This is a genomic window from Aquitalea magnusonii, assembly GCF_002217795.2.
In the GTDB taxonomy this organism is placed as follows: Bacteria; Pseudomonadota; Gammaproteobacteria; order Burkholderiales; family Chromobacteriaceae; genus Aquitalea; species Aquitalea magnusonii_B.
This window is the reverse complement of sequence record NZ_AP018823.1, coordinates 2,813,450-2,925,113: the sequence shown is the minus strand read 5'-3', so window position 1 is coordinate 2,925,113 and position 111,664 is coordinate 2,813,450. Positions and strand designations below refer to the sequence as shown.

Annotated in this window: 114 protein-coding genes, 1 pseudogene and 1 riboswitch (2 of these 116 cut by a window edge); of the genes and pseudogenes, 90 read left to right on the top strand and 25 right to left on the bottom strand. The window is 61.4% G+C overall.

What is annotated here, in order from left to right:
- The 9 genes from DLM_RS13960 to DLM_RS13920 form a co-directional block, all read left to right on the top strand.
- Positions 1–990 carry the 3' portion of a nitrite reductase gene (locus tag DLM_RS13960; protein WP_089084575.1) on the top strand. The gene continues 738 nt to the left of window position 1, outside the view, so only the last 990 of its 1,728 coding nucleotides appear in the window; its start codon lies beyond the left edge, outside the window; the stop codon is at positions 988–990.
- 79 nt (positions 991–1,069) lie between these two features.
- A complete protein-coding gene (locus DLM_RS13955; RefSeq protein ID WP_089084574.1) occupies positions 1,070–1,378 on the top strand; it encodes a c-type cytochrome in 309 nt (102 codons plus the stop codon).
- The gene (locus DLM_RS13950) at positions 1,360–1,695 is read left to right on the top strand and encodes a c-type cytochrome (RefSeq protein ID WP_089084573.1); all 336 of its coding nucleotides are present in this window, start codon (positions 1,360–1,362) and stop codon (positions 1,693–1,695) included. Before DLM_RS13955 ends, DLM_RS13950 begins: the two co-directional genes overlap by 19 nt.
- Positions 1,656–2,861 (top strand): cytochrome D1 domain-containing protein, encoded by a 1,206-nt coding sequence (locus tag DLM_RS13945; RefSeq protein WP_089084572.1) that lies wholly within the window; start codon positions 1,656–1,658, stop codon positions 2,859–2,861. Before DLM_RS13950 ends, DLM_RS13945 begins: the two co-directional genes overlap by 40 nt.
- Positions 2,861–3,865 (top strand): Lrp/AsnC family transcriptional regulator, encoded by a 1,005-nt coding sequence (locus DLM_RS13940; protein WP_089084625.1) that lies wholly within the window; start codon positions 2,861–2,863, stop codon positions 3,863–3,865. The genes DLM_RS13945 and DLM_RS13940 overlap by 1 nt, the downstream gene beginning before the upstream one ends.
- A complete protein-coding gene (locus DLM_RS13935; protein WP_089084571.1) occupies positions 3,849–4,856 on the top strand; it encodes an Lrp/AsnC family transcriptional regulator in 1,008 nt (335 codons plus the stop codon). The genes DLM_RS13940 and DLM_RS13935 overlap by 17 nt, the downstream gene beginning before the upstream one ends.
- A 166-nt stretch (positions 4,857–5,022) precedes the next feature.
- A complete protein-coding gene (gene nirJ, locus DLM_RS13930) occupies positions 5,023–6,219 on the top strand; it encodes a heme d1 biosynthesis radical SAM protein NirJ (protein ID WP_089084570.1) in 1,197 nt (398 codons plus the stop codon).
- Positions 6,216–7,778 (top strand): cytochrome D1 domain-containing protein, encoded by a 1,563-nt coding sequence (locus tag DLM_RS13925; protein WP_231959856.1) that lies wholly within the window; start codon positions 6,216–6,218, stop codon positions 7,776–7,778. The genes nirJ and DLM_RS13925 overlap by 4 nt, the downstream gene beginning before the upstream one ends.
- 171 nt (positions 7,779–7,949) lie before the next feature.
- Positions 7,950–8,627: a Crp/Fnr family transcriptional regulator gene (locus DLM_RS13920; RefSeq protein WP_089084568.1), complete on the top strand. Its 678-nt coding sequence runs from the start codon at positions 7,950–7,952 to the stop codon at positions 8,625–8,627.
- A 69-nt stretch (positions 8,628–8,696) separates the two neighbouring features.
- Here the strand turns inward: DLM_RS13920 and DLM_RS13915 are convergent, their stop codons facing one another.
- Positions 8,697–10,853 carry a TonB-dependent siderophore receptor gene (locus tag DLM_RS13915; protein ID WP_089084567.1) on the bottom strand — a complete coding sequence of 719 codons (2,157 nt, stop codon included), beginning with the start codon at positions 10,851–10,853 and terminating at the stop codon, positions 8,697–8,699.
- A gap of 415 nt (positions 10,854–11,268) precedes the next feature.
- On the opposite strand from DLM_RS13915, the gene DLM_RS13910 reads away from it, so the two are divergent.
- The 8 genes from DLM_RS13910 to DLM_RS13875 all read left to right on the top strand — a co-directional run bounded on the left by DLM_RS13910 (position 11,269) and on the right by DLM_RS13875 (position 20,698).
- On the top strand, positions 11,269–12,588 hold the full coding sequence (locus DLM_RS13910; RefSeq protein WP_089084566.1) for a lysine N(6)-hydroxylase/L-ornithine N(5)-oxygenase family protein: 1,320 nt from the start codon (positions 11,269–11,271) through the stop codon (positions 12,586–12,588).
- A gap of 8 nt (positions 12,589–12,596) precedes the next feature.
- Positions 12,597–13,760, top strand: coding sequence for an MFS transporter (locus DLM_RS13905; RefSeq protein ID WP_197715416.1), 1,164 nt, complete (start codon positions 12,597–12,599; stop codon positions 13,758–13,760).
- A complete protein-coding gene (locus DLM_RS13900) occupies positions 13,757–14,353 on the top strand; it encodes a GNAT family N-acetyltransferase (RefSeq protein ID WP_197715415.1) in 597 nt (198 codons plus the stop codon). Before DLM_RS13905 ends, DLM_RS13900 begins: the two co-directional genes overlap by 4 nt.
- Positions 14,354–14,414: 61 nt before the next feature.
- The gene (locus DLM_RS13895) at positions 14,415–16,226 is read left to right on the top strand and encodes an IucA/IucC family protein (protein WP_089084563.1); all 1,812 of its coding nucleotides are present in this window, start codon (positions 14,415–14,417) and stop codon (positions 16,224–16,226) included.
- Entirely contained in the window at positions 16,213–16,998 is a 786-nt protein-coding gene (locus tag DLM_RS13890; protein ID WP_089084562.1) for a siderophore ferric iron reductase, read from the top strand. Before DLM_RS13895 ends, DLM_RS13890 begins: the two co-directional genes overlap by 14 nt.
- Positions 16,982–17,749: an ABC transporter ATP-binding protein gene (locus DLM_RS13885; RefSeq protein WP_089084561.1), complete on the top strand. Its 768-nt coding sequence runs from the start codon at positions 16,982–16,984 to the stop codon at positions 17,747–17,749. The genes DLM_RS13890 and DLM_RS13885 overlap by 17 nt, the downstream gene beginning before the upstream one ends.
- Position 17,750: 1 nt before the next feature.
- Positions 17,751–19,751, top strand: a complete 2,001-nt coding sequence (gene fhuB, locus DLM_RS13880) for a Fe(3+)-hydroxamate ABC transporter permease FhuB (RefSeq protein WP_089084560.1) — start codon at positions 17,751–17,753, stop codon at positions 19,749–19,751.
- Positions 19,748–20,698 carry an iron-siderophore ABC transporter substrate-binding protein gene (locus tag DLM_RS13875; protein ID WP_089084559.1) on the top strand — a complete coding sequence of 317 codons (951 nt, stop codon included), beginning with the start codon at positions 19,748–19,750 and terminating at the stop codon, positions 20,696–20,698. Before fhuB ends, DLM_RS13875 begins: the two co-directional genes overlap by 4 nt.
- Here the strand turns inward: DLM_RS13875 and moaA are convergent.
- From moaA to DLM_RS13855, 4 genes are all read right to left on the bottom strand, one after another.
- Positions 20,676–21,650 carry a GTP 3',8-cyclase MoaA gene (gene moaA, locus DLM_RS13870; protein ID WP_089084558.1) on the bottom strand — a complete coding sequence of 325 codons (975 nt, stop codon included), beginning with the start codon at positions 21,648–21,650 and terminating at the stop codon, positions 20,676–20,678. The genes DLM_RS13875 and moaA overlap by 23 nt on opposite strands.
- Before the next feature lie 118 nt (positions 21,651–21,768).
- A complete protein-coding gene (locus DLM_RS13865) occupies positions 21,769–22,992 on the bottom strand; it encodes a GGDEF domain-containing protein (protein WP_089084557.1) in 1,224 nt (407 codons plus the stop codon).
- 102 nt (positions 22,993–23,094) lie between these two features.
- The gene (locus DLM_RS13860; RefSeq protein WP_089084556.1) at positions 23,095–23,751 is read right to left on the bottom strand and encodes a response regulator; all 657 of its coding nucleotides are present in this window, start codon (positions 23,749–23,751) and stop codon (positions 23,095–23,097) included.
- Positions 23,748–25,652, bottom strand: coding sequence for a type IV pili methyl-accepting chemotaxis transducer N-terminal domain-containing protein (locus DLM_RS13855; RefSeq protein WP_197715414.1), 1,905 nt, complete (start codon positions 25,650–25,652; stop codon positions 23,748–23,750). Before DLM_RS13855 ends, DLM_RS13860 begins: the two co-directional genes overlap by 4 nt.
- A gap of 316 nt (positions 25,653–25,968) precedes the next feature.
- Between DLM_RS13855 and DLM_RS13850 the strand changes: the two genes are divergently transcribed.
- From DLM_RS13850 to DLM_RS24050, 4 genes are all read left to right on the top strand, one after another.
- Positions 25,969–27,222, top strand: coding sequence for an MFS transporter (locus tag DLM_RS13850; protein WP_089084555.1), 1,254 nt, complete (start codon positions 25,969–25,971; stop codon positions 27,220–27,222).
- A gap of 53 nt (positions 27,223–27,275) precedes the next feature.
- The gene (locus DLM_RS13845) at positions 27,276–28,655 is read left to right on the top strand and encodes a NarK family nitrate/nitrite MFS transporter (protein WP_197715413.1); all 1,380 of its coding nucleotides are present in this window, start codon (positions 27,276–27,278) and stop codon (positions 28,653–28,655) included.
- A 165-nt stretch (positions 28,656–28,820) separates the two neighbouring features.
- On the top strand, positions 28,821–30,797 hold the full coding sequence (locus DLM_RS13840; RefSeq protein WP_089084554.1) for a methyl-accepting chemotaxis protein: 1,977 nt from the start codon (positions 28,821–28,823) through the stop codon (positions 30,795–30,797).
- Positions 30,798–31,009: 212 nt separating this feature from the next.
- Positions 31,010–31,351, top strand: coding sequence for a DUF6396 domain-containing protein (locus DLM_RS24050; protein ID WP_420000698.1), 342 nt, complete (start codon positions 31,010–31,012; stop codon positions 31,349–31,351).
- Here DLM_RS24050 and DLM_RS13835 read toward each other — a convergent pair.
- Entirely contained in the window at positions 31,326–31,859 is a 534-nt protein-coding gene (locus DLM_RS13835) for a fimbrial protein (RefSeq protein ID WP_089084553.1), read from the bottom strand. The two genes, DLM_RS24050 and DLM_RS13835, sit on opposite strands and share 26 nt — an antisense overlap.
- 446 nt (positions 31,860–32,305) lie before the next feature.
- On the opposite strand from DLM_RS13835, the gene DLM_RS13830 reads away from it, so the two are divergent.
- The 7 genes from DLM_RS13830 (at position 32,306) to DLM_RS23885 (ending at position 42,374) form a co-directional block, all read left to right on the top strand.
- The gene (locus DLM_RS13830; RefSeq protein ID WP_089084552.1) at positions 32,306–36,007 is read left to right on the top strand and encodes a nitrate reductase subunit alpha; all 3,702 of its coding nucleotides are present in this window, start codon (positions 32,306–32,308) and stop codon (positions 36,005–36,007) included.
- Complete coding sequence (gene narH, locus DLM_RS13825) at positions 36,004–37,554, top strand: nitrate reductase subunit beta (RefSeq protein ID WP_089084551.1); 1,551 nt, start codon at positions 36,004–36,006, stop codon at positions 37,552–37,554. The genes DLM_RS13830 and narH overlap by 4 nt, the downstream gene beginning before the upstream one ends.
- A gap of 3 nt (positions 37,555–37,557) precedes the next feature.
- Entirely contained in the window at positions 37,558–38,205 is a 648-nt protein-coding gene (gene narJ / locus DLM_RS13820) for a nitrate reductase molybdenum cofactor assembly chaperone (RefSeq protein WP_089084550.1), read from the top strand.
- A gap of 58 nt (positions 38,206–38,263) precedes the next feature.
- Entirely contained in the window at positions 38,264–38,950 is a 687-nt protein-coding gene (gene narI / locus DLM_RS13815) for a respiratory nitrate reductase subunit gamma (RefSeq protein ID WP_089084549.1), read from the top strand.
- A 625-nt stretch (positions 38,951–39,575) separates the two neighbouring features.
- A complete protein-coding gene (locus DLM_RS13810; protein WP_167467115.1) occupies positions 39,576–40,637 on the top strand; it encodes a GGDEF domain-containing protein in 1,062 nt (353 codons plus the stop codon).
- 130 nt (positions 40,638–40,767) lie between these two features.
- Positions 40,768–41,676: a DNA-3-methyladenine glycosylase family protein gene (locus DLM_RS13805; RefSeq protein ID WP_089084547.1), complete on the top strand. Its 909-nt coding sequence runs from the start codon at positions 40,768–40,770 to the stop codon at positions 41,674–41,676.
- Positions 41,673–42,374, top strand: coding sequence for a methylated-DNA--[protein]-cysteine S-methyltransferase (locus DLM_RS23885; protein ID WP_269461331.1), 702 nt, complete (start codon positions 41,673–41,675; stop codon positions 42,372–42,374). The genes DLM_RS13805 and DLM_RS23885 overlap by 4 nt, the downstream gene beginning before the upstream one ends.
- A gap of 6 nt (positions 42,375–42,380) precedes the next feature.
- Here the strand turns inward: DLM_RS23885 and cls are convergent, their stop codons facing one another.
- Positions 42,381–43,829 (bottom strand): cardiolipin synthase, encoded by a 1,449-nt coding sequence (cls, locus tag DLM_RS13795; RefSeq protein WP_197715412.1) that lies wholly within the window; start codon positions 43,827–43,829, stop codon positions 42,381–42,383.
- Positions 43,830–43,944: 115 nt separating this feature from the next.
- Here cls and DLM_RS13790 point away from each other — a divergent pair, with 115 nt between their 5' ends.
- Together DLM_RS13790 and DLM_RS13785 are read left to right on the top strand one after the other, a co-directional pair.
- Positions 43,945–44,850, top strand: coding sequence for an ion channel (locus tag DLM_RS13790; RefSeq protein ID WP_089084546.1), 906 nt, complete (start codon positions 43,945–43,947; stop codon positions 44,848–44,850).
- A gap of 126 nt (positions 44,851–44,976) precedes the next feature.
- Complete coding sequence (locus DLM_RS13785) at positions 44,977–45,900, top strand: DUF808 domain-containing protein (protein ID WP_089084545.1); 924 nt, start codon at positions 44,977–44,979, stop codon at positions 45,898–45,900.
- A 3-nt stretch (positions 45,901–45,903) separates the two neighbouring features.
- Here the strand turns inward: DLM_RS13785 and DLM_RS13780 are convergent, their stop codons facing one another.
- A complete protein-coding gene (locus DLM_RS13780; protein ID WP_089084544.1) occupies positions 45,904–46,377 on the bottom strand; it encodes an Lrp/AsnC family transcriptional regulator in 474 nt (157 codons plus the stop codon).
- 138 nt (positions 46,378–46,515) lie between these two features.
- On the opposite strand from DLM_RS13780, the gene phhA reads away from it, so the two are divergent.
- On the top strand, positions 46,516–47,409 hold the full coding sequence (gene phhA / locus DLM_RS13775) for a phenylalanine 4-monooxygenase (protein ID WP_089084543.1): 894 nt from the start codon (positions 46,516–46,518) through the stop codon (positions 47,407–47,409).
- Between the two features lie 70 nt (positions 47,410–47,479).
- Here the strand turns inward: phhA and DLM_RS13770 are convergent, their stop codons facing one another.
- From DLM_RS13770 to DLM_RS13740, 7 genes are all read right to left on the bottom strand, one after another.
- Positions 47,480–49,381, bottom strand: coding sequence for a diguanylate cyclase (locus DLM_RS13770; protein ID WP_167467114.1), 1,902 nt, complete (start codon positions 49,379–49,381; stop codon positions 47,480–47,482).
- On the bottom strand, positions 49,374–50,459 hold the full coding sequence (locus DLM_RS13765) for an HD domain-containing phosphohydrolase (RefSeq protein WP_089084541.1): 1,086 nt from the start codon (positions 50,457–50,459) through the stop codon (positions 49,374–49,376). Before DLM_RS13765 ends, DLM_RS13770 begins: the two co-directional genes overlap by 8 nt.
- Before the next feature lie 3 nt (positions 50,460–50,462).
- Complete coding sequence (locus tag DLM_RS13760; protein ID WP_167467113.1) at positions 50,463–53,234, bottom strand: PAS domain-containing hybrid sensor histidine kinase/response regulator; 2,772 nt, start codon at positions 53,232–53,234, stop codon at positions 50,463–50,465.
- Positions 53,235–53,314: 80 nt separating this feature from the next.
- The gene (locus DLM_RS13755; protein WP_089084539.1) at positions 53,315–53,683 is read right to left on the bottom strand and encodes a response regulator; all 369 of its coding nucleotides are present in this window, start codon (positions 53,681–53,683) and stop codon (positions 53,315–53,317) included.
- The gene (locus DLM_RS13750) at positions 53,680–55,368 is read right to left on the bottom strand and encodes an ATP-binding protein (protein WP_167467112.1); all 1,689 of its coding nucleotides are present in this window, start codon (positions 55,366–55,368) and stop codon (positions 53,680–53,682) included. The genes DLM_RS13755 and DLM_RS13750 overlap by 4 nt, the downstream gene beginning before the upstream one ends.
- Before the next feature lie 254 nt (positions 55,369–55,622).
- A complete protein-coding gene (locus DLM_RS13745; RefSeq protein WP_089084537.1) occupies positions 55,623–56,444 on the bottom strand; it encodes a hypothetical protein in 822 nt (273 codons plus the stop codon).
- A 1,228-nt stretch (positions 56,445–57,672) separates the two neighbouring features.
- On the bottom strand, positions 57,673–58,434 hold the full coding sequence (locus tag DLM_RS13740; protein ID WP_420000719.1) for an XRE family transcriptional regulator: 762 nt from the start codon (positions 58,432–58,434) through the stop codon (positions 57,673–57,675).
- 151 nt (positions 58,435–58,585) lie between these two features.
- Between DLM_RS13740 and DLM_RS13735 the strand changes: the two genes are divergently transcribed.
- The 28 genes from DLM_RS13735 to DLM_RS13605 all read left to right on the top strand — a co-directional run bounded on the left by DLM_RS13735 (position 58,586) and on the right by DLM_RS13605 (position 74,473).
- Positions 58,586–58,906 (top strand): helix-turn-helix domain-containing protein, encoded by a 321-nt coding sequence (locus DLM_RS13735; protein WP_089084535.1) that lies wholly within the window; start codon positions 58,586–58,588, stop codon positions 58,904–58,906.
- Between the two features lie 61 nt (positions 58,907–58,967).
- The gene (locus DLM_RS13730; protein WP_089084534.1) at positions 58,968–59,444 is read left to right on the top strand and encodes a hypothetical protein; all 477 of its coding nucleotides are present in this window, start codon (positions 58,968–58,970) and stop codon (positions 59,442–59,444) included.
- The gene (locus DLM_RS13725) at positions 59,441–61,621 is read left to right on the top strand and encodes a DNA-binding protein (RefSeq protein ID WP_089084533.1); all 2,181 of its coding nucleotides are present in this window, start codon (positions 59,441–59,443) and stop codon (positions 61,619–61,621) included. The genes DLM_RS13730 and DLM_RS13725 overlap by 4 nt, the downstream gene beginning before the upstream one ends.
- Positions 61,622–61,653: 32 nt before the next feature.
- Positions 61,654–62,391, top strand: a complete 738-nt coding sequence (locus DLM_RS13720) for an AAA family ATPase (RefSeq protein ID WP_089084532.1) — start codon at positions 61,654–61,656, stop codon at positions 62,389–62,391.
- The gene (locus tag DLM_RS13715; protein ID WP_145985861.1) at positions 62,391–63,014 is read left to right on the top strand and encodes a hypothetical protein; all 624 of its coding nucleotides are present in this window, start codon (positions 62,391–62,393) and stop codon (positions 63,012–63,014) included. Before DLM_RS13720 ends, DLM_RS13715 begins: the two co-directional genes overlap by 1 nt.
- Positions 63,001–63,324, top strand: a complete 324-nt coding sequence (locus DLM_RS13710) for a hypothetical protein (protein WP_089084530.1) — start codon at positions 63,001–63,003, stop codon at positions 63,322–63,324. Before DLM_RS13715 ends, DLM_RS13710 begins: the two co-directional genes overlap by 14 nt.
- 2 nt (positions 63,325–63,326) lie before the next feature.
- Positions 63,327–63,632 (top strand): hypothetical protein, encoded by a 306-nt coding sequence (locus tag DLM_RS13705; protein ID WP_089084529.1) that lies wholly within the window; start codon positions 63,327–63,329, stop codon positions 63,630–63,632.
- A complete protein-coding gene (locus DLM_RS13700; RefSeq protein WP_089084528.1) occupies positions 63,629–63,988 on the top strand; it encodes a hypothetical protein in 360 nt (119 codons plus the stop codon). The genes DLM_RS13705 and DLM_RS13700 overlap by 4 nt, the downstream gene beginning before the upstream one ends.
- Positions 63,988–64,599: a DUF3164 family protein gene (locus DLM_RS13695; protein WP_089084527.1), complete on the top strand. Its 612-nt coding sequence runs from the start codon at positions 63,988–63,990 to the stop codon at positions 64,597–64,599. Before DLM_RS13700 ends, DLM_RS13695 begins: the two co-directional genes overlap by 1 nt.
- A gap of 76 nt (positions 64,600–64,675) precedes the next feature.
- Positions 64,676–65,047 (top strand): hypothetical protein, encoded by a 372-nt coding sequence (locus DLM_RS13690; protein WP_197715411.1) that lies wholly within the window; start codon positions 64,676–64,678, stop codon positions 65,045–65,047.
- Entirely contained in the window at positions 65,048–65,227 is a 180-nt protein-coding gene (locus tag DLM_RS13685) for a hypothetical protein (RefSeq protein ID WP_089084525.1), read from the top strand.
- Positions 65,228–65,266: 39 nt separating this feature from the next.
- Positions 65,267–65,515, top strand: a complete 249-nt coding sequence (locus DLM_RS13680; protein ID WP_089084524.1) for a hypothetical protein — start codon at positions 65,267–65,269, stop codon at positions 65,513–65,515.
- Entirely contained in the window at positions 65,515–65,970 is a 456-nt protein-coding gene (locus tag DLM_RS13675) for a hypothetical protein (RefSeq protein ID WP_089084523.1), read from the top strand. Before DLM_RS13680 ends, DLM_RS13675 begins: the two co-directional genes overlap by 1 nt.
- Before the next feature lie 57 nt (positions 65,971–66,027).
- On the top strand, positions 66,028–66,438 hold the full coding sequence (locus DLM_RS13670) for a gp16 family protein (RefSeq protein WP_089084522.1): 411 nt from the start codon (positions 66,028–66,030) through the stop codon (positions 66,436–66,438).
- Positions 66,435–66,866, top strand: coding sequence for a Mor transcription activator family protein (locus DLM_RS13665; protein ID WP_089084521.1), 432 nt, complete (start codon positions 66,435–66,437; stop codon positions 66,864–66,866). The genes DLM_RS13670 and DLM_RS13665 overlap by 4 nt, the downstream gene beginning before the upstream one ends.
- A 34-nt stretch (positions 66,867–66,900) precedes the next feature.
- Positions 66,901–67,260, top strand: a complete 360-nt coding sequence (locus DLM_RS23115; RefSeq protein ID WP_145985860.1) for a hypothetical protein — start codon at positions 66,901–66,903, stop codon at positions 67,258–67,260.
- Positions 67,261–67,340: 80 nt separating this feature from the next.
- Complete coding sequence (locus DLM_RS13660) at positions 67,341–67,748, top strand: M15 family metallopeptidase (protein WP_089084520.1); 408 nt, start codon at positions 67,341–67,343, stop codon at positions 67,746–67,748.
- Complete coding sequence (locus DLM_RS13655) at positions 67,748–67,975, top strand: hypothetical protein (RefSeq protein WP_089084519.1); 228 nt, start codon at positions 67,748–67,750, stop codon at positions 67,973–67,975. Before DLM_RS13660 ends, DLM_RS13655 begins: the two co-directional genes overlap by 1 nt.
- The gene (locus DLM_RS13650; RefSeq protein WP_089084518.1) at positions 67,968–68,195 is read left to right on the top strand and encodes a hypothetical protein; all 228 of its coding nucleotides are present in this window, start codon (positions 67,968–67,970) and stop codon (positions 68,193–68,195) included. Before DLM_RS13655 ends, DLM_RS13650 begins: the two co-directional genes overlap by 8 nt.
- The gene (locus DLM_RS13645; RefSeq protein ID WP_089084517.1) at positions 68,192–68,785 is read left to right on the top strand and encodes a hypothetical protein; all 594 of its coding nucleotides are present in this window, start codon (positions 68,192–68,194) and stop codon (positions 68,783–68,785) included. Before DLM_RS13650 ends, DLM_RS13645 begins: the two co-directional genes overlap by 4 nt.
- Before the next feature lie 5 nt (positions 68,786–68,790).
- A complete protein-coding gene (locus DLM_RS13640; protein ID WP_197715591.1) occupies positions 68,791–68,994 on the top strand; it encodes a TraR/DksA family transcriptional regulator in 204 nt (67 codons plus the stop codon).
- Complete coding sequence (locus DLM_RS13635; RefSeq protein ID WP_054285934.1) at positions 68,991–69,215, top strand: hypothetical protein; 225 nt, start codon at positions 68,991–68,993, stop codon at positions 69,213–69,215. Before DLM_RS13640 ends, DLM_RS13635 begins: the two co-directional genes overlap by 4 nt.
- Positions 69,216–69,716, top strand: coding sequence for a DUF1804 family protein (locus DLM_RS13630; RefSeq protein ID WP_089084515.1), 501 nt, complete (start codon positions 69,216–69,218; stop codon positions 69,714–69,716). It abuts the gene before it with no gap.
- Between the two features lie 7 nt (positions 69,717–69,723).
- On the top strand, positions 69,724–69,906 hold the full coding sequence (locus DLM_RS13625) for a hypothetical protein (RefSeq protein WP_089084620.1): 183 nt from the start codon (positions 69,724–69,726) through the stop codon (positions 69,904–69,906).
- A 14-nt stretch (positions 69,907–69,920) separates the two neighbouring features.
- Positions 69,921–71,543, top strand: coding sequence for a phage terminase large subunit (terL, locus tag DLM_RS13620; protein WP_197715590.1), 1,623 nt, complete (start codon positions 69,921–69,923; stop codon positions 71,541–71,543).
- Positions 71,544–71,554: 11 nt separating this feature from the next.
- Positions 71,555–73,159 (top strand): DUF935 domain-containing protein, encoded by a 1,605-nt coding sequence (locus tag DLM_RS13615; protein ID WP_089084513.1) that lies wholly within the window; start codon positions 71,555–71,557, stop codon positions 73,157–73,159.
- The gene (locus DLM_RS13610) at positions 73,146–73,982 is read left to right on the top strand and encodes a phage minor head protein (protein ID WP_089084512.1); all 837 of its coding nucleotides are present in this window, start codon (positions 73,146–73,148) and stop codon (positions 73,980–73,982) included. Before DLM_RS13615 ends, DLM_RS13610 begins: the two co-directional genes overlap by 14 nt.
- The gene (locus DLM_RS13605) at positions 73,979–74,473 is read left to right on the top strand and encodes a phage virion morphogenesis protein (protein WP_089084511.1); all 495 of its coding nucleotides are present in this window, start codon (positions 73,979–73,981) and stop codon (positions 74,471–74,473) included. The genes DLM_RS13610 and DLM_RS13605 overlap by 4 nt, the downstream gene beginning before the upstream one ends.
- 118 nt (positions 74,474–74,591) lie before the next feature.
- Here DLM_RS13605 and DLM_RS13600 read toward each other — a convergent pair whose 3' ends face one another.
- Positions 74,592–74,858, bottom strand: a complete 267-nt coding sequence (locus tag DLM_RS13600) for a hypothetical protein (protein WP_089084510.1) — start codon at positions 74,856–74,858, stop codon at positions 74,592–74,594.
- 38 nt (positions 74,859–74,896) lie between these two features.
- Positions 74,897–75,151, bottom strand: a complete 255-nt coding sequence (locus DLM_RS13595) for a hypothetical protein (protein ID WP_167467111.1) — start codon at positions 75,149–75,151, stop codon at positions 74,897–74,899.
- 141 nt (positions 75,152–75,292) lie between these two features.
- On the opposite strand from DLM_RS13595, the gene DLM_RS13590 reads away from it, so the two are divergent.
- From DLM_RS13590 to DLM_RS13480, 22 genes are all read left to right on the top strand, one after another.
- Complete coding sequence (locus tag DLM_RS13590; protein ID WP_089084508.1) at positions 75,293–76,387, top strand: phage protease; 1,095 nt, start codon at positions 75,293–75,295, stop codon at positions 76,385–76,387.
- Positions 76,388–76,391: 4 nt separating this feature from the next.
- Positions 76,392–76,796, top strand: coding sequence for a hypothetical protein (locus DLM_RS13585; protein WP_089084507.1), 405 nt, complete (start codon positions 76,392–76,394; stop codon positions 76,794–76,796).
- A gap of 15 nt (positions 76,797–76,811) precedes the next feature.
- Positions 76,812–77,720, top strand: coding sequence for a Mu-like prophage major head subunit gpT family protein (locus DLM_RS13580; protein WP_089084506.1), 909 nt, complete (start codon positions 76,812–76,814; stop codon positions 77,718–77,720).
- A gap of 14 nt (positions 77,721–77,734) precedes the next feature.
- Complete coding sequence (locus DLM_RS13575) at positions 77,735–78,151, top strand: hypothetical protein (protein WP_089084505.1); 417 nt, start codon at positions 77,735–77,737, stop codon at positions 78,149–78,151.
- A gap of 2 nt (positions 78,152–78,153) precedes the next feature.
- Positions 78,154–78,573: a gp436 family protein gene (locus DLM_RS13570; RefSeq protein WP_089084504.1), complete on the top strand. Its 420-nt coding sequence runs from the start codon at positions 78,154–78,156 to the stop codon at positions 78,571–78,573.
- Positions 78,573–79,238: a DUF1834 family protein gene (locus tag DLM_RS13565; protein WP_089084503.1), complete on the top strand. Its 666-nt coding sequence runs from the start codon at positions 78,573–78,575 to the stop codon at positions 79,236–79,238. The genes DLM_RS13570 and DLM_RS13565 overlap by 1 nt, the downstream gene beginning before the upstream one ends.
- Positions 79,235–79,462: a DUF2635 domain-containing protein gene (locus tag DLM_RS23705; protein ID WP_089084502.1), complete on the top strand. Its 228-nt coding sequence runs from the start codon at positions 79,235–79,237 to the stop codon at positions 79,460–79,462. Before DLM_RS13565 ends, DLM_RS23705 begins: the two co-directional genes overlap by 4 nt.
- Complete coding sequence (locus tag DLM_RS13555) at positions 79,462–80,880, top strand: phage tail sheath subtilisin-like domain-containing protein (protein WP_089084619.1); 1,419 nt, start codon at positions 79,462–79,464, stop codon at positions 80,878–80,880. The genes DLM_RS23705 and DLM_RS13555 overlap by 1 nt, the downstream gene beginning before the upstream one ends.
- Positions 80,881–80,945: 65 nt before the next feature.
- Complete coding sequence (locus tag DLM_RS13550) at positions 80,946–81,320, top strand: phage tail protein (protein ID WP_089084501.1); 375 nt, start codon at positions 80,946–80,948, stop codon at positions 81,318–81,320.
- A 3-nt stretch (positions 81,321–81,323) separates the two neighbouring features.
- Positions 81,324–81,704, top strand: coding sequence for a hypothetical protein (locus DLM_RS13545; protein ID WP_089084500.1), 381 nt, complete (start codon positions 81,324–81,326; stop codon positions 81,702–81,704).
- A gap of 127 nt (positions 81,705–81,831) precedes the next feature.
- Positions 81,832–83,901: a phage tail tape measure protein gene (locus DLM_RS13540; protein WP_089084499.1), complete on the top strand. Its 2,070-nt coding sequence runs from the start codon at positions 81,832–81,834 to the stop codon at positions 83,899–83,901.
- Positions 83,901–85,184, top strand: a complete 1,284-nt coding sequence (locus DLM_RS13535) for a DNA circularization protein (RefSeq protein WP_089084498.1) — start codon at positions 83,901–83,903, stop codon at positions 85,182–85,184. The genes DLM_RS13540 and DLM_RS13535 overlap by 1 nt, the downstream gene beginning before the upstream one ends.
- Entirely contained in the window at positions 85,168–86,268 is a 1,101-nt protein-coding gene (locus DLM_RS13530; protein ID WP_089084497.1) for a phage baseplate assembly protein, read from the top strand. The genes DLM_RS13535 and DLM_RS13530 overlap by 17 nt, the downstream gene beginning before the upstream one ends.
- A complete protein-coding gene (locus tag DLM_RS13525; protein ID WP_089084496.1) occupies positions 86,265–86,891 on the top strand; it encodes a phage baseplate assembly protein V in 627 nt (208 codons plus the stop codon). Before DLM_RS13530 ends, DLM_RS13525 begins: the two co-directional genes overlap by 4 nt.
- A gap of 373 nt (positions 86,892–87,264) precedes the next feature.
- Positions 87,265–87,615: a phage GP46 family protein gene (locus tag DLM_RS13515; RefSeq protein WP_089084494.1), complete on the top strand. Its 351-nt coding sequence runs from the start codon at positions 87,265–87,267 to the stop codon at positions 87,613–87,615.
- On the top strand, positions 87,615–88,676 hold the full coding sequence (locus DLM_RS13510; RefSeq protein ID WP_089084493.1) for a baseplate J/gp47 family protein: 1,062 nt from the start codon (positions 87,615–87,617) through the stop codon (positions 88,674–88,676). The genes DLM_RS13515 and DLM_RS13510 overlap by 1 nt, the downstream gene beginning before the upstream one ends.
- Entirely contained in the window at positions 88,676–89,242 is a 567-nt protein-coding gene (locus DLM_RS13505) for a YmfQ family protein (protein WP_089084492.1), read from the top strand. The genes DLM_RS13510 and DLM_RS13505 overlap by 1 nt, the downstream gene beginning before the upstream one ends.
- A 3-nt stretch (positions 89,243–89,245) precedes the next feature.
- On the top strand, positions 89,246–90,961 hold the full coding sequence (locus tag DLM_RS13500) for a hypothetical protein (RefSeq protein ID WP_089084491.1): 1,716 nt from the start codon (positions 89,246–89,248) through the stop codon (positions 90,959–90,961).
- The gene (locus DLM_RS23515) at positions 90,961–91,470 is read left to right on the top strand and encodes a hypothetical protein (protein ID WP_197715410.1); all 510 of its coding nucleotides are present in this window, start codon (positions 90,961–90,963) and stop codon (positions 91,468–91,470) included. The genes DLM_RS13500 and DLM_RS23515 overlap by 1 nt, the downstream gene beginning before the upstream one ends.
- The gene (locus DLM_RS13490; RefSeq protein ID WP_197715409.1) at positions 91,467–91,769 is read left to right on the top strand and encodes a hypothetical protein; all 303 of its coding nucleotides are present in this window, start codon (positions 91,467–91,469) and stop codon (positions 91,767–91,769) included. Before DLM_RS23515 ends, DLM_RS13490 begins: the two co-directional genes overlap by 4 nt.
- 159 nt (positions 91,770–91,928) lie before the next feature.
- Complete coding sequence (locus tag DLM_RS13485) at positions 91,929–92,144, top strand: Com family DNA-binding transcriptional regulator (protein ID WP_089084490.1); 216 nt, start codon at positions 91,929–91,931, stop codon at positions 92,142–92,144.
- Positions 92,092–92,886, top strand: a complete 795-nt coding sequence (locus tag DLM_RS13480) for a DNA adenine methylase (protein WP_089084489.1) — start codon at positions 92,092–92,094, stop codon at positions 92,884–92,886. Before DLM_RS13485 ends, DLM_RS13480 begins: the two co-directional genes overlap by 53 nt.
- 361 nt (positions 92,887–93,247) lie before the next feature.
- Here the strand turns inward: DLM_RS13480 and DLM_RS13475 are convergent, their stop codons facing one another.
- Entirely contained in the window at positions 93,248–93,736 is a 489-nt protein-coding gene (locus tag DLM_RS13475; RefSeq protein ID WP_089084488.1) for a hypothetical protein, read from the bottom strand.
- 47 nt (positions 93,737–93,783) lie between these two features.
- Positions 93,784–94,533: a hypothetical protein gene (locus tag DLM_RS13470; protein WP_197715408.1), complete on the bottom strand. Its 750-nt coding sequence runs from the start codon at positions 94,531–94,533 to the stop codon at positions 93,784–93,786.
- Positions 94,534–95,561: 1,028 nt separating this feature from the next.
- On the opposite strand from DLM_RS13470, the gene DLM_RS13465 reads away from it, so the two are divergent.
- Complete coding sequence (locus DLM_RS13465; RefSeq protein WP_089084487.1) at positions 95,562–96,230, top strand: Bro-N domain-containing protein; 669 nt, start codon at positions 95,562–95,564, stop codon at positions 96,228–96,230.
- 142 nt (positions 96,231–96,372) lie between these two features.
- On the opposite strand, the gene DLM_RS13460 is transcribed toward DLM_RS13465, so the two are convergent.
- From DLM_RS13460 to DLM_RS13450, 3 genes are all read right to left on the bottom strand, one after another.
- Positions 96,373–97,560 (bottom strand): DUF1501 domain-containing protein, encoded by a 1,188-nt coding sequence (locus DLM_RS13460; RefSeq protein WP_089084486.1) that lies wholly within the window; start codon positions 97,558–97,560, stop codon positions 96,373–96,375.
- A gap of 21 nt (positions 97,561–97,581) precedes the next feature.
- Positions 97,582–99,024: a DUF1800 domain-containing protein gene (locus DLM_RS13455; RefSeq protein WP_231959855.1), complete on the bottom strand. Its 1,443-nt coding sequence runs from the start codon at positions 99,022–99,024 to the stop codon at positions 97,582–97,584.
- Between the two features lie 115 nt (positions 99,025–99,139).
- A complete protein-coding gene (locus tag DLM_RS13450; protein WP_089084484.1) occupies positions 99,140–99,475 on the bottom strand; it encodes a hypothetical protein in 336 nt (111 codons plus the stop codon).
- Between the two features lie 189 nt (positions 99,476–99,664).
- Positions 99,665–99,756, top strand: a riboswitch (TPP riboswitch).
- A gap of 56 nt (positions 99,757–99,812) precedes the next feature.
- Between DLM_RS13450 and DLM_RS13445 the strand changes: the two genes are divergently transcribed.
- Genes DLM_RS13445 through DLM_RS13430 form a run of 4 tightly spaced genes read left to right on the top strand, consistent with a single transcriptional unit; the run spans position 99,813 to position 103,906 of the window.
- Positions 99,813–100,820, top strand: a complete 1,008-nt coding sequence (locus tag DLM_RS13445) for a thiamine ABC transporter substrate-binding protein (protein WP_089084483.1) — start codon at positions 99,813–99,815, stop codon at positions 100,818–100,820.
- On the top strand, positions 100,820–101,389 hold the full coding sequence (locus tag DLM_RS13440) for a GNAT family N-acetyltransferase (protein ID WP_089084482.1): 570 nt from the start codon (positions 100,820–100,822) through the stop codon (positions 101,387–101,389). Before DLM_RS13445 ends, DLM_RS13440 begins: the two co-directional genes overlap by 1 nt.
- On the top strand, positions 101,386–102,933 hold the full coding sequence (locus DLM_RS13435) for an ABC transporter permease (protein WP_089084481.1): 1,548 nt from the start codon (positions 101,386–101,388) through the stop codon (positions 102,931–102,933). The genes DLM_RS13440 and DLM_RS13435 overlap by 4 nt, the downstream gene beginning before the upstream one ends.
- A 1-nt stretch (position 102,934) precedes the next feature.
- Complete coding sequence (locus DLM_RS13430; RefSeq protein WP_089084480.1) at positions 102,935–103,906, top strand: ABC transporter ATP-binding protein; 972 nt, start codon at positions 102,935–102,937, stop codon at positions 103,904–103,906.
- Here DLM_RS13430 and DLM_RS13425 read toward each other — a convergent pair.
- The 3 genes from DLM_RS13425 to DLM_RS13415 form a co-directional block, all read right to left on the bottom strand.
- Positions 103,903–104,412, bottom strand: coding sequence for a YbaK/EbsC family protein (locus tag DLM_RS13425; protein WP_089084479.1), 510 nt, complete (start codon positions 104,410–104,412; stop codon positions 103,903–103,905). The two genes, DLM_RS13430 and DLM_RS13425, sit on opposite strands and share 4 nt — an antisense overlap.
- Before the next feature lie 91 nt (positions 104,413–104,503).
- Positions 104,504–105,631 carry a methyl-accepting chemotaxis protein gene (locus DLM_RS13420; protein ID WP_089084478.1) on the bottom strand — a complete coding sequence of 376 codons (1,128 nt, stop codon included), beginning with the start codon at positions 105,629–105,631 and terminating at the stop codon, positions 104,504–104,506.
- A gap of 232 nt (positions 105,632–105,863) precedes the next feature.
- Positions 105,864–106,352, bottom strand: coding sequence for an Lrp/AsnC ligand binding domain-containing protein (locus DLM_RS13415; protein ID WP_089084477.1), 489 nt, complete (start codon positions 106,350–106,352; stop codon positions 105,864–105,866).
- Between the two features lie 135 nt (positions 106,353–106,487).
- On the opposite strand from DLM_RS13415, the gene DLM_RS13410 reads away from it, so the two are divergent.
- From DLM_RS13410 to DLM_RS13395, 4 genes and pseudogenes are all read left to right on the top strand, one after another.
- Positions 106,488–107,798: a D-amino acid dehydrogenase gene (locus tag DLM_RS13410; RefSeq protein WP_089084616.1), complete on the top strand. Its 1,311-nt coding sequence runs from the start codon at positions 106,488–106,490 to the stop codon at positions 107,796–107,798.
- A gap of 4 nt (positions 107,799–107,802) precedes the next feature.
- Positions 107,803–108,870 carry an alanine racemase gene (alr, locus tag DLM_RS13405; RefSeq protein ID WP_089084476.1) on the top strand — a complete coding sequence of 356 codons (1,068 nt, stop codon included), beginning with the start codon at positions 107,803–107,805 and terminating at the stop codon, positions 108,868–108,870.
- A 525-nt stretch (positions 108,871–109,395) separates the two neighbouring features.
- Positions 109,396–110,501 (top strand): annotated as a pseudogene (locus DLM_RS13400) (DUF2345 domain-containing protein); the annotation flags it as partial.
- Positions 110,501–111,664, top strand: partial view of a hypothetical protein gene (locus DLM_RS13395; RefSeq protein ID WP_089084475.1) — the 5' portion only. The gene runs 87 nt beyond the window's last position; only the first 1,164 of its 1,251 coding nucleotides appear in the window; the start codon lies at positions 110,501–110,503; its stop codon lies beyond the right edge, outside the window. The pseudogene DLM_RS13400 and the gene DLM_RS13395, both read left to right, overlap by 1 nt.

Here is a 111,664-nt window from a genome sequence, read left to right as displayed (position 1 = left end):
ACGGTGGCGGAAATCCGCATCGGCCTGGAAGCCCGTTCGGTGGAAACCTCCAAGTTCAAGGGCTTTGAAGACAAGCTGGCGGTAGCCGGTGCCTACTGGCCGCCACAGTACGTGATCATGGATGGCAACAGCCTCAAGCCGCTGAAGATTGTCGGTACCCGTGGCATGACGGTGGATAACGAATACCACCCCGAGCCGCGTGTGGCCTCGATTGTGGCCAGCCACTACAAGCCGGAATTCGTCATCAATGCCAAGGAAACCGGCAAGATCATGATGGTGAATTATTCCGACCTGGCCAATCTGAAAACCACCACCATCGACGCCGCCAAGTTCCTGCATGACGGCGGTTTCGACACCACCGGCCGTTACTTCATGGTGGCTGCCAATGCCTCCAACAAGGTGGCGGTGGTGGATACCAAGCTGGACAAGCTGGCCGCGCTGGTGGATGTGGGCAAGACCCCGCATCCGGGCCGTGGTGCCAACTTTGTCGACCCGCAATACGGCCCGGTATGGGCCACAGGCCACTTGGGCGACGACAGCATCAGCCTGATCGGCACCGACCCGGACAAGCACAAGGCCCAGGCCTGGAAGGTGGTGCGCGTGCTCAAGGGGCAGGGCGGTGGTTCGCTGTTCATCAAGACCCACCCCAAATCGCACAATCTGTGGGTGGATACCGCGCTGAACCCGGATGCAGCCGTCAGCCAGAGCGCTGCCGTGTTTGACATCAATCACCTGGACAAGGGCTTTGTCACCCTGCCGATCGGCGAATGGTCTGGCCTGGGCGATGGTGCCAAGCGCGTGCTGCAGCCGGAGTACAACAAGGACGGCAGCGAGGTGTGGTTCTCGGTATGGAGCGGCAAGGACAAGCAGTCTGCCATCGTGGTGGTGGACGACAAAACCCGCAAGCTCAAAGCCGTGATCAAGGACCCGCGCCTGATCACTCCCACCGGCAAGTTCAATGTATTCAACACCCAGCATGACATTTATTGATCTGGGATAAGTCCTTCCTGACCTTTCACTGTTGAAATCCGGCAGACAGCACATGGTCTGCCGGACCAAGGAGAACACCATGAAACATGCACTGATTGCGCTGGCCCTGGGTGGGCTGATATCGAGCGGGCTGGCCCAGGCGGCCACCGGGCCGGAACTGGCCAAGCAATACAACTGCCTGGCCTGCCACAGCGTGGATGCCAAGCTGGTTGGCCCGTCTTACAAGCAGGTGGCGGCCAAATACAAGGGCCAGAATGTCACGGCCAAGCTGATGCAGAAGGTGAAGACCGGCGGTTCCGGCAGCTTTGGTGCCATTCCGATGTCGCCCAATCCGCAAGTGCCGGATGCCGACCTCAAGCAGCTGGTGACATGGATTCTGGCCCAGTAAGGCGTGGCATCTGTCTGGCGGCCTTGCTGGCTGCCAGCCTATGCCAGCAGGCCGCAGCGGCCCCGGCCGAACCGCGCGCCGCAGAGCTGCTGCAACTGCTGCATAACGATTGCGGTGCCTGCCATGGCCTCAGCCTCAAGGGCGGCCTGGGCAGCCCGCTCACCCCCCAGGCGCTGGCCGGCAAACCGGCCGCCAGCCTGGTGGCCACCATTCTCAATGGCCGCCCCGGCACCCCGATGCCGCCGTGGCGGCCTTTCCTTTCCGAAGAAGAAGCGCAATGGCTGGTTCAACTCTTGCAACAGGGCGGCGCACGCTAACCCGCCTGCTGGCACCGCTGCTGTGCCTGGCCCTGGCCGCCTGCGCCAGCGCACCGCTGCGCGGCACCGGTGACTTGGGCGTGGTGATCGAACGCGCCAGCGGCAGCGTGCAGATTGTCGATAACAGCCATGAGCAGGCGCTGGCACGGGTGCAGGGACTGGGTGATCTGTCCCATGCCTCGGTGGTGTTTTCCCGTGATGCCCGCTATGCCTATGTGTTTGGCCGCGACGGTGCCATCAGCAAGGTGGATCTGCTCACCGCCCGGCTGGTGAAGCGGGTGGAGCAGGCCAGCAACAGCATAGGCGGTGCCATTTCCAGCGATGGCCGGGTGATTGCCGCTCAAAACTACAGCCCCGGCGGGGTGAAGCTGTTTGATGCCGACAGCCTGGCCTTGCTGGCCAGTGTTCCGGCCGCTGCCGGGCCCAATGGTCAGCCATCGCGCGTGGTGGGCCTTGCCGACCTGCCGGGCAAACGCTTTGCCTATGCGCTGTTCGATGCCGATGAAATCGATGTGCTGGATGCCAGCACGCCCACCGCACCCAAGGTTCAGCGCTTCCAGCATATCGGCAAGCAGCCTTACGACGGTCTGGCCAGTGGCGATGGCCGCTATTTCATTGCCGGGCTGTACGGCGAAGATGGCCTGGCCTTGTTCGATAGCTGGCATTCCGACGCCGGTGTACGGCGCATTCTGGCCGGCTATGGCCGTGGCCGGCAGGCACTGCCGGTGTACAAGATGCCGCATTTGCGCGGCTGGTCCATCGCCGGGGATTACGCCTTCCTGCCTGCCATTGGTCAGCATGAAGTATTGGTGGCCGATAACCGCAGTTGGGCCCAGGTGGCCACGGTGCCGGTGCTGGGCCAGCCCGTTTTTGTGATGGCCGAACCGGGCGGGCGGCGGGTGTGGGTGAATTTTGCCTTCCCCGACAACGACAAGGTGCAGGTGATTGATGTGCCGACCCGGCAGGTGATCAAGACCCTGCAGCCGGGCCGCGCCATCCTGCACATGGAATTCACCCCGCGTGGCGATGCGGTGTGGCTGTCCAGCCGCGACGACAACAAGCTGGTGGTGATCGACACCGCCACGCTCAGCCAGCGCCGCACGCTGCCGGCGCTGGAGCCGTCCGGCATTTTCTTCACTTGGCGCGCCAGCCGGATGGGGATGTGATGCCAGACCTGCCAAGCCCTGGTGTACTGCCGCCGCGCAGCCTGCAGGCACTGGACCGTTGCCAGAAGCAGTTTCCGCTCAGCGCCACACCATTTGCCGACATGGCCGCCCTGCTGGGCGATGGCTGGAGCGCCAGCGCGCTGCTGCAACTGCTGCAATCCGCGCGGCAGGCCGGCCTGCTGTCCCGGCTGGGGGCGGTGTTTGCCCCCAATACCGTGGGCAGCAGCACGCTGGCCGCACTGGCAGTGCCGCCGGAGCGGCTGGATGCGGTGGCCGCTTTTGTCAGCAGCCATGCCGAGGTCAACCATAACTACCAGCGCGACCACCACTTCAACCTGTGGTTTGTGGTGACCGCCAGCGATGCCGCCGCCGTGGCCGAGGTGCTGTCGCGCATCCATCTGGCCACCGCGCTGGTGCCGCTCAACCTGCCCTTGCTGCACGAATACCATATCGACCTGGGCTTTGCGCTGGATGGCAGCCACGCGCAGCGCCAGCCACAACGCCAGCCGGACCCTATCCGCCCGGACTGGCGGCAGCAGCGCCTGCTGGCTGCGCTGCGTGGCGGGCTGCCACTGCAATTGCATCCGTTCCAGTTGCTGGCCAGCGGCTGCGGCCTGACCGAGCAGGAGGTGCTGCAGCAGTTGCAGGACTGGCAGGCGCAAGGCGTGCTGCGGCGCTTTGGTGCGGTGCTGCGCCATGCCGAGCTGGGCTATCGCCACAACGCCATGTGCGTGTGGCAGATCGACGATGCCGCCCGTCGCGCAGCCATCGCATGCCAGCTGGCGACAGAACCGGCGGTGACGCTGTGTTATGAACGCCCGGCGCGGCCGCCGCACTGGCCTTACCAGTTGTTCTGCATGATTCACGCCAGTGATGCCGCCAGCCTGCAGGCCATGCTGGACGATCTGATCCGGCGTCATGGCTTGCAGCATTACCCGCATGCCGTGCTGCCCTCGCTTAAACGCTATACCCAACGCGGAGCCTGTTATGGCCATCACGCATAGCCAGGCCAAGCTCAATGCGCTGGAAACCAGCATCGTCAACCAGTTGCAAGGGGGTTTTCCGCTCACCAGTCAGCCCTTTGCCCGTGCCGCCGCCACCCTCGGTTGCAGCGAGCTGGCCTTGCGGCAAGGGCTGGATGGCCTGCTACAGCGGCAGGTGCTCACCCGCTTTGGCCCGCTCTACCAGATAGAACGCATGGGCGGCTGCTTTGTGCTGGCGGCGCTGGCAGTGCCACCGGCACGCTTTGACGAAGTGGCGGCGGCAGTCAACAGCCTGCCGGCGGTGGCGCACAACTACCAGCGCAGTCACAAGCTGAATATGTGGTTTGTGCTGGCCGCCGCCAGCCAGGCCGGCATTTCCGCCGCCTGCAGCGCCATCGAGCTGCTGACTGGTCTCACCGTGCATGCCTTTCCCAAGCAGCGTGAATACTTTGTCGGCATGCGTTTTACCGTGGGCGGCCAGGCGGCGGTGGGGCAGGCCAGCGCCGGGCGCGGCACGGTGGACGACAGACCGCAGATAGCCGTGCTGGACGAGGACGACTGGCGGCTGATCCGCGCCAGCCAGGCCGGGCTGCCCTTGGTGGAACAGCCCTACCGCCAATTGGCCGACAGTCTGCAATTGCCAGAGCAGGAGGTGTTGAGCCGACTGGGCCGCATGCTGGAGCAGGGGGTGATCCGCCGCATCGGCGCGGTGCCCAATCATTACGCCATCGGCTACCGCGCCAATGGCATGGCGGTATTCGATGTGGCGGACGAACTGGTGGATGAGCTGGGCCAGCAACTGGGGCAGTTGGATTGCGTCAGCCACTGCTACCGCCGTCCGCGCCACCTGCCGCACTGGCCTTACAACCTGTTTGCCATGGTGCATGGCGACAATCGCCGCGCGGTACGCGAACAGCAGGTCGCGCTATTGCAATTGCTCGGCCCGGCCTGCCGTCGTCATGCGCTGCTGTTTTCCACCCGTATCCTGAAAAAATCCGGCTTGCGGGTATAGCGCGGCTGACAAAAAACTGCGGCTGCGTTGTGCCTCCTTGCCTCCGCGACTCGGCGTTATTTTGTTACCCGCGCCTGGGGCTGTCTGCATCCCGTTGATACGGGTCAAGGAGCGCCGCCCGCATGTCCCCGCACACTGTCTGCCGTCACCATTGCCGGAGCCTTTCATGCTGCGCCTGACACCCTATCTGCAAAGCCTGCTGGACCCGGCAGCCGCCCCCGCCCGTCGTGGCAAACCCAGCGGCCCGGTGGTGATCTGGAACCTGATCCGCCGTTGCAATCTCACCTGCCAGCATTGTTACTCCACCTCGGCCAACAAGGATTTCCAGGGCGAGCTGAGTACGGCAGAAGCCTGTGCGGTGATGGACGATCTGCACGCCTTTGGCGTGCGGGTGCTGATTCTGTCCGGCGGCGAGCCGCTGCTGCGGCCGGACATTTTCGAACTGGCCGCCCGCGCCAAGGCCATGGGTTTTTATGTCGGCCTGTCCAGCAATGGCACGCTGATTGACGAGCGCAATATTGCCGCGCTGGCGGCGGTGGGCTTTGACTATGTCGGTGTCAGTCTGGATGGCATCGGAGCCACCCACGACCGCTTCCGCCGCCTGGCCGGTGGCTACGAGCTGGCCTTGCGCGGCATGCGGCTGGCGCGCGATGCCGGGCTGAAAGTGGGCCTGCGCTACACCATGACCGAAGACAATGCCGACGACTTGCCTGCGCTATTGCAGCTACTGGCAGTGGAAGACATCGACAAGTTTTATTTTTCCCATCTCAACTATGCCGGGCGCGGCAACAAGCACCGCGCCGACGACGCCCGCCAGCCACGCACCCGCTGGGCGATGGACTTGCTGATCGAGTCCTGCCTGCAGCACATCCGCGCTGGCAAGCCGCGTGATTTCGTTACCGGCAACAACGATGCCGATGCGGTGTACCTGCTGCACTGGGCTGCCCGTCATTACCCGGCACTGGCGGCGCAACTGCGCCAGCGCCTGCTGGCCTGGGGTGGCAACGCCAGCGGGGTGAACGTGGCCAATATCGACAATCTGGGCAATGTGCATCCGGACACCATGTGGTGGAAGGTGACGCTGGGCAATGTGCGCCAGCGGCCGTTTTCCGCCATCTGGCAGGATCTGTCCCACCCGCTGCTCTCTGGGCTGCGCCAGTCGCCACGGCCGGTGGAAGGGCGCTGCGCCGCCTGTCAGCATCTGGCCATCTGCAATGGCAATACCCGGGTGCGCGCCTGGGAGCTGACCGGCAATTTCTGGGCGGCGGACCCGGCCTGTTATCTGAGCGATGAAGAAGTGGGCGTGACCAGCGGCGTGCATGCGCTGGCACCGCTGACGCCATGGCAAAAGGAAACAGCATGATGAAACGCTGGCTGGTTTTGTTTGCCCTGACCCTCAGCCTGCCGCTGCAGGCTGCTCCCGCAGCGGACATCGATTCATCCGCCGCCGCCCAGTTATACGGCCAGCATTGCCAAAGCTGTCACGGGGCCGACCGCTTGGGCGGCATGGGCCCGGCCTTGCTGCCGGAAAGCCTGGAGCGGCTGAAACCCGCCGAAATCAGCCGCACCATCCGTCAGGGGCGCAGCGCCACCCAGATGGCCGGTTTTGCCAGCCAGCTGAGCGAGGAGCAGATCAGCCAGCTCACCGCCTATGTACAAAGTGCTCCGGCCACGCCGCCGCGCTGGAGCGAGGCCGACATGCGCGCCTCGCACCGCCAGCCGGTGGCGCTGTCCAGCCTGCCGGCCAAGCCGCAATACACGGCAAACCCGCTCAACCTGTTTGTGGTGGTGGAGGCGGGCGATCACCATGTCACGGTGCTGGATGGCGAGCGCTTTCGGCCCATCACCCGTTTTGCCAGCCACTATGCGGTGCATGGCGGGCCCAAGTTTTCCCCCGATGGCCGCTTTGTCTATTTTTCCAGCCGCGATGGCTGGGTGACCCAGTACGACCTGTACAGCCTGCAAGTGGTGGCGGATATCCGCGTGGGCTTGAACACGCGCAATATCGCGGTATCGGATGACGGCAACTGGATTCTGGCCGGCAACACCCTGCCGCAGACGCTGGTGCTGCTGGACGCCCACGGCCTGGCCCCGGTGAAAACCATTGCAGTGCGTGATGCCGCCGGTCATCCGTCGCGGGTGTCCGCCGTATACGAAGCCGCGCCGCGCCACAGCTTTGTGGTGGCGTTGAAAGATGTGCCGGAGCTGTGGGAAATCAGCTACGACCGCCACGCCGCGCCGGTTTACCCCGGCCTTGTGCATGACTACCAGATGGGCGAGGCGCTGGCGCAGCCGGGTTTTCTCACCCCACGGGTGACGCCGCTGTCCATGGTGCTGGATGATTTTTACTTCGACCCGTCTTATCAGCATGTGCTGGGTGCTTCGCGCAGCGGCCAGGCACAGGTGATCAGCCTGGATGCGCGCAGCAAGGTGGCGGACCTGCCGCTGGATGGCATGCCGCATCTGGGGTCCGGCATCAGCTTCGAGCGCGATGGCCACCGCATCATGGCCACGCCCAATCTCAAGGGCGGCCAGCTCAGTTTCGTCGACATGGATAGCTGGCAGTTGATCAAGCAAGTGCAACTGCCGGGGCCGGGTTTCTTCCTGCGCAGCCATGAAAACACGCCCTACGCCTGGGCCGATTCCATGATGAGCGCGCACAAGGACACGCTGTCCATCATCGACAAGCGCAGCCTCAGCGTGGTGCGCCAATTGGTGCTGCGGCCGGGCAAGACCACCGCCCACGTGGAGTTCACCCGCGATGGCCGCTATGCGCTGGTGTCGGTGATGGAAAATCCGGGCGAGCTGATTGTGGTGGATGCGCAAACCCTGCGCGAAGTGGCCGCGCTGCCCATGGCCAAGCCGATTGGCAAATACAATGTGTTCAACAAGGTAAACCGCTCGGAAGGCACCAGCCACTGAGTGCGGCACGGCGCAAGCGCGCTGGCGGCATGGCCCGGTGCGGCGTCAGCCTGCCGCCTACGCCGTTTGGCTTAGTGGGCTGATGCTTTATGCGCATGGCGATGTCCTGACTGGCGGCCTATAGTCGCCAGCATGACGGGAGCTTGCGCCCGGCTCGACTATGGAAAAGTCATGCAAACTGTCGATATTCCCTCGTTTTTGCGGCACCAGCCGCTGTTTCAGCAACTGTCGCCGGCGCAGATTGATGCGCTGGTGCCGTTTACCCATGAGGTACGCGGCAATAAGGGGCAGGTGATCTTCCAGAAGGGAGACCCTTGCGATGGCATGTTCCTGGTGGTGTATGGCCGGGTGAAACTGGCCATTTCCTCCTCGCAAGGCAGTGAAAAAGTGATGGAAATCATCCACCCCGGCCAGAGCTTTGCCGAGGCGGTGATGTTTCTGGGCAAGCCCTGCCCGGTGATGGCGCAGTTTCTGGAAGACGGTTTCCTGCTGAAAGTGGAAGCACAGGGCATCAATCAGGCCATTGAAAAAGACCCGGCCTTTGCCCGCCGTCTGCTGGCCGGGCTGTCGATGCGGCTGCATGGCCTGGTGCGCGATGTGGAGCGCTACACCATCGAAAGCTCGCTGCAGCGGGTGGTGGGTTATCTGCTGCAGAATGCCGAACTGGACGCCGCCATGCCGCTGGTGACGCTGCCGGTGAACAAGAACCTGATTGCCTCGCGGCTGAACCTGACGCCGGAAACCTTCTCGCGCATGCTGCATCAGCTCAGCGAGGCGGCGCTGATCGATGTCAATGGCCGCGACATCCGGCTGCTGGATGTCGAAGGGCTGCGCCACAGCGCCGACTAAGCGGCTCCGCCCGCGGTGACAAACAAAAAACGCCTGACTGTGTCAGGCGTTTTTCTTTGCCGGGCAGGCTTACCACTTGTAGCTGAGGGTGGCGCTGATATTGCGCTTCTCGCCGTAGTAGCAGGCATAGCTGCTGTAGCACGATGCCACGTAGGTCTTGTTGGCCAGGTTGTTGGCGTTGATCTGCAGCGTGCTGCCTTTGAGCGACGGGCTGAACTGGCCCAGTTGCAGCCGCAGGCGCAGGTCGTACAGCGTGACACCCGGAATGGTCAGGGTATTGGCGCTGTCGGCCCACATCCAGCCGGTATGGCGAATGCCGCCGCCCAGATTGATGCCGCTGTCAAAGGCATAGTCCAGCCAGGCGGTGGCCTTGTGTGCCGGTGCCAGATACGGCGTCTTGCCCTGATTGCTGCCTTCGGTCACTTCCATGTCGGTATAGGTGTAGCCCGCCAGCAGCGACAGGCGCTGGCTCAGCCTGGCATTGGCTTCCAGTTCCACGCCGCGCGAGCGGACCTTGCCGATAGGATCGTATTTGAAGGTGGTGGCGTTGTATTGGGCGACATTGCTTTGGCGCAAGTCGTAGATGGCCGCCGAAAGCTGGATGTCGCTGTTGGGCTGGTAGCGGATGCCGACTTCGCTTTGCTTGCTTTGCATCGGTTTGAGCACATTGCCATTGGTATCGGTGGCATAGGCCTGGCTTGGGTCAAAGCCTTCGCTATAGCTCAGGTAGGGGCTCAGGCCATTGGCCGCCTGGTAGACCAGCCCCAGCCGACCGGTGGTTTTGCCGCCATCCCAGCTATTGCTCACGCCGGTGCTGGTATTGGTTTCCGATACCTTGGCCTGATCGTGGCGCAGGCCGGCGGTCAGTTTCCAGTTGTCCAGCGCCATCTGGTCTTGCAGGTAGACACCGGTCTGATCGCGCTTGCGGTCGAAGTATTTGTAGGACAGCGGGTGGCTGCTGTCGTCATAGACGGTGTTGAAGGGGTTGATGGTGGTGCCGGTGTAGGTATAGGAGTTGTCGCCCTTGTTGCGGCTGGTCTGGTAGTCCAGTCCGGCCAGCACGGTGTGCTTGAGTCCCAGCGCACTGAAGCGGGCTTCCAGGTTGTTGTCGATGATGTGGGCGGTGGAGCGCTCGCTGGAGCGGGCATAGGTGCGGTTGAGCAGGTCGGAGCTGTCCGACACCCAGCCCACGTCGGAGTACTGGCTCAGGTCGGTCTTGCTCAGTTGCAGGCGGTATTGCTGGCGGAAGGTCAGCGCGTCGTTGATGCGGTGTTCCAGCTGATAGCCAAAGTATTGCTGTTCGCGGCTCATGCCGTCGCCACTGGAGCCTTCGTTGAAGTCGGTGGAGATGGTTTTGCCGTTATGCGGTACCACGGTGCCGTAGTAGGGCAGGGTGCCGTGGTAGCCGGTGCTGGGGTCTTTCTGCAAATAGGCTTGCAGCAGCAGATTGGTACTGTCGCTGATTTTCCAGTTGAGCGAGGGGGCCAGCACATAGCGTTCGGTGCTGGCACCGTTTTGCTGCTGGTCGGCGGCGCTGCCCTTGGCCACCAGGCGGTAGGACAGATCATCGCGCCCGGCCACGGCACCGCCAAAGTCCAGCCCCAGGCTGCGTTGCTGGTGGTTGCCCACGGTCAGCGACAGCTCATGGTAGTCCGATTGCAGCGGGCGTTTGCTGGTGATGGCCACCACGCCGCCGGGTGAGGCCTGGCCATAGCTGGCGGAAGCCGGTCCGCGCACTACGTCCAGTCTTTCCACCACGTAGGGGTCAATCTGCAGGGTGTTATAGCCATCCGGGTCGCCAAACAGGCGCAGGCCATCCAGAAATTCATTGGAGGTGGGGTGATCGCTGAAACCACGCAACACAATGTAGTCATAGCGGGTGGTGGAGCCCACCGCGCCGGTAAATACCCCCGGTGTGTAATTGAGTGCTTCGCTGATGGTGCGGGCTTGCTGATCCTCGATTTGCTGGCGGGTGACCACCGATACCGCCTGTGGGATGTCCTGCAGCGGGGTATCGGTTTTACTGGCGCTCTTGCTGCTGCCCACCTGATAGCCCTGTGTCGGTGCCAGCGCATCATTGCGCTGATCGGCGCTGACTTTCACCGTTTCCAGGGTGGTGCTGTCCGTGGCGGCATAGGCCTGTTGCACGGCCAGTGCCAGGCTGGCCATGCACACTGCATGACCCAGTGCCAGGCCGGAGAATGGTTGCTTGTTGCTGCTGTTCATCACTATTTCCTTGATGGGTGACTGATACCACTTCCCGTAGCCGACCCCCTGCCGGCGTGTGGTGTGGGAAGCGCTCGACCATGCCTGTGGCGTGGAGCAGGCATGGTGTCGATGCAACAATGCTATTGATAATTATTATCATTCGCAATAGTATTGTGAATATTCTGATTGCAGGAGTGGCATTCATGGGAATGAGCGGTATGCAACAAGCTGGGTGGCAGGCTTCCTGTAAGCCCGTGGCGGGGGTGTAAGCGCTCGCCGCGACTGCCTTGTCCGCAGGGCAAGCCCATGGTGGCCAGCCCTGACCGGACCTCCCACTCACTGGCCCGGCCAGTACTAGGAGCAATCAAAACATGAAGCACAATCTAGTCCCGCAACCCGCCAATCCCGCCTTGACTGCAACAAGGGGGGCGCAATGAACAACAAGATCCATGACTTTGTTGCCATTGGCATCGGCCCTTTCAACCTGGGCCTGGCCTGCCTGACCCAGCCGCTGGACGGGCTGGATGGTGTGTTTCTCGATCAGGCCAGCGGTTTTGACTGGCATCCCGGCATGCTGCTGGAAAATGCCACGCTGCAAACGCCGTTTCTGGCCGACCTGGTGACGCTGGCCGACCCCACCAGCCGTTTCAGCTTCCTGAACTACCTCAAGCAAAGCGGGCGGATTTACGCCTTTTACATCCGCGAAGACTTTTTCATGCTGCGCCAGGAGTACAACCAGTACTGCCAGTGGGTGTGCGCGCAACTGGAGAGCCTGCGCTGGCAGCGCCGGGTGGAGCGGGTGGAGTACGACGAAATCAATCACCTCTACCAGGTGCATTGCCACAACCTGGCCACCGGCGAGGCCGAGCTATACCGTGGCCGCCATCTGGTATTGGGTACCGGCACCGTGCCGCTGTGGCCGGCGTGCTGCCAGTCGGTACAGCAGCAGGCCAGCCACTCCGCCAGCTATCTGGCGGACAAGGCCGCCTTGCAGCGCCAGCCTTCCATCACCGTCGTGGGCAGCGGGCAAAGCGCGGCAGAGATTTATTACGACCTGCTGCAAGACATCGACCGTTACGGCTACCAGTTGAACTGGCTCACCCGCTCGCCGCGTTTCTTCCCGCTGGAATACACCAAGCTCACGCTGGAGCTGACGTCGCCGGAATATGTGGATTACTTCCACCAGTTGCCGCTGCCGCAGCGCGACCAGTTGTTGCAGCAGCAAAAAGGCTTGTTCAAGGGCATCAATGCCAGCCTGATCAACGACATTCACGAACTGTTGTACCGCAAGCACCTGAACGGCACGCCCAGCACCCTGCTGCTGGCCAATACCGTGCTTACCGCTTGCCGGCATGACAAGGCCAGCGGGCGCTTCGTGCTCAGCTTGCAGCAGCAGGAACAACAGCAGGACTTCCAGCTGGAAACCGCCGCTCTGGTGCTGGCCACCGGTTATGGCTACCGCCAGCCAGACTTCCTGGCACCGATTGCCGGGCGCATCCAGCGTGATGCCCGTGGCCGCTTTGCCGTAGCGCGCGATTACAGCATCGATGCCGACCACCGCCTGTTTGTGCAAAACGCCGAACTGCACACCCACGGCTTGTCGTCGCCCGACCTTGGCATGGCGTGCTATCGCAATGCCCGGCTGATTCGCAGCATGACCGGGGTTGCCCACTATCCGGTGGAGCAGCGCATTGCCTTCCAGCAATTCACCGTGCCGCAGTCACAGCCCGCGCCAGAGCGCCTGAGCGCATGAGGCGGGTATTGCTGACCCTGACCAGCCTGGCGGTGGTGGGCGATGCGGTATTGCTGCCGTTTTATCCCCAGTACTTTGCCAGCCGCTTCGGGGTGAACGATGCCAGTCTGGTGGGCAATTACCTGGCCGCCATGTGCCTGGTGGTGATGCTGGCGCTGCCCGCCTGGGCGGCACTGGCACGGCGGGTGGCCTTGCTGCGGCTACTGCCTGTCACCCAGTTGGCAGCAGCCTTGCTATGCCTGTGCAGCGCCTTCAGCAACAGCATGGCGGTCTTCTGGCTGGCATCGCTGAGCATGGTGGCGTGCAAGGCCAGCTATCTGCTGATCTACCCGCTGCTGATGAGCCAGACCCCACGGCAACAGCATGGCAGCCTGATCGGCCTGCTGTCGGTGATTGTCCACTTTGGTGGCATCGGCGGCGCCTTGCTGGGCGGTGCCTTGCTGGGCCTGTTGCCACCGGGGGATATCTTCTTGCTGATGGCGCTGGCAGACCTGCTGCAGATGGCCCTGTGCCTGTGGCTGCGCTGGCATCCGCATGTGTCATCTGCGGTTGCGGAGGCCGAGCAGGAGCAGGCAGCCAGCCCGCAGGCGGCAGGTGCTGCGCTGTGGCGGCTGGGACTGCTGATGTTGTTGTTCTACTGCAGTGCCTATCTGGTGCGCGGCTTCTTTGCCCTGTACTGGCAGCAGCAAAGCGGTATCGACAACAGCCTGCTGGCTGCGGCGGTGTTTGCCCTGCCTGCCGCCATGGCCTTGCTGGGTTTGTGGCATGCGCGGCGGCGTTCGCAGCGTGGCCTGACGGCAACTGCTGGCCTGCGCCACCTGTGGTGGCTGGGGGCGGCCGGTCTGCTGTTGCAGGCCCAGCCCTGGCTGCCACTGCTATTGCTGGGGCGCTGCCTGTTTGGCTGGGCGCTGTTCCAGTTGACGGTGTGGCTGGACCTGCAATTGTTCCGCCACAGCAGCCCGGCACGCTATGCCCGTGACTACAGCCGCATCAGCCTGTGCCAGAACCTGGGCGTGTTGCTGTCCTCTTCCGCTGCCGGTGTGCTGGTGGCAGGCCATGGCTTGCTGGCCCCGTTTGTCGCTGCGGCGCTGGGGCTGCTGCTGTGCTGGCTGTTATCCCCTGTATTGCTGCGGGAACCTGCCCCGGCGCTTTCCCAAGGAGTTTGCCCATGACGGCGCGTTTACCTTTGTTCACCCGTCAGGTGGAGGGTTTTGGCTGCTTTCGCCTGCATGCCTTGCGCATTCCCGAGGACATCCCCTTGCTGCATGACTGGGTGCAGCGTGATTACGCCCGCTACTGGGGCATGCAGGGGCATGACTTGGCGGCGGTCACTGCCGCCTATGCCAGCTTGCAGGCCAGTGGCCATGCCCAGGCCTGGCTGGCCTGGCTGGATGATGCACCGGCTTTCCTGATGGAGCGCTACGACCCGGCCCATGACGAACTGGGCCGCCATTACCCGGTGCAGCCCGGCGATATCGGCATGCATTTGCTGCTGGCTCCGCCAGCGCAGCCGCGCAGCGGTTTTAGCCGGGTGGCGATGGATACGGTGCTGGCGGCCCTGTTTGCCGAGCCATCCGTCCGCCGCGTCGTGGTGGAGCCGGATGTGCGCAACGACAAGATCCACCAGCTCAACCGCTATGCCGGCTTTGTCTATCACGGCGAGATCGCGCTGCCGCACAAGCGCGCCGCGCTGGCCTTCTGCACGCGGGCGCAGTTTGACGCCCATCTGCAAGCCATCGCCGGCCAGGCCGCGTGTGTACTCTGACAACATTTACCCTGCCGGGGCAGCCGCTGTCAGGCAGCCACGCCCTGGTGCAAGGAACACCATGCAAAACGTCAATCATCAACATCCGCAACAACTGGTTTCCCATCTGCAGCCGGCCATCTGGGCCAAGGTCAACCGCCTGCTGCTGCGCAAGGCCATTGCCGAGTTCTCGCACGAACTGTTGCTGACACCAGAACTGCAGCAACAAGAGGACGGCTGGGGCGAATACCGCCTGCCCATTCCGGATGGCAGCGGCGCATACACTTTCCGCGCTCGTGTGCTGGCGCTGGAGCACTGGCTGATCGACCCGGCATCCATCCAGCGCACCGTGCGGGGGGCCGACGCCGAGCTGGACGCGCTGGCCTTCATCATCGAATTCAAGGCGGTGCTGGGCATTGGCGACGACATGATGCCGGTGTACCTGGAGGAAATCAGCAGCACCCTGTATGGCAGTGCCTACAAGCATGCCCGTGGCGGACTGAGTGCCGAGGAGCTGACCCGGGCGGATTTCCAGTCGGTGGAAACCTCGATGATGGAAGGGCATCCGGGCTTTGTCGCCAATAATGGCCGTATCGGCTTTGATGCGGTGGACTACCTGCGCCATGCGCCGGAAGCCGCGGCACCGCAGCGCCTGATCTGGCTGGCGGTACACAAGGCACGCGCCACCTTCTCGTGCGCGGCCGATCTGGACTACCAGCGCCTGCTGCAAGAAGAGCTGGGCAGCGAGATACTGGCCGGTTTTGCCCGCCAACTGGCCGCGCAGCAACTGGACATGGACGACTACCTGCTGATGCCGGCCCACCCTTGGCAGTGGTTCAACAAGCTGGCCATTTCCTTTGCGCCGGAAGTGGCACAGCGCCATATCGTCTGCCTGGGTTATGGCGAGGATGCCTATCTGGCGCAGCAGTCCATCCGCACCTTCTATAACATCAGCCAGCCGCAGCGCCGCTATGTGAAAACCGCGCTGTCCATTCTCAATATGGGCTTCATGCGCGGGCTGTCGCCGTATTACATGCTGGCCACCCCGGCCATCAACGACTGGATCCGCCAACTGGTGGATAGCGATGCCTACCTGCGCCAGCAAGGCTTTGCCATTTTGCGCGAAGTGGCCTCCATCGGTTTTCGCAATCCCTATTTCGACAGCGGCATCAGCAAGGACTCGCCGTACAAGAAAATGTTGTCGGCACTGTGGCGTGAAAGCCCCGCGTCCTTGCTGGCACCGGGCAAGCGGCTGATGACCATGGCCGCGCTGCTGCATATCGATGCGGCCGGGGAATCCTTGCTGGCCGCGCTGATCAGGAGTTCCGGCCTGGATGCGCGCAACTGGGTGGCGCGCTATCTGCAAGCCTATCTGGCACCGCTGCTGCATTGCTTCTATGCCCACGAGCTGGTGTTCATGCCGCACGGGGAAAACCTCATCCTGCAGCTGGAAAACAATATCCCGCAGCGCGCCATCATGAAGGACATCGCGGAGGAAGCCGCCATCCTGAACCCGGACGCCGCCCTGCCGCCGGCAGTGGCGCGGCTGGCGGTGAAGGTGCCGGAGCACATGAAGCTGCTGGCCTTGTTCACCGATGTGTTCGACGGCTTCTTCCGCTACCTGTCCGCCATTCTGGATGAGCATTGCGGCCTGCCGGAGCAAGCGTTCTGGCAGGAGGTAGGCCAGTGCGTGCGCACTTACCAGGCGCAATTCCCGCAACTGGCCGAGCGCTTTGCCCGCTACGACCTGTTCATGCCGGAGTTTGACCGCTCATGCCTCAACCGGCTGCAACTGGGCAATAACCAGCAAATGCTGGATCTGGCCAACCCGGCCGGCAACCTCAAGTTTGCCGGCACCTTGCGCAATCCTCTGGCTAATCATGTGGCCGACTGATCGGGCCGCAGGCAGCACTCTGCCGCTGGGCCGCTTGCTGCCGCTGCTGGCCCGGGCGCTGCCCGGGCTGGAGGGCCGGGTCGGGCCGCCCGCGCCGGATGAGTTTGCCATCAGCACGGCCAGTGCTGCCATCAGCCAACTGCTGCAGCACCTGCGCCAGCAGCATCCGGAAGCCGGCCCGCATTACTGGGGCTGCCGCAGTTGGAGCCTGCTGCTGTGGCAGCCCGCCTATGCCACGGTGCTGGCGGTGGAGCTGGCGGCAGTGCTGCCGGATTTCAGCGCCATGCAGCAGCGCTTGCTGCCCGGCATGGTGGCCGGTTTCAGCCTGCCAGAGCAAATGCTGCAGCCTGCCGCTATAGCCAGCCTGCGCCAGCAGGCCGCGCGGCAACTGACGGAGATGGCCGACTGCCTGCATGCCCAGCTTAACGCCCAGCAGTCATTGCACCCCAAGCTGGCAGGCCGCTTATTGGCCGATTGTGTGGCCGCCGCCTTGCTGCGGGTGCAGCAGCAGCGCCCGGCGCTGGATAACGCCACCGTGACCGACTGGTGTGGGCAGTGGCTGGATGCAATGCAACTGCCGCAGGCCAGCGGGCTGTGGCCGGTGGCGCTGGAGCAGGGCGGCGAGCGGCTGGCACTGGAGCGGCGTGCCTGCTGCCAGCATTTTCGCCGCTGTGACGGGACACTGTGCAGTACGTGTCCGAAATTGAAACCGGCAGCGCGCATTGCGCTGCTCAAACAGGAGTGGGCACAACAAGATGTTGAGCTTGCATGATATCCAGGTGCGGCGTCAGGGGCGCTGCCTGTTGCAGTTACCAGCCTTGCAGCTGGATGGGACGGCATTCACCGTCATTCTGGGGCATAACGGCTCCGGTAAATCCACCTTGATGAATGTGTTGGCGCGCCAGTTGCAGCCCGATCAGGGGCAGGTGCTGCTCAATGGCGCACCCAGCGCCCGCCTGTCCGCCCGCCAGTTTGCCCGCCAGGTGGCGTACTTGCCGCAGCGGCTGCCGGACGCAGCCGGGCTGACGGTGGCCGAACTGGTGGCGCTGGGACGTTATCCCTGGTGCGGGGTGTTTGGCCGCTGGCGGGAGCAGGATAGCGCCGTGGTGGCGCAGGCGATGGCCGATGCCGACGTCAGCCAGTATGCGGCGCGGGCGGCGGACAGCCTGTCCGGCGGTGAGCGCCAGCGGGTCTGGATTGCCATGTTGCTGGCCCAGCAATCGCCGCTGCTGCTGCTGGATGAGCCCACCTCGGCGCTGGATCTGGCCCATCAATACGAAATGATGGGCCTGCTGCGCCGTTTGAACCAGCAGACCGGACGTGGCGTGGTGGTGGTGCTGCATGATCTGAACCTGGCCGCCCGCTTTGCCGACCGCATCATCGCCTTGCAGCGTGGTGCCTTGTATTTTGACGGCAGTCCGCTGGAATTATTGCATTCGCCGCGGCTGTCCGGCCTGTACGGCATAGAAATCCGCGTGCTGGAGCAGGCCGGGCAGGCCTGTCCGGTGGCGGTGGTGGCCTGAGATGGAACATGTGATTGCCAAGCCCGGCCTGGGGGCCGGGGCGCATGCCCATCTGCGCTGGATATTGCCGGTGCTCTGCCTGCTGGCTGGCTTGCACCTGTGGCTTAACGGTGGCATGCCGCCTGCCGGGCCGTGGTGGCAGCAGCAGGACATTGCCAGCCTGCAGTTTTATTACGCCAGCCTGCCGCGCATGGTGATGGCGCTGCTGGCCGGGGCCGCCTTGGGTTTGTCTGGCAGCGTGCTGCAACAACTCAGCGGCAATCGGCTGGTGTCTCCGATGACGCTGGGCATTTCATCGGGTGCCTGGCTGGGTGTGGTGCTGGCCGCCGTGGTGCTGCCCGACAATCCGTCCTTGAGCAGCGGCTGGCCGGCCTTGCTGGGTGCCATGCTGGCACTGGGGCTGGTCTTGCTGCTGGCAGGGCCGCGCGGGCTGAACGGCTTGCCGCTGGTGCTGGCCGGCATGGCGGTGAATCTGCTGCTGGGCGGCATGGCCACCATGCTGGTGTTATTGCACGACCAGTACGCCAGCAATCTGTTTGTCTGGGGTGCCGGCGATCTGGCGCAGATTGATTGGCAATGGGCGCAGTGGCTGTGGCCGCGCCTGCTTCCGGCTGCCTTGCTGTTCTGGCTGGCTCCGCGTCCGCTGGCCATGCTGTCGCTGGGCGTGGCTGCTGCGCGTGGCCGTGGACTGGCGCTGGGCACCATTCTGCTGCTATTGCTGGCGGCATTGTGGCTTAGCGCGGCGACGGTGACGGCGGTGGGGCTGATCGGTTTCATCGGCCTGCTGGCCCCCAATCTGGCCCAGTTGCTGGGCGCGCGCCGTCCGCTGGCGCAACTGGCCTATAGTGCGCTGCTGGGCGCGGGCTGTTTGCTGGGCAGCGATTGTCTGGCACTGGCCATTGGCCATTGGGCCGGCAGCAGCCTGCCCAGCGGCGCGGTGACTGCCTTGCTGGGCGGGCCGCTGCTGCTGTGGCTGGTGCGGCGCAGCCTGAGCACGGCCCAGCAAGCGGCCGTGCTGCACATGGCCGGCGGTCAGCGCCGTTGGCGTACCGGCGATTGGCTGCTGCTGTTGCTGGCCTTGCTGGGCTTGGGCTGGCTGAGCATCGCGCTGGCCCCCGGCCCCGATGGTTGGCAATGGGGTTGGCCGGATGCCTTGTTATGGTCGCTGCGCTGGCCGCGCAGCCTGGTGGCCCTGAGTGCCGGGGCGGGCCTGGCGCTGGCTGGCGTGCTATTGCAGCGGCTGCTGCGTAATCCGCTGGCCAGCCCCGATCTGCTGGGTCTGTCGGCTGGCTCCACCCTGTGCATGCTGCTGGTGGCGGGCTGGCTGGGACGGCCCTTGCAGCAGGACGCTACCATGCTGGCGCTGCTGGGAGCCTTGCTGGTGCTGGCCGGTTTGCTATGGCTGGGCCGTCGCCACCAGTATGCGCCGGGCATGATGGCGCTCAGCGGCATCGCCCTGGCCGCCATGCTGGATGCCATGTTGCAAACAGTGCTGGCCAAGGGCACGCCGGACGGCCTGGCGGTATTGGCCTGGTTGTCCGGTTCCAGTTACCGGGTGACACCGGCGCAGGCGGTGTGGCTCAGCCTGACGGTGCTGTTGTTGGCGCTGGCGGCGCTGGCCTGCCAGCGGGTGTTGACCCTGCTCAGCCTGGGCGATGGCCTGGCGCAAGGCCGTGGCCTGCATCTGAGCGCCGCCCGGCTGCTGCTGTTGCTGCTGGTGGCGCTATTGACGGCGGCAGTCACCTCGGTACTGGGGCCGGTGGCGTTTCTGGGCCTGCTGGCACCACATATTGCCAGCATGCTGGGCGCACGGCGGGCGGCAAACCAACTGGTGGTGGCTGCCTTGCTGGGGGCCGGCTTGCTATTGCTGGCCGACTGGTTGGGACGGGTGGTGATTTATCCGCGGCAATTGCCGCTGGGCATGTTGGCATCGGTATTGTGCGGTTGTTATTTCATGCTGCTGCTGGGGTGGCAAGGCCTGCGGCGGGGAGGTGGGCAATGAGGCTTTACTGGCTTGGTGTCCTGCTGTGCTGGGCGGTGCTGGGCTGCGCCTTTGCCGGCGGAATTGACGAACTGGCTGCTGCCCGCGCCCAGCCTGCGGCCAAGCGGATTGTGGCGCTCAGCTGGGAGGCGGCAGAAAACCTGCTGGAGCTGGGGATCACCCCGCTGGCGGTGGCGGATGCCGACGATTACCGGCGCTGGGTGGCGCAGCCCTTGTTGCCGGGCAGGGTGCTGTCCGCAGGCAGCCGACTGGAGCCGAATCTGGAATTGCTGGCCAGCCTGAAGCCCGATCTGATTCTGAGCAGTCCGGTGCTGGGTGCCTTGCGCCCACGGCTGCAAGCCATTGCGCCGGTGCTGACCATCGATGCTTTCCGCCAGGACGAGGACCATGCCCAGGCGGCCGAAGCGATTTTCCTGCAACTGGGCCGGGTGTTGGGCCGCCAGCCGCAGGCTAGAGCCAGGCTGGGCCAACTGGCACAGGGCTTTGCGCAATTGCGTGCCCAATTGCAGGCACATGGTGCCCGGCGTCTGCCGCGGGTGCAGGTGATCCGTTTTGCCAATGCCTCCAGCGTGTATGTGTATGGCAGCAATGCCATGCCGGTGCTGGCCTTGCGTCGGCTGGGGCTCAATACCACCGGCACGCCGGCCGCTTCGGTATGGGGAATCCGCCAGCAGAGGGTGGTGGATATGGCCGCCTGGCAGGACGAGGTGGTGCTGTATCAGCAGCCGTTTGCTGAAGCCGGGCGGCTGTTTGTCAGCCCGCTGTGGCAGGGCATGCCCTTTGTCCGGCAGCAGCGGCTGGCTGCGGTGGCTCCGGCCTGGAGTTATGGCGGGGTGGGTTCCTTGTATTACCTGGCCCAGCGCATGACGGCAGCCTTATTGCAGTTGCCGCTGCTGGCTGACAAGCCGGTGGCGGCAAACCGGCCTAGCCTCCGGTCATCGACATGAAGCGCACCACCTGTTGTGGCTGCTGGATGAATTCGTGTTTTTCCGGTTTCAGTTCGATGGCGGAGCGAATGGCGGCTTCCAGTTCGGCGTCGCTGCAACCGGCACGCAATAGCGGGCGCAGTTCCAGTTGCTCTTCCTGGCCCAGGCACATATAGAGCGTGCCATCCACCGATAGACGCACCCGGTTGCAAGTGGCGCAGAAGTGCTGCGACAGCGGGGTGATCAGGCCCAGGGTAAAGCTGGCATCGGCATTCTGCCAGTAGCGGGCCGGGCCGCCACCCAGGCTGCGGCTACTGGCAATCAGGCCATGCTGGCGCGTCAGCTTGTCCAGCAACTGGCTCAGGTCCAGGCCCTGTGCCTGCTGGCCGGTGCTGCCCATCGGCATGGCCTCGATCAGGCGCAGCACAAAACCCTGCTGCATGCAGTAGGCCAGCATGGATTCGATATCGCCATCATTCACCCCGGCCAGCGGCACCATATTGATCTTGATATTGGCAAAGCCTGCCGCTTTGGCGGCGGCCAGCCCTGAGAGCACCTTGTCCAGGCTGTCGCTGCCGCTGATGCTGGCCACGCAGTCGCGGCGCAGCGAATCCAGGCTGATATTAAGCCGGTGCAGACCGGCGCTTCTGAGTGCTACCGCCTGTGCCGCCAACTGCGTGCCATTGCTGGTGAGCGACAGGTCTTCCACGCCGGGCAGGGCTGCCAGCGCGCCCACCAGTTGCGGCAAGTCACGCCGCAGCAGCGGCTCGCCACCGGTCAGGCGGAAGCGCCGCGTGCCCAGGCGGGCAAAGGCGGCCACCACGCGCTGTATTTCGTCAAAGCGCAGCCAGTTGGCCGGTTCCTCGAAGCCCTTGAAGCCTTTGGGAATGCAGTAGCTGCAACGCAGGTCGCAGCGGTCGGTGACGGATACCCGCAGATAGTCGATGGTTCTGCCAAAACGGTCGGACAGCATGGCTGGCACCAGAAGGGGACAATGACTGCCAGTGTACGCTGCCGACGCGGCCTTGCCAGTTGGCCAGTGGTGGGCATACGCCTAGGTCGGAGGGAGTAGGGGCGGGATGTTGCCGGTCTCAGGCGGCAATCACGCAGTTGCGGCCCTGGTTCTTGGCCTGGTAGAGCGCGCTGTCCACCCGCATGATCAGGCTTTCCACCGTTTCCTGATCCTGGTGGATGGCCACACCAATGCTGACGGTGATAGCGGGCAGTTTGTCATGGCGGGTTTGCGCTACGGTCTGACGCAGGGCTTCGGCCAGATGCAGGGCATTGTCGCGGCTGGTTTGTGGCAGCAGGATGACGAATTCCTCGCCTCCCCAGCGGCAGACGCTGTCTACGGCACGCACGCGTGATTCCAGCGTCTTGGCCAGCCATACCAGCACTTCATCGCCGGTAAAGTGGCCGTAGTGGTCATTGATGTGCTTGAAATTGTCCGCGTCCAGCAAGATCAGGCTGAAATCATTGCCAAAGCGCTGTTTTTCCTGGATGGAGCGTTCCAGTTGCAGCAGCAGGTGGCGACGGTTCCACAGGCCGGTGAGCGGGTCTTTCAGCGCGGCCTGTTCCAATTCGGATTTCAGCCGTTTTTGTTCGGTGATGTCATGAATCACACACAGCATCAGGCGTTTGCCGTGAATCACCACCGGGCCGGCATAGGTCTGCACGTCGCGCAGGCTGCCATCGGCCAGCCGGTGGACAAAGCTCAGCGGCTTGTGGCCGCCAGGTAATTGGGCAATGTGTTGCATCACCGGCAGGATGGCCCGGCCCATGGCATTGATTTCCCAGGTGTGCTTGTCGGTGAATTCGCTCCGGCTATAGCCATAAAAGCGGATGGCGGCCTGGTTGACATTGACGATGCGGCCTTCATCGGCGGGGTCGATCAGCAGCATGGGTGCGCTATTGGTCTGCATCAGCATTTCGTGGAAGCTGCCATCCCGTGGCGAACTGGCCGGCAGTGCGTGGCTGAGCGGTGTGGTGCTGGCGGCCAGCATGCCTTCCACCAGGATGGCGTTGCGGCCATCATCCAGCAGCAAATGTCCCAGGTGGCAGCCCATGGCCTGGGCTTCGTCCTGCCCCTGTACCGTCCATATTTCCACCACCTGCTCGTGCTGCAGCATGCTGGGGGTGAAGTCGGCCAGTTTTTCCTGGGCGCGGGCCGACAGGCAGCCGCCGCGCAAATCGGCTACTGTCTGCCGGCTGGCCAGGGCCAGGGCTTGCCGGTTGGCAAACAGGATGTCATCCGTGGCGGGCAGGATGATCCATACCGGGGTATTGAGCGCGTCCAGCAGCGCATATGCATTCATGATGGTACGCAGGTCTGTAAGGCTGATGGTGACACTATCTATGACATGGTAGTTGTCCTTGTTGCCGCCTTCAACAAGGATATTGCTGCAGCTGCAAATAAATCAGGGCAGCTTGTCCAGGCCGTGCTCGACGGCAAACAGCGCGGCCTGTACCCGGCCATTGAGGCTGAGTTTGCGCAGGATGTTCTGCACATGCACCTTGATCGTGCTCTCGGCCAGGTCCAGCGAGCGGGCGATTTCCTTATTGCTGACGCCACGGCTGAGCCAGGCCAGGATTTCGCGCTCGCGCTGGGTCAGTTGTTCCACGCCGCTGCGCTTGCTCTTGCTGCTTTCGCCGCCGCGCAATTGTGACAGCAGCTTGGAAGTCATTTCCGGTGACAGCACGCTGTCGCCATCCACCGCGCGGCGGATGCTGTCCAGCAGGAAGTCGGCATTGATGTTTTTCAAGAGATAGCCACGCGCCCCGGTTTTCAGGCAGTCGGCCAGGTCTTCACCATCTTCCGATACGGTGAGCATCAGCACCGCCAGTTGTGGCTGGGTAACCAGAATCTGTGCCAGCGCTTCGCGGCCATTCATCTGCGGCATGTCGATGTCCAGCAGCACCACGTCGGGCTTGAGTTGTTCGCACAGCTTCACGCCTTCCAGGCCGTCGGCGGCTTCGCCGACAATTTCAAAGTCGCTCTGGCGCTGCAGCAGGGCTTTGAGGCCGCTGCGGAACAGGGTGTGGTCGTCGACCAGCAGGATACGAATGGTTGTCATGCGGCTTGTCTTTCGGTTTGTGGCAGCAGCAGGCTGACTTCGGTGCCGCCGTCGGCATGGGCCTGAATGCTGATCTGGCCATGAATGCGTGCCGCGCGTTCCTGCATGATGGACAGCCCGACGTGGCTGGCGCGCCGGCTGGCCACCAGTGCCTCGTCAAAGCCGCAGCCATCATCGCGGATTTGCATGTGGAAGTCGGCATCGTTGTGGATATCCACCCGCACGCGGCGGGCATGGGCATGCTTGCGTACATTGGACAGCGCTTCTTGCAGGATGAAAATCACCTGTAGTTGCTGCTGTGGGTTCAGTGCCAGGCCGTTGCCGCTGAGGTTGAGCTGGGTGGGTACGCGGGCCTGTTTTTCAAAGCGTTCCAGCAGGGTGCGCACGGCGTCGCCGAAGTCTTCCTTGTTGATGCGGGTGCGGAAGTTGAGCAGCAGTTCGCGTACGTCTTCGTAACATTCCTGTACCCCGGTGCGGATGAAGGCCAGGTTTTCCTGTGCCTGTTCGGTTTGCTGGTCGGCCAGTGCCGCTTCCAGCATCTGTACTTGCAGATTGAGGAAGGACAGCGACTGGGCAATGCTGTCATGCAGGCCCTGTGCCATCAGATTGCGTTCCTCGGCCACGGCAAATTGCTGGTCACGCGCCGCCAGGCGCTGGTTTTCCACCGCCACGCCCAGGTGGCTGCCCAGGGTTTCCAGCAGGAACTGGTCTTGCGGCGGCAGTTTGGGTGTCTGATAGAAGTACAGGGTGAAAATGCCGACATTGTTCTGGTTGTGGCGGATGTGGAATACCGAGATGCTGGCAAACCCGGCGCGCTGGCAGTGTTTTTCTTCGATATGCGGCAACTGGTCAAAGCGGTGGATGACGGAAACCGGCTGTTGCACCGCGTCGCCGCACAGGCAGCCGTCAATCGGGGCGCAGTCGTCATGTTCCACCATGTCGGCGGGCAGGCCTTGTTGTGCAATCAGCTCCAGCCGCCCGCGCTTGAAATCCACCAGCCGCACGCTGCCGGCATCGGCCCCGGTCAGCTCGATCAGCCGGCTGATGAAGCCGCTGCACATATTGTCCAGCGTGTGCGAGCCGTGCAGGAAGGCGGTGACATTGTACAGCGCCGCCAACTGGCGGTTTTTTTCCTCCACCGAGCGGGTTTTGTCGGCCACTTTCTGTTCCAGCGTGGTGTAGAGGTCCTGCAGGCGGCCTGCCATCTGGTTGAAGCCGGTGGCGATGGTGGCAAATTCATCATTGCTGTCTACTATCACCCGGGCATCCAGATTGCCGTCGCGCAGGCGCAGCATGCCTTCGCCCAGCGCGTTGAGCGGGCGGATCACCAGCAAAAACAGCAGGAACATCATGCTGAAGGAGCCGATGATGGCCATGGCAATCAAGGCCATCTGGAAAAAGCGCAGCAAGGTGGTATTGCGCGCATTGTCTTCTTCCACCAGTTTCACCAGCCGGTCGATGCGGTTGACGAAGCTGGCGATGTCCGGCCGCTCCATCTTGCGGCTGCTGCTTTGCATGGCGGCGGCGGCCAGCAGCGGCAGCATGTCGTGCTGCCAGGACTGTTCTATGCTGGCCACCTGCTGGTGTACCGACAGATTGTCCGGCAAAAACAGTGGCCGTGCCGGATCGCCCTTTTTCAGGCGCGCCAGGATGGCGGCAAATTGCTGTTCTTCCTCGTGGATCACTGCCAGGGGCGCGCCCTCGCTGACCTGCAAGGCAAGATGGTAGCTGCGCATGCGCAGGCTGCCGGCGTCGTTGATGGCGGCAGCGCCGCCTTCCAGCTTCCAGGACAGCACCAGGGTATAGCCGATGGAAGTCATCGCCAGCAGCAGCCAGGCGATGGTCAGCATCAGCAGTTTGGTGGACAGGCTGCGCAATTGCGGGGTCTGGTAAAGCATCATCTGGCTACGGGTCCGGTAAGGCTGGGAAGGCGGGCGGCAAGGCCGCTGCCGTGTCTGTTTTCAGCTTAACAATAAAGCCAGCCGGATGTGGCGACAATTCACCACAAGAAGGAGTTGGCCTGCTGCTTTTCATCCGGCTGCAAGCCATGCCTGGCAAGCATCTGCGCTTGTATATCCCCCTTTGTGATTAGTTCTTCTTCCCCATCTGCCGCCATTGCCTAGCTCCTCATGCCGCCCGCCGTGCTGCTATCGGTGAATATTTCCCGCGTGCGGATAAGGGTTAAATGGCCTTATCCCAATAGTGGAGCAAAGCATCATGGCTTCTTTACGCTTCAAGCAGTATGCCGTGCTGGCATCCAGCACCGTGGCTTTCACCATCTGTTTCATGATCTGGATGATGTTTGCGGTACTGGGCATTCCCATCAAGCAGCATCTGGGGCTGAATGAAACCGAATTCGGCATCCTGGCCGCCACGCCGGTGCTGTCCGGCTCGCTGATCCGCGTGCCGCTGGGCATCTGGACCGACCGTTTTGGCGGTCGCATCGTGATGTTCCTGCTGATGCTGATCTGCGTGCCCTTCATCTTCATCATGCAGTACGCCACGGCTTACTGGCAGTTTCTGGCCATCGGCCTGCTGGTGGGGCTGGCCGGCGGGGCGTTTTCGGTGGGCACGCCTTATGTGGCGCGCTGGTTCAAGCCGGAACAGCAGGGCATGGCAATGGGGGTGTTTGGGGCAGGTAATGCCGGTTCCTCGCTCACCAAGCTGGTGGCTCCCGGCATCATCGCCATCGGCGGCTGGCAGTTGGTGCCCTCGGTCTACGCCGGCATCATGCTGGTGACGGCCATTTTGTTCTGGCTGTTTTCCTATCAGGATGCGGCCCACCTGGTCAGCAGCAAGGTAAGCCTGCGCAGCCAACTGGCGCTGATGAAGGATCCGGCGGTGCTGCGCTACTGCCAGTACTACTCGGTGGTGTTTGGCGGCTATGTGGCGCTGGCGCTGTGGATGACCAAGTACTACGTGGGCGAGTACGGCTTTGACATCAAGCATGCGGCCTTTCTGGCGGCCTGTTTCTCCCTGCCCGGCGGCGTGCTACGGGCGATGGGCGGCTGGCTGTCCGACCGCTTTGGCCCCTACAAGGTGACCTGGGGCGTGATGTGGACCTGCTGGGTGGCGTTTTTCATCCTGTCCTATCCGCAAACCGACTTCAGCATCACCACCACCCATGGAGTGCAAAGCTTCCATATCGGCCTGAGTGTTGTCCCCTTCACCCTGATGCTGTTTGGCGTGGGCATTGCCATGGCCATCGGCAAGGCCTCGGTGTTCAAGTTCATTGCCAACGAGTTTCCCGACAACATCGGCGCGGTGTCCGGCGTGGTGGGCCTGGCCGGTGGCATGGGCGGTTTCCTGCTGCCCATCCTGTTTGGCGTGCTGCTGGATGTCACCGGCGTGCGCAGCAGCGCCTTCATGCTGCTGTACGGCACGGTGTGCGTGTCGCTGGTGTGGATGCATTTTTCCTTCAAGCCCGCACAGGGCAAGGCCGTGGCCGCAGTGGCCAAACAGTCGGCCTGAAAGCAGCAACCCCATTTTTGATTGATGGCCGAGTGGCCGTCAGGGAGGACGTGATGTCACATGTACTTAACCGGTGGGAACCGGAAAACAAGGAGTTCTGGCAGCAGGAGGGCAAGGCCGTTGCCCGGCGCAATTTGTGGATATCCATCCCTGCGCTGATGCTGGCTTTTGTCATCTGGCAGGTGTGGAGCGTGGCGGTGCTGAACATGCCCAATATCGGCTTTAGCTACAGCCAGAACCAGCTGTTCTGGCTTGCCGCGCTGCCGGCGCTGTCCGGTGCCACCTTGCGCATTTTCTACAGCTTCATGGTGCCGATTTTCGGTGGCCGCAAGTGGACGGCCATTTCCACCGCCAGCCTGTTGATTCCGGCCATCGGCATCGGTTTTGCCGTGCAGGACCCGACTACCAGCTACGTCACCATGGTGGTGCTGGCGCTGCTGTGCGGTTTTGGTGGCGGCAATTTCAGTTCGTCCATGTCCAATATCAGCTTCTTTTTCCCCAAGGCGGAAAAAGGCACGGCGCTGGGGCTGAATGCCGGTCTGGGTAATCTGGGGGTGTCGCTGGTGCAGTTCGTGGTGCCGCTGGTGATTACCATGGGCGTGTTTGGTGCCTTTGGTGGCGATCCGCAAACCTGGATCAAGGGCGCGGTACACAAGAAAATGTGGCTGCAGAACGCCGGCTTTGTCTGGGTGCCCTTCATCCTGCTGGCCACCGTTGCCGCCTGGCTGGGCATGAACGACATTGCCTCGGCGCGTGCGTCCTTTGCCGACCAGGTGGTTATTTTCAAGCGCAAGCACAATTGGCTGATGTGCTGGCTGTACATCGGCACCTTTGGTTCCTTCATCGGTTTCTCTGCCGGTTTCCCGCTGCTGATGAAAGGCCAGTTCCCGGATGTGGACCCCACCAAATACGTGTTCTACGGCCCGCTGGTGGGCGCACTGGCCCGTCCGGTCGGTGGCTGGCTGGCGGACAAGATTGGCGGTGCCAAGGTCACCCAGGCGGTATTCCTGCTGATGATGCTGGCGGTGGGCGGCGTGCTGGTGTTCTTGCCGCATGCAGGCCAGGGCGGCAGCTTCCAGGGCTTTTTTGCCATGTTCCTCTGCCTGTTTGCGCTGACCGGTGTGGGTAACGGTTCCACCTTCATGCAGGTGCCGGTGATCTTCCTCACCCTGCATCAGCGGCTGGCGGGCAAGGGCGAGGCGGCACAAAAGCAGGCACAGGCGGATGCCACGCGTGAAGCGGCTGCCGTGCTGGGCTTCTCCGGTGCCATTGGGGCGTATGGCGGTTTCTTCATTCCCAAGAGCTATGGCACCTCCATTTCCATGACCGGTGGCGTGGAGGCCGCGCTGTATGCCTTCATCCTGTTTTACGCCAGTTGCGTGCTGATCAACTGGTGGTTCTACGCCCGCCAGAATGCAGAAATCCGCTGCTAAGTACGCATGAGCCAGATCCTCCGGGCAAGGCGGAGGGAGAGGGGGAGCCAGGGCGCTTCCCCTTTTTTTATTATTTTCCCGGCATGTTTATTGCTGCTAGGAATTTTCCTATGCTTCAAGCAGCAAAAAAATCCTAATTTATTCCAAAAGAATTGTGAGGCGGACATGCTGTCCAGACTTTCCATCGCCAGCAGGCTGGGCTTGCTGATCCTACCTTTCGTACTGGTGATTGCCGGTCTTGCCGGGGTGTTGTCACTGGAAAAGTGGCACAGCCTGTCCCGACTGCAGGCTTCCGCCCAACTGCTGCAGGTGGCCGGCAAGGCCAGCAACCTGATTCACCAGCTACAGGCCGAGCGTGGCTTGAGCAATGGTTTTCTTGCTGCCGCCGGCAGCAGTGTGCCGGATGAACTGAAATCCGCACGCCAGCAAACAGACAGCGCCCTGAGCGATTTTCACCGCAGCCTGGCGCAACTGCCCGATGCCACGCAGGCAGCCGCAGTGGACGGCCAGGTAGCTGCCTTGCTGCAAGGGCGGGCGGCGATTGACAGCCGCAGCCAGCCGGCAGGGCAGATGTTTGCCGCCTATTCGGACAATATCGAAGCACTGATCGGGCTGATTGCCGGTCTGGCCGGCAGTACCAGCGATGCCGGCCTGCTGCAGGACACCGTGGCCCTGGTCAATCTGCAGTGTCAGAAAGAGTTTGCCGGCCGCGAGCGTGGTTTTATCAATGGCGTGCTGGGGCGGGGCAGTTTTGACCAGGCCAGCCTGTTGCAGGCCGCAGGCTTGCAGGCCAAGCAGCAAGCCTGTGCCAGCCAGTTGCGGCTGGTGGCCTCCAGCTCTTTGCGTGCCTTGTCGCAGCGGGCCGATCAATCAGCCGAGGCGGCGGCTGTGCAGGCCATGCGCCAGCAGATCATGACCACGCCGCTGGGGCAGCCGCTGGGCGTGGCATCGGCACAGTGGTTCAAAACTGCCACCGCCCAGATGGCCAATCTGAAACAACTGCAGGACGTGCTGCTGGAGCAACTGGACCAGCATGTTCAGCGCTTGCTGGGTGAGGCAGGTTTCCAGCTATGGTTCACCCTGCTGGGCTCCGCCGCCACCATCCTGGTGTTGTCGCTGCTGGGCTGGGCCATCTATCACAGCGTGGAGCGGCCGATTTCCCGCCTGGAGCAATTGATGGGCGGCATGAGCCGCGATTTTGACCTGTCGCGCCGCGCCGCCCTGCCGGGCAGTGATGAAATAGCCCGCATGGGCCATGCGTTTGACCACCTGGTGGATGCCTTTGCCGACACTCTGCGTCAGATCAAGACCGAAGCGCACCAGATGATGGCGGCCGCCCGTTCGCTCAACGATGTATCAGCCCGTGCCGCCTCCACGGCGGATGTGCAGAGCCGTTCTTCGGTGGATATTGCCGCTGCCATCGAGCAAATGTCCGCCGGCATTGCCGCCGTGACCGACAATGCCGAGCAAGCCATGCGCGTGGCCCAGGACATGCAAACTTGTGTGGACGATGGCCGCGCGCGCATGCGCAGTACCGCGACCGCCTTGAGTGAAACCGCGGACGGACTTACCCAGACCGGGGATAGCGTGGACATGCTGCGCGACAAGTCCGAGGGTATTCACAGCATTGTCACCGCCATCCGCGAGATTGCCGACCAGACCAATCTGCTGGCGCTCAATGCCGCCATCGAAGCGGCACGGGCAGGCGAAATGGGGCGCGGCTTTGCCGTGGTGGCGGACGAGGTGCGCAAGCTGGCCGAACGCACCAGCAAGGAAACGCTGGACATTGCCGCGCTGATTGAAGACATCCGCCGTGAAACCCGTGGTGTGGCGCAGCAAATGGCCACCGCCCGGCAGCGCATGCAAGGCGGCATGGCCGAAGTGGACCTGACCGTGGCAGACCTGGCGCTGATTCACGACAAGGCCAGCGATACCGCCGGCAAGAGCCGCAGCACCACGCTGGCCATGCAGGAGCAAACCGCCGCCAGCAATGATGTGGCCACCAATGTCAGCAAGATTGCGGCGCTGGCGGAAAATAATGCCCACATCGTGCAGGAGGCCGCCGCGCTGTCCGGCCAGCTCAACAGCACGGCTGGCAAGATGGTGGAGCTGGTGGACCGTTTCCAGCACTCCAGTCACTGATGGCGGCTAATTAAGGCGGCTAATTAAATAGTGCAGCTCCCGGCCAGCCAGGCGTAGGCAGTACAGCTAGCTTGGCTGGAGGCACCACGCCGCAACAGTTTCTGGTTCGCGGCGTCAAGTGCCACCAGCTACCCTGGCTAGGGGGCTGGGTGCTAGCGACATAAAGAACCCGAGCCGATCTCCCGCTATCACGCCTATCGCCCAGGCATGTCATGCGCCTGGTCTTAAAACTGGACCTTTCCCTCGACAACAGCCTCCCTAAAGCGGACCCGCAGCGCGCTGGTCGCTACGATCTGATCGGCACCGTGTTACCCAGCTACTGCTGGGCCAACCGCAAAGTGCCGGAGCTGGACCGCATCGTCCGCTTGTCACCCGCACCGCTGCCGCCACCAGAGCAATGTATCCGTGAGCGGGCCGCAGCCAAGGCGCGCAACCCGGCCACCAGCCGACCTGGCGCTAAACGCCAGCAAGCGCAAACAGCCCAGGCCGCCCCGCGTGGATGCCCTGCCAAGCGGCAATCAGCTGCATTTACTGGTATTGCACCGTGTAATTGACGTTGGCCGTGACGGTGCCGGCTGTGGCAATGCCGGTGGCGTAGTAGCGTGCCATGTAGTTCAGGGTTGCGCTGCCATTGTTGATGGGAAATGCCGTGCCGCTACTGCCAAACGTGGTGCTGGTTTGACCAATAGGAATATGCGTGCTTGAGCTTGCGTTGTAGATGGCAACATCCACATTGCCGGCGGTTCCCGAATTGATCAAGCGACCGGCAGCGTTGACATTGCTGTCATTTTCAAACCAGACCGCAGCCTGTGTGGCCGATCCGGTGCAGCCGCTCAGCGCAATGGAAAACGGGGTGGCCCCTGCCGTGGCCAACGCTGCGGCCAATGCCTTGGTCGAGATGGATGGCAGGGTGATGGCACCGTTGTTGCCGCCTCCTTCAACGCTAATGGTGCAGGTGGCGGTCGAGATGTTGCCCGTGAAGGAAATTGAACCGTCGTAAGCGTGTGCTTGAGACATGAATCCTGTGCAAGCAACACATAAGGGGATGAATGTGCGTTTCATGGTACTGCTCCCTGAGGTATGTTTCCCGATATCCAGCTAAGTCTTATTGACTCATTTTTTAGTGGTTTTTATTAATGAAGGCCATTAATCCGCGGCGGCCTTTTATATAGATAGTTTTCTTGGCTTGCAGCATTTCTGGTATTTAGTACAGGTGTAATCGGATCACCCATCTACCCCTTGGATAGACCGGCCCTGGCTGCTTCCAGCGGCCAGGGTGTTTGTCATTTTTCTGCCGTGTGCCGCCCATCAACAGCAGATGCGTCGTCTCTGCCTGTCTAGTCCTGCCTACTCCCAATGGCTTAGCCAGCCTCCTCACTCTGCTTTGTCTGCTTGCCACCTGTGGTGAATGGGCGCTGTTGTTGCCCGGACGTAATCTCTGCAGGGTAAGCAAAGGCTGCGCGGCCAGGCCGCGACACCGCATCTGGCGGTAAAAACTCGGAGGCAAGATGAGCCACTTTCTGGACAGACTGAATTTCCTTGGCAAGGTGAAATCCACTTTTGCCGATGGCCATGGGGCGGTGGTCAATGAAGACCGCCAGTGGGAAAACGCCTATCGCCAACGCTGGCAGCACGACAAGATCGTGCGTTCCACCCACGGGGTGAACTGCACCGGCTCCTGTAGCTGGAAGGTGTATGTCAAAAACGGGCTGATTACCTGGGAAACCCAGCAAACCGACTATCCGCGCACCCGGCCGGACCTGCCCAACCACGAACCGCGCGGCTGCCCGCGTGGCGCGTCCTATAGCTGGTATGTGTACTCCGCCCAGCGGGTGAAATACCCGATGATCCGCGGCCGCCTGGCCAAGCTGTGGCGCGAGGCGCGCAAGAGCATGGACCCGGTACAAGCCTGGGAACACATCAGCCAGAACCCGGAACTGGCCAAGCAGTACAAGAGCAAGCGCGGCCAGGGCGGTTTCGTGCGCGCCAACTGGGACGAGGCCAACGAAATCATCGCGGCTTCCAATGCCTACACCATCAAGAACTACGGCCCGGACCGCGTGGTGGGCTTCTCGCCGATTCCGGCCATGTCCATGGTGTCCTATGCCGCGGGCAGCCGTTACCTCAGTCTGATTGGTGGCGTGCCGCTGTCCTTCTACGACTGGTATTGCGACTTGCCGCCGGCCAGCCCGCAAATCTGGGGCGAACAGACTGACGTGGCCGAATCGGCCGACTGGTACAACTCCACCTACCTGATGGTGTGGGGTTCCAACATCCCGATGACCCGTACCCCGGACGCCCACTTCTATACCGAAGTGCGCTACAAGGGCACCAAGACCGTGGCGGTTTCCAGTGACTTTGGCGAAATGGCCAAGTTCGGCGACATCTGGCTGGCTCCGAAGCAGGGCACCGATGCCGCGCTGGCCATGGCCATGGGCCATGTCATCTTCAAGGAATTCCACCTGGACCAGCCGTCGGCCTACTTCACCGACTACATCCGCCGCTACACCGACATGCCGATGCTGGTGACGCTGCGCCAGGATGGCGAACGCTATGTGCCGGACTACTTCCTGCGTGCCAGCCATCTGGCAAACAACCTGAACGAAGACAACAACCCGGAATGGAAGACCCTGGTATTCGACGAAACCAGTGGCGACATCGTGGCACCCACCGGTTCCATCGGCTTCCGCTGGGGCCAGCCGGAAGACAAGGCCGGCAAGTGGAACCTGCAACAGCATGACGGCAGCACTGGCCGCGAGGTATCGGCCCGTCTGTCGCTGATTGAAAACCGTGACGAAGTAGTTGGCGTCGGTTTCCCTTACTTTGGTGCCGAACACGAAGAACTGCTCACCCGCAATGTCCCGGCGCGCAAGGTGGTGCTGGCTGATGGCAGCACTGCACTGGTGGCCACGGTATTCGACCTGATGGCAGCCAACTACGGTATCGACCGTGGCCTGGGCGGTGGCAATGTCACCAATGACTACATGGCCGACGTGCCGTACACCCCGGCCTGGCAGCAAAAGCACACCGGCGTGAAGCCGGAAATGGTGATCCAGGTAGCGCGCGAATTCGCCCAGAACGCCGACCAGACCCATGGCAAATCCATGGTGATTGTCGGTGCCGCGCTCAACCACTGGTATCACATGGACATGAGCTACCGCGGCATCATCAACATGCTGATGCTGTGTGGCTGCATCGGCCAGAGCGGCGGCGGCTGGTGCCACTATGTGGGTCAGGAAAAGCTGCGTCCGCAAACCGGCTGGGCACCGCTGGCCTTTGCCGGTGACTGGGTGCGTCCGTCGCGCCAGATGAACGGCACCAGCTTCTTCTACGCCCATACCAGCCAGTGGCGGCACGAAAAGCTGGGCATTAATGAAATCCTGTGCCCGACGGCCGACGGCAAGATGGCCAACATGAGCCTGATCGACTACAACGCCAAGGCCGAACGCATGGGCTGGCTGCCGTCCACCCCGCAGCTGACCACCAACCCGCTGGACATCACCCGCGCCGCCAAGGCGGCTGGCAAGGACGCCATTCCGTTTGCCGTGGACAGCCTGAAAAACGGCACGCTGGACATGTCCTGCAACGACCCGGACAACCCGAAGAACTTCCCGCGCAATATGTTTGTGTGGCGCTCCAACATTCTGGGCAGCTCCGGCAAGGGTCATGAGTACTTCCTCAAATACCTGCTGGGCACGCAAAACGCGGTGATGGGCAATGAGGAAGACTGCATCAAGCCGACTGAAATCACCGTGCGTCCGGCGGTGGAAGGCAAGCTGGACCTGCTGGTGGTGCTGGACTTCCGCATGTCCACCACCTGCCTGTATGGCGACATCGTGCTGCCGACCGCTACCTGGTACGAGAAGGACGACCTCAACACCTCCGACATGCACCCCTTCATCCACCCGCTGTCCGAAGCCGTACAGCCGCTGTGGCAGGCCAAGTCGGACTGGGAAATCTACAAGGGCTTTGCCAGGAAGATTTCCGAAATCGGCAAGGACTACCTGGGTGTGCAGCAGGACCTGGTACTCACCCCGCTGATGCACGACACCCCGCAGGAACTGGGCCAGCCGTTTGACCCGCGTGACTGGAAGAAGGGCGAGTGCGAGCCGGTGCCGGGCAAGACCATGCCGGCCATGACCGTGGTGGAGCGCGACTACGGTGCCATCTACGACAAGTTCACCTCAATCGGCCCGCTGCTGGAAAAAGTGGGCAATGGCGGCAAGGGCATCAGCTGGAAAACCGGCCACGAAGTAGACGTGCTGCGCGGCCTGAACCATACCGTGGCCGAGGGCGCGGGCAAGGGCCAGCCACGGCTCAATACCGCCATCGACGCCGCCGAGATGATTCTGACCCTGGCCCCGGAAACCAACGGCCACGTGGCGGTGAAAGCCTGGGAAGCCTTGTCCAAGGTAACCGGCATCGACCACACCCATCTGGCACGGCCGCGCGAGCACGACAGCATCCGCTTCCGCGATGTGCAGGCGCAGCCGCGCAAGATCATTTCCTCGCCGACATGGTCGGGCCTGGAAAGCGAAGAAGTCAGCTACAACGCCGGTTACACCAATGTGCACGAGCTGATTCCATGGCGCACCATCACCGGCCGCCAGCAGTTCTATCAGGATCACCAGTGGATGCGTGCCTTCGGCGAGGGCCTGTGCGTGTTCAAGCCGCATGTGGACCTGAAAACTACCCAGGCCATCCTGGGCAAGAAGTCCAACGGCAACCACGAGCTGGTGCTCAACTTCATCACCCCGCACCAGAAATGGGGCATCCACAGTACCTATTCGGACAACCTGCGCATGCTGACGCTGTCGCGTGGCGGCCCGCACGTGTGGGTATCGGAAGTGGACGCCAAAAAGGCCGGCATCGTCGACAACGACTGGATCGAAGTATTCAACGTCAACGGCACGCTGACCGCCCGTGCGGTGGTATCGCAACGCGTACCGGAAGGCATGACGCTGATGTACCACGCCCAGGAAAAAATCGTGAACGTGCCGGGTGCGGAAACCAGTGGCAAGCGCGGCGGCATCCACAACTCGGTGACCCGTGCGGTGACCAAGCCGACGCACATGATTGGCGGTTACGCCCAGCTGTCCTGGGGCTTCAACTACTACGGGACGGTGGGTGCCAACCGTGACGAATTCGTCATCGTGCGCAAGATGAAAAAAGTTGACTGGATGGATCTGCCTGCAGGAGAAGACAAATGAAAATCCGTGCACAAATCGGCATGGTGCTGAACCTGGACAAGTGCATCGGCTGCCATACCTGTTCAGTCACCTGCAAGAATGTCTGGACCAGCCGCGACGGCGTGGAATACGCCTGGTTCAACAATGTGGAAAGCAAGCCGGGCATCGGCTACCCCAAGGACTGGGAAAACCAGGAAAAATGGCAGGGCGGCTGGGAACGCAAGCCTAATGGCAAGCTGGTGCCCAGGCAGGGCGGCAAGATGCGCATTCTGGCCAATATCTTTGCCAACCCCAACCTGCCGTCCATCGACGACTACTACGAGCCCTTCACCTTCGATTACGAGCATTTGCAGAACGCGCCGGAAATGCAGACCCCGCCGACGGCCCGCCCGGTATCGGTGCTGACCGGCAAGAAGATGGACAAGATCGAATGGGGCCCCAACTGGGAAGACGACCTGGGTGGCGAGTTCTCCAAGCGCAGCAAGGATGCCCTGTTTGAAGGCATCCAGAAGGAAATGTACTCGGCCTTCGAGAACACCTTCCTGATGTATCTGCCGCGCCTGTGCGAACACTGTCTGAACCCAGCCTGTGTCGCCTCTTGCCCGTCCGGTTCCATCTACAAGCGCGAAGACGACGGCATCGTGCTGATCGACCAGGACAAGTGCCGTGGCTGGCGCATGTGCGTGTCCGGCTGCCCGTACAAGAAGATTTACTACAACTGGACCAGCGGCAAGGCCGAGAAGTGCATCTTCTGCTACCCGCGTATCGAAGCCGGCCAGCCCACCGTGTGCTCGGAAACCTGCGTAGGCCGCATCCGCTACCTGGGCGTGCTGCTGTACGATGCCGATCGCATCGAAGCGGCTGCCAGCGTGGAAGACCCGAAGAGCCTGTACGAAGCCCAGCTGGGTGTATTCCTGGACCCGAACTCGCCGGAAATCCAGGCCGAAGCCCGCAAGCAGGGCATTCCGGAAGCCTGGATCAGCGCCGCGCAGAATTCGCCGGTGTACAAGATGGCCATGGAATGGAAAGTAGCCTTCCCGCTGCATCCGGAATACCGCACCCTGCCCATGGTGTGGTACATCCCGCCGTTGTCGCCCATCCAGAGCGCGCTGGAAAACGGCCTGATCGGTGAAAACGGCATCATCCCGGACGTAAAAGACCTGCGCATTCCCATCCGCTATCTGGCCAACCTGCTGACCGCAGGCAAGGAAGAACCGGTGGTGAGCGCGCTGGAAACCATGGTGGCCATGCGCCGTTACATGCGCAAAAAGAGCGTGGAAAAGGTGAGCGACCCGGCCACCCTGCGCGGTACGCATCTGAAGCCGGCCCAGGTGGAAGAAATGTACCAGGTGATGGCGATTGCCAATTACGAAGACCGCTTCGTGATTCCGTCCAGCCACAAGGAGATGGTGGAAAACAGCTTCGACGACAAGGCCAGCTGTGGCTTCACCTTTGGCAATGGCTGCTCCGGCGGCACGTCGGAATCCAGCCTGTTTGGCAAGAAGAAGGCCACCCCCATCGTATTCCATGACATGCGGCGCGACCGCAAGGCCAACGCCGGGAGCTAAACCATGAACCAGTCACTGTTCAAGATTGCCTCGGCCCTGCTGTGCTATCCGGAGCCCGAGTTGCTGGCGGCGCTGGATGACATCCGCAGCGCACTGCAGGCCAGCCCCACCGCAGCCAGCATGCTGGAACCGCTGCTGGCGCAGCTGGAGGGCAGCGATCTGATCGCGCTGCAGGAAGGCTATGTACAAACCTTCGACCGCAGCCCGTCGCACTCGCTGCACCTGTTCGAGCATGTTCATGGCGAGGACCGCGCCCGCGGTCAGGCCATGGTGGACCTGATGGAAGAGTACAAGGCCCACGGTTTCGAGCCGGTCTGTGCCGAGCTGCCCGACTACGTGCCGCTGTTCCTGGAATTCCTGTCGCAGTGCGAAGCGGAGGAGGGCAGCCGCCTGCTGGGCGACGCGGTGCATGTGCTGGGCCATATCGCCGGCAAGCTGCGCGAGTCGTCCTCGCCCTATGCCGGGGTGCTGGACCTGCTGGTGTGGCTGTCGCCGGTCGCACCGGAGCCCTTGAGCGTGCCGCCCATCCGCGACATGGATGAATTGCTGGAAACCTTTGGCCCCGGTGCGGATGGCAGCGAGCCGCTGCTCAAGCCCGCCATGCCGGCCATTGCTCCGGTCAATTTCTACCCGTCGCGACCCGGCGCCTGAATCTGCCCGTTTCCGGCCCGCCCTGTCACGGGCAGGCCGGAACAGCAAGGAGAGAGATATGGACTATCTGCATCAATTCGTTTTCGGGATTTATCCCTACATCGCGCTCAGCATCTTTTTGCTGGGCAGCCTGATGCGCTTTGAGCGCGAACAGTACAGCTGGAAGAGCGAATCCTCCCAACTGGTGTATCGCGGCAATCTGCGCCTGGGCAGCATTCTGTTCCACATCGGCGTGCTGGGCCTGTTCTTCGGCCATCTGGTGGGCCTGCTGACTCCGTTGTCGGTATGGGAAGCACTGGGCGTCACCCACAGCTTCAAGCAGGTATTTGCCATGACGGCCGGTGGCATCATGGGTTCGCTGGGCCTGATCGGCCTGCTGATCCTGCTGCATCGTCGCCTGAGCAACCAGCGTCTGGCTGCCAATACCACCTGGCGCGACAAGCTGGTACTGCTGTGGCTGCTGGCCACGCTGGTACTGGGCCTGTGTACCATCGCCGTGTCCGCCCAGCATCTGGACGGCCACGAAATGGTGCTGCTGATGACCTGGGCGCAGCATGTCGTCACCTTCCGTGGCGATGCCGCGCAGTTCATCGTGGCCGCGTCTCCCATCTTCAAACTGCACCTGTTCATGGGGATGAGCGTGTTCGTCATCTTCCCGTTTACCCGGCTGGTGCATGTGTGGAGCGGTTTTGGCGCAGTCAGCTATCTGGGACGTGCCTGGCAGTTGGTACGCCCGCGTGCCTGAGCGCTAAGCGCATTTGGCAGTACAGGCCCTGCGGGGCCTGCGGCAAGCACCTGCGTCACACAGGCCCGGCAATCATGTCGGGCCTGTTTGCTGTCACTCCTTCCCCTCGGCTTGCGGTGTTGACCGGCGCTCGCTGTGTCAGGCCCTTATCGCACATGCGGTCCGCCGCCCATACCATTCTGGTTTATGACACGGTGTCGCCGTCTTGCTATACCGGAAACAGCGTCTGCCGCCCCCGGCCCCGCCCTTGTTTGCCAGCCGGCTACATGCTTGCCGCCTGGCGTGGGCATTTTCCGTTCGGCAAACCGGCCTGACTAGGTAAGCCCTGTGCATGCTGTTAGAATTTTATTTCTTGTATTAACACAGCTATTTTTTTATTTTAAAAATAACGGGGAGAGCCTTGTGCCTGCAGCAGTCTTGCGGCGGCATGAGCACTGTGGGAGCTGGCCAGGACTGTCGGGTGCCAGGGTGGCGGACTGCTGTGCCGCTGTCATCCCATCTGCTGGGTGATGCTGGCCCGGTCCGGCACTTTGCGCTGGCTGCCGCCGCCACGCCACCGGCATGTCCCTGTCACCTTGCACTGCCGGCCACCAGCCGGTGTCTTGTCGACAGCAGAGTCAACACCATGAATAGCCATGAAAAAGCAACAGAGGCTGATTTCTACCAATACATGCGGGGCAGGTTGTACCGGCCGGTCGTGTTTCTGGAAAGTGCCTGCATCGTGTTCATCATTGCCAGTTTTTTGCTGAACCCGTATCTGACATCCGGCATCAGCCGGCTGGAGGCCATCTTGCTGGTCTGTATCAGCCTGATCAGCCTGGCTAAGGCAAGGTGGCCCAGCATCCTGCTGTGGCGGATGGGAACCTGTCTGTATTCGCTGGCACTGATGTTGATTTCTGCGTTGGAAGTGCAGGACATGGCTGGCCGTGGCGATCCTTTCATCGTCCCCATCCTGATTTCCATCTGGTTTTACAATGCGTTTGTGACACCGTCCAAATATGACTGTCTGGCCATTCTGCTGCTGACCGGCTTTGCGGCCAGCCTGGTCTGTGGCCGCAGCCTGATGTCCGGCATGGCACCGGAGCTGTTTGGTTTACTGGTATTCGCCGTGTTTGTTGTGGCCATCACGCTGAACCGGACCATGCTGACCATGATGCATTCGATGTTCTTCATGCAGGACGAATTCCGCCGTCTGGCGGAAATCGACCCGCTGACCAAAATTCCCAACCGGCGTGCGCTGTTTGCCCGGCTGGATGACAAGCTGCCGCTCCATCAGCAGTCATGGTTCTGGGTGCTGATTGACCTGGATGACTTCAAGCAGATCAACGATCGCTACGGACACGCGGCGGGTGATCAGGTGCTGGTGTGTTTTGCCGACTTGCTGGTGCGTCTTAGCCAGCCCGCCTTTCTGGGCCGCATCGGCGGCGAGGAGTTTGGCCTGCTGCTTAGCCGCCAGTCGGCCAGCCAGGTGGATCAGTTGCTCAATCGGCTGCAGGCTGCCGTGGCTGCCGCCCGGCCCGGTGGCGTGTGCTTCAGCTTCAGTGCCGGCGTGGCCAGTTTTACCCCCGGTGTTTCCACTGCGGATGTGCTGCGGATGGCGGATCAGGCCATGTATGCGGCCAAGCGGCAGGGCAAGCGCCAGGTGGTCTTTGCCAGCGGCAGTCCCCAGATGGCCGATGCCATCTGACAGCTCGCGCCGCCACCTAGCCACGCATGCAAGGCGTGGAATGCCGGCGCAATTTGCAAGGTGCCGCCCGCTGGCTTCTGCGCGATAATCCGGTCCTGGTCAGCAGGATGAGCACATTGTGGGAGCATGCATGCAGCAGGTGGTGGAATATGGCTTTGCCCTGGATTTGCCGGAGGACTACCAGGCTGCCAGCGTACTGGCCTACCATGGCCGCGATCCGGCAGGCCCGGCCGAATGGCAGCAGGGCAGCCGATTGCGCAAGGGCCTGCTGCTGGCGGGCTGCCCGCTCTGCCTGCAACTGGATTTCAGCGGGCCTGCGCTGCAGGTAAAGGCAAGCGGAGCGGCCAGTCATGACTGGGACGCCTTGCTGCCCAGTGTGCGCCAGGCCGTGCTGCGCATGGCGGGGCTGAACGGCCAGCGCGCTGCCTGGATGCAACTGGGGCGCCAGCAGCCGGATGCCGCGCGTCTGCTGGCGGGCAAGCCCGCGCTGTGGCTGCCGCTGACTGCCGAACCGTTCGAAGCCTTGTGCTGGGCCATCATCGGCCAGCAGATCAATCTGTCCTTTGCCACTGCGCTCCGGCGCAGCCTGATTCAGCTCTCTGGTGTGCCGATTGCCGGCAGCACCTTGCTGGCCCATCCCGGCCCGGAGCAAGTTGCCGCGTTGTCTGCCGAGCAACTGACGGCGCAGCGTTTTTCCCGCTCCAAGGCCAGTTATTTGCTGGGGGCCGCCCGCGCCGTGCTGGATGGCAGCCTCCCGCTGGCGGACTTGTCCCGGCAAGGGGCGGAGGCGGCGGAGCGCCAATTGCTGGCCCTGCATGGCGTGGGGCCGTGGACAGCACGTTATGTGATGCTGCGCGGCCTGGGCCTGGGCGATTGTGCGCCGATTGGCGACAGTGGCCTCGCTACCGCCTTGCAGCGCTTTTATGCGCTGGCCGCGCGGCCCGATGCGCGCCAGACCGAGCAGCTGATGCAAGTCTTTTCACCCTGTCGCAGTCTGGCCACCCTGCATTTGTGGGCCAGCCTGACGGAGCATGCATGAAACCCGAGATACCCGATCTGTTCAGCCAGGATGCGCCTGAGGTGTCCAGCCTGTCTGCGCCCGCTTCGCGCGCGGCTGCCCCATTGTTTGCCCAGGGTGGCTTGTGGGATGGCAATGCCGGCACGCCCCAGGCACCGTCAAGCAGTCCGCAAGCGGAAGATGGCAGCATGACCGCCATGAGCGTGCCGCCCAACGCCGCCTGCCACGGCGTGGTGGACACCCGCTTCGGCCCCGCCATGGTGTGGCTGGACCTGCAAGGCCGCCTGCTGCGGCTGGATTTTCATCTGCAACAGGAAATGCAGCGGGCGGTGTTGTCCGGCAGCCGGCGCGACGATGCCGCGGTGGCCGAAGTGGCGCGCCAGCTGCATGAATACCAGCGCGGTGAGCGGCGCAGTTTTGATATCCCGCTGGCCGCGCATGGTACGGATTTCCAGCAGGAAGTGTGGGCGGCGCTGTGCCGGATTCCCTACGGCCAGACCATGAGTTATGGCGAACTGGCACTGGCGCTGGGCAAGCCCGGTGCGGCCCGCGCGGTGGGGCGGGCCAATGCGACAAACCCGATTGCGCTGATCGTGCCCTGCCACCGGGTGCTGGGGGCGGATGGCAGCCTTACCGGCTATGCCGGCGGCTTGCCGCTGAAGGCCGCCTTGCTGCGCTTCGAACAGGAAAACACCGTGCCCGGCCTGTTTGCCGGCTGAGCCGCCTTACAGCAAGGGGCCCAGCATGGCGACGGCATTGTTCCACAACCGTCGCCACAGCGGCCAGGCGGCCACGCTGTCGGCACCAACCAGGCTGCAGTGCTGCAGGTATTGTTGCTGCCGCTGACGCAGCGCTGCGGTTAATTCGCGGTCGTGGCACAGCAGATTGTTTTCGTAATTCAGCTCGAAACTGCGCCGGTCCAGATTGGCCGAGCCGATCAGGCACACTTCCTCGTCCACCGTCAGCAGCTTGCTGTGCAGCAAGCCGCCGTGATATTCGGCAATCACCACTCCGGCGGCCAGCAGCTCGGCGTAATAGCTGCGGCTGGCGGCGCTTACCACCAGCGAATCATTGCGCGCCGGCAATTGCAAGGTGGTGGCCACCCCGCGCTGGGCTGCCGCACACAGCGCGGATTGCAGTGCTTCGTCCGGCACGTAGTAGGGGGTGGTGATGGTGAGCGTATGACGCGCGCTATACATCAGCACCACAAACAGTTCCGGCATGGCCGAATGACGCGCGGTGGGGCCGGTGCCGATGGCTTGGGCCAGGATGCCGCCGCGGGTGCTGCCCTCTGCTGGTGGCGGCGTGCTGGCAAGCAGCGGGATCAGGTTCTCCCCGGTAGCCAGCATCCAGTCGGTGGCAAACAGCCGCTGCGTCTGCTGCACCACCGGCCCGCCAATGCGGATGACGGCATCCACCCACGGTGCAAAGCGCGGCTTGATGCGAAACTCCGGGTCGGCACAGTTCTGGCTGCCGCAGTAGCCGGTGTAGTGGTCTATCACCACGATCTTGCGGTGATTGCGCAGGTCTATCCGCCCGCTGAACGGGCGCAGCAAGGGATTGCCCACCGGCAGGGCTGCTGCCAGTTTCACCCCGGCGGCCTGCATTTGCCGCCATAGCGGCGAGTGCAGCAGATCGCGCGAGCCGACATCATCCACCAGCACCCGGCATGTCACCCCGCGTTGTGCCGCCCGTATCACCGCCTGCGCCATGCGGCTGCCGTTATGGTCTGGCAGCCAGATATAAAACAGCAGGTGGACATGCTGCTGCGCGGCATCGATATCGGCCACCATGCTGGCAATGGTGTGGTTGGAGTCGGCCAGCAACTGTGCCTGATTGCCCTGGCAGGCGGCAAAGCCGCTGATGGACTGGCCGACACGAAACAGCGCCGCCTGATGGTCAGGCAGTGCCTGCCCGCTGCCACCGGCCGGCAAGGCCGGGAGTGCCGGCAGTTGCTGCTGGATGCGCGCCAGCCTGGCCATGCGTCGTTTGCCGATGCTGACCTCGCCAAGCAGCAGGTAGGCCAGGATGCCGATAACTGGCATGGCCAGAACCACGACAATCCAGGCAATGCGCGCCGCAGGGTCGCGGTAGGGGCGCAGCAACACGCGCACCACCAGCAGTAATTGCAGGCTGAGGTGTAACAGCAGGATCACGGCAGAGTAGGTGCTCATGGCTGGCATCATGCCAGAGTGATGGCGGCGGCGTCCAAACTGCGCGGCGGGAGGTGGATTGACGCTGGCCAGAGGGCTGCAGACAATGGCGGCAACCGGTGAAAGAGGCAGACAGATGAAGCAGCACGGCAAGGGAAGGCAGGTGGAAGTGGGAGGGCGCATCATTCATGTGCATCGCTTGCCGCTACGGCTGGCACACGATGTTTACCATGTGTGCATGACCATGAGCTGGCCGCAGTTCTATGTGTGCATTGCCGCCTTGTTTTTTGTACTCAATGTCGTGTTTGCCAGCCTGTACCAGTTGGGTGCGGCCAGCATTGCCAACCAGTACCCGCGTGACTTCTGGGGCGCGTTTTTCTTCAGCGTGGAAACCCTGGCCACCGTGGGCTATGGCGACATGCATCCGCAGACGGTATACGCCCATGTGGTCAGCATGCTGGAAATCTTCATCGGCATGATGAGTCTGGCCCTGGTCACCGGTGTGACCTTTGCCCGCTTTTCCTTGCCGCGCTCCCGCATCGTGTTTGCCCGCCACCCGGTGATCCGCACCATGGATGGCCAGCAGGTATTGATGCTGCGCGCTGCCAATGCGCGGCAGAACGTGATTGTTGATGCCCAAGCGCAACTGCACATGCTGCTCAATACGGTCAGCAGCGAAGGTACTGCGCTGCGGCGGCTGCATGATCTCAAGCTGCAGCGCCAGCACCATCCCATGTTTGTGCTTAGCTGGACGCTGATGCATGTCATCGACGCATACAGCCCCTTGTATGGCCGCAGTGCCGAAGAGCTGGCGCAGCTACGTGCCGGCTTCATCCTGTCCATCAGCGGCAGTGATGAAATCACCCGTCAGCCCATGGCGTCGCGCCATATCTTCCAGCATGAGGACATCCGCTGGAACCATCAGTACCAGGACCTGCTGTATACCGATGAACACGGCGAGGACCATGTCGATTTTGGCCTGCTGCACGCGATTTCCCCCATGCCCGAGCCGCCCGCTCCCGCGACGCGGCCCGGCGGCTGAGCCACTGCAGTCTCCTTCCGCTACAATGACCCGGCCTGTCGCTCAGGACCAGCCGGCCTCGATGCCGGTTGCCAATAACAGTGGCGGCCCACCGGGCCAGCCGCATCAGGATGTGAAGGAAAAATCATGGCGGGAGCCAGCCTGTTAACTTTGCTAGACGATATTGCCACCGTGCTGGACGATGTGGCGGCCATGACCAAGGTGGCCGCGCGCAAGACCGCCGGGGTATTGGGGGATGATCTGGCGCTGAATGCGCAGCAGGTAAGCGGTGTGCGGGCCGAGCGCGAATTGCCGGTGGTGTGGGCGGTGGCGCGCGGCTCCTTGTACAACAAGGCGATTCTGGTGCCGATTGCCCTGGCGCTGAGCGCCTTTGCTCCCTGGGCGGTGATGCCCTTGCTGATGCTGGGCGGGGTGTATCTTTGCCTGGAGGGGATGGAAAAGCTGGCGCATCCCTTGTTGCATGACAAGGAGGAGGATGCCGCGCACGAGGCCGAACTGTCAGCCATGCTGGCTGATCCGGCCCTCGACCCGCTGGTGATGGAAGCGCAAAAGGTGAAGGGGGCCATTCGCACCGACTTTGTCTTGTCCGCCGAAATCATTGCCATCACGCTGGGTACGGTGGCCAGTGCGACATTCAGTTCGCAACTGGTCGTGCTGGCCGGCGTGGCGCTGATCATGACCGTGGGGGTATACGGTTTTGTCGGACTGCTGGTGAAGCTGGATGACATCGGCTTTTACCTGCTGCGCCAGGGGGGCAGGCTGCGTAGCCTGCTTGGCCGTGGCCTGATCCATGGCATGCCCTGGCTGATGAAGGCATTGGCCGTCATCGGCACCGTGGCCATGTTCATGGTGGGCGGCGGCATCATCAGCCATGGCTGGCCCTGGTTGCACCATGCCATCGAGGGCGTAGTGCATCCGCTGTCGCACCTGCCGGGCATCGGTGCGCTGGCACGTCTGCTGTTGCCAGCCATTCTGGATGTGCTGGTGGGCATGCTGGCAGGCACGCTGGCGCTGCTCCTGCTGCTCTCCTGGCAGCGTCTGCGCCGTTGAGATTCAGCCGCGTGCGTGCGGCAATGGCAGTTTGCTGGTGTGCTTGATGGCGTCCAGAATGATGGTGGACTTCACGCTGCGTACCAGCGACAGCTGCATCAGCCGGTTCATCACGAAGCGCGACAGCGAGGGCAGATCGGCCACCACGATGCGCAGCAGATAGTCGGCTTCGCCGGCGGTGGCATAGCATTCCAGCACTTCCGGCAGCGCATCGATGGCCTGGGCAAATTCACGCAGCGAACTCTCGCTGTGCCGCTCCAGGCTGACATGGGCGAAGGCCATCACCGACAGGCCGATTTTTTCCGGCAGGATGTTCACCTGATAGCCCTGCACCACCCCGTTTTCTTCCATGCGCTGCAGGCGGCGGCCAATCTGCGAGGCGGACAGCGCAATCTGCTGGGCCAGCTTCTGGTGGGTGCTGCGCGCATCCTGCTGCAAGGCTTGCAGAATCTGCCAGTCAAAACGATCCAGTTCCATTAATGCATATCCTGTGCGTAGATTTGCTATTTCATGCGTGAAGTATGCAAAAAATCAGCAATCATGGCAAAACTTGCGGACCTGCCGCAGGCGATCGCTTCTACACTGAAAACATCCCCACCTACCGGATGTGCCACCATGAACGACCGCAGTGCTTTTGTCGTCCCCGACATCACCACCCGCAAGAACCAGGGCCTGGGCCATGATGCGACCGACTACACCCTGGCACAGCCGCAGCAGCGCTATAGCGCAGAGGACCACGCCACCTGGGCCACGCTGTACCGGCGTCAGTGCGCCATGCTGCCGGGCCGCGCCTGTGATGAATTCATGCAGGGGCTGCAGCAACTGGAAGTGGATGCCGAACGCGTACCCGATTTCGAGCGGCTCAACCGCAAGCTGCTGGCCGCCACCGGCTGGCGCATCGTGGCGGTACCGGGGCTGATTCCGGATGAGGTGTTCTTTGCCCACCTGGCCAACCGCCGCTTTCCGGTGACCTGGTGGCTGCGCGAGCCGCACCAGCTGGACTACCTGCAAGAGCCGGACGTGTTTCATGACCTGTTCGGCCATGTCCCGCTGCTGATGAACCCGGTATTTGCCGATTACCTGCAAGCCTATGGCCAGGGTGGCATGAAGGCCAAGCATCTGGGCTTTCTGCCGGTGCTGGCACGCCTGTACTGGTACACGGTGGAATTCGGCCTGATCAATACGCCGCAAGGCATGCGCATTTACGGTGCCGGCATTGTGTCCAGCAAGTCCGAATCGCTGTACTGCCTGGACAGCGACAGCCCCAACCGGCTTGGTTTTGAGCTGCAACGGCTGATGCGCACCCGCTATCGCATCGACACCTTCCAGAAAACCTATTTTGTCATCGACAGCTTCCAGCAGTTGTTTGACGCCACGGCGGTGGATTTTGCCCCCATCTACCAGTCGTTGCAGACCATGCCGGTACTGGGGGCGGGGGATATCGATGCTGCCGACAAGGTATTCCATGTCGGCAGCCGTGTCGGCTGGGCGGATAGCGCCGATCTCTGAGGCCAGGGCGGGCGGCCACAAGACAAGCCAGCGCCATCTGTGGCCGCTGGTTTTTGTGCCTGCGGAGCCTTCAGGGCGCGGCTTCCACCCGGTTGCGGCCGGTGCGCTTGGCGCGGTACAGCGCCTGATCCGCTGCCTTGATCAGTGCCTCCACCGACACATGAGCGGTATTTTTCTCTGCCACGCCTATGCTCACCGTCAGGCTTAGTGCCAGTCCGGAAGCCACCATATTGCGACCGGCCAGGGTGGCGCGGATGCGTTCGGCCACCTGGATGGCGGTGGCCAGCCGGGTATCCGGCAGGATGATGAGGAATTCCTCGCCACCAAAGCGGCAGATAATGTCGGTACGGCGGCAGAACAGCCGCAAGATGCCGGCAAACTGTTGCAAGATGATGTCGCCGACATCATGGCCGTGTTCGTCATTCACTACCTTGAAGTGGTCGATATCCAGCATCAGTGCCGACAGCGGTTGCTGGCTGAGCTTGGCTTCCTCCCAGATCTGCGGCAGGTAGCGCATGGCGTAGCGACGATTGTAGAGGCCGGTCAGGCCATCGGTCTGGGCCGCTTCCTGCGCCAGTTGGTTGTCGATGGACAACTCCTCCAGGTGGCGGCGCAGCAGGGCCTGCTCCTGGCGCAGGCTGCGCTGTTCCTGGATGATGCGCTGCCCGGCCTTGAGCCTGGCTTGCAGGATGCGCGGCGGTATCGGCTTGCTGATGAAATCGTCCGCCCCGCTGCTGAACACGGCGGCCAGATTGTCTTCATCGTCCAGGATGGTCAGCACGATGATGTAAATCTGCCTTCCTTCCGGGATGGCGCGCAGGCGGCGGATCAGTTGCAGGCCATCCACCTCGGGCATCGCCAGGTCGGTAATCACCAGTTGCGGCGGATGTTTGAGCACCAGTTCATAGGCTTCCTGGCCATTGGCCGCCACTTCCACCTGGTGTCCCAGAATTTGCAGCAGGCGCTGCAGCATCATGCGCTGGCTGGCTTCGTCTTCCACCACCAGGATGTGCAGGGCTTCCTGTTCTGCTTCCGGCTCCGGTGGGCGCGGGCTGATTTGCTGGCGGCGCTCCAGCAGCGAGAAGGATTCCTGCTGCGGGGTGGCAATGGCGAGCTGGGCATTCCATTCGCGCCACTCGCGCAGCACTTCATCACACAGGCGCGGGAAGTGGCTGGGATCGACCTCCAGCCGGCTGGCCTGCTTTTTCAGGGTTTCATAGCTGTGGACACGCGCTTCGCCAGCCAGGAAACACAGGTCGGCCAGTCGGCTGGCCAGATGCAGACACAGGCACAGCCGTGCCGCCCGCGAACTGTCCACGCTGCTGGGCAGCGCAGGGTCTTCGTGCTGTCTGACCGCCTCGCAGAACATCACCGGCAGCCCCCAGTCACGCAGCAGGGCGGTGGCGATATCCAGATGGTGGTAGCCAAAACGGGCGTCTTCCTGCCGGGCCAGGCCATGGGCATAGGGGCCGCCGTGTGTGGCAATCAACTGGCCATAGGCTTGCGGGTGCAGCGTGGCCATGGCCAGTTGGCCGATGGAAGACAGCATGCCGATGGTGAACAGCTCACCGGGCGGGGCAATGCGTAACTGGCTGCCCAGCAACTGCATGGAGGCTCCGCAGGCCAGTGCGCGCGACCAGTGAAAGTCATAGTCAAACTCCCGGCACTGGCCGCGCCGGTGCTCGGCCACCAGGGCAAAGGTGAGGGCTACCTGATGCACGGCATTGAGGCCGATGGACATCAGCACGTCCGGCGTAAGCGCCACGGCAGGGCGGCTGCGCGCATAGGAGGCGGAATTGGCCAGCTTGAGCAGGCGGCCTATCATGACCGGGTCGGTGTTGAGCACGGCAATCAGCTCGGGCAGCGGTACATTATTGTGCTCGCTCAGTTGCATGATTTTCAGTACCGTGCCCTTGGGCGAGGGCAGATTGCCGCTGATTTTCAGTTCATTGAAGGTGGCAGCTTCAAGCATGCGGCGCTCCAGGGGGCTGGTGCGTCGGGCTGGCTGCATCTTGTTCGTCGGCGTATTGCTGGCGGATGATCATGACTTCAGGCCACTGGGCAAGCAGGGCATCGACACAGGCGGGGTCGAAGTGCGTACCCTTGTGGCTTTCCAGGTAGTGCCTGGCTCTTTCCAGCGGCCAGGCTTGTTTGTAGGGGCGTGAGGAGGTCAGCGCATCAAACACATCGGCCACGGCCACGATGCGTCCCCACAGTGGAATATCGCTGCCGGCCAGGCCGTGCGGGTAGCCGCTGCCATCGAATTTTTCATGGTGGCTCAGTGCCACCACGGCAGCGCATTGCAGCAGCGGTGATACCGAGCCGCTGAGTATCTCGTGGCCAAACAAGGGGTGCTGGCGCATGATGGCCATTTCATCCGGGGTGAGCCTGCCGGGCTTGAGCAGGATGGCATCCGGGATGCCCACCTTGCCGATATCGTGCATGGGGGCGGCTTCCTGCAGCATTTCCTGTTCCTGTAGCGGCAGGCCAAGCTGGCGGGCAATCAGCCGGGTATAGGCGGACATGCGCAAGAGGTGGGCGCCGGTTTCCGGGTCACGATATTCTGCCGCGCGCGACAGGCGCAGGATGGCTTCCTTTTCCCGCGCGCGGATTTCCGCCGTGGCCAGCTTGACTTCTTCCATCAGCCAGGCGGCGCGGTTGGCCAGTTGCTGGCTGCTTTTGCGCAGGGCCAGCAGGTTGCGCACCCGCACGGTCAGCTCCACCTTGTCCACCGGCTTGGTCAGGAAGTCGCGTGCGCCTTGTTGCAGCGCCAGGTGGCGCACATCGCGTTCGGTATCGGCGGTCACCATCACCACCGGCACCTCCTGCCGCTGCGGCAGGGCAAAAAAGCGGCGCATGAATTCCAGCCCGTCCATCTCCGGCATCATGTAGTCCAGCAAAACCAGGTCCGGTTCGGATGTGGCACACCAGGCCAGCGCCTGCTGCGGGTCGGCAAAGGTATCTACCGTCACCCCATCCAGTTTTTGCAGGATATGGCGCAACAGCAGCAGATTGGTGTCGTTGTCGTCCACCACGATGACATGCGACATCGCTCAGTCCTTTCCATAGGCGGCAATAAAGGCCAGCAAGGCATCCATTTCGCTTTCTATCTGCAGCGCTATGCTGCGGATAGCCTCCTGGCTGTTGTCCACGGCGGCGGCGTGCAATTGCCCGGCCAGTGCCGCCAGCGCATCGGCCCCCACATTGGCGGCGCTGCCCTTAAGCTCATGCGCCAGTTGGCGCAGTCCCTTGCCGCCTTGCTGGATGTCCAGCCGCAGCCGTTCGCGCCAGCGCAGCAGCGAGTCGCGGAAGATGTCCAGCATTTCGGCAATGCCAACCGGATCATCACCCAGGAATTCGGTAAGGCGCTGCACGGTAAAGCTGCCGGGCTGGCCGACGCTGCTGGTGGTGGGGGGCAGGGTGGTTTGCGGGTGCTGTGGCAGCCATTGCTGCAGCAGGGTCTTGAGTCTGGCGTATTCGATGGGCTTGGCCAGATAGTCGTCCATGCCGGCGGTGATGCACAGTTCGCGGTCGCCCTCCATGGCATTGGCCGTCATGGCAATGATGGGCAGATGCTTGCCCTGTGCCGCTTCGCTTTCCTGCTGCCGCAGCAGGCGGGTGGCGGCATAGCCGTCCATGTGCGGCATCTGGCAGTCCATCAGAATGGCATCGTATTGTTGCTGCTCCACGGCCTGCAGCACCTCGCCGCCATGGCTGACCACATCCACCCGGTAGCCCAGCTTGTGCAGCATGCTGGCCGCAACGCGCTGGTTGACCGGATTGTCCTCGGCCAGCAGCAGCCGGTGATGATAATGCTGGTGCGGGGTGGCATTTGCCGCCGCCATGGCGTCGGCTTGCGGGGTGTGCAGGCGGATATTGCCCGGTGTCCATTGCACGGTCAGCGCATCAAGCAGGGCGGATTGCTTCATTGGCTTGTGTACTACGGCAATGCCTTGTTGCGATAGCGCGCTCTTGCGGTTGCCATCCTGTTCGTTCAGGCAGACCACCATGGGAATGCCTTCCACGGCCAGGGTCTGTACTGCTTGTTCCAGCGTGGCATCCGGCAGCGGTTCCACCAGCAGCAGCACATCGGGTGTGCTGTTGGCCGCCGCCAGTTGGCGCAGGGTTTCCAGCATCTGTGCCAGGCTGGCGGCGCAGTGGTGCGGCACGGCCCAGCTATCCAGGTAATGGCTCCACAACTGCTGGTTGCTGCTGCTGTCGCCCGCCAGCAGTAACAGGTGCTGGCTGGGGGTGTGGCTGGCTTGCAGGCAGCAGTCATTGCCGGTGGATTGCAGCGGCAGGGTGATCCAGAATTCCGAGCCGACGCAGGGCGTGCTCTGCACCCCGATCGTGCCGCCCATGGCTTCGGCCAGCCGCTTGCAGATGGCCAGCCCCAGTCCGGTACCGCCATATTTGCGCGTGGTGGAGCTGTCTGCCTGGGAGAAGGGCTGGAACAACCGGCTGCGCGCCTGATCGGACAGGCCGATGCCGGTGTCTTTGACGCACAGCCGCAGCATGGATTGCGTATCTCGGCCTGGTTCCAGCGTGGCCGATACCAGCACCATGCCGTGTTCGGTGAACTTGATGGCATTGGACAGCAGGTTCAGCAGGATCTGGCGCAGGCGGGTAGGGTCGCCCAACAGGCTGTCCGGCACCTCGGGAGTGGCGAAGCTGGCCAGGGTAAGGCCCTTGTTGTGGGCCTTGTTGGCCACGATGTCCACGGTGCCTTCCAGCAACTGGCGCAAGGAAAAGTCGATGTTTTCGATTTCCAGCCCGTCAGCTTCGATCTTGGAGAAGTCCAGGATGTCATTGATGATGGACAGCAGGGTGTCAGCCGACATCTTGATGGTGCGGGCAAAGTCGGACTGCTCGGCATCCAGCGGCGTATCCATCAGCAGGTCTATCATGCCGATCACCCCATTGAGCGGGGTGCGGATTTCATGGCTCATGGTGGCCAGGAATTCGCTCTTGGCCCGTGCCGCGGCTTCGGCCGCGCGCGTGGCTTGCAGCATTTGCTGCTCGCGCTGGCGAATGGCGCTGATGTCGGCAAAGGTGGTGACGCTGCCAACCAGTTGCCCTTGCAGCAGCAGCGGCGTATTGCTGACGCGCACTTCCACCGCTCGCCCATCCTTGCTGAAAAACAATTCCTCGCTGGAGCGGTATACGTCTTTGCGCTGCAGTGCCTGAAAGATGGGGCAGTCTTCCCGCGCTACCCGGCGACCATCGGCACGATGGTGATGAATGCAATCATGCACCTTCTGGCCGTGCAGCTCGGCAAAGCGCCAGCCCAGGATGCGTTCTGCCTGCTGGTTCATATAGGTCAGGCAGCCTTCCATGTCCATGGCGATGATGCCGTCGTCCATATTGTCCAGCAGGGTGGAGAGCCACAGTTCCTGCTTTTTCTGTTGCGTGACATCACGCAGCACCACCCGTAGCCGGGGTGCGCCCGCCGTGACTGGCAGGCGACAGAAGCTGGCTTGCAAGGAGAGGGCCTGGCCAACCCGGTCGGTCATCACCAGTGCGGTGGCTGCTGCCTGTTCTCCTTGCAGCACACGCTGGCATTGCGTCCGGAATGCCGCCTGGCTGTCGCTGGCCAGCAACTGGTATATGTTGAGGCTGCCAAGTTCTGCCTGGTTGTAGCCCAGAGCCTGCTGCCAGCTTGTGTTGGCATACAGTATCTGCCCATCCGCCGTGCAGTCTTGTATCAGGTCTCCCAGTTGCTCCAGTTGTTGCAGCAAGGTGTTATCCAGGGCGGCACTGCTGCCGGTGCTCTTCGCCGTGCTGTGGTGCGGCTCGGGAAGGGATTGCTGTTCTTGTTCTTGCACGTTCAACTATGTTCCACCGGCTAAGTCTTGGGGTAAAAGGGCGGTCATTGCGCAGCCAGCGCTGCCTGTTCAATCGGGTTTCATTCCGGCATGGCCAGTGCGGCCACCAGGCTGTCCCGTGTCAGCGGTTTGGTGACGATGGCATTGAAGCCGGCCTTGAGCATGGCATCCTGCTCGTCACTCATGGCGTGGGCGGTGTAGGCAATCAGCCGTAAATCCTGCCAGCGCGGCTCGGCGCGCAATTTGCAGCACAGTTCGATACCGCTCATGCCCGGCATGCTGATGTCCAGCAGCACGCAGTGGTAGTCGTGTTGTTGCAATTGCTCCAGCGCTTCGTAGGCGCTGGAAGCCTGATCGGTCTTCCAGCCCATGCGTTGCAGAAACAGGCCTGCCACCTTGCGATTGATTTCGTCATCATCAACGACAAGTATGGTGTCCAGCTTGCTCATGCTTGTTTTCCTTCCAGCGGAATGCTGACGTGGAATACCGTGCCCACGCCGACTTGTGATTCAAAACCAACCTTGCCTGACATCAGCCGCACCAGTTCCTTCACCAGCGCCAGTCCCAGGCCGGAGCCGCTTTGCGCCCGGGTCAGGAAGGCATCTGCCTGGCGGAATTGCTCGAATACCAGTTGCTGCTGATTGGCCGGAATACCGCAGCCGGTATCGCGGATAGTCAGCTGCAATTGCTGTGCGCTGACATGGGCATCAATCCGGATACCGCCCTGCTCGGTGAATTTCACTGCATTGTCCAGCAGGTTGTTCATCACCTGGGTCAGTTTGGTGCGGTCCAGTCTTGCCGTATCCGGGCAGTCTGCCGCCTGCTGGTAGCTGAAGTCCAGTTGCAGTCCCTTGCCTTCTGCCTTGGGCCGGAACAGCTCCACCGTGTCACGCAACATGTGCGCCAGATTCACCTCCACGATTTCCATCGGCATGCGTCCGGCTTCGATGCGGGCCATGTCCAGAATGGAATTCACCAGCGTCAGCAAATGCTGCCCACTCTTGTGAATCATGCTGGCGGTTTCCAGATCGGCAGCATCGCTGAGGGAAGATTGCAGGAATTCCGAGCAGCCCAGGATGCCATTGAGCGGTGTGCGCAGCTCGTGCGACATGTGGGCCAGGAATTCCGACTTCATGCGGTTGGCCGACTCGGCCTGCACCTTGCTCTGCTTCAGGCGCAGCACCATCTGGTACATCACGAAACCGGCGGCGCAGATCAACAGGCTAACCACGGCGGCCACCAGGAAATAGGCATTACGGTGCTCGTGGAAGTCGGCCATGGCCTCGTCCTCGCCCATGCCCATCAGCACCGCCAGCGGGTAGCCATCCACCGCCCGGAAGCTAACGGAGCGTTGTATATGGTCTATGCTGCTAAGCTGCTGGTAAAAGCCGCGGTCATGCGCCGGCCATTGCTTGAACAGGCCGCTGCCGCTGATATCCATGCCAATGCCGGTACCGCTGGCACTGGTGCGCGCACGCACAATGCCATCCGCACCCACCAGCGTCACCACACCGGTCTTGCCCAGGTGCAGATCCTTGTAGAAATTGGTGAAGTAGAAGGGGTCAACCGATACCACCACCACGCCGCCAAAGCTGCCATCGGGCTTGTTGATGCGGCGGGTGAATTGCAAGGACCATTTTTTCGAAGCACGGCCCTTCACCGGTTTGCTGATGAACAACTGGCCGCTGTCCTTGGCGATGTGTACCTTGAAGTGCTCGCGGTCGCTCAGATCAACCCGCTTGAAGTTGGGTACACTGGACATTTCCAGCATGCCATCCGGACCGATGATGGCAATCTGCACGAACAACTGGCTCTGGATGATGCCCTGCTTGATGTAATGCGGCAGGTCCATCTTGTTGCCTTCGGACTCGTACTCGTATTTCAGGAACAGTACCGACTGGTCCACCGCGCGGATGGTGCGGGAGATGTGCTCCTCGAACACCCGGACCAGGTTTTCGCTCTGCCGCTGCATTTCTGTCTGGCTGCGTATCTTGTCGGTATTCACCTGCCAGAGCACCGCGCTCCAGATCATGGCTACCAAAAACAGACTGAATAGCGGAATCATCCATTCCAGGTTAAGCGCGCCCAGGCCATGTTCGAACAGCCGCGCAATGCCGCGTTTCTCTTGTTTCATCTTTCCCCCGCTACCGTTTCCTGGGACGGAAACAGCCATTACATTTTTATATTGTGCTGGCTGGCGTTCCGGTAGCTTACTGCTTTGGTGTGCTGCTACCGTTTGCGCGGCACATGGCCTGCGGCCAGTTTCCCCTGTCCAGTCTGTTTCCATGCTAGCTGCCCGCGGTGGCTGGCACTTTGACCTAGGGCATGCTCATGTTTTTTTATAGGATTCAACTTTTAAAAGCGACAGCCATTACAGCAGTTATCAGATCAAATCACCGCCCATAGTGCCAGCATTACCCCGATGATGAGCACTCCCATCAGAATTTGCGAAGTATTGCGCTCTTTTTGCAGGGCGGATTTCATACTGCTGTGGGCCGATTCCAGCCGGGCCACTTTTTCTTCCAGCGCCGCACGCGACTCGTCCTGCATGGCCAGCGATTGCAACATGGCCTCGCCGCCCACCTCCTGGATATGTTCCTTGTCCCAAACCCCCAGCAGGCGGCTGATTTTGTCCTTGAAATACAGGCCGGTACGCTGTGCTGCATCTTGCCAGTCAAACTGAAAACCCTGGCTGGCATAAAAGGCATTGCGGCGCAGCTTTTCTTCTTCACTGGCATTGCCGGTAATGGCAATCAACCCCGGATTGATGGCGTAATCCGGGTAAATGCCCTTCACCCAGCTAATGGTCTGGGCAAACAGAAAAGTGTCCAGCCCCTTTCCGGCAAAGGCTTCGGTGCAGTTGACCCCGTTTTTAGGGCCGAAAGTAACCGAGCGGCTGGGATGGTCAACCCGCACCCAGGCGCAGTTATAGGTAGTGTGAAAGCGGGCATCGTCATTGGCGTAATGTTGCCATTGGCTGCCTTCTATCCGGGCAAAACCACGGAATTGCAGACGGAAGAAATCTGATTGACTTGTCATGGCACGGCTGCGGTGCAGGATGCCATAGATGGGGGCGCCACTGGCGCTGAGTGTCAACACCGTTTCCCCCAGGGGCATGGCCATGGTGGCGAGTGTGTTCTCGTTTTCCGGTGCGCGCAGCTCCGCTTCTGGCTGCGGTTCTGGTTTGTTGGTGTTGGCAGGCGTATTCATGCGCTAATCATAGCGTACTCATGCTGCAGCGTTGTGCAGGAAATCCTGAAATCAGTGCATGGCAGGCTTGTTGTTGGTGCGGCGCAGCAAAAAATGTCGGTTTTTTCCGACGCCATGTCTGGAAAAAAGCTGGCACGGTGTTTGCATATAGCTAGGTGCATACCCGGTGGCGCCGGGTTTGCGAGTGAGTCTGTCCCGTTGCAATCTGCGGCTTTAATCGTGCATCAAGCCAGGCCTGGGCAATTTGCCCAGGCCCTTTTTTTATTCCCGTCACGCAGTAGCAGGGGCTGATTTCCTGTCCGACCAATTCCTATCATCTGCAGCAGCTTAGTAAAAACAGGTTTTGTATCCGCTGGCGCGGATGATAAATTTCCTGCCGCATCCGCGCGGCGGCGGGGAAGGGGCCTTTGCTTGGCCAAAGGCCCCTTCCAACCCCAAAGGCCACCCTACAAGCATGGCCTGCGGCTGCCCTCCGGGGCCTGACACTGCTGCGGCACGGCTGGAACTCGCGATTGGCTAAGGTCCAATCGCTCAAACAGCCAGCCGCTTAAAACCGCAGCAGCGTCACCCGTCGGCATGCTTGACGGGGTCCAGTGGGCGCGTTGGTGCGGTGGTTTTACAGCGGAGAAAATGGATTTATTCGGGAGCGTTTCACAGTAGATCGCCCCTTCGGGGAATCCATCCTACAGGGCAGGTGCGTAGGGTGGAAGCCCCGGAATTACCGGGGCGTTCCGCCACGATCCGACCAGATACATCCGGCTTATGCAGCGAAAATAACAGGGTTTTGCATCCGCTCACGCGGATGATGATTTGAGTGCCGCTTCCGCGCGGCGAACGGGAAAGGGATCTTTGCTTGGCCAAAGATCCCCACTACGGGAAAAGCTAGCCACATCGTATGGCCTGCGGCTGCCCTCCGGGGCCTGACACTGCTGCGGCACGGCTGGAACTCGCGATTGGCTAAGGTCCAATCGCTCAAACAGCCAGCCGCTTAAAACCGCAGCAGCGTCACCCGTCGGCATGCTTTGTGGGGTGGTAGTTAGTTTGTCACCAGGGAGAGGAGAGGTGCGACCGGCGGAGAGCCTTATGCTGTAGGCTTTTCAGCCAAGATAGCAGCCAAAACGGCTTGCAAAATTTTTGGCAGCGATTGCGAGTAAATGGCAAAAAATTAGCAGCGTTTTGGCACCGAAGTAGCAGTAAACGCGATGAGCTTAGTAAGAATTAACAGCCATTAGATCTGACGCCCAAACCAGACAACACGACCGATTACTGAAAAATCAACGTCAGGGCTGTTCATGTCTATCTCAAACGGATCGTAGGCTTCGTTGGCGCTCAGAACCCGCAGCTTCGCTCCTGGTAGCTTCTGTACACGCTTGACGATCAAATCATTATCAACCCGCAGCACATACAGCCCACTGGTGAGGTGCGTATCAGCATGATTCACCAGGATCACATCCCGATCATTCAAAACCCCCTCCATTGAATCACCTTTGACCGACAGCACTGACAAGTCTTTTGGGTCAACGCGCAGGTAGTTCTCAATCCAGTACTTGCGGAAAGACATGGTGAACATGGGCTTTTCACCAGAAACTGCCGCCCCATGTCCAGCTGCCGCCTTCAGGTTGTAACGAGGTATGAAAACGAACTCTTCCAGATCTACTGGATTGCCTAGCGTGTCGTGGCATGGGCAAGACCGCTTATTGCCGTCAACAGCCTGGTCGGTAGGCGATGCGCCTTGGCCGGTAGCAAGCCATTCAACAGACACGCCCCCAGCTTTAGCCAAGGCAATCAAGGTAGATAGCGTTGGCTCTCCACCATTAATCAACCGCTGAAGACCCGTTTGCGATACGCCAGATGCTGTAGCAAAAGCACGCACGCTCTTGAATGCAGGCAGCAAGGAGGCAAGCCTTTGGTGAAAGCCTGAGCTTTCAGGTTCACCGGCTGAACTTGAAAGTTGATCTTTGAAATCTTTCTCAGCTTTAGGGTTCATGATAAGCCTTTGAATTTTAAGCAAACAATCCGACCAATTGCACAAATGGCAACATTTGCTATTACTTTGAACATGAAAATGAACCTTTTCATGTTTACTTTGAACCTATTTGGTCATATCATGTGCTCACATAATCACCGCAAGAGATTAAGAAATGAGCACATCAGCAAACCAAAAAAAAACCGCCGAGGATTGGCACCGGGCGGACATCGTCGCGGCCGTCCATAAGGCTGGCTGGTCTCTTCGCAAGCTATCCATCGCGGCTGATCTGAGCCCGAGTGCGCTGAACAATGCACTGGATAGAGCGTGGCCGAAGGCGGAAAAAATCATCGCTGCCGCCATCGGCGTTGAGCCGGAAGCCATTTGGCCGAGCCGCTACGAGAAGCGCCATTTTAAGCCAGTTTTCCCAAGTATTCCCCCTTCCTCAGTAAATACCCTCAAAGCATCGCAACGCACTGTTGCTGCTGTTGAGTAAATCGTAGCGATGGCGGCAGTTAATCGCCAGCGCTCCGATTCTCGCACAGGAGTTAATGCCCATGAGAAACCGCAAGGGTCAATCTATCCCAAGCAGTCTGGACGATGCGATTCAGTGCCAGCTGGCTGCCGCTGAAAAGCTCGGTTTGGTGCCCAAGCGCATGGCTGATCTGATGGGCGTCGATGTGAAGACCTACTACCGCTGGATGGCTGAGTCCTCCATTCCTCTTAACCGTGTCCGTCAGTTTGAAACCTTCTGCAAGGCTTCGCACATCAGCGAATACCTCTGCACCGCACATGGTGGCCGAGTGGTAATCACGATCCCTACTGGCAAGAAAACCAAGGCCAGCGACCTGGGCGAAATGCAGGGCAACTTCGGCAAGGTAGTGATGCTGCTGGAACAGTTTTATCGCGACAAAACGGACCTGCAAGAAACCTTAGGGGCATTGAATGAGGTGCTGTCTCAGGTGGCGTACCACCGCGAGAACGTTATCAAAATCGGTCAGCCAGAACTTGAACTATTCGGAGATGTGGCATGAACCAAGGCCATATCGAAGTAAAAACACATTACAGCGCTGCCGAACTAGCGGCAATGAGGTTGCCTGGGTTGCCTGGGACGATTCAGGGGCTTGGCATCAGAGCAAAAACTGAAGGCTGGGATGCCAGGAAGAAATCAGGTCGTGGCGGTGGCTTTGAATACTCCCTCGCAAGTCTTCCTGCTACCGCACAGGAAGAGCTGAAGAAACGCCAAGCCAAGGCTCTGCTGGCCAATGCTAAGGGGTCTGAGCAGGCTACTACTCGCGAAAAACGCATTGTCCGTCGTGAAGAACAGCTGAATCTGACCTTGCATACGGTGGATCAGTTGACCGATGCCCAGCGTGTTGTTGCCGAGGCTCGCTGTGCCCTGGTGTCCGAGGTGCTGAAGGTGGCTATGGTGCTGGGCAAGAAAAAAGCCACGCTCCATGTCGCAGATGCAGCCAAGAACCGGGCGCTGCCGGAATTGCTGCAACAACTGGTGGACCGGGCCAATGCCAAGAGCAATGACGACCGTGCTGTCAGCAGCCGCACACTGTTCCGCTGGTGCAGCCTGTTCGAGTCGACCAGCAGTCCGATTGAGCGCCTGCGCCGCTTGGCTCCACAGCAGCGCCAACCCGATATGACCCTACCTTGGTGGATGGGTGAGTTTCTGGCCGCTTACCGCCGGCCGGGCAAGCCGCCGCTGGCAGAGGCATACCGGGAGTTCCTGAAGAACCTGCCAGTTAACGAAGATATTCCCAGCGAGCACACAGTGCGTCGCTCCCTTAAAAAGCTGCCGCCGGTAATGCTCTATCAAGGCCGCCACACGGGTGCCGCTTTGAAATCGAAGCTGCCATTTATCCGCCGTGACTGGAGTCAGTTGCAGCCTGGGGATGTCTGGGTTGGCGACGGTCACGGCATGAAATGCACCGTGATCAATCCAGAGACCGGCAAGCCCCAACAAATGGAGGTCTCGCTGGGTCTGGATGGCGCAAGCCGTCTGGCCGTGGGTTGGAGTATCTCCCTGTCCGAGAACGTCATTGCGGTATCGGACATGCTGCGCCACGGGATGACCCGCTTTCCGCCACCGCTGATGTACTACAGCGATAACGGTGCTGGCGAGACCGGCAAGGTATTGGATGCGCCGCTGACCGGGATTTTGCCGCGTATCGGCATTCACCACGAAACCGGCATCCCTGGAAACCCGCAAGGCCGTGGCCTGATTGAGCGGGCCTGGCAGACGATCACCATCCCGCTGGCCCGTAAATACCCGACATTCCGTGGCAATGGTGCTGATCGCGACACGCTACGTCTGGTGAATCGTGACGTTACCCGCGCACTGAATGCGGCCAAGAACGCCCCGGAAGGCATCGCTGTATCTATCCCTCATGTACCGAGCTTCGCCCAGTTCGTAGCGGATCTGGAGGCAGCCATTGCCGAGTACAACGACCGGCCACATAGCGAACTGCCGAAGCGCGGTGGTGTGCATATGACGCCGAGAGAGTACTACGACGAAAAATGCCGCAAGGAAGACACCGTGCTGTCGCCCTTGGAGCTACAAGACCTGTTCCGCCCCACCTTCATCCGCACTGCACGCCGTGGCGAGGTGCAGTTATGGAACAACGTCTACTTCAGCCGGGAGCTGATGCTGGTGGATGGGCAGGAAGTGCAAGTGGGCGTGGATATTCATGACCCGGCCAACGTGGTGATCCGCACTTTGGAAGGTCGATTTGTTTGCCTGGCCGGGGTGGATGGCAATAAACGCGCTGCCTTCCCGGTATCGATGCGCGACAAGCTGCTGGAGAACCGTGTGAAGGGTCAGGTTCGCCGCGCCCAAGACAAGATCGATCTGGCCACCGCCACCTTGCGGCCAGCCCTCGTTATGGCAGAGGGCGAAGTCCTGCCAGGCATCACTGGCAGGGATATCGCAGGGGCTTTCGAACGGATGCCGGTAGTGCAGGAAGTTGCCGAAGCCGCGTTAACGGCCCCCACCGCAGTACGAACCGTTAACGGTGACGACTTTCAGGTGCCAACAGAACCGCAACAGCGCATTGAGCTGCACCGGGCATTGCGAGCACAGGCAGAAGCTGGCGTGACGCTCAGCGAACGCGAGGGGAAATGGCTCACCAGCTATGCCAAGAGCCATGAATACAAAGTAATGACCAAAAAATTTGCCGATGCGGTCGAGGCATCGGCGTAACTAAAACACGTATCTGAAAAGGATTCTCAGACATGAGCGAACAATTCGTCAACCGCATTGCGCCGATTGCCAATCTTGATCTGGTCGCGGTGGTAATGGAAAAGCTGGTTAATCGCCAGGATGGCCTGCCCGGCTTCGCGGTTTACTACGGCCCGTCCGGCTGGGGCAAAACGACAGCGACGGTGGCTGTGGCCAACCGCAGCCGCGCCTACTACGTCCAGATGCGTAGTGCCTGGAACCGCAAGACGCTGCTGGAAAAAATTCTCTTCGAGATGGGCATCAAACCTACTGGGACCATCCCTGATTTGCTGGACCAGATCTCCGAACAACTGGCGGCCAGCCGTCGCCCGCTGATTCTGGACGAGTTCGATTATGCCGCCTCCAAAGACGGGATGATTGAACTGGTACGCGACATCTATGAAGGCAGCCAGTCCAGCCTGCTGCTGGTGGGTGAGGAAATGCTGCCGAACAAGTTGAAGCGTCATGAGCGCTTCCATGGTCGTGTGCTGTCCTGGCTGCCTGCTGCCCCTGTCAGCTTGGATGATGCGCGCAAGCTGGCGGCGATCTACTGCCCGGATATCACCTTGGCCGACGATCTGTTGTCGCACCTGGTTACGCTGAGCCATGGGTCGGTGCGTCGAGTATCGGTCAACCTGGTCAACGTCTATGACGCGGCTCTGATTGAAGGCTGGGATCAGGTAGACCGCTCGGCATGGGGTGACCGCCCCCTGTATACCGGCGATGCGCCGAAACGTCGGGGGAGCATCTAATGTCGGCGACCACCGCTCGTAAAGCTAAGCCAATGCAGAGTGCCGGTGGCCGTGGTTCCTTCCAACGAATTTGGGAAGCCATTCGTACTCGTCGTGAAGATTTCACTGCCTTCCTGATCCATAGCGATTCGATGGCTACGCTGGGGGCCATCCAGCATTACATCAATGCCCTGGTTAAGGGCGGATACGTCGAGCGCATCAATACTCGTAGCAAGTGCAACGACCAGCAGCATTTCCGTCTGATCCGTGACTGCGGAATCGAATACCCGCGCCTGAACGCCAAGGGTGAGCCCATTCAGCGTGATCTGTGTACCGAAGCGCTATGGAGAACGATGCGCATCGTCGGCGGAGAGTTCACTACACGTGAGCTGGCCGTACAGGCCAGCACGCCAGAACGTGCCATCGCCCACACCACCGCGAGCGTGTACATCGGCCAACTGATCAAGGCCGGATACGTGGTTAAGGTCAAAGCAGCCAGCAAGAAATCACCTCCTCGCTATCGCTTCGAGCCTCAGCGTTATTCCGGGCCGCGCCCACCGGTCGTCGGCCGCAACACCTACGTGTACGACCCGAATCTGGACAAGGTGGTGTGGCAAGAGGAGATGAATCATGACGACTTCTGACACCCATTGGCTTGACCTGCTCCGAATGGAAGCCGAGCGCACCAGCATGCGCGCAGTAGCCAGTCGTTTGGGGTACAGCGCTGCCACCGTCAGCCTGGTACTAGCGGGAAAGTATCCGGGCAAGAGTGATCGGATTGCCAAGGCCACGCTGGCGTTATTGGACGTGGTCAAGTGCCCACACTCCGACCAGACCATGACGCAAATTGAGTGCCGCTCTATTTCTCTTGGAGCTGCCCCAACGCACCACCCGATGAAACTGGGCCACTGGCGAGCCTGCCAGCGCTGCCCGAACCGCCCGAAAGGAGAGTGACCATGCAGCAACAAGCCATTCAACCAAAGCGCCCCCCGTTTAATGCCTTGATGCTTGCGGCCACTTTTAAAGTGGCGGCGGCCATCGAGGCGCTGAGTCAGAACGGCTTCACGGTAGTGAAGGTGGAGATGGATACCCCGGCTAGACCGACCATCCGCATCCAGAACTGCGGGAAGTGCAGCCAGCTGATCGCCAAAAATGAGGCGGTTTACTACAGCTTCGGCCAAGACGCCCACTTCGGGCCGTACCGCGAAGGCCAGTTCAGCCTGGGCGGCTGCCGCATCGTCTGGATGGAGTTTGGGCATTGAGCAACCAGGAACTGGATGCCGACACCAAGCAGCGGTTGACCCGAGAGGTGGAACTGCTGGTGCAGATGGGCATGGACAAGAAAGAAGCCCGCCGCATCGTGTGGGACGACTACCTGGACGAACTGGATGCCTATGCCGCCCCGGTCGCACCTACCGAGCCGGAACCGGAACCGGTCCAACAGCAGGAAATACAGCCCCGCACCCCTGATCCAGTGATGCCGGGCCCGGAGCCACCGACAGGCAGCAGGCGGTTTTGGAATGCAAAGGAAGAACCCCGGCTGACCCCGGAATGGCTTGAGCGAAACCGGCAGCAGCTGGCTCAAGTGAAACAGATTGTTGGAATGAGGAACAGGTAATGCAAAACATCCACGAAGGGTACCGCAAAGATGCCAAGGGCCGTCTGATCCCGATTGAGTCGATCAAGCCTATCGATTTGGCTCGTGATCAGTTGGTGACAGAAATCGTGCAAAAAGCACAGGCCGTCAACAAGACCCTGGCTGATTTCAAGAACAGCGTCTTTGCCGATATAGGGGCCTTTGTCGAACTGTCTGGGGAACGCTATGGCGCAAAACTGGGTGGTGCCAAGGGTAATGTTTCCCTGGTCAGTTTCGACGGTCGTTACAAGGTGCAGCGAGCTATTCAGGACACCCTGACATTTGATGAGGGTTTGCAGGCGGCCAAGATTCTTATTGATGAGTGCCTGCACGCATGGACCGAAGACGCCCGCAGTGAAATCCGCGCAATCGTAGGCGATGCCTTCAACGTGGATAAAGCCGGCAACATCAGTACCGGCCGCATTCTTGGTTTGCGTCGACTCGACATCCAGGACGAGAAATGGCAGCGCGCTATGGCTGCCCTTAGTGACTCGGTACGGGTGCAATGCTCCAAGAGCTACATCCGCGTGTATGAGCGCATCGGCGATACCGACCAGTACCGTGCTGTGTCGCTGGATATTGCGGGGGTGTGAGATGACAGACCACAAAGACATCCTCGTGCAGTGCACCCGCTGCAGGAACAAGCACCAAGAGTCAGAACGCATTGCCATGCCATCAGAGCTTGGCAAGACCTTGGTCTGCCCGCGTTGTGGCTGCAAAAACTACTACGACATGACGCCGCAAGTCGCCTGGTGCTGGGCCTCTGGGCTGATTGAGATGGGCAGCGGGGAGCAGGTACCCGAGGGCGGGATCATCATCGCGCGTGGCCCTAAGGCCTTCCTGAAGGGCGAATTGACCGCTGCTGCCCGGCATGGCTGGGAGCGTGATCAGTTGCTGGTGCCAGGCATACCCGAGGCAGCAAACCAGTGTGAGGCTGCAGAAGCGCTGGACAAGTGGCTGGCATGGCGCGGAAAGAGCAATGGCCGGCGTGAGAGCAATGGAGTGATTTTCAGCCAGCCGGGCAAGCCGGTCGGAGAGTGAATGGCCCCTACACACAAACAGATCGCAGCCGGCCAGCGCCGGTCTCTTCTGGCCATGAAGCGGAAGCTGCTGGACATGGCTGCGCAATGGGGCGATGTCGACGCCTACAACGAAAGCGCGCTGGCTGAGCTGGCCGAAAAGATGCAGGAAACGGCCGGCAATCTTGTCGAGACCGATTAGTAAACCCGTTTAACCACCGTGAGCAGCCAAAGGACAGCAATGCAAACTTTCGACCCCGCAGTAATTGAGTTCACCAAGCAGCTTCAGAACTGGCACGCCTCCCGTGTCGCCACCCTGCAAGCCATCGTGGATCACCCAGACGCCAATATCAAACTGGCTGACATTGAAATCAAGGCAGGCAGCGACATTGCCAAAGGTATGCGTGTCGGTCTGCAAATCGCTTTGTCCCAACTGGGGGAACTCCCCTTCAGCGTTACGCCCAGCACGGATGAAGAGGAGGACGAGTAATGAATCAGCAAGCCGTGAAGAAGCTGACAGCAGCGCAAAAGGAAAAGCTCATTTCGGATCTGTCCTTCCCATGGGGAAGAGCCGATCTGATGTGTGATGGTCGGCGGATCACGCTTGAGGTCCGCCGCAGCAGCAAAGGCATGACTTACAGGGTCTGCACCTTCATTGATGGGGTACTCGACTACAAATGGGCGCAGGGTGACACCCCGTGCCCAGAGCAGAAATTCTTGCGCAAGTCAGTGAGACCGAATGTTAGTCCGGTAAAGCGCAAGGAGCTTGAAAAAAAGCTCGGCAAGCGCTGGGTGCAAAAAGACAAGTACATCAATGGCTCGGTAACCCTGTATCTGCCGGACTGGTCCAGCGGAAAAGCGGCCATCGGTCATCTGTGCAAGGTCTGCGATAGCGTCGAGCTGGCTGAGAAAACAGAGACAAAAACCGCTTTTGTAGAGGAATAGAACCCGGTGTCGAGCCTGTTAAAGCAGGCTCCGCAACGTGTTTTAACGGAGTGACAAATGAGCCGCAATCCCGCCCTGGCCAAGATACACATCGCCAAGAAAGAGCTAGCGATTGATGACGAAACCTACCGCGCCATGTTGCAGAGCATTGCCGGCGTCTCATCGAGCAAAGATCTGACCGATGCCGGCGTGACCAAGGTGCTGGCGCACCTGCAGCGCTGCGGCTGGAAGCCAAAGGCTGCCGCGCAGGCCGGCAAGAAGCCCAGTGTGGGCCGAGGCCGCAAGGCGCTGATTGGCAAAGTCGAGGCGCTGCTGGCAGAGGCCAAACGGCCCTGGAGCTACGCCGATGCGATGGCCAAGCGCATGTTTGGCGTGGACAAGACGGATTGGCTGGACGCGGATCAACTGGTGAGGCTTGTGGCGGCACTGACCTACGATGCAAAACGACACGGAAGGAACTTGGGATGAAACTGGAAAACGTGCAGCACCTGTTGCCAGAGATGGCGCAGCTGATTGCCGACCTGATCGGTCTTCCCAAAGCACTGAAACTGATTGAATCCTGGGGCGGTACTACGTTTCCGATTTCCAAGAACAAGCGCCGTGATGGTCAAATCCGCTACGAGGCATTGGCAGAGGTGGTTGGTGTTGATGCCGCAAATGTAATGACGCGCCATTTCGGTGGGGAGGTGTTATCGATTCCCCGCTGCGCAGTAGCGATGCGCGAAGTTCGCGACCGCATGATCCGTGCCGAATTTGACCAAGAAACTCGTGAGCATCCAGCTGTCTATGCTGTAAACCAATTGGCCAGGCGATACCAGATGACTGAGCGAAACGTTTGGATGGTACTGAAAAAAGCCGATCAGGTTAGCGAGACACGGCAGGAAGTACTGTTTTAACATTCAGTGGTGATTAAACAAAAAGGATGAGGAAATGATTAAATTTATGCAAATCGTAACTTTACTCCTAGTGGCATTGGTATCGACCGCTGCTTGTGCCGCAACTGAAGCCGCAATGAAGCAAGAAGCAATGCGAGGTGACTACCAAGCACAACGAAATTTAGCATATAGCTATGCAACAGGTTGGGGAACGCCTCAGTCACCAAATTTCATTGCCAAAAAACCTGTAGATGCCTGTGCGTGGTATCGCGTTATCGCAGTATCGACCAATCCTAAAGTCCAAACTGGAGACTACTCGAATGAATGGACGTATTGCAGTAAGTTGAGCCCTGATCAGAGTGAAGCAGCATGGCTACTAGCAAAACGGCTTATCAAACAAGTGTCTGCAAAGTAACAACTAACTGAAACCCATCATAACGCCCCAATCGGGGCGTTTTCTTATTCTGGCGGTGTTCCATTCCACAGGATGCCGTCATGGCCAGCCGCCGAATCGAAGACCTTCACCCCGACCTGCAACCGCTCTGCAATGCCTTCCTTCGGCAGTGCCAGGATGCCGGCGTCGATGCACTGATTACTTGTACCTACCGTTCCGGCCAGGAGCAGGACGAACTGTATGCCCAAGGCCGTACCAAGCCCGGCCCGCGCGTGACCAACGCCCGAGCCGGCCAGTCCGCGCATAACTTCACCATCAAGGATAAACCGGCCGCCCGCGCCTTTGACGTGGTGCCGCTGGTTGGCGGCAAGCCGATGTGGGATGCCAGCCATCCGCACTGGCAGGTGATGGGCAAGATCGGCACAGGTCTGGGCCTGAACTGGTATGGCCGCCCCAACGCGCCGTTCCGTGAGTTCCCGCACTTCGAACTGGCCAAGGGGTATCAGTGATGCGCCTGGCCGATCTGATCTCCAACCCGGATACCGGGCGCATGAGCCACACCAAGCTGTGGGCCAACGTGGCCTGCGCCACGGCAACCGGCATGTTCGTGTACCAAGGCGTGAAAGACACCCTCACGACCGACACCTGGCTGATCTACCTCGGCCTGGTCGGCGGTTACGCTGCCGCCCTGCGCCTGATCGCCGCTTGGCGCGGCAAGGGGGCGAGCAATGCTTAACCGTCTGAAGCGCCTGCTGAGCTGGCTGTGCTGCCTGTTCGTACCGGCCGCCGAACAGCCCGCATTGACCAAGCGGTCTAGCCCGGCGCGTCCCGCCTCCTTGCCCTGGATCGCACCGCTGTACCGCAGCTGGCCGGTTCCGCGCCACGGCAAGACCGGGGCGGCAGCGATCAAGCGTGCTGCCCGTAAACGTCGCAATCGCCAAAGGAGCCGCCGATGAACGTCCTACCGTGGTGGGTAAAGCCCCTTCTTATCACCGCGCTGGCCGGCGCGGCCCTGTATGGCGCAGAGCAGTTTGGCTATCAGCGCGCGGCCAACCTGTACACCGTCAAGCTGTCCACCGCCGACGCCGATCACACCCGCCAGTTGCTGCGCCTTACCGAGCAGCGCCTGACCGAACAGGCGGTCGCCCAGGAAGCCTATCAACGCCTCAACGAACAGGCGCACAAGGTGGGCTGGGAGCTGTTGCAAACCAAGCAGCAACTGGAAGTGACGCAACGCCAACTCAAGCAAAGGATTTCCGATGCGACCCACACTGATGGCCCCCGTTTTACTGGCCTTGGCCCTGACAGCCTGCGCCTCTATCGACAGTTCCTCGGCTACACCGCCAGCGGTGAAGCTGATCTGCCCGCAGCCGACGCCGGACATGCTGGTGAAGCCGCTGCGGCCGCCGGCACCGAAGCCGGGCTATCGCCAGCCGACCTCCTTGAACACGCTGCCGACTACGGCCAGTGGTGTCAGCAGCTCGACGCCCAGCTGAGTGCCTACATCCGGCTGCATACCGAGGCCACTTCGGAGGTGCAGCCGTGACCGACATGTTTGACCGTGCCCAGGAGCTGGAGCAGCGCCAGCGTGAGGAGGCGCTGGCCAGGCATGCCGCCAAACAGCAAGCCGGCTCCAGTTTCAGTCACTGCAATGACTGCGGGGAGCCTATCCCAGAGAGACGCCGCCTGTGTGTCCCCGGCTGCACCCGTTGCATTGATTGCCAAAACGAACACGAGAAAAGGAGCGCCCGATGAGCGGCGACAACAACGAACTGACCCGCGCCCTGGGGCGCATCGAAGGCAAGCTGGACATGATCGTGGACAGCCAGGCCAAGCAGAACGTTCGGCTGGATGCGATGGACGCGCGACTGCGCCATGTCGAGCAGCAGGCGGCCAAGGCGGGGGCCATCAGTGGCGGCATCGTCGCCGTCGGCACTGCACTGGCGGTCGAGATGGTCAAGCGGGCGCTGCTGTAAATGGCGCACTCCCCGGAAACCCGCGACAAGGTCCGCCGCCTGTACGTGTTCGACCGCATCGGGCTGGAAATGGCGGCGCTGCAGTGTGGCGTGTCCATGTCTACCGCCAGCCGCTGGAAGCGCGAGGCGATGGATGAAGGCGACGACTGGGACAAGTTTCGTGCTGCGGCCATTCTGTCTGGTGATGGTATCGAGAGCATCGCCCGAGCGGCTTTAGCGGGATTTTTGACGCAGTACCAGGCGACGATGGACACGCTGAATGCCAACCCGGACATCAAGGCCGAGACCAAGGTGCAGATGCTGGCCAGCCTGGCCGACAGCTTCAACAAGACCGTGGCCGCCAGCCGCAAGGTACTACCGGAAACCAGCCAGCTGGCCACCGCGATGGACGTGGTGCAGAAGTTGGCGACCTTTATCCGGGAGAAGTACCCCAAGCACGCCCAGGCGTTCGTCGAGGTACTGGAACCGTTCGGCGAAGAGCTGGCCAAGACCTATGGCTGAGGACGCGATGACGCAAGACCAACTTACCCTGTTGCTGATCAAGGGCACCATAGCCGATCTACCAGACGAAGACAGGCTGAAGGTCGACGAAGCCAACCGACAGCTACGCGAGGTACTAGCGGCCTACCCCGAAGGGCATGCCCATTTGGCGCTGGCCTTACTAAGTGCTGAACTGGCGGCAAAGGCGTAGGTATGAGCAAGAAGATCAGCAAAAAGGACTTCCTGCAGGACGTCGCGCTGCTGGCGGCGGAATACCGCCGCCAGATCGACGCCGAGTGTGACAACTTCGACCCCGATCCGGCTGCGCGTGATCAACGTCGGCTGCAGGCATTCGCCAGCTTCCGCTTCTTCGCGCAGACCTACTTCCCGCACTACGTTAAACACAGCCCGGCTACCGTTCACGACTACCTGTTCGACCGCTTCCAGGAAGTGGTCGACAACGGCATCGGCGACCACGACGCGGTAGCCGCGCCGCGTGGCCACGCCAAGTCAACCATCGTCACCCAGATCGGCACCCTGTGGTGCATCGTCACCGGGCGCAAGCACTACCCGCTGATCGTGATGGACGCTATCGAACAGGCATGGCCGATGTTGGAGGCGATCAAGGCCGAGCTGGAGTTCAATCCACGGCTGGTGCTGGACTTCCCCGAGGCGACCGGGCGCGGCCGGGTGTGGCAGGTCGGCACAATCGTCACGGCCAACGACGTAAAGGTTGAAGTGTTCGGCTCCGGCAAGAAGATCCGGGGCCGCCGCCACGGCCCGCACCGTCCGGACCTGGTCATCGGCGATGACCTCGAAAACGACGAGAACGTGCGCAGCCCGGAGCAGCGCGACAAGCTGATGAGCTGGATCACCAAGAGCCTGCTGTCGCTCGGCCCGGCCGACGACAGCCTCGACGTGTTCATCATCGGCACCATTCTGCACTACGACTCGGTGCTGGCTCGGCTGATCAAGAACCCGCTGTGGAAGAGCGCCAAGTTCCGCGCTGTCGAGCGCTGGCCAGACCGCATGGACCTGTGGGACCGCTGGACCGAGATACTGCTCGGCCAGGGCGAGGAGGAGGCGCAGGCGTTCTACCAGGCGCACCGGCCGGACATGGACAAGGGCGTAGCGATCTGCTGGCCCGGCGGCACCACCTTCTACAAGCTGATGACCAAGCGTGCGCGTGACGGCAAGGCCGCGTTCGACTCGGAACAGCAGAACGACCCGTTGTCCGGCGATGACGCCCCATTTGCCGAGTGCATCACCTTCTGGGTGAACCGGCTGCGCGAGTGGGTGTTCTACGGTGCATGCGACCCGTCACTCGGCAAGGCCGGCTCCAGCCGCGACCCGTCGGCCATCCTTGTGGGCGGCTACAACCGCCACACCGGCATCCTGGATGTGGTCGAGGCCAGCATCCGCAAGCGCCTGCCTGACCGCATCATCGAAGACGTGATCGCCTTTCAGGCCGAGTACCGCTGCGTGCTGTGGCTGGTCGAGTCGGTGCAGTTCCAGGAGTTCATGCGCACCGAACTGGTGAAGCGCTCGGCCCAGCGTGGCATCCCGGTACCGGCCCGCGCGGTCAATCCGCACGGCGACAAGCTGCTGCGCATCGAGACACTGCAGCCGCACATGGCCAACGGCCTGATCCGGCTGCACCCGAGCCAGCACACGCTGATCGAGCAGCTGCGCCATTTCCCCAAGGCCGACCACGACGACGGTCCCGACGCCCTGCACATGCTGTGGGCCGGGGCGTTGTCCGGCGGCGGCCAGATCGAATACACCCCGGTGCCGCGTGCCAGCGGTGCCGATGATGACTTCGGCAGCTTCTCTGCCGGGGCGTGGTAGGAGTGACAAATATGCCGCAAATTCTTGATCAGCACGGCAACCCCATCCAGCGCGAAGTGTTGACCGAACCGCAGACTGCCCGTGTCGGCTGGGTGACGCGCGAGTTCGCGGAGCACCCATCGCGCGGCCTGACACCGCAGAAGCTGCACCACATTCTGGAAGAGGCCGAGCAGGGCCAACTGGCCGCCCAGGCCGACCTGTTCACCGACATGGAGGAAAAGGACGCCCACATCTTCGCCGAGATGAGCAAGCGCAAGCGCGCCATCCTGACGCTCGACTGGCGTATCGCGCCGCCGCGCAACGCCAGTGCGGCCGAGAAGAAGCAGGCCGAGCAGCTACAGGAGTGGCTGACCGATCTGCCGGATTGGGACGACGTGCTGCTCGACTGCCTGGATGGCATCGGCCACGGCTTTTCCGCGCTGGAGATTGCCTGGCAGCGGCTCGGCAGCGACTGGCTGCCGCAAAGCCTCACCCAGCGGCCGCAGCGCTGGTTCCAGACGCTGCCGCATGACGGCAACGCGCTGCGCCTGCGCGACGGCAGCACCGAAGGGGCCGAGCCGTGGAAGTTCGGTTGGGTCATCCACAAGCACAAGGCCAAGTCCGGCTACCTGACCCGCGCCGGCCTGCACCGCGTGCTGGCGTGGCCATACCTGTTCAAGAACTACTCGGTGCGCGATCTGGCCGAGTTCCTGGAGATCTACGGCTTACCGCTGCGGGTCGGCAAGTACCCGGCCGGCGCGACCAACCAGGAGAAGGCGACGCTGCTGCGCGCGGTGGCCGAGATCGGCCACAACGCGGCCGGTATCATCCCGGATGGCATGCTGATCGAATTCCAGAACGCCGCCCAGGGCAGCGAGGAGCCGTTCGAGGCGATGATTGGCTGGTGCGAGCGCTCGCAGTCCAAGGCGATCCTCGGTGGCACGTTGACCAGCCAGGCCGACGGCAAGTCGTCGACCAACGCGCTCGGCAACGTCCACAACGAGGTGCGCCACGATCTGACGGTGAGCGATGCGCGCCAACTGGAGGGCACGCTGACCCGCGACCTGCTGTACCCGATGGCGGTGCTCAACTTCGGCCAGGTGGACCCGCGCCGTCTGCCTCGCCTGGAGTTCGACACTCGCAAGCCGGAAGACCTGAAGCTGTACGCTGAGGTACTGCCAAACTTGGTTGGGCTGGGGGTCAAGGTGCCGGTGAAGTGGGTGCACGACAAGCTGGCCATCCCGCAGGCGCAGGAAGGCGAAGAGGTGCTCACCGCGCCGCGTCCAGAAATGGCGCTGCCGCCGGAGCTACGCCCGGTGCCAAAACCAGCGCAAACGGCGGCCGCCAGCCTGCAATACCACGCCGTACTGACCAATGCCCAGGGCGAGGTGGTTTATCCCGACCAAGCCGTGCTCGACACGGCCGCCGACAACCTTCCGGCCGACGCGATCAACACTGGGATGGAGCAGCTGCTCGCGCCGGTAATCCAGGCGATCCGCGACGGCGCGACGCCCGACGACGCGCTCGAATCGCTGGTGGCGGCATACCCGGACATGGACGATAGCGCCATTGCCGATCTGTTGGCGCGCGCGATCTTCGTCGCCGACGTGTGGGGGCGCTTGAATGGCCACACCTGACGCCAGCCAGGTTGACCTGTCCTTCGCCATCGGCCTGCCGCCCGAGGAGGCCATCGCCTACTTCGAGAGCAAGGGCTACGCCATTGGCTTCAAGTGGCAGGACGTGTGGGCCGAGGCGCACGCCAAGGCGTTCACCGTGGCCGGGGTGACCAAACTCGACGTGCTGACCGACGTTCGCGGCGCACTCACCGACGCGTTAAACAACGGCGAAACCCTGGCCGACTTCCAGAACCGTCTGCAACCGCTGCTGGAGGCCAAGGGCTGGTGGGGCAAGGGCCGGATCGTTGACCAGGAGACTGGCGAGATCCACGGCAAGCGCCTCAACCCACGCCGCCTGGAAACGATCTTCCGCACCAACCTGCAGTCGTCCTACATGGCGGGGCGCTTCCAGGAGCAGCTGGCCAACGCCGAGTTTCGCCCGTACTGGGAGTACGTGGCGGTGATGGACAACCGCACCCGGCCGGCGCATCGCAGCCTGCACGGCCGGGTGTTCCGCTATGACGACCCGTTCTGGCGCACCTTCTACCCGCCCAACGGCTGGAACTGCCGCTGCCGGGTGCGTACCCGCAGTCAACGCGAGATGGACCGGCTGGGTCTGGCTACATCGAGCAGCGAGGGGCGGTTGGAAACGGTCGAGCAGCCTATTGACCGCCAAGGTAATACCCGGCCTGCCATAGCCTTCAATGACCCGGCCACTGGCAAGCGCTTCATGGCCGATGCCGGCTTTGGCTTCAATCCCGGCTTGGCGGCGTACCAGCCGGACCTCAGTCGCTACCCGCCGGAGCTGGCCCGGCAATTCGTCCAGGAGCAGGCAAGCCGATGATTGACATCAAGATCGACTGCAGCGGGGTTATGCAGACGCTGGAGCGGCTGGAGCAGGCTGTCACCCATCGCGCACCGGTCATGCGGGCCATCGCCGGGATTATGGCCGATGCGGTCGAGGAAAACTTCGCCCAGGAGGGTAGGCCGAAATGGCAGGGGCTGAAACCCAACCCGCGCCGGGCCGGTGGCAAGATACTGCAGGCTACTGGTCGACTCGCTTCCTCTATCGTCCCGGCCAGCGACAACGACAACGCCGTGGTCGGCACCAATGTCAAATACGCTGCCATCCACCAGTTCGGCGGCCAGACTCGGCCGCATGAAATCCGGCCACGCAACAAGAAGGCGCTCGCCTTCGGTGGGCGGGTAGTGAAGAAGGTCAACCACCCAGGGTCGAATATCCCTGCTCGGCCGTTCCTGCTGCTAACCGACCAGGACGTCGACGAGATCGAAGCAACGATGAACGACTACCTGCGCGGAGTGGTTGGGGACTGAGGGTCAGCAACGAGAAACGCGCCGTTTTGGCGCGTTTTTGCTGTCTGGCTGCGGGGGTGATACTGCCGGATGGGGTATCGTCAAAATTAAACGGGTTTTAAACGCCTTGCTGCGCGGGTCAATTGAATGACGGGAGCGCCTCTTCCAAAATCTTCTTCAGTGTGAAGAAATTTACCCCGATGCTCTCCATGCCTCCACCACTCCGGTACATGATGTGAACCTGATTGCCAGACAGGTTGGCGTTGCCGCCGATGCTCGGCAAGTCGATCAGGTGCTTCTTCAGGTTTTTCATATTCCACAGCGCCAACATGTCATCCTGCGTCAGGTCCAAATCGTATGTACACCGATCACCAGGATCATAAATGCTTACCCGTACTTTCTTCATGATGTTCCCCGTAAGTTCTCAAACCGTTGTTCCTGAGCCTATTTGGCGTTCAGCGACTCCAGTAGGTCATGCCCAGACCAAGTCAACAACACAAACGGGTTATCGCGCATCATCTCTAGGCTTTGCTTTTCCAAGCGAATAAAGCCGCCATTTTCTAGCAGAGTCATGTGATAGGCCTGTTCGACATGTCCGGCTCCAGTGGTATCCGCGACATAAGTACATACCGAGGCCAACGTAGGACGTCCATCACGCTCTTTCTCGCAGCCTTCCAAGATGGCCAAAACTGTTTGCATGTTCCTTCGCATATTAATCACTTCCTTGGCATGTAAAAGGGCATTTTGGCCATGCCATAGTCTGACTGCAAGCTTTTGCCCTCGATCCTACTGAAGCCCCTCAACTAAGCCCCATTTGTCATGCCCTCGACAATGGGGGCTATGGCACACAAAACACCTCTCATCGCCGCTCTGACGGTTGACCTCTCCCAGCTCGGCAACGCCGACGGCGAGGCTCCCCGCGTCATCAAGCTGCTCCCGGCTGGCACCTTCCGTGCCCGCGACGGCCGTCCGGCCGAGTGCGCCGCCTGGAAGCTGGATGAAGTGTTGGCCGCCATCCTGATTGCCGAAGCCAACCAACGGGAGACGCGCTATGTAATCGACTACGAGCACCAGACCCTGCGCAGCGTCGAGAACGGCAAGCCAGCCCCCGCCAGCGGGTGGTTCAGCGAGTTGGAGTGGCGCGAAGATGGCCTCTATGCCACCGACGTGGAGTGGACAGACAAGGCCGCCGCCATGATCTTGGCGATGGAATACCTCTACCTCTCCCCAGTTTTCACCTACGACAAGCAAGGCCGTGTCACCGGTCTGTTGCATGTTGCCCTGACCAATAACCCGGCATTGGACGAGCTGCCTGAACTACAGGTGGCGGCCTTGTCGCGTCTGGTTTCCTTAACCCAGTCCGTTTCCCAGGAGGACTCCACGATGGACGAACTGATCGAGCAGCTGCGCTGGCTGCTCAACCTACCGGTCGGCGCAACCGCCGACGACATCAAGGCCCAGCTGCAAAAGCTGGTTGAACAGCTTTCCAACGGCCAGGGCACTGCCGCCGCCAGCGTCGACCTGGTCAACCTGGTCGGCACCCAGCAGCAGCGTATCGCCGCCCTGTCAGCCAACCAGGTCGACCCGGCCCGCTTCGTATCGGTCGAGACCATGCGCGCCCTGCAGGAGCAGGTTGCTGCGCTGACCACCCAGCAGCAAGGCCGCGAGGTTGATGAGCTGGTGGTGGCGGCACTGTCCGACGGCCGCCTGCTGACCGCACAAGAGAGCTGGGCGCGCGATCTGGGCAAGAGCAACCTCGCCGCGCTGCAGGGCTACCTTGCTACCGCGCCGAAGATCGCCGCGCTGTCGAGCACCCAAACCCAGGGCAATCCGCCTGCAGGCGATCCGGTGACTGGTCTCGACGCCGACACGCTGGCCGTTTGCAGCATGTTTGGCAACGACCCGACGGCCGTGGCCGCCGCACTGAAGGAGTAAGCACATGGCTGCGACTACCCAAGACCGCAATACCCCGCTGAAAGACGGCGAGCTGATCGTCGTGCCGGTCGCTGCTGGCGTAAAGATCCCGGCCGGCACCATCGTGGCGGCCAGTGCCACCGGTTTTGCCACGCCGGGCGCGACCGCGACCACGCTGGCCTACCTCGGCATGGCGGATGCCAACGTCGACAACACGGCCGGCGCTGACGGTGTCATCAGCGTGCCGGTGCGTCGCGGCAAGGCGTTCAAGTGGGCCAACGACAACGGCGACCCGGTCACCCAGGCCAGCCTCGGCCGTGCCTGCTACATCGTCGACAACCAGACCGTGGCCAAGACCAACGGTGCCAACACCCGTTCGCAAGCCGGCATCGTCGTCGCCGTCGACGCCGACGGCGTGTGGGTCATCTAACAGGAGCAAGTACTCATGATCGTTAACGCTTCCACCCTGAAGGCGATCTTCGTCAACCTGAAGACCACTTTCAACAACGCCTTCGACGCCGCGCCGAGCCAGTGGCAGAAGATCGCCATGCTGGTGCCATCCACCGCGCGTTCCAACGACTACAAATGGCTGTCCACCTTCCCGCGTATGCAGAAGTGGATCGGCGAGAAGGCCGTCAAGGCGCTGGCCGCCTCCGGCTACAGCATCACCAACGACGATTGGGAAGCCACTGTCGAGGTCGACCGCAACGACATCGAGGACGACAACCTGGGCATCTACGCGCCGCAGGCACAGATGGCCGGTTTCTCGGCCCAACAGCTGCCGGACGAGATCGTCTTCGACCTGGTCAACAAGGGCTTCACCAGCCTGTGTTACGACGGCCAGTACTTCTTCGACGTCGACCACGCGGTCAACGGCCAGTCCGTCACCAACAAGGGCACCAAGAAGCTGTCGGCCGCCTCGCAGGCCGCTGCCCAAGCGAGCTATGGTGCAGCGCGTACCGCGATGAAGAAGTTCAAGGACGACGAAGGCCGCCCGCTCAACATCAACCCCAACGTCCTGCTGGTGCCGCCTGCCCTGGAGGATACGGCCCGCGCGCTGCTCACCAGTGATCGCCTGGATGACGGCAAGGCCAACCCGTACAAGGGCACTGCCGAGCTGGTGGTGGATGCGCGCCTGACTTCGGACGACGCCTGGTTCCTGCTGGATACCACCAAGCCGGTTAAGCCGTTCATCTACCAGGAGCGCAAAAAGCCGGTGTTCGTGCAGCAGATCGACCCGCAGTCCGACAACGTGTTCGACCGCAAGAAGTTCAAGTTCGGTGCCGAAGCTCGCGCCGCTGGTGGCTACGGCTTCTGGCAGCTGGCCTACGGCTCCGACGGCAGCGTGGCGTAAGCGAGGGGGAGATCATGGCAGAGCCTAAATCCAAGGTCGCCCCGGCCGTCCCGGCCGAGGGTGAAGCCCAGCAGGACGCTGGGACACAGATCGAGCAGCAGCAAGCTGCGGATGCCGCGACCCCACCGGTCGACTCGCAGAACGCCGACCAGGGCGTGGCCAGCGACAACCAGGAGGAGCAGGAACCGGCACCGCAGGTGGAACAGCAAGCCACCCAGGATGCTGCTCCAGCTGAAGCCGTGGCCGGTCTGTTCGAGCCCAACGCCATCGAGGTGGTGGCCAAGTGCGAGAGCTTCCGCCGTGCCGGTCGCGTGTTCAGCCGTGAAGTCTCCAAGATCCGCCTCGCGGAGCTGACCGAGGACGAGTTCAAGCTGCTGTACGACGAGCCGATGCTGGCCGTGCAGTTGACCCATCTCGCCGAGGAGGACTGATCGTGTACGCCACCCGCGACGACATGGTGAAGCGCTTTGGCGAGAAGGAGGTCATCGCGCTGACCGACCGCGACTACACCGGCCAGATCGACGACACGGTGCTGAGCGAGGCGCTGGCGGATGCCAGCGTGGAGATCGACGGCTATATCGGCGGCCGCTATCCGCTACCGCTGGCCCAGCCGCCGAAGATCCTCACCGGCTACGCCTGCGACATCGCCCGCTACCGCCTTTGCGGCAGCGGCACCCAACTGACCGAGGACATTCGCGACCGCTACCGCGACGCGGTGAAGTTCCTGGAGCTGGCGGCAAACGGCAAGGTGACGCTCGGCGGCATGCCGGGCGGCGGGCCGGCCCCGGTCGACAACACGGTGCAGTTCGCCACGGGGTCGCGGGTGTTCGCCCGTGACGGCGGAGCGTTCTGATGATCCTGATCCAGACCGAGGACGCTATCATCGCGCGCCTGCGGCTCGGCCTCGGTCGCATGGTGCAAGAGGTCGGCAGCTACGGCGGCGAACTGGACGAGGGGTTGGGAGAAGCCATCCGCCGCTTCCCGGCCGCCTGGGTCACCTTCGGCGGCGTCACCAAGACCGAGCCTTACGGCACCAGCCGCCAGAAGTTCAAGGCGACCGGGCAGTTCGTGGTCATGGTGGGTGAGCGCAGCGTGCGCGGCGAAGCGGCAGGCCGACGTGGTGGCCCTGCCCAGGGCGAGGTCGGTAGCTATCCACTGGTCTACGCCGTGCGCCGGCTGTTGTCCTCGCAGGATCTCGGTCTGCCTATCCAGGAGCTGATGCCTGGCCGGGTGCGCACCCTCTATAACACCCGGCTGGAACGCGAGGCGTTTTCGGTATTCGCCTGCGAGTTCCAGACCGCCTGGATCGAGGAGGCGCTGCCGCGCGACCACTGGCCCAGCCCGCCGGCCCCCGGTACGCCGGAAGCGGAGACCAGTCCCGATGCCGTGTTCGCCCGCTACCAGGGCAAGCTCGGCCAGCCCGATCCCGACTGGCTGCGCACCGGCCTCAATTACCACCTGACCCCGGACGACGGCCAGGCCGACGCCCAGGATCTCATCACCAGGAGCGAACCATGAAAGTCAAAGCCGCGCCCGGCATCCAGGTGCCGAAGGAAGACAAGCCGCGCGAGTTCATCACCGACGCTGAAGCGGTCGAGGTGCCGAACAGTACCTACTATCTGCGCATCGTGGCCGACGGCGACCTGATCGACGTCGACGCGGTGGCCAGCGCCACCGAGGTGGAAGCTGTACCGGCCGAAACCGACGGTGTCAAAAATGCCGCCAAGAAAGGGGGTGAATGATGGCCAGTCAGAACATCAGTTTCGACAGCATCCCGTCCAGCATCCGCAAGCCGGGCAAGTATTTCGAGTTCAACACCAAGCTGGCGGTGCGCACGCTGCCGGGTAATCTGCAGAAGGTGCTGATGCTGGGACAGAAGCTAGTCGCAGGCACCCAGGCGGCGATGGCTCCGGTTGACGTATTCAGCGACGAACAGGCAGCCCAACTGTTCGGCCACGGCTCGCAGCTGCACCTGATGGTGCGCGCCGCAATCAAGGCCAACCCCTACCTGCAGCTGACCGCTGTCGCCATCGCCGACCCGGCAGGAGCCCAGGCCAGCGGCACCACCACGCTGGCCGGCACAGCCACCGGCAGCGGCGTGCTGACGCTGTGGGTGGGTGCGAACCGCGTCGACGTCGCGGTCAACAGTGGTGACACCGCTGCCACCGTGGCAGCTGCGCTGGCGGCCGCCGTCACCGCCCGACCGGATATTCCAGTCACCAGCGCCGCCGTTGCGGCCGTGGTCACGCACACCTGCTACCACAAGGGCACGCTTGGCAACGACATCAAGCTGGTGGCCAGCTGCACCGCGCCGGGCCTGACCGCCACCGTGGTCACGCTGGCCGGTGGCACCCTCGACCCGGACTATACCGCCACCCTGGCGGCCGTGGCCGGTGCTGGCCACAACATTATCGTCGCGCCGCTGTCCAGCCAAACCCAACTGACTGTGCTGCGCACCCACCTGGACTTCGTGTCCGGGCCGATGGAGCAGCGCGGCGCGCTTGGCGTGTTCGGCTGGCCCGGCTCGCTGGCCACCGGCACCACGCTGGCGGGCCAGATCAACGGCGGCCGCATCACCGGTGCTTGGCATCGTAGCTCGCTGCGCCTGCCGTGCGAGATCGCCGCCGCCTACGCCGCCGTGCTGGCCAGCGAGGAAGACCCGGCCCGTCCGCTCAACACCCTAGAGCTGGTCGGCATGGACGTTACCTCCATCGACCAGCGTCCAATCCGCACCGAACAGGAAAACGCGCTCAACAACGGCCTGACACCGCTGGAGATCGGCCCCGGTGACCGGGTGCAGATCGTGCGCGCGATCACCACCTACACCAAGGACCCCCAAGGGGTGACCGACGTGTCCCTATTGGATGTGACCACGATTCGCACCCTGGACTACGTGCGCAAAGCAGTCCGTGAGCGTATTGCCTTGCGCTTCCCGCGTGAAAAGCTATCCGAGCGGACCCCGGACAAGCTGCGCAGCGAAACACTGGATGTGCTTTTCAAGCTGGAAGAGCTGGAAATCGTAGAGGCGGTCGAAGCAAATAAAGACGGGGTACTTGCTGAGCGTGATGGCCAGGACGTGAACCGCGTCAACCTCAAGATCCCGTGCGACGTGGTGAATGGATTGCACATCGTGGCCGGCCGCATCGACCTGCTGCTGTAACAACCCTGGGGCGGCTGGAGGCCACCAGACCCGCGAAGGCCGCCCCAATACCCAGGAGAACCAACATGGCACTACAGGAATACGCCGGGGCCATCGTGCTGGAAGTGGACGGCAAGGAGGTCGAAGTGATCGACCTCAACGTCAACACTAAGACTGGCCGCAAGCTGGTCAAAACCATGAACAAGACCGGCCGGGCCAAGGGCTTTGCCAAGGGCATCGCCGAGTACGACCTGTCGATCACCGTGGCGATCCCGCTGTCCGGAGACCTCGACTGGGAGGCCATCGAAGGTGCCAAGCTGACCATCTACCCGGCCAGCAATGGCGGTCAGCGCGAGAGCTACCTCGACTGCTTCACCACCGAGGTGGGTGAGAAGTACAGCGTCGATAACGAAGCACGCCGTGACCTCAAGGTGCAGGCGCTGCGCAAGGTGAAGGAGTAAGACATGGACGAGAAGAAAGCGCTGCTGTACGGCGTGGAATACCCGGCACGCTCCGGCCAGCTGCACTACGACTTCGAACTGCGCCTGCCGACCGTGGGTGACAACATCGCCGCCATCGAGGCACACGGTATCGGCTCCAATATGCGCATCAATACGGCGATGCTGGCCAGCTGCCTGGTGAAACTTGGCGACATCCCGGCCGAGGCGATCACCTACGAGCTGCTCGAGCAGCAGATGGTCGATGACGACTACGACGTGCTGGCGGCTGAGCGCGACCGGCTTAAAAAAAAGCGGATGAGGCCGAATCCCTCCTCGGCGGTTTCCGACTCGCCGTCGTCGCCCTCGGCAAGCATGGCATCCCCGAGTCCCGAATCCGCGAGCTGAACGCGACCGAGTTCGAAGGCTATCTCGCCGCCGTCAACCAGCTGTATGGCGGTAAGCCCTCTCCAGGCAAGGGTGGCGGCGAGAAACGGCACATTAGATCGCAGCGCAAGAAGAAGCCACGTTAAACATGTCCCGAAACCCTGAAGTTGCCCTGACCCTCAAGGCCCGTGACGAGGCATCCCGCACCGTCTCGCGGGTCATGCAGGATACGGAGCGGCAGACCCAGCGTGCCGAGAAGGCCGTTATTGGCCTGTCGCGCGAGAGCCAGCGCATGGCCAGCGCGCGCGAGCAGCTGGGCGTGCGGGCCGAGCGAGCGATCCAGCGCGAGATCCAGCAAACCGAGGCAGCCTACAAGCGCCTGGCCAACAGCGGCACGCTATCGGCCAAGGAACAGGCCCGCGCTTATGAGGCGATGCGCGACAAGGTGGCGGGTCTGCGGCGTGAGATGGCCGGTGTGAGCCAGCTGCAGCGCGGCCTCGCTGCCGGTGCACGTGGAGTCGCGGCAGGTGTTGCCGGGGTGGCGGCCGGAGCCTACGTGGTCGGCCAGCCGGTCAAACGCACGATGGAGTACGACCGCCGCCTGGCGATGATGGCCAACACCGCGTTCGCCGAACGTGACGTGGGTGGCCGCCGAGCAGGCGTGCGTGAGTTGGACGATGCCATCAAGCGCGCGGTGCGCGAAGGCGGCGGTACCCGCGAAGGCGCAGCCGAGACGCTCGACAACCTGCTGGCCTCGGGGTCGATGAGCCAGAAGAGCGCCGTCAATCTGCTGCCCACACTGCAGAAGTATGCGACTGCTACCGGTGCTGACCCGAACGAGCTGGGCAACATCGCCATCCGGGCGATGCAGACGTTCAAGGTCAAGGAAAGCGAACTGCCGTTGGCGCTCGACATGGCGATCAAGGCTGGCCAAGAGGGTGGCTTCGAGCTGAAGGATATGTCCAAGTGGTTGCCGCAGCAGATGGCCGCTGCAAAGCAGGCCGGCATGTCTGGCATGGGTGGGCTGGCCAAGCTGCTTGCGGCCAACCAGGCGGCGGTGATCACTGCCGGTACCAAGGACGAGGCCGGCAACAACCTGGTTAACCTGCTCGCCAAGATCAACAGCCAGGACACGGCCAAGGATGCTTCGAAGATCAGTGCCAGCACCTTCCAGGAGAAAAAGAAGGGCGAGAAAGGCATCGATCTGGCCGGCACGCTGGCGGCCGCGCGCGAGAAAGGCGTGAATTCTCTGGATGCGTTCGTCGGACTGGTCGACAAGGTGGTCGGCCACGACAAGCGCTACCAGGATATCCAGACCAAGCTGAAGACAGCCAAGGGCGACGACCGCAAGGTGCTGCTGGAGTCGCAGGGCGACATCCTGCAGGGCTCGGCGGTCGGCAAGCTGATTCAGGACCGCCAGGCACTGATGGCGCTGGTCGGTTACATGGGCAACCGCGACTACGTGAAGAGCATCGAAGCCAAGCTGCCAGGTGCTGGCGGTACCGGGCAGGCCAACTTCGACATGATCGCCAGTACCGCGTCCTATCAGACCGAGCGCGCCAAGAATGAAAAGGCCATTGCAGAACAGCAGGCGTTCGACGGCCTGAGTTCGACTATCGGCTCGGTTGCCGGCAAGTTGGCTGACTACGCCCAGGCATATCCGGGCCTATCCACCGCCCTGGTAGCGGCGACCACGGCGGTGACGGCGCTGGGGGCTGCAGCAGGTGCGGCCGCCATTCCGATGATGATGATGGGTGGCGGTCCCGGCGTCGGCGGCACGATGGTAGGCCGCGCCCTGGGTGGTGCCGGGGTATTGCTCAGAGCAGGGGGCGGTGTGGCACTGGCTGGTGCGGCGGGCTATGGCGTTGGCACCGCGATCAATGCGGGCATCACTGGCGTGCTGACCGCTACCAACGGTGGCAAAGAACGCACGCTGGGTACGTGGCTGTATGACCTCTTCAACGGTGACCAGGACGCCAAGCTGCTGGCCCCTACGCCGATGACAAAGCGCAATGCCCCAAGCATCGCTGCGCCGATCCCGCAGCTGGATATGCTGCAGTCTGCCGTCAACGCTTCGACCAAGTTGGATCTGGCTGCCCAAAAGATGCAGCAGGCCACCAGTACCCCGATCCCGGTCACGGTCACTGTCGACGTGCAGAACGGCAACATCGTCGCGTCCGTGAACGCGGCCAACGCCCAAACCGCAAGGAGACACTGATGGCCTGGGCCGATACCCTGCTTGACGCCTCGTTCCGGGGCATCACCTTTGACTGCCTGCGCACCCAGGACAGCGTACAACGCGACACCGCCAGCCACGAATACCCATACCTGGACGGCGCGGACGTGGAAGACCTTGGCCGCAAGGCGCGTCATATCACCATGTCGGCAGTGTTCTTCGGCAAGGACTATGAGAACCGGCTGCAGACGTTCATCAAGGAGCTGGATAAGCCTGGCCACGGCGAGCTAATCCACCCGGTGTTCGGCAGCATCAAGCAAGCCCAGCTTACCGACTACCAGGTCGGCCACGATGCCGACAACCCGGACTACTGCACGGTCGAGCTGACTTTCGTCGAGGCCACGCCGGGCAACCCGTTCTTCGTCCAGCAACTGCCGGCCCAGAAGGCCGAAGCCGTGAGCCAGCTCGCTGCAACGAGCCGCGCCAACGGCATTGAGGCATTCGCCAAGGCGCTCGACGGACTCAAGAGCATCAAGGGCAACCTGTCGCGACTGAACGCGCTGCGCGACATGATGACCGGCACGCTGGGCGCGATCCGCAGCCAGGTACAGGGCATCATCGGTACCACTCTTGACCTGATCGACTACCCGCGTGCCTTCGCCAGCGATGTGATGAGCTTGGTCAGCGGTATAGCCGATCTGCGCGGCTTCGACGTCGGTGTGATCCAGTCCGACTGGAAGAGTCTGGTCGGGCAGTTCGACAACGTGGTGGCCTTGCCCAGCAAGGTGTCGGCCGGCTCGGCGTCGACGGGAGGCAGTTCGGGCAGTGGCGGCACTGGTGGAGGAGTTGTCGCCGACGCCAAGCCCATCCCGGCCAAGCCGGAGGACATCGCCCTGGTGACGGCCCTGGTGCAGATCTCTGCGGCCACCACCCTGGCCGAGACCGCTGGCCAGATCCTCGCGGCGGAGGCCGAGCAGCCGACGCTGTCGCCCCAGGAGGTCGAGCACATTGCCAACGACGTGCGCGACACGCTGCAGCAGGTGATCGAGGCGCACCGCGACCTGTTCTCGGTCGAAGACGCCCGCCCGGTGACCGAGGCGCTGAAAGACACCGCTCTGGGCGTCCAGGAAGCAGCCGTCGCGGTGATCGAGGCACTACCGCCCTTGGTGACCCGCACTGTCGATGCGCCGGGCAACCTGCACCTGGTCGCTTTCCGCTGGTACGGCGATTACACCCGTGCCCAGGAGCTGGCCCGTCTCAACCCCAAGCTGACTAACCCAAACGCCCTGCAGGCGGGAGACACCCTCTATGCCTACGCCCGATAACACCGTCAGCCTGCTGATCGGTGGTCGCTTCCACAGTAAGTGGACCAGCTACGAGATCGACTCGGATCTGCTGATCCCGGCTGATGCCTGGCGCGTTGATCTTGGCCTTCCCCAAGGGCAGTTCCCACCCATCGTCACGGAAGGCGCGGCCGTCCAGGTGCGCATCGGCCGCGATACCGTATTGACCGGCCGCATCGACGACATCGATGACGACGTCGACAAGAGCAGCCACACCCTGAGCATCAGCGGCCGTGACAGCGCCGCCGTGCTGACCGACTGTTCCGCGCCGATCTTCACTGCCAAACAGGTGACGCTGGCCGAGGTGGTGGCCAATGTGGTCAAGCCGCTGGGCATCAGCAAGATCCGCATCGACGCCGACAAGGCGCGCACTGCCGAGAAGGTCAATGTCGAGCCAGGCGACACCGCTTGGGACACACTGGTGCACGCGGCCGAGGCCAACGGGCTGTGGCCGTGGTTCGAGCCGGACGGCACGCTGGTGATCGGTGGACCGGATTACAGCAAGCCGCCAGTAGCCAGCCTGGTGATGAAGCGCGACGGCAAGAGCAACAACTTGATCAGTCTGAGACGCACGCGCAGCATGGCCGAGCGCCACTCGGACATCACCGTGCTGGGCCAGGCGCACGGCACGGCAGTTGAGAACGGCAAGCACGCACTGAAAAGCACCGTGCGTGATGCCGGCGTGGCGACCTACCGCCCCCGGATCGTGGTCGACCACGACGCCGAGAATACCGATACCGCCCGTGCCAGGGCGCGCAAGCTGCTGTCGGACTCTCGCCTCAAGGGCTTCACCCTGGTGGCCAAGGTCAGCGGCCACCGCACCAGTGACGGCCTGCTGTGGCAGCCAGGGCAGCGCATCCACGTAGTGAGTGAGCCGCACGAGATCGACGCGGTGTTCTTCCTGATGGCGCGCAAGTTCCAGGGCGGCCGAGGAATTGGGAGAGTCACCACGCTGACGCTCAAGGAAGACGGCGTTTGGGTGCTCGACGCCCATCCTCACAAACGCAAGCACCGTCGGGGCAAGAACAGCTCGGCAGGCTTGGAAGCCGTGGATGTGACGCAATGATCAACGAAATCGACAAGCGCATCCGCCGTGCGATGGCGGGGGTGCGGCAAGCATTCCGGGGCGTGCTGACGCGGGTCAACAGCGGCCCGGCTGTGCAGCTCGCCCAGGCCGATGGGCTGGCCGGCGAGCGGCTGCAGGACAACGAGCTGTTCCAGCACTACGGGCTGACCAGCAACCCGCCGCCCGGCTCAATGGCGGTCATCCTCCCGGTCGGCGGCAAGACCAGCCACGGCATCGTGATTGCCACCGAGCACGGCAGCTACCGGCTGAAGGCACTCAAAACAGGAGAGGTCGCACTCTATACCGACGAGGGTGCCAAGATCGTGCTCAAGCGCGGTCGCCTGATCGAGACCGACTGCGACGTGTTTAAAGTCAACTGCAAGACGTGGGAAGTAAACGCCACCGACAAGGCCGACTTCAATACACCGGCCCTGACAGCCAGTGCTGTGGTGACAGCCAAAGGGCAGATCAATGGCAACGGCGGGATGGCCATCAAGGGTGGAAATGGGGCGCATGTAGAAGGCACTCTGGAAGCGACGGTAGATGTGATTGCTGCCGGCAAAAGCGGTGCGCATCATAAACATCCAGGTGATTCTGGTGGAGTCACTGATGAGCCAATCTGAGAATTTAGCTGAAATCCCCTCTGTTTTGCTTCGGAGAGAAAGGAGACAATCTGTTTTCTAACTCAGCAAAGCGAGAAAAAAGTTATGCCAGAACACAGTAAATACAATGTCGAAGATCTCGTTAAACGCCTTGAGGCAAAGCAGGAGCAGCTCTTTAAGGTGATTCGAGGAACCGAGCTATCCGAGCACGACTTGCAAATGCGTGGTGTCTCAACCTCAATTCCTCAAGTGCGTGTTTCAGGCCGTGACATTCGGCTGTGTGTCGACGAGTACGTAGCCCTCTTAAAAGAAGTACGTACCTTGGCCAAATAGCACATATCACTGAAGCCTATCGGCTAACCACCCATACCACCATGCCCCGACAATTCGGGGCATGGACGCTTTAATCGACCCGCAAACTGGCGACTATGCCGGTTCCCGCACTGACACTCTGGCCAACGCGGTCTACCTGCGGCTGATGACGCCGCTGGGTAGCTACTGGGCCGACCCGACCTTGGGTTCGCGCCTGCACGAGCTGCAGCGCGAGAAGGATGTCAGCCGTGTGGCCGTGTTGGCGCGCCAGTACGCCGAGCAGGCGCTGGCCCCGCTGGTCAAGGACGGCCGCGCCGATAGCATCACCGTCACGACCTCTCGCCAGCAGCCCGGCTGGCTGGAACTCCACATCGAAGTGGAAGACGCCAGCGGCCGCGTCCAGCGCTTCCAGCATCCGGTGAGGGTCGCCTGATGCCGTTTACTGTTCCCGCCTTCTCCACCATCCGCGACGCGCTGCTGCGCGACCTGAAGAACCAGTTGCCCGACGCCGACGTCGGCCCGGACAGCGACTACTTCATCCGTGCCACCTCGGTGGCCAGCGCCGTCGAGGGGCTGTACCAGCACCAGGCGTGGATCGTTCGCCAGATTTTCCCGGATACTGCCGACCGCGAGTACCTCGAGCTGCATGCCCGCACGCGGGGTTTGACCCGCAAAGTGGCAGTAGCCTCCCAGGGCCAGATCAGCGTCGCCGGCACACCAGGTGCGGCGGTTCCGTCCGGCCTCACGGCCAAGCTGGGTGACCTGACCTATGTCACCACCCAAGCCGGCGTGATTGACGCCAACGGCGTGGCCACGGTAACGGCGGTTGCCAGCACAGTCGGTACGGCCGGGAATGCCTCGGCGAATGCTGTTGTCGAACTGACGGCCGCACCATCTGGCGTCACCAGCCAAGCGACCATCGTCAACATGACCGGCGGCGTCGACGAGGAGTCGGACGGCGAGCTGCTGGCACGTCTGCTGGAGCTGATCCGCCGCCCACCAGCCGGGGGCAACAAATATGACTATCGGCGCTGGGCGATGGAAGTGGCCGGCGTGACGGCCGCCTTCGTCTACCCGTTACGCCGTGGTCTCGGTACCGTCGACGTGGTGATCACCTCGGCCGGTGCGCTGCCATCGGCCACCACCATCACTGCCGTGCAGGACTACATCGACGATGTGCGGCCGGTGACGGCCAAGAACAGCCTAGTGCTGGCCCCAACCCTGAAAGTGGTCAACGTCACCGTATCTGTGCAGCTGTCCGGCATCACGCTGGCGGTAGCCCAGGCCCAGATCGAAGCTGCACTCGGCATCTACTTCAACCAGTTGGCCCCCGGCGAGGCTGCGATCAAGAGCCGCATCGAAGCGCTGGTCTCCGACCTATCCGGAGTGGTCGACCGTGCAGTGACGCTGCCAGCGGCCAACGTGGTGCCGACCGTGGACGCCAGCATGGTCGAGTGGGTGAGGCTAGGCACCGTCACGGTGGTGGCGCTGTGATGGCGGGCCATGCCGAACTGCTAGCCCTGCTGCTGCCGCCGGTAAGTTACGCGCCCACTGGCTCGGTCCTGCGGGCCGAACTGCTGGCCGAGGGCCAGGCGCTCGACACCTCTCTCACCAGTGCCGACCACATCCAGGGAGCGATAACACCGTTCTTCGCTGAACAACTGCTGCCGGACTGGGAACGCGTCTGCGGTATCACGCCGCCGGCCGATGCGGCCTACCAGCAGCGTCTGCAGGCTGTGCTGGCCAAGCTGGCCGAAACAGGTGGTTTGAGTATTCCGTACTTCACCCGCCTGGCGTCCAGCCTTGGCTACACCATCACCATCGCCGAACTGGAGCCGTTTCGCGCCGGCGTCAGCCATGCCGGTGATCCGCTCTATGTCGAGGACATTCAGTGGGTGTGGCAAGTGGTGGTGGCCAGCCAGAGCCGCAGCTACCTGTTTCGGGCTGGACAGTCCGTGGCGGGCGAGCGCCTGACCTCCTTTGGTGACCCGGTCATCGAATCCGTGATCGGCGACCTGAAGCCGGCACATACCTTCGTTTATTTCGCCTATCAGGGGTAAACCATGCAGAAGATCAACACCGCCGATGGCCTATTCGTAGACGGCAATCCGAGCACAGGGGCGCTGGGTACTATCCTGACCGCCGCTTGGCTGAACATGTTTCAGGCCGAGGTTATCTCGGTGCTCTCTGCAGCAGGCATCGCCATTGATGGAGCCAAGTCGGACCAACTCGCCACCGCCATCCAGACCCTGCTGCGCGGCAAGGCCACTGTCAACGTCGCCGGCGGGGTAAGCGTCAACTTGGCTGCAGCCCAGTACGGCATGCCAATTCTCATTCTGACCGGTGCACTGACCGCCAATATCAACCTGATTTTCCCGGCGATCAGCGGCGCGTGGATTGTGCGCAACCAGACCACCGGCAACTTCACCGTTACCTGCAAGACACAGGCCGGTAGCGGGGTGGTAGTTAGCCAGGGCTGCAGCAATGCCCTGTGGGGAGACGGTACCAGCATCTACGCTGAGCAGACCGACTGGGCCAATATTGTGTCGCAGGCCGCGACCGCCTTCACCTCTGGCGGTGCTGCGCCTAGCTTCACGCTTACCCCGTCGCCGGCACTACAGGGCTATGCCGTACCTCAGCGTTTCCGGGTCAAGTTCCACGCCGCTGGCGCTGGCGCGGACACGCTCAACGTGTCGGGCCTTGGTGCCAAGTCGATCAAACAGTATGACAGTGCAGGCAATAAGGTTGCGGCCGTCATTGTGGCGAACCAGTTGGCGGACGTTGAGTACGACGGCGTGGATTTTGTGATCCTTGACCCGCTGCCAGTTGCGACTGCTTCGATACCGGCAGCACGCAAAGCCCTGAAGTCCGCATCCGTCGCACCCATTAGCCTGATCGGCACTACAACTAGCGGAAGTAATCAACTCACCGCCGCCAGTACCACCGCTGGGCTGATTGCGAATGGCACCTATATCACAGGCGCGGGCATTCCGGCCGGTACGTATATCACGGCGATCAATGGAACCACGCTGACACTCTCGGCCAACGCGACAGCGTCAGCTGCAGGGGTTGCGCTTACGGCCTATACCCTCAACAACCGCACGACATCAGCAGATGCGGTGACGGTGACGGACGGGGCCAGCTACAAGACGCTGCTCAATGTCAGCGTGACCGGCAACATCGGCACGGTCGGTGCCAACGGACTCGATACTGGTGTGCTGGCGGCGAGTACCTGGTACTACGAGTTTGTCATCTACAACCCGACGATTGCTACTACGGCCAAGCTCTACTCGTTGTCTCTTTCTGCCCCAACACTGCCGGCTGGGTACACGATGTTTGCACGGACAGGTTCGGTACGCACGGATGCGAACAAGATCCTGATGTACACGCTGCAGATTGATCGACGCTCACAATATGTCGTTGCCTTGGGCACTAACGTAGCTGCGTTACCGCTGATGGCGAGCGGTACTGCCGGTAGCGTCTCAACTCCAACCTATGTAGGCATCGCCACAGCTAACTTTGTGCCGACTACTGCATCTCGTATTCAGGTCTCTGGCGGTAGCGTCACTGGTAACCAGCCGGTTATATGCGGTCCAAACGTCGCATATGGTGCATCTGGCTCACAAACCGCGCCACCTCTTGATAACAACGTAGCGGGCGGTCCGTATACAGCTGTGCGAGTGACGGTCGAGTTTGCTCTCGAATCCTTGAATATCTACTGGGCATCATATGGCTCCGGTGGGTACATCCAATGCCTCGGTTGGGAGGACAGCATCTAATGAGTTACTGCTACAGCAACGACGGCCAATCCATGCGAGCTGTTGATCTGGATTATCAGGCTCAGGACGGCGAGGTGGTTTTCGACCATTACGCGACCGATGACGAGTTGAATGCCGCATTCCTCGGTCGCATAGGCCAGCGTTTGATCAACCTGCGTACTAGCCACCTTGGTGAAATCAACGCCCATGCGGCCAAACTTTTGGCCACCTTGTCTGCCAACTACCCTGAAGGAGAGGTGCAAAGCTGGAGTCAGCAGACTAAGGAAGCCGACGCGCTGGCGGCTAATCCCGATGCACCCACGCCGCTACTGTCGGCTATCGCCACCGCGCGCGGCCTGAGCGTGGGGAATCTGGCCATGCGGGTGCACGCCAAGGCAAATGCTTACGCGCGCGCCAGTGGCCAAATCATCGGTCAGCGCCAGGCGATGGAGGATGCACTGTTGGCTATCGATTTGAGCGCCCAGGATGCAGTGGCGCAGATGGAGGCAGTGCAATGGCCCACCGCTTGATCCTACTCGGTCTATGGCTTGCCTCGCTGCTGGCGGTGGCTCTGGCTTTGGCCATGTCGCTACTGCAACTGCTCGCCGGTAACCGTCGTGCGGTGCGGGTGTTTGTCGGGGCTGACCAGACGCTGAATGCCGCTATTGGAGGTAGTGAGGACGAGACCATTAGCTCACGGGCGGGCAAAGGAGCCAAGCGCGGCATCTGGCGCTACTGCCTGCTATGCCGCCTGCTGGATAGGGTCGATCCGGGGCACTGCGAGCGTAGCATTGAGCCGGACGAGGGAGGGCCGTTACCGAAGCGATAGATAGAGTAGTGGAGAGACAGCGGCCTGGAGGGTGTTAGAGCACCCACCCGGCCAGCTGACCCGCAGACCATACCTGCAAGTCACCCCAAGGCTGCCGCTTTCGACGTCAAAAGCGCGTCAAGTCTAGCGGAATAATTGTCACCCGATAAGGGCTTGCAGATGTTTAACACCGATATTCGCTGTGGCCAGTGCGGCCGCAAGCTGGCCTCTGGCCGTTACCTAGAACTGACCATCAAGTGCCCGCGCTGCCGGGCCATGAACCATCTGAAGGCCGAGAGCCTCCCCACTGAGCGCCCAGGAGCGCCCCAACCAGGAGAATCCGATGGACGCCAGTCCGATCATCCCTTGGCTGGGCGGCAAACGACGCCTGGCTGACAAGCTGATGCCCTTGTTTCCGAAGCATGAGTGCTACGTGGAGCTGTTCTGCGGAGGCGCGGCGCTGTACTTCCTGCGCCACGTCCCTGCCTCGGTCGAAGTACTGAACGACGTGAACGGGGAGTTGGTGAACTTGTATAGAGTGGTGCAAAGCCACATGGAAGAGTTCGTACGCCAGTTCAAGTGGGCGATCAGCAGTCGCGAGGTGTTCAAGTGGCAACAGATGACCCGCCCGGAGACGCTGACCGACATCCAGCGAGCTGCACGCTTCTACTACCTGCAGCACCACGCGTTTGCGGGCAAGGTAACCGGCCAAACCTTCGGTACCGCCACCACTGGCCCGGCGATCAACCTGTGCCGGATCGAGGAGAACCTCAGTGCGGCACACCTGCGCCTGGCCGGTACTTACGTCGAGCACCTATCGTGGCAGGACTGCCTGAAGCGCTACGACCGGCCGCATACCTTCTTCTATGCCGATCCGCCGTACTGGCAGACCGAAGGCTATGGCGTGCCATTCAAGTTCGACCAGTACGAGCAGTTGGCCGAGGCGATGCGGACGTGCAAGGGTAAGGTGATGGTGAGCATCAACGACCACCCTGACATTCGGGCAGCCTTTGCCGGTTTCTGGATGGAGGGGGTAGACATCAAGTACAGCACGGCCAACGCTCACGGTGCGCCTGAAACCAGCCGGGAGCTGGTGATTACCAACTGGGAACCTGAAGCGCTGGGCGGGTTATTCTAAAAACAAAACCCCGATAATATTCTACCTGAAAAGCCTTGCATGCCAAGGCCGGAAGCAACAAGCCCCGCTTTGTGCGGGGCTTCGTGACAATTAACGCGCAAATCAGTGGCGACGTGCTGTTAGGCGGCGGTGCCAAAATTAGCGCAAACTGGTGCCAAAATGCGCGCCGCGTTACAGCTTGACGGGGCCCGTGGGCGAATTGGTGCGGTGGAGAGTCAAGTAATGTGGGGGCTTCGTGTGCCGAGTCAGAACTACTGCAAAGTGAAACGTCTGCTATCGACCCAGAGCAATCGGAACCTTCATGAAAAGCGGACACTCAAGCCGCGCTCCGCTTTTTCCTTACAGCGCCTTGTTATGTGCATCATGATTTCGGAATCATTCTTAGCGCTTTAATTCTTTCGTCATGAGCGGCTTCGGAACCAATGAATGTATTAGTAATAAAGACTGATACTGCTTGCCCAGAGTGAATTTTCTTTATTCTCTCTTTCGCTGCGTACACATGCTTAAGGCGAGAATAAACATCTTCCCACCAATCTTTACCATACTTTCTTATAAGGAGATTCTTTATCTTGTACATTCTTTTCTTACTATTTGAGCTTTCATCAGAAGCTATGAGGCTAGCCCAGATCATCCGCTTATGCAGATCATCCGGAATGCAGCCTTGTCGCTCAAGCTGCTCAATTACATCAGGGTGTAAATAGAGCTTGTTCTCATAAATCATCCTACGAACCCATAGAGGCTGCGCTCTCTCATATACCTCTGCCACTTCAGGCCTAGAAAAGCCTTGAACATGATCCTTCCATGTTTCTAGCGCATCTATTTCGCTCAATTTTCTAGATAGTTCTTCCATGGCATCCCCGAACAGATAACGTATAGCTGGCTGGGCACAACGTGACTTTATCGCGTAGCGTCCATCGACTGAAAGGAGCGAGGTTGAGCTCCGGAATAGGCATTTTCTTCCACAAGAGTAACACTGAAATCCGTTATTTCTTTTAAGTTTGGAAATTCTTCACTGCGCTTACCCCACCAGTAAATGGATTCTCGGTACAGCAAATATAAAAACTTGTGATACTTCTGATAAAACACACTGAGGCTGAGAGTTGATGCACGCTCATAAGCAACATGTCCTACCGCCTTATTTCTGAACTCTCTGAAGTCTTTCGCGAAATCAGAAGGGACGGTAATTTCGTAGCAGCTAATATGATTCACCCAAGAGGGAGCCGTGCCATTTCTTATAGAATCTCGGTACTGATCCATAATTCGCTGAGCATGATGCATTACATAGCCTTCAATTATTTTTATTCGTTGATCGCCTCTTTTATTTGTAATGTCAGTGTTCTTAGCGTCGCGAGCATGACACCCCATGAGAAATTCGTATAAATGATGAATGAAGCTTGTATAAGCGTTGTAGGCTTTGAAAGAAAGCTCTCGTGTTTGCCCTTGAATTATCATCTGTTCAGCATGTTTGCAAAAATCTTTAAAAGCATCGTCGCACCTCAAGAACTCGTGAGTTAGCACGGTACAGTGATCGTTATCTATTTCATCGCCTGCCTCAAATTTCACCGTCACCCCCACTCTTAACGTAATACTTGAGAGGCGCGAAGGCGGCAAACGAAGTTTGCTGTCGGAGCGTCCTTCTCGAAGCATTTGTTGGACATCAATTGAGACCCACTTTCGTGAACTTTTTCTTGAACTTCTCCAGCTTGCTATGAATCGCCCCCGCTTTAATAGAGATGTTTTAGGCTGCTTTCTACGTGACAGCAGCCTTCTTCTATCTGGTGTGCGATAGACGGCTAAGGCCGATCTTGAGACCTTGGTTCCAGATCTCGGCAATGACCGCATCTGGCCGACATCAGCCATTTTAGCGCAATGGCATTAACATATCCTTAGCCTACATCAGCACTCCATCTACACCGTACTTCTCTACCGCAAGCACCGCATCAACGCGCCCACCGGCCCCATCAAGCATGCCGACAGGTGGCCGGGGCGAGGTTTTAAGCGCCTGCAATGTCTGAGCGATTTGACGTTAGCAAATCGCGAGTTCAGGCGCGCCTCGCACCGGACGGGGCCTGTCGGGTAGCCGCAGGCCATCCTTGCTGGGTGGCCTTTAGGGATGAAAGGGATCTTTGGCCAAGCAAAGATCCCTTTCCCGTCCGCCGCGCGGAAGCGGCACTCAAATCATCATCCGCGTGAGCGGATGCAAAACCTGATGATTTCCGCCACTTCAACTCGCACCGTGGCGGAACGCCCCGGTAACTCCGGGGCTTCCGCCCTACGGACTGGTACTTTGCCAACGCCATGCGCGGTGAGGATTTTTCCTGCAAGGTGCTGGCATGTGCCTAGTGGTATTGCAGGTAAATCCGAAACGCCGACATACCTGCACATCTTGTCAGTGCCTGCTGCAGTCCTTACCCTTGTCGTCCTGCTGTCAGGTTCTTAGTCTTGGCCTCCTGTGCGTAACAACACAGCATGGGTTTGGCGACCCTGGCATATGGCAGGCAACTGCTCCGGTAGTTGTTTGTTGCACTCGTGTACCTTCATGTCTTCAATGGCGGGCCGGGTGGGGAGACCTTACGGTCTGCCGGGTCCATGTGCCGGTTCGCCAGCCCCGCTTTGGCTTGCCACCCGTCTGGCGAAGGGTGGCAATGACTCGTTTGCCACATGGAGCTTCTGAAATGAAAAAAGCACCACCTCTCCGTAGTACCTCCCCGCCCATCCAGTTGCGCTTCAACAAGAAAACCCTTGGTGTCTTTCCATTGGCACAAGGCCCGCGCTTTGTCGCGGCCGATATCGCCAAACTGCTCAAATACCGGGATGAAACCGCCCTGCAAACCGCGCTGGGCAAGAAGGCCGGTTGCCTGCTGACGCCCGCCAGCGGCCCGGCCCTGCTTACCCTGAGCGAAACAGAACTGCGCGATGTCCTGCGTACCTGCGGCAAACCACAAGCAAGACAACTGCAAGACTGGCTGGACGATACCTTGCTGCCGGTCTTGCGCAAGGAGACAGGGCCAGACCACGACAAGCTGCAACTGGCCTATGCCCTGGCGGATGAAGCGGCGCGGCAGGTGGGGCAGGCGGTATGGGCGTCGGTACTGGCCGGGGAGACGGAGTGGCAGCAGTCGCGCTGGCTGGTTTCCTTGCATTATCAGGCCGAGCAGGGACAGCGGCGGCCATCCGGCAAAACAGTAGCCTTGCAGAGCGAGGTGAGCACGCTGGCGGCTTTGGCTGATTGCGTGGCGGCAGGCGGGACGCTACCGGTGAGCACGCGTGAGCTGATCAAACTGGCGGCAGCGTGCCATTTGCGCCTGGCCGAGCGCATGCAAAAGCAGGCGCTGCGGGCTTAGGCCGGTTTACCGCATGTCCGTGCTTGCCTTGTGGCGGTGTGCGTTGCGATGGCGATTGCCATTGGCGGCCTGTCTTGGTTTGGGGCTTGGGGCCTGATGTTGTGGGCCATGCTTGCTGCGCACTTGGCTTGCTGCGGCTGGCTCAGGCCCGCAGCAGCGGCAGCCGGCCAAAGCGCTGGCCGAACAGGCTGCTGGCGTCCTTGCCCCACCAGTCTTGTACCACGGTGCTATATAGCTGGCGGAAGTCGATGGCGTAGGGCAGGTTGCCATCGCTCAGCCCGGCCAGTGGGGCGGTCTGGCCGTACAGACCGCCCTTGACGCGGCCGCCCAGCAGGAAGTGGCTGTTGGCGGTGCCGTGGTCGGTGCCGCGATTGCCGTTTTCGCGCGGGCGGCGGCCAAATTCGGCATAACTCAATACCAGGGTGTCGTCCCAGCGGCCTTGGGCCTGCATACGGGTTTTGAGCAGGGCCAGTCCGTCGGCCAGTTCGCCCAGCAGGCGGGCCTGGGTGGGCTGCTGGTTGCCGTGGGTGTCGAAGCCGGTAAGGGTGATGCGCGCCACGGCAATGCGGGTGCCGTTTTGCAGGATATCAGCCAGGGTGTTGATGGCCTGGGCAAAGCCGCCTGCGGCCTTGGGAGGTGCGGTGGGGGCGTCGGCCGGGTTGGCTGGCGGTTTCATGGGCGCTTGTTGCAGGGCGCTGGCGGCGGTGCGGATGTCGCCTTCCACTTTCAGGATGTGGGACAGCGCGCTGCTGTGCGCGCCGGCTTGCTGGTCTGCCGCCAGCTTGGCTTGCCGGGCAAAGTCTTGCGGATTGCTCAGCACCACGGCGCGGGCGCCGCCATCCAGCGGGCCCAGGTTCTGGCTGGACAGCACCACGCCATCGGCAGCAAAACCGGGCGGGGTGGGCTGGCTGCGAAACAGGCGGGTGAGCCAGCCTTCGCCCAGATACTGGTTGCTGGCCGAGGCGGTTTCCCAGATTTCGATGGAACGGAAGTGGGACAGATTGGGCTCCGGGTAGCCTACGCCTTGCAGCACGGCCACTTCGTGGTTTTGCCACAGCGGCAGCAGGCTGTGCATGGCCGGGTGCAGGCCCACTTGTTCGCTCAGTTGCAGCACTTGCGGGCGGGCAATGCCGATGCTGGGGCGCAGGCGATAGTAGTCGTCGCTGCTGTAGGGGATGACGGTATTGAGCCCGTCATTGCCGCCCTTGAGTTCCACCAGTACCAGCAGGCGCTGGTAGCCGGCCGGGGCCAGTGCATAGCTGAGATTGGGCAGTACCGATACCAGCAGGCCGGCACCCATGGCTTTGAGAAATTCGCGGCGTTGAAACATGGCAGCTTCCTTGTGGGCGGTTCAGTGTACCTGGTAGGCCGGGTCCAGCAGCAGCGGGGCAATGGCCTGTGCGCCGGTCATGTCGGCAGGCAGCGGCTGGGCCGGGGGTACGGCCAGCAGCAGGCGCGTGGCATCTGCAGCAGTGTTGACGTGGTAGATGGCGGCCCATTCGTCCGGTTGCAGCTTGATGGGGCGCAGCCCGGCCTGCACCAGGCGGCGGATGCGGGCTTCGCGGCCACGTTGTTCGTCCATCTGGCCATCGGCCATGACAAAGCTGTTGCGGATGGGGGCGGCGTCGTGGCTCAGGCGGTCGAGAAACTGTTTGCGGGTGAGCAGGGTGGTGCTGTTGATCCAGGCGTCGCCACCGGGCCAGCCTTTGACATTGGGCGGGTTGAACACGTCCTGCCCCAGTTGGCGGTTAAGTCCGGCCAGTGCGCGCCAGTCCGGCGGGGTGAGGTCGAAAGTCACCAGCGTGCCTACGGTCAGTTCCACCGGCGATTTCACCAACTGGCCCTGGCTGTTCCAGAAGGCCGGGGTCAGCAGCATGGCACGCAGCAACGGGCGGATTTCGTAATTGTCGCGGTAGAACAGCGCGGACAGGCGCTGGATGTCGGCCTCGTTCGGCGCGGGGGAGACCAGGTATTTCCATAGCTTGAGGGTGACAAAGCGCGCGGTTTGCGGCTTGCGCAGCAGCATGTCCAGCACGTCGTCGCCATCAAAATTGCCTTGCTGGCCAAAGATGGTCTTGTCGCCGTTGTCATGCAGATTGGGCCGGTAGACAAACTGGAAGTCCTTGTCCAGCGACCAGCCGGTAAAGGCGCGGGCGGCCTGGCGGATGTCCTGCTCGCTGTAATGGCCTTCGCCCAGGGTGAATAGCTCCATCACCTCGCGGGCAAAGTTTTCATTGGGCTGGCCCTTGCGGTTATTCACCGTGTCCAGGTAGCGCATCATGGCCGGGTCGCGGGCGATGGTGTGTAATAGCTGGCCGAAATTGCCCAGCGCCTGACGGCGCAGCAGCACATTCTGTTGATACATCAGCTGCGGCACGCCCACCTTGTCCAGCGCGGAAACAAAATGGTTGTGCCAAAACAGCGTCATCTTTTCGGCTAGCGGGCTGGGGCTGATGCGCATTTCCTCCAGCCACCAGCCGCGCAGTTCCTGCGCATGTTCGTTGCGCTCTTTTTGCAGGGCTTTCTTTTCGTCTTCGCTCAGATTGGTTTTGCCCGGCCGATCGAAGGGTTCATTCACCCAGGCGGGCGGGGCGGTGAGGGCGCTATAGCTGACGTGATCGAGCAGCCGGTCCACCGCCTGCTGGCGGCTGAGCGGTGCATACAGGGCAATTTGCGCCGGATTGGCCCCGAAACCGGTGCGGGACAGCAAGTGGCGCGCACCGGCCTCGCCGATGCCGGCCCAGGCCTGCAGCGGTAGCAAAGCGAGCAGTAGCAGACGGATGACACAGTTCACGGTTGGCCTCGCAGCAAAAACCGACCGGCAGCACGGCATGGCAGGGGAAGCCTGCAGCCTGTGCTGCGCGGTTATTTCAGACAGGGCTGGCTGGCAGCCAGCTTACGGCTGGATTTTACTTGCCGATTTCCTTGCTGACGGTGTTTTCTTCCCGGTTAAGGGTTTTTTGTTCCTGCTTGGTGATATGGCCATGGTGCAGGCGGGCATCGGCACGTTCCTGGCGGCGGATGGCGCGGTCTTGCTGGTGCAGTTGCTGCGCTTGTTGCTTGCTGATTTCGCCTTCCTTGCGTTCCTGGTGAATACGCTTGTCCTGATTGGCCAGACGGTGGTTCACCTCGGCACGGCGCGGATGCTGTTTTTGCCATGCGGTTTCGGCCGAGGCGGTGGCGGACAAGGTGGCAAAGCTGAGGGCAGACAGGCTGATCAGCATGAGGCGGGTGGTCAGTTTCATGGTGGTGCTCCCTGGGTGATCTGTTGCAACTGGGCTTGAACAAGCGTGCTGTTGTTGTGCGGTCATCTTGGCCGGAAAGTGTGTACAATCCATTTTCTGCTGGCGGCAGGGTGTTAATTTCCGTGAAAAATCGGTAACGCCTTGTAAGCAACAATGTCAGCAAACATGTCGGCGTGTGTCATTGGCCACGTCAATCACCAGGGGTGCCCCGTGCGGGCTGAGAAACACCCTAGAACCTGAACTGGATAATGCCAGCGGAGGGAGCGTGATGCAGAAGGACCCACCATCTGTTGTTTCGCTTGCTCCTGCGATTGCGCTTTGTCGCACGGAGAATGTCATGCAATTGTTCAAAACCACCACCTTGCTGGCTGCACTGCTGTTTGCCGGCCTTGCCCACGCGGCCGAGCTGCGCGTGCTTACCCATAGTTCTTTTGCCGTGGCCAAGCCGCTGCTGGCCGAGTTTGAAAAGCAGAACGGGGTGAAGCTGAGCATCATCAAGGCGGGGGATGCCGGCGAGATGGTCAACAAGCTGATTCTGACCCGCGCCAACCCGATTGCCGACGTGGTGTACGGCATCGACAACACCCTGATTGGCAAGGCCGAGGCCGCTGGCGTGCTGCTGCCGATGAGCGACAAGGGCGGCGTGGTGTCCTTGCCCGGCGCGGTGAGCATCGATTACGGCTATGTCACGCTCAACTACGACAAGGCCTGGTTTGCCAAGAAGCAGCTACCGCTGCCCAAAACGCTGGATGACCTGACCCGCCCGGCCTACAAGGACCTGCTGGTGGTGGAAAACCCGGCCACCTCCAGCCCCGGCCTGGCATTCTTGCTGTCCACCATTTCCGCCATGGGCGAAGCCAAGGCCATGGCCTTCTGGGGCAAGCTGCGCGATAACGGCGTGAAGGTAAGCAAGGGCTGGACCGAAGCCTATTACACCGATTTCTCCCGCAATGGCGGTGCGCGCCCCATCGTGGTGAGCTATGCCACCAGCCCGGCGGCGGAAGTGTTCTACAGCAAGGAAAAACTGACCGCTTCGCCAACGGGCAATCTGTTGTTGCCCGGTGCCGTGTTCCAGCAAGTGGAAGGCGCGGCGCTGGTGAAGGGCGGGAAGGAAGCGGCACTGGCGCGCAAGTTTGTTGAATTCCTGCGTTCGGACGCGGTGCAGAAGGATATTCCCACCAGCATGTGGATGTATCCGGTGCAGCCGGGTATCGCGCTGGACCCGGTATTCCAGCATGCGGAAAAGCCGACGGCGCACACCACGCCGGATAGCCGCCAGATTGCCGCCAAGACCACCGCCTGGGTGGGCAAGTGGACCCGCATCGTGTTGAAGTCCGGCCAGTAATGCAGACTGGCCCCGTGATTGCCGACATCCTCAGCCCGCGGCTGATCCTGCGTCATCTGACGCCGGACATGCTGCGGGCCAGCATGCAGGCGCGACTGGCCGAAGCGGCGCGCTGGCTGGGCGCGCCCTTGCCCATCAGCTGGCTGGAGGAGGCGGCCGTGATGTCGCTGCGGCTGGACCAGATGGAAAACGAGCCGGATTACGCGCCATGGTCGATGCGCGCCATGCTGTTGCGCGAAACCGGCCAGTTGGTGGGACATATCAATTTCCATACCTGTCCCGGTCATCCTTATCTGGCCGGGCGCGGTGATGTGGAGCTGGGCTATAGCGTGCTGCCGGCATTCCGTCGTCAGGGCTTTGCCACCGAAGCCTTGACCGCCTGTGCCGACTGGGCGGTACACACCGCCGGGGTAAAGCGTTTTGTCTTGTCCATCAGCCCGGACAATCTGCCCTCGCAGCAACTGGCGGCCCGGCTGGGCTTTCGCTGGCTGGAGCGGGTGGAAGACCCGGAGGACGGCCCGGAAGACGTGCTGGTGGCCGACTGGCCTTTCCAGCAGGACCATGCATGACAGCGCGCCGCCGTACCCTTGCGCTGGCGCTGTTGCCGCTGGCCTTTCTGCTGCTGATGTCCATCCTGCCCCTGCTGCGTTTGCTGCAAGAGGGGCAGGGGCAGTTTTCTGTTGGCCTGCTGGCCGATTCCTACCTGCAATGGCGTATTGTCTGGTCCCTGCTGCAAGCGGCGGCCAGTTGTGTGGCGGCGCTGCTGGTGGGCCTGCCGCTGGCCTGGTGTCTGGCGCGCTATCAGTTTCCGGGGCGCAGCCTGACACTGCGCCTGCTGATGCTGCCCTTTGTCATGCCCACGCTGGTGGCGGGCATGGGCGTGCTGGCGCTGTTCGGCCCGCAAGGCTTGCTGGGCATCAATCTGCAGGACACGCCCTGGCTGCTGCTGTACGGCAATCTGTTTTTCAATTTGCCACTGGTGATTCGTGCCGCGTGTGAAGGCTTGTCCCTGATACCAGCCAGCCGGATTGCCGCTGCGCGCACACTGGGTGCCACGCCGTGGCGGGTGTTCTGGCGGGTGGAGTGGCCGGCAGTGCGGCCCTGGTTGTGGTCGGCGCTGTGCCTGGTGTTTCTGTATTGCTTTTCCGGTTTTGGTCTGGCGCTGCTGCTGGGCGGGCAGCGCTATGCCACGGTGGAGGTGGAAATCTACCAGTTGGTGGCTTACGAGCTGAATCTGGCGGATGCCGGTGCGCTGGCCTTGCTGATGCTGCTGGTGACCGGGGTCATGGCCACGCTGTATGCCTGGCTGGAACGCAGCCTGGCCGCGCCGCTGAAGGTGGACCCGCTGCCGCCGCGCCCACCGCAAGGCGCACAATGGCTGCAACTGTTGGCCGCGCTGGCGGTGCTGCTGCTGTTTGGCGGCTTGCCGCTGCTGGCCGTGCTGTGGCGCGCCGCTCAGGCCTTGTGGCTGCTGGGGCCGGATATGCTGGCGGATGAAGATGTGCGTCTGGCCTTGTTCAATTCGGCCCGCTTCAGCGCACTGGCGGTGCTGCTGGCGGCGGGGCTGGGCTGCCTGCATGCACTGGCCGCACGCACCAGCCTCGCTTTGCGGGCCTTGGCCTTTCTGCCCTTCATCGTGTCGCCGGTGTGCCTGGCGTTTGGCCTGTTGCTGCTTTATCCGCAATGGACGGCCAGCCTGGCCTTGCTGCTGGCCACCTATGCCTTGCTGGCCTATCCCTTTGTTGCCCGTAGCCTGGCCGGTGCGCTGGACAGCCTGCCGCCGCATTGGCCGCAGGCGGCGCGCAGTCTGGGGGCTTCGCCGCTGCGAACCTTTACCCGCGTGCTGTGGCCCTTGTTGCAACCGGCTTTCCGCCGTGGCCTGGCCTTTGCCGCGGCCACCGCGCTGGGCGAGTTTGCCGTTACCCTGTTTTTGTCCCGGCCGGAGTGGCTGACGCTCACCACACTGATTTACCAGCGGCTGGGCCGGCCCGGTCCGGATAACGCCGCGCTGGCCATGTTGTTGTCCGCCGTGCTGATGCTGCTGGCCTTGCTGGCGTTTGTGGCGATCGAATGGCCATCGGCTGCCGAGCGCCAATTGAAGAAGGAGTCCTGACATGCTGCAACTGGATGGGGTATGCAAGCGCTTTGGCGACAAGCTGGTGGCCGACCGGCTGAGCCTGCAACTGGCCGAGGGCGAAGTGCTGGCCTTGCTGGGGCCGTCCGGCGGCGGCAAGAGCACCTTGCTGAAGATGATTGCCGGGCTGGAGCCGGTAGATAGCGGCCGTATGCTGTTTGCCGGGCAGGACCTGGCTGCCGTGCCGGTGGAGCAGCGTGGCTTTGCGCTGATGTTTCAGGACTTTGCCCTGTTTCCGCATCTGGACGTATTGGGCAATGTCTGTTTCGGTCTGCGTGAGCGCGGCCTCGCGCGCGCGGCGGCACAGCAACAGGCACGTACCTGCTTGCAGCAACTGGGGCTGGCCGGTATGGAAACCCGCAAGGTGTGGACCTTGTCCGGTGGCGAGCAACAGCGCGTGGCACTGGCGCGGGCGCTGGTGACGGCACCGCGGCTGCTGTTGCTGGACGAGCCGTTTTCCAGCCTGGATGCCGACCTGCGCCGCCAGTTGCAACTGGAGTTCCGTCAGCAATTACAGCGTCAGCGCATGCCGGCCATGCTGGTGACCCACGACCGGGAAGAAGCTTTTGCCCTGGCCGACCGCGTGGCCGTGCTCAAGGATGGCCGCATAGTGCAATGTGCTAGCCCGGCGCAACTGCTGGCGGCACCGGCCACTCCCTGGCTGGCGCGCTTCATCGGTTATGAAAACGTGCTGGAGGAGGGCGTGGTGCCGGAGCAGGCCCTATGCCTGGGCGCGGACCAGCCGCTGGCACAGGTGCAACGCATCATCCAGCTGGCGGACGGCGTGCGGGTGACGGTGGCCAGCATGGACGGGGAGTTGACGCTGACCCTGTCTGCACGAGAGCTGGCACGCTATGGTGCCAACTTGCAGGTGGGTGGCACGCTGGCGGTGGGCATAGACCGCAACGCCATGCTGCGCTACGCCGCCGCCGCCGCCGGAGCCGCAGCCTAGCTGGTGGCCGTCGCGCTGAGCGTGCTGGCGCTGCCGCTATCGGCGCTGGGCTGGCACACATCCACCCAGCGGGCGTCGGTAAGCTCGGCCATCAGCGCCGGGCTGATGCGCACCGCGCTGTGAATGGCCCCGGCAGCGGGCAATACCTCGTCAAAGTCGCGCAGCGAGGCATCCATATAGACCGGTAGCGGCTGCGCCAGGCCAAACGGGCAGACACCGCCTACCGGGTGGCCGGTCAGTTCCACCACTTCTTCCACCGCCAGCATCTTGCCCTTGCCAAAGGCTTCCTTGAACTTGCGGTTGTCGATGCGGGCATCGCCACGGGTGACCAGAATGATCACCTCGCCGCTGTTCAGACGGAAAGACAGGGTTTTGGCAATGCGCCCCGGCTCCACGCCGTGGGCTTCGGCGGCCAGCGCCACCGTGGCGGTGCTGACTTCCAGTTCGATGATGGGGATGTCCAGTTGGCGGCTGGCAAAAAAATCGCGGACGGATTGCAGGCTCATGAATTAGAGAAAAGGGCTGGGGAGAACAGCCCTCACAGTAAACGCAGGCAGTAGCGCTGGCAAGAGGGTGGCTTGCCGGGTGGTGTCAGTATCAGTGACGGGCGATTTCTCCCAGCTTGTCGCTGATATCCTGCGCAGTGGCGGCCTGTTCTTCAGCCGCGTTGGCAATTTCTATCACCACATCGCGTACCCGGTTGATTTCTTCAACAATGGCGGCGATGGCCGCCTCGGCAGCGGCAAAGTCACGTTCTGTGGTCTTCACCTGTTCGCGCCCTTTGTCCATGGCGCTGATATTGCTGCTTACCTCTTGCTGGATGTCGCAAATCATGGTGCCGATTTCCTGGGTGGCCTTGGTGGTGCGCTCGGCCAGCTTGCGTACCTCGTCCGCCACCACGGCAAAGCCGCGTCCCATCTCCCCGGCCCGTGCGGCTTCGATGGCTGCATTCAGGGCCAGCAGATTGGTCTGGTCGGCGATGTCCTTGATCACGCTGACAATCTGGCCGATGGTTTCCGATTGCTGGCCCAGCGAACCCAGATTATCTGCGGTACTGCTTACCAGCTTGCTGACCGCGCGCATGGCCGTGGCATTGTTTTCGATCATGCCCTTGCCATCGCGTGCGCGCTTGAGCATTTCCTCCGAGGAGTTGGAGGCGGAGGAGGTGCGCTGGGCCACCATTTCTATGGTGGTGGTCATGGCCTGGATATTGCTGGACAACTCGTCGATGCGATCTTCCAGAAACAGCCGGCGCTGGTCATTGGCATCGCGCAAGCGTTGTGCTTCCAGTTCCGAGGAAATGTCCTGAAAGCTGGCCATGAAGCACAGCAGCTTGTTGCTGTCCTGTTCGTCCCAGATGGGAAACACCTTGGTTTTGAAGGTGACGCTGCCAACCGGAATCAGCGCCTCATGGTGGTTGATGCGGCGCGCTGCGATATCACGCAGAATCTGGCGGATTCGTTCCGGGTCGCGGTGAAACTGGTGGATGCTGTGCTGAAAAGCATTGCTGACATCCACACCGGAGCGAAACTTCTGGTTCATCATATTGCGATGCTGTGCCAATACATCGCGTGCGGTGTGGTTCATGTAGAAAATGGTGTTGTCCGGCGTGGTGTCCGCCAGCATGATCAGGTTGTCCACGTAATCCAGCATGGCGCTGAACTGATGAAGCTGTTTGTCCTTTGCTGACTGCTCGCTTGGTTTGCCTTTAAAAAATCCCAACATGATGACTCCTGTCCCGATGGCATTGTCTGCTCAATAGTGCTGATGGCAAGGCTGATCTGGATGCATGCAGCATTCCGTCGTGGCCGCCGGCCTTTTGTTGAAACTACTCAAAACTGAAGTAAGACAATCAGGTATAAGAGGCTGCAGGTTTGAAATTCAAGGCAGGGGTCTGCTGTCCCTGCTATTGGTACAGGTGCAGGCAGGGAGGGGCATGACTGTTAGGGCAGCTTGGCTATTCCGGCAATGCCAGCATATGGGTTTCTTTCACTTCTTCCATTACCACATAGCTGCGTGATTCATTGGCATTGGGCAGTTGCAGCAGGATTTCCCCCAGCAGCTTGCGGTACATCGACATGTCGGGAATGCGCGCCTTGATCAGGTAGTCGTATTCACCGGATACCAGGTGGCATTCCAGGATTTCCGGGATGTTCTGGATTTCACGGCGGAAGGCGTCAAAGATATTGCCCGATTTGGCCGACAGCTTGATCTCCACGAATACCAGCAGTGACGCGCCCATGGCCTGCGGGTTGAGCCGGGCGTAATAGCCTTCGATCACGCCGTCGCGCTCCAGCCGCCTTACCCGTTCGGTGCAGGGCGTGGTGGAGAGGCCCACCTTTTCCGCCAGCTCCGTCATGGCGATACGGCCGTTTTTCTGCAACCATTTCAATATCTTAAGGTCGATCTTGTCCAGTTCTCTGGCGTGTGTGTGTTTTACTTTCATGATTCACTATCAAAGTATATTTTCGCAGGAAAATTAAATGTGTAATTGTACTAATTTGGTGAATAAAACTGCATTGAAATAAATATACTACATAAAATCACTAAGCGCATGATGCGCGGCACGGAGAAAGAGGAAATGAAGGTAATCGTTCTGGGTGGTGGCGTGGTGGGGGTATCCACTGCATGGTATCTGGCCAAGGCTGGCGTGGACGTGACTGTGCTGGAGCGCCAGGACGGCGTGGCACTGGAAACCAGCTTCGGCAATGCAGGCCAGATTTCCCCGGGTTATTCCGCGCCCTGGGCAGCCCCCGGCATCCCGACCAAGGCCATCAAGTGGATGTTCCAGCGCCATGCGCCGCTGGCCATTCAGCCGGATGGCAGCGTTTACCAGTTGCAGTGGATTGCCAAGATGCTGGCCAACTGTAATGAAAAATCCTACGCCATCAACAAGGGCCGCATGATGCGCCTGGCGGAATACAGCCGCGACAAGATCAAGGAACTGCGTGCCGAAACCGGCCTGGATTACGAAGGCCGTCAGGGCGGCACCCTGCAGCTGTTCCGCTCGCAGGCACAAGTGGAAGGCATGGCCAAGGATATCGCCGTGCTGAAAGAATGCGGTGTGGACTTCAATGTGCTGGACCCGGACGGCTGCGCCCGTGTGGAACCGGCGCTGGCCAAGGTGAAGCACAAGCTGACCGGCGGCCTGCAACTGCCGAACGACGAAACCGGCGACTGCAACCTGTTCACCAGCCGTCTGGCCGAACTGGCTGCCGCCAAGGGCGTGAAGTTCCGCTTTGGCGTCAACATCAGCGCCATCGAAACCCATAACGGCCGTATCACCGGCGTGCGCATCGGCGACGAAATGCTGACTGCCGACCACTACGTGGTGGCACTGGGCAGCTACTCGCGCGATCTGCTGCAAAACCTGGGCATTGATATTCCGGTATACCCGGTCAAGGGCTACTCGCTGACCGTGCCGATCACCAACCCGGCCATGGCACCGGTTTCCACCATTCTGGACGAAACCTACAAGGTGGCCATCACCCGTTTCAACGACCGTATCCGCGTGGGCGGCATGGCCGAGCTGGCCGGTTACAACCTGGACCTCAACCCGCGTCGTCGTGAAACGCTGGAACTGGTGGTGGGTGACCTGTATCCGGATGGCGGCGACATTCCGGCAGCCACCTTCTGGACCGGCCTGCGTCCGATGACCCCGGATGGCACGCCCATCATCGGCGCCACCCGCTATGCCAACCTGTCGCTCAATACCGGCCACGGTACGCTGGGCTGGACCATGAGCGCCGGTTCCGGCAAGGTGCTGGCCGACCAGATTGTCGGCGTACAGCCAGAAATCAGCGTGGACGGCCTGTCCATCCAGCGTTACGCCAAGCAGGGCGAAACCCTGGTGGTGCCGATGCACTCCCGTACCGCCAACGCAGGGGCCTGAGCGCATGCGCCCGCTGATTGCCAGTATCCGTCTGGACAAGCTGCGCCATAACTACCTGCTGGCCAAACAGCAGGCCGGTGGCCCGACCCTGGCGGTGATCAAGGCCAATGCCTATGGCCACGGCGCAGTGCGCTGTGCCCAGGCACTGGCCGATGTGGCCGACGGTTTTGCCGTGGCTTGTCTGGAAGAAGCCATCCAGTTGCGCGAGGGCGGGGTGACCTTGCCCATCGTGCTGCTGGAAGGCGTGTTCGAAGCGGCCGAACTGGCTGATGTCGAGCAGCACGATCTGTGGTTTGTGGTGCAAAGCCAGCAACAGCTGGACATGGTGCTGCAGGCCAATCCGGCCAAGCCTTACACCGTGTGGCTGAAGATGGATTCCGGCATGCATCGCGCCGGTTTCTTCCCGCAGGACTACGCTGCCGCGCATTGCAAGCTGATGGCCAGTGGCAAGGTAGGCAAGATCGTCAAGATGAGCCACTTTGCCCGTGCCGACGAACCGCAATTGTCTGCTACCCATGCCCAGCTGGAAGCCTTCGACAGCATCTGCCGTTATCTGCCGGGTGAGGAGAGCATTGCCAACTCGGCGGGCATCCTGTGCCACGAACGCTCGCACCGCCAGTGGAACCGCGCCGGCATCATGCTGTACGGTGCGTCGCCGCTGCCGGCCGGTTTCGATCAGGGTGCTGCCTTGCAGCCGGTGATGCGTCTGAGCACCCGCGTGTTCGGTGTGCGCGAACTGGCCGCTGGCGAGCCGGTGGGCTATGGCGCCAGCTTTGTCGCCGAGCGTCCCACCCGCGTGGGCCTGATTGCCTGTGGTTATGCCGATGGCTACCCGCGTCTGGCTTCCACCGGCAGCCCGGTGGCCATTGATGGCGTGCGCTCGCGCGTGATTGGCCGCGTGTCGATGGACATGATGACGGTGGACCTGACCGACCTTCCGCAAGCCGGCATCGGCAGCGAGGTGGAGCTGTGGGGTGACACCATCCACATCAATGAAGTGGCGGCCCAGGCTGGCACCATTTCTTATGAAGTGCTGTGCAATGTGAAACGCGCGCACTTTAGCTACAACTGAATTTCCTCGTGCTTTGTGTAGTACTTTGTCTCTCGCCCGGCGTTGCCGGGCATTTTTTTGCCTACGCCTGCCGGGTGTTGATGCTGGCATGCGGTGGGTCATGTTTTGCAGGCAGAACACCACGGCAAAAACTCAGTAGAACTACGCATTCATGCCATTCAGCCTTGTTTGAGCCATGCTGAAGGCATAAACTGTTGAACTTTCAACAGAATGTGATGATTCACGTCAGCCGACGTGATAGCCCGCACCATGGATTTTTCCTCCCTGCTCGCCAGCTTCGCCGCCGCCTTTTCCCAGCACCAGCGTCTGCTCACCCTGCAGCTGGATGGCGGGCAGATCGCCGCCGAGCAGTTATTGCCGCACACGCTGGACGGCAGCGAGGGCGTGTCGCAAGCCTATCGCTATCAGCTCACCTGTTTATCCCCCGACGGCACTATCGAACTCAAGTCGCTGCTGGGGGTAGCCGCCCGCCTGGGGGGGCTGGATGCCGCTGGCAGCCAGGTGGTGCGCTGCGGGGTGGTGTCACGGGCCGAGCTGTCATCCGAACACGGCCACACCCAGCTCAACCAGGGCTACCTCACCCACCCGCGCAGCAATGGCAAAGACCAGCCGCGCGGCGAAGGCTTCGAACTACGCACCGACCTTTCCGGTGCACTGCGTGCGGGTCAAGGCTTGCTGATCAGCACCGAAGCGCAAAGCGGCGCATCCGGCAAACAACTGGCGCGCGAGCATGCGCAAAGACAGCTCGACGCAGCGCTCAGCCTCAGCCAAAGCCTGGGCGACACCGCCGCCGCGCAACTGGCCGACAGCATGGAAACCGGGCCGGACGCCATCACCCCCGACAACGGCAAAGACGGCAACAAGGACAGCGGCCACCTGCAACACCACGCCGCCGCGCTCAAAGCCTGGGAAGCCGGCAGCAACACCGACAAAGACGGCAAGACGGCAAAACACCAGGCCGGCCAACAGCCGCTGCTCATCCTGTCCGCGCCCGCCTGACCGAACAAAGCCACACCCTCAGCGCCGGAACCAACCTCAACCTCATCGCCCAGCGCGACGCCAACCACACCACCGGCCGCCGCTGGCTGCACAACGTCGGCCAGCACATCAGCCTGTTTGTGGCCGGGGTGAAAGACAAGGTGGCGCTGAAGCTGATTGCCGCCAAGGGCAAGGTGCAGGTGCAAGCGCAGAGCGATGCGATGGAACTGACGGCGGATAAGGATGTGACGATTACCTCCTGCAAAGAAAGGATTGTGGTCAACGCCAAGCAGGAAATCCTGCTTACCAGCGGCGGCGCTTATATCCGGTTAAAAGGCGGCAATATCGAAATCCACTGTCCGGGGACGGTGAGCGTGAAGGGGGCGAGCCACAATCTGAGCGGGCCCGCGAGTATGGATTGGGCATTGCCAGAATACAAAAAAATCACATGTACAGAGCAGATTGATGCTCAATTACTAACTGAGTCACATCCTGAATTATGTGGAAATAAATACGTCTATTACTGCTCGGATACAGGAAATAAACTCAAGTCCGGTACACTTGATGCTAATGGCCTCACCGACCGCATACACCTGCAAGGTGTCAATAATATCAAGGCCCTTATTGGGTCAGGAAAATGGGAAATTCTATAATGAACCATCGGTATATCTTTGCTGCGATTGGCATATTTTCGTTAATTTCAATCGGTGCAAATGCGGCCAATCAGCCGGAAGATACAGCCGTGGAACTGGGCTGGAATACGCTGAATATCCATGTCAATCAAACTCTAGCCAGTACAATGCCTGGCCAATATTCTATAAAAAACCTCTTCGGTGCAGATCATGCCAGAGCGTGGGTATTCCATGCAGAAGAACTGTACCCCAAAGCAGAAATCATCAAGAACCCGGCAATATTGACCATGACACTGACCAAGCCGAGTTCGTTATTCGCCATTGTTCTCTCCCCCGGTTACAGTAAATCAACGGCAACCCAATTCCAGAATGCTTCGCCTAAAAGTGTTATTGTGAGTCTGTACCGACCAAATGACACTAAGCCTTTTGAAAGCCGCCGCTTTACCTTAAGCTACCATGCTCGCGAATATTCACTCCCACAACTAAAAAAGGAGCTAAAGAATGTAGCATTCACTGATCAGACCGATGATCGTATCACCGGCAAGTCTGAAAACCTGATGAATTCGGCAGAGCGCATGTTATTGATCAATCCTGATAACGCACAGATTGCCAAAGTCGAACTAAAAATAACGACTATGGAACATGGAGCCAAGTATACTGATCTTGCCATCAGTAAACTCAAACTACTTGACCGACAAGTACATCAAAATAGTGCAGAGTACAGGCTTAATCGCTTCATCATGAATGAGATGAATAAAGCAGCAAAAAAATTGAGCGATTCACCACGATGTATTAGTTACACGGATAGAAATCCATGGCCGAAACTCAATAATTACGCCTGCTCAGGCCCTACTGCACAGTTACTTCAGGATCAGGCCGATCAGGGCGCGCCGGATATCATCCTCACTCGCAAAGACATTGCAACACAGCAGTATCAGGTCCCGTTTTTCATCGTACTAAGCGATGCTCAGTCAAGTATTTCCGCAGGAAAAAAATATCTGCGCGTGACAGCTGGTGATGTTGCCAATAGCGAACTGATTCTTAGCAAAGATTCTGCCAACCAACTACAGGCACTGTCGGGCCTTACGCTCACTCAAGCTTTTCAAGCTAATCGCTCAGATGGTTTAAACAAAGCCTACTTGCAGCCCCAGAATGAATCATACTATTTCTTTTCTTACTCTCGC

What these genes read in the sequence shown, in the direction of transcription:
- DLM_RS13955 (WP_089084574.1), top strand. Translation starts at nt 1,070, where the DNA reads ATGAAACATGCACTGATTGCGCTGGCCCTGGGTGGGCTGATATCGAGC.
- DLM_RS13950 (WP_089084573.1), top strand. Translation starts at nt 1,360, where the DNA reads ATGGATTCTGGCCCAGTAAGGCGTGGCATCTGTCTGGCGGCCTTGCTG.
- DLM_RS13945 (WP_089084572.1), top strand. Translation starts at nt 1,656, where the DNA reads ATGGCTGGTTCAACTCTTGCAACAGGGCGGCGCACGCTAACCCGCCTG.
- DLM_RS13940 (WP_089084625.1), top strand. Translation starts at nt 2,861, where the DNA reads ATGCCAGACCTGCCAAGCCCTGGTGTACTGCCGCCGCGCAGCCTGCAG.
- DLM_RS13935 (WP_089084571.1), top strand. Translation starts at nt 3,849, where the DNA reads ATGGCCATCACGCATAGCCAGGCCAAGCTCAATGCGCTGGAAACCAGC.
- nirJ (WP_089084570.1), top strand. Translation starts at nt 5,023, where the DNA reads ATGCTGCGCCTGACACCCTATCTGCAAAGCCTGCTGGACCCGGCAGCC.
- DLM_RS13925 (WP_231959856.1), top strand. Translation starts at nt 6,216, where the DNA reads ATGATGAAACGCTGGCTGGTTTTGTTTGCCCTGACCCTCAGCCTGCCG.
- DLM_RS13920 (WP_089084568.1), top strand. Translation starts at nt 7,950, where the DNA reads ATGCAAACTGTCGATATTCCCTCGTTTTTGCGGCACCAGCCGCTGTTT.
- DLM_RS13915 (WP_089084567.1), bottom strand. Translation starts at nt 10,853, where the DNA reads ATGAACAGCAGCAACAAGCAACCATTCTCCGGCCTGGCACTGGGTCAT.
- DLM_RS13910 (WP_089084566.1), top strand. Translation starts at nt 11,269, where the DNA reads ATGAACAACAAGATCCATGACTTTGTTGCCATTGGCATCGGCCCTTTC.
- DLM_RS13900 (WP_197715415.1), top strand. Translation starts at nt 13,757, where the DNA reads ATGACGGCGCGTTTACCTTTGTTCACCCGTCAGGTGGAGGGTTTTGGC.
- DLM_RS13895 (WP_089084563.1), top strand. Translation starts at nt 14,415, where the DNA reads ATGCAAAACGTCAATCATCAACATCCGCAACAACTGGTTTCCCATCTG.
- DLM_RS13890 (WP_089084562.1), top strand. Translation starts at nt 16,213, where the DNA reads ATGTGGCCGACTGATCGGGCCGCAGGCAGCACTCTGCCGCTGGGCCGC.
- DLM_RS13885 (WP_089084561.1), top strand. Translation starts at nt 16,982, where the DNA reads ATGTTGAGCTTGCATGATATCCAGGTGCGGCGTCAGGGGCGCTGCCTG.
- fhuB (WP_089084560.1), top strand. Translation starts at nt 17,751, where the DNA reads ATGGAACATGTGATTGCCAAGCCCGGCCTGGGGGCCGGGGCGCATGCC.
- DLM_RS13875 (WP_089084559.1), top strand. Translation starts at nt 19,748, where the DNA reads ATGAGGCTTTACTGGCTTGGTGTCCTGCTGTGCTGGGCGGTGCTGGGC.
- moaA (WP_089084558.1), bottom strand. Translation starts at nt 21,650, where the DNA reads ATGCTGTCCGACCGTTTTGGCAGAACCATCGACTATCTGCGGGTATCC.
- DLM_RS13865 (WP_089084557.1), bottom strand. Translation starts at nt 22,992, where the DNA reads ATGAATGCATATGCGCTGCTGGACGCGCTCAATACCCCGGTATGGATC.
- DLM_RS13860 (WP_089084556.1), bottom strand. Translation starts at nt 23,751, where the DNA reads ATGACAACCATTCGTATCCTGCTGGTCGACGACCACACCCTGTTCCGC.
- DLM_RS13855 (WP_197715414.1), bottom strand. Translation starts at nt 25,652, where the DNA reads ATGATGCTTTACCAGACCCCGCAATTGCGCAGCCTGTCCACCAAACTG.
- DLM_RS13850 (WP_089084555.1), top strand. Translation starts at nt 25,969, where the DNA reads ATGGCTTCTTTACGCTTCAAGCAGTATGCCGTGCTGGCATCCAGCACC.
- DLM_RS13845 (WP_197715413.1), top strand. Translation starts at nt 27,276, where the DNA reads ATGTCACATGTACTTAACCGGTGGGAACCGGAAAACAAGGAGTTCTGG.
- DLM_RS13840 (WP_089084554.1), top strand. Translation starts at nt 28,821, where the DNA reads ATGCTGTCCAGACTTTCCATCGCCAGCAGGCTGGGCTTGCTGATCCTA.
- DLM_RS24050 (WP_420000698.1), top strand. Translation starts at nt 31,010, where the DNA reads ATGCGCCTGGTCTTAAAACTGGACCTTTCCCTCGACAACAGCCTCCCT.
- DLM_RS13835 (WP_089084553.1), bottom strand. Translation starts at nt 31,859, where the DNA reads ATGAAACGCACATTCATCCCCTTATGTGTTGCTTGCACAGGATTCATG.
- DLM_RS13830 (WP_089084552.1), top strand. Translation starts at nt 32,306, where the DNA reads ATGAGCCACTTTCTGGACAGACTGAATTTCCTTGGCAAGGTGAAATCC.
- narH (WP_089084551.1), top strand. Translation starts at nt 36,004, where the DNA reads ATGAAAATCCGTGCACAAATCGGCATGGTGCTGAACCTGGACAAGTGC.
- narJ (WP_089084550.1), top strand. Translation starts at nt 37,558, where the DNA reads ATGAACCAGTCACTGTTCAAGATTGCCTCGGCCCTGCTGTGCTATCCG.
- narI (WP_089084549.1), top strand. Translation starts at nt 38,264, where the DNA reads ATGGACTATCTGCATCAATTCGTTTTCGGGATTTATCCCTACATCGCG.
- DLM_RS13810 (WP_167467115.1), top strand. Translation starts at nt 39,576, where the DNA reads ATGAATAGCCATGAAAAAGCAACAGAGGCTGATTTCTACCAATACATG.
- DLM_RS13805 (WP_089084547.1), top strand. Translation starts at nt 40,768, where the DNA reads ATGCAGCAGGTGGTGGAATATGGCTTTGCCCTGGATTTGCCGGAGGAC.
- DLM_RS23885 (WP_269461331.1), top strand. Translation starts at nt 41,673, where the DNA reads ATGAAACCCGAGATACCCGATCTGTTCAGCCAGGATGCGCCTGAGGTG.
- cls (WP_197715412.1), bottom strand. Translation starts at nt 43,829, where the DNA reads ATGAGCACCTACTCTGCCGTGATCCTGCTGTTACACCTCAGCCTGCAA.
- DLM_RS13790 (WP_089084546.1), top strand. Translation starts at nt 43,945, where the DNA reads ATGAAGCAGCACGGCAAGGGAAGGCAGGTGGAAGTGGGAGGGCGCATC.
- DLM_RS13785 (WP_089084545.1), top strand. Translation starts at nt 44,977, where the DNA reads ATGGCGGGAGCCAGCCTGTTAACTTTGCTAGACGATATTGCCACCGTG.
- DLM_RS13780 (WP_089084544.1), bottom strand. Translation starts at nt 46,377, where the DNA reads ATGGAACTGGATCGTTTTGACTGGCAGATTCTGCAAGCCTTGCAGCAG.
- phhA (WP_089084543.1), top strand. Translation starts at nt 46,516, where the DNA reads ATGAACGACCGCAGTGCTTTTGTCGTCCCCGACATCACCACCCGCAAG.
- DLM_RS13770 (WP_167467114.1), bottom strand. Translation starts at nt 49,381, where the DNA reads ATGCTTGAAGCTGCCACCTTCAATGAACTGAAAATCAGCGGCAATCTG.
- DLM_RS13765 (WP_089084541.1), bottom strand. Translation starts at nt 50,459, where the DNA reads ATGTCGCATGTCATCGTGGTGGACGACAACGACACCAATCTGCTGCTG.
- DLM_RS13755 (WP_089084539.1), bottom strand. Translation starts at nt 53,683, where the DNA reads ATGAGCAAGCTGGACACCATACTTGTCGTTGATGATGACGAAATCAAT.
- DLM_RS13750 (WP_167467112.1), bottom strand. Translation starts at nt 55,368, where the DNA reads ATGAAACAAGAGAAACGCGGCATTGCGCGGCTGTTCGAACATGGCCTG.
- DLM_RS13745 (WP_089084537.1), bottom strand. Translation starts at nt 56,444, where the DNA reads ATGAATACGCCTGCCAACACCAACAAACCAGAACCGCAGCCAGAAGCG.
- DLM_RS13735 (WP_089084535.1), top strand. Translation starts at nt 58,586, where the DNA reads ATGAGCACATCAGCAAACCAAAAAAAAACCGCCGAGGATTGGCACCGG.
- DLM_RS13730 (WP_089084534.1), top strand. Translation starts at nt 58,968, where the DNA reads ATGAGAAACCGCAAGGGTCAATCTATCCCAAGCAGTCTGGACGATGCG.
- DLM_RS13725 (WP_089084533.1), top strand. Translation starts at nt 59,441, where the DNA reads ATGAACCAAGGCCATATCGAAGTAAAAACACATTACAGCGCTGCCGAA.
- DLM_RS13720 (WP_089084532.1), top strand. Translation starts at nt 61,654, where the DNA reads ATGAGCGAACAATTCGTCAACCGCATTGCGCCGATTGCCAATCTTGAT.
- DLM_RS13715 (WP_145985861.1), top strand. Translation starts at nt 62,391, where the DNA reads ATGTCGGCGACCACCGCTCGTAAAGCTAAGCCAATGCAGAGTGCCGGT.
- DLM_RS13710 (WP_089084530.1), top strand. Translation starts at nt 63,001, where the DNA reads ATGACGACTTCTGACACCCATTGGCTTGACCTGCTCCGAATGGAAGCC.
- DLM_RS13705 (WP_089084529.1), top strand. Translation starts at nt 63,327, where the DNA reads ATGCAGCAACAAGCCATTCAACCAAAGCGCCCCCCGTTTAATGCCTTG.
- DLM_RS13695 (WP_089084527.1), top strand. Translation starts at nt 63,988, where the DNA reads ATGCAAAACATCCACGAAGGGTACCGCAAAGATGCCAAGGGCCGTCTG.
- DLM_RS13690 (WP_197715411.1), top strand. Translation starts at nt 64,676, where the DNA reads ATGCCATCAGAGCTTGGCAAGACCTTGGTCTGCCCGCGTTGTGGCTGC.
- DLM_RS13685 (WP_089084525.1), top strand. Translation starts at nt 65,048, where the DNA reads ATGGCCCCTACACACAAACAGATCGCAGCCGGCCAGCGCCGGTCTCTT.
- DLM_RS13680 (WP_089084524.1), top strand. Translation starts at nt 65,267, where the DNA reads ATGCAAACTTTCGACCCCGCAGTAATTGAGTTCACCAAGCAGCTTCAG.
- DLM_RS13675 (WP_089084523.1), top strand. Translation starts at nt 65,515, where the DNA reads ATGAATCAGCAAGCCGTGAAGAAGCTGACAGCAGCGCAAAAGGAAAAG.
- DLM_RS13670 (WP_089084522.1), top strand. Translation starts at nt 66,028, where the DNA reads ATGAGCCGCAATCCCGCCCTGGCCAAGATACACATCGCCAAGAAAGAG.
- DLM_RS13665 (WP_089084521.1), top strand. Translation starts at nt 66,435, where the DNA reads ATGAAACTGGAAAACGTGCAGCACCTGTTGCCAGAGATGGCGCAGCTG.
- DLM_RS23115 (WP_145985860.1), top strand. Translation starts at nt 66,901, where the DNA reads ATGATTAAATTTATGCAAATCGTAACTTTACTCCTAGTGGCATTGGTA.
- DLM_RS13660 (WP_089084520.1), top strand. Translation starts at nt 67,341, where the DNA reads ATGGCCAGCCGCCGAATCGAAGACCTTCACCCCGACCTGCAACCGCTC.
- DLM_RS13655 (WP_089084519.1), top strand. Translation starts at nt 67,748, where the DNA reads ATGCGCCTGGCCGATCTGATCTCCAACCCGGATACCGGGCGCATGAGC.
- DLM_RS13650 (WP_089084518.1), top strand. Translation starts at nt 67,968, where the DNA reads ATGCTTAACCGTCTGAAGCGCCTGCTGAGCTGGCTGTGCTGCCTGTTC.
- DLM_RS13645 (WP_089084517.1), top strand. Translation starts at nt 68,192, where the DNA reads ATGAACGTCCTACCGTGGTGGGTAAAGCCCCTTCTTATCACCGCGCTG.
- DLM_RS13640 (WP_197715591.1), top strand. Translation starts at nt 68,791, where the DNA reads ATGTTTGACCGTGCCCAGGAGCTGGAGCAGCGCCAGCGTGAGGAGGCG.
- DLM_RS13635 (WP_054285934.1), top strand. Translation starts at nt 68,991, where the DNA reads ATGAGCGGCGACAACAACGAACTGACCCGCGCCCTGGGGCGCATCGAA.
- DLM_RS13630 (WP_089084515.1), top strand. Translation starts at nt 69,216, where the DNA reads ATGGCGCACTCCCCGGAAACCCGCGACAAGGTCCGCCGCCTGTACGTG.
- DLM_RS13625 (WP_089084620.1), top strand. Translation starts at nt 69,724, where the DNA reads ATGACGCAAGACCAACTTACCCTGTTGCTGATCAAGGGCACCATAGCC.
- DLM_RS13615 (WP_089084513.1), top strand. Translation starts at nt 71,555, where the DNA reads ATGCCGCAAATTCTTGATCAGCACGGCAACCCCATCCAGCGCGAAGTG.
- DLM_RS13610 (WP_089084512.1), top strand. Translation starts at nt 73,146, where the DNA reads ATGGCCACACCTGACGCCAGCCAGGTTGACCTGTCCTTCGCCATCGGC.
- DLM_RS13605 (WP_089084511.1), top strand. Translation starts at nt 73,979, where the DNA reads ATGATTGACATCAAGATCGACTGCAGCGGGGTTATGCAGACGCTGGAG.
- DLM_RS13600 (WP_089084510.1), bottom strand. Translation starts at nt 74,858, where the DNA reads ATGAAGAAAGTACGGGTAAGCATTTATGATCCTGGTGATCGGTGTACA.
- DLM_RS13595 (WP_167467111.1), bottom strand. Translation starts at nt 75,151, where the DNA reads ATGCAAACAGTTTTGGCCATCTTGGAAGGCTGCGAGAAAGAGCGTGAT.
- DLM_RS13590 (WP_089084508.1), top strand. Translation starts at nt 75,293, where the DNA reads ATGGCACACAAAACACCTCTCATCGCCGCTCTGACGGTTGACCTCTCC.
- DLM_RS13585 (WP_089084507.1), top strand. Translation starts at nt 76,392, where the DNA reads ATGGCTGCGACTACCCAAGACCGCAATACCCCGCTGAAAGACGGCGAG.
- DLM_RS13580 (WP_089084506.1), top strand. Translation starts at nt 76,812, where the DNA reads ATGATCGTTAACGCTTCCACCCTGAAGGCGATCTTCGTCAACCTGAAG.
- DLM_RS13575 (WP_089084505.1), top strand. Translation starts at nt 77,735, where the DNA reads ATGGCAGAGCCTAAATCCAAGGTCGCCCCGGCCGTCCCGGCCGAGGGT.
- DLM_RS13565 (WP_089084503.1), top strand. Translation starts at nt 78,573, where the DNA reads ATGATCCTGATCCAGACCGAGGACGCTATCATCGCGCGCCTGCGGCTC.
- DLM_RS23705 (WP_089084502.1), top strand. Translation starts at nt 79,235, where the DNA reads ATGAAAGTCAAAGCCGCGCCCGGCATCCAGGTGCCGAAGGAAGACAAG.
- DLM_RS13555 (WP_089084619.1), top strand. Translation starts at nt 79,462, where the DNA reads ATGGCCAGTCAGAACATCAGTTTCGACAGCATCCCGTCCAGCATCCGC.
- DLM_RS13550 (WP_089084501.1), top strand. Translation starts at nt 80,946, where the DNA reads ATGGCACTACAGGAATACGCCGGGGCCATCGTGCTGGAAGTGGACGGC.
- DLM_RS13545 (WP_089084500.1), top strand. Translation starts at nt 81,324, where the DNA reads ATGGACGAGAAGAAAGCGCTGCTGTACGGCGTGGAATACCCGGCACGC.
- DLM_RS13540 (WP_089084499.1), top strand. Translation starts at nt 81,832, where the DNA reads ATGTCCCGAAACCCTGAAGTTGCCCTGACCCTCAAGGCCCGTGACGAG.
- DLM_RS13535 (WP_089084498.1), top strand. Translation starts at nt 83,901, where the DNA reads ATGGCCTGGGCCGATACCCTGCTTGACGCCTCGTTCCGGGGCATCACC.
- DLM_RS13530 (WP_089084497.1), top strand. Translation starts at nt 85,168, where the DNA reads ATGCCTACGCCCGATAACACCGTCAGCCTGCTGATCGGTGGTCGCTTC.
- DLM_RS13525 (WP_089084496.1), top strand. Translation starts at nt 86,265, where the DNA reads ATGATCAACGAAATCGACAAGCGCATCCGCCGTGCGATGGCGGGGGTG.
- DLM_RS13515 (WP_089084494.1), top strand. Translation starts at nt 87,265, where the DNA reads ATGGACGCTTTAATCGACCCGCAAACTGGCGACTATGCCGGTTCCCGC.
- DLM_RS13510 (WP_089084493.1), top strand. Translation starts at nt 87,615, where the DNA reads ATGCCGTTTACTGTTCCCGCCTTCTCCACCATCCGCGACGCGCTGCTG.
- DLM_RS13505 (WP_089084492.1), top strand. Translation starts at nt 88,676, where the DNA reads ATGGCGGGCCATGCCGAACTGCTAGCCCTGCTGCTGCCGCCGGTAAGT.
- DLM_RS13500 (WP_089084491.1), top strand. Translation starts at nt 89,246, where the DNA reads ATGCAGAAGATCAACACCGCCGATGGCCTATTCGTAGACGGCAATCCG.
- DLM_RS23515 (WP_197715410.1), top strand. Translation starts at nt 90,961, where the DNA reads ATGAGTTACTGCTACAGCAACGACGGCCAATCCATGCGAGCTGTTGAT.
- DLM_RS13485 (WP_089084490.1), top strand. Translation starts at nt 91,929, where the DNA reads ATGTTTAACACCGATATTCGCTGTGGCCAGTGCGGCCGCAAGCTGGCC.
- DLM_RS13480 (WP_089084489.1), top strand. Translation starts at nt 92,092, where the DNA reads ATGGACGCCAGTCCGATCATCCCTTGGCTGGGCGGCAAACGACGCCTG.
- DLM_RS13475 (WP_089084488.1), bottom strand. Translation starts at nt 93,736, where the DNA reads ATGGAAGAACTATCTAGAAAATTGAGCGAAATAGATGCGCTAGAAACA.
- DLM_RS13470 (WP_197715408.1), bottom strand. Translation starts at nt 94,533, where the DNA reads ATGCTTCGAGAAGGACGCTCCGACAGCAAACTTCGTTTGCCGCCTTCG.
- DLM_RS13465 (WP_089084487.1), top strand. Translation starts at nt 95,562, where the DNA reads ATGAAAAAAGCACCACCTCTCCGTAGTACCTCCCCGCCCATCCAGTTG.
- DLM_RS13460 (WP_089084486.1), bottom strand. Translation starts at nt 97,560, where the DNA reads ATGTTTCAACGCCGCGAATTTCTCAAAGCCATGGGTGCCGGCCTGCTG.
- DLM_RS13450 (WP_089084484.1), bottom strand. Translation starts at nt 99,475, where the DNA reads ATGAAACTGACCACCCGCCTCATGCTGATCAGCCTGTCTGCCCTCAGC.
- DLM_RS13445 (WP_089084483.1), top strand. Translation starts at nt 99,813, where the DNA reads ATGCAATTGTTCAAAACCACCACCTTGCTGGCTGCACTGCTGTTTGCC.
- DLM_RS13440 (WP_089084482.1), top strand. Translation starts at nt 100,820, where the DNA reads ATGCAGACTGGCCCCGTGATTGCCGACATCCTCAGCCCGCGGCTGATC.
- DLM_RS13435 (WP_089084481.1), top strand. Translation starts at nt 101,386, where the DNA reads ATGACAGCGCGCCGCCGTACCCTTGCGCTGGCGCTGTTGCCGCTGGCC.
- DLM_RS13430 (WP_089084480.1), top strand. Translation starts at nt 102,935, where the DNA reads ATGCTGCAACTGGATGGGGTATGCAAGCGCTTTGGCGACAAGCTGGTG.
- DLM_RS13425 (WP_089084479.1), bottom strand. Translation starts at nt 104,412, where the DNA reads ATGAGCCTGCAATCCGTCCGCGATTTTTTTGCCAGCCGCCAACTGGAC.
- DLM_RS13420 (WP_089084478.1), bottom strand. Translation starts at nt 105,631, where the DNA reads ATGTTGGGATTTTTTAAAGGCAAACCAAGCGAGCAGTCAGCAAAGGAC.
- DLM_RS13415 (WP_089084477.1), bottom strand. Translation starts at nt 106,352, where the DNA reads ATGAAAGTAAAACACACACACGCCAGAGAACTGGACAAGATCGACCTT.
- DLM_RS13410 (WP_089084616.1), top strand. Translation starts at nt 106,488, where the DNA reads ATGAAGGTAATCGTTCTGGGTGGTGGCGTGGTGGGGGTATCCACTGCA.
- alr (WP_089084476.1), top strand. Translation starts at nt 107,803, where the DNA reads ATGCGCCCGCTGATTGCCAGTATCCGTCTGGACAAGCTGCGCCATAAC.